The sequence below is a fragment of the Pseudolysinimonas sp. genome (assembly GCF_051954455.1).
Lineage (GTDB): Bacteria > Actinomycetota > Actinomycetes > Actinomycetales > Microbacteriaceae > Pseudolysinimonas.
The window spans coordinates 1-110211 of record NZ_JBQCHS010000033.1; the positions used below are offsets into that span (position 1 = coordinate 1).

General features: G+C 72.8%; 113 protein-coding genes and 3 tRNA genes (1 of these 116 only partly in view). 47 read left to right on the forward strand and 69 right to left on the reverse strand.

The window, feature by feature from the left end:
* Positions 1 to 39 precede the first annotated feature (39 nt).
* Both ACTHM3_RS13565 and ACTHM3_RS13570 read right to left on the reverse strand, forming a co-directional pair.
* Complete coding sequence (locus tag ACTHM3_RS13565) at positions 40 to 1071, reverse strand: sugar ABC transporter substrate-binding protein (RefSeq protein ID WP_440406693.1); 1032 nt, start codon at positions 1069 to 1071, stop codon at positions 40 to 42.
* A gap of 152 nt (positions 1072 to 1223) precedes the next feature.
* Positions 1224 to 1997 carry a nucleotidyltransferase domain-containing protein gene (locus tag ACTHM3_RS13570; protein WP_440406695.1) on the reverse strand — a complete coding sequence of 258 codons (774 nt, stop codon included), beginning with the start codon at positions 1995 to 1997 and terminating at the stop codon, positions 1224 to 1226.
* A 159-nt stretch (positions 1998 to 2156) separates the two neighbouring features.
* Here ACTHM3_RS13570 and ACTHM3_RS13575 point away from each other — a divergent pair, with 159 nt between their 5' ends.
* Positions 2157 to 3224, forward strand: a complete 1068-nt coding sequence (locus tag ACTHM3_RS13575; RefSeq protein WP_440406697.1) for a sodium:calcium antiporter — start codon at positions 2157 to 2159, stop codon at positions 3222 to 3224.
* On the opposite strand, the gene ACTHM3_RS13580 is transcribed toward ACTHM3_RS13575, so the two are convergent.
* Positions 3179 to 3550 (reverse strand): DUF7882 family protein, encoded by a 372-nt coding sequence (locus ACTHM3_RS13580; RefSeq protein ID WP_440406699.1) that lies wholly within the window; start codon positions 3548 to 3550, stop codon positions 3179 to 3181. The genes ACTHM3_RS13575 and ACTHM3_RS13580 overlap by 46 nt on opposite strands.
* Before the next feature lie 90 nt (positions 3551 to 3640).
* Between ACTHM3_RS13580 and ACTHM3_RS13585 the strand changes: the two genes are divergently transcribed.
* From ACTHM3_RS13585 to ACTHM3_RS13595, 3 genes are all read left to right on the forward strand, one after another.
* Positions 3641 to 4447 (forward strand): alpha/beta fold hydrolase, encoded by an 807-nt coding sequence (locus ACTHM3_RS13585; RefSeq protein ID WP_440406701.1) that lies wholly within the window; start codon positions 3641 to 3643, stop codon positions 4445 to 4447.
* Complete coding sequence (locus ACTHM3_RS13590) at positions 4444 to 5835, forward strand: diguanylate cyclase (RefSeq protein ID WP_440406702.1); 1392 nt, start codon at positions 4444 to 4446, stop codon at positions 5833 to 5835. Before ACTHM3_RS13585 ends, ACTHM3_RS13590 begins: the two co-directional genes overlap by 4 nt.
* Before the next feature lie 211 nt (positions 5836 to 6046).
* Entirely contained in the window at positions 6047 to 7777 is a 1731-nt protein-coding gene (locus tag ACTHM3_RS13595) for a class I adenylate-forming enzyme family protein (RefSeq protein WP_440406704.1), read from the forward strand.
* Positions 7778 to 7789: 12 nt separating this feature from the next.
* Here the strand turns inward: ACTHM3_RS13595 and ACTHM3_RS13600 are convergent, their stop codons facing one another.
* Positions 7790 to 8914, reverse strand: a complete 1125-nt coding sequence (locus ACTHM3_RS13600) for an InlB B-repeat-containing protein (RefSeq protein WP_440406706.1) — start codon at positions 8912 to 8914, stop codon at positions 7790 to 7792.
* Positions 8915 to 9034: 120 nt separating this feature from the next.
* Between ACTHM3_RS13600 and ACTHM3_RS13605 the strand changes: the two genes are divergently transcribed.
* Complete coding sequence (locus tag ACTHM3_RS13605; RefSeq protein ID WP_440406708.1) at positions 9035 to 9499, forward strand: GNAT family N-acetyltransferase; 465 nt, start codon at positions 9035 to 9037, stop codon at positions 9497 to 9499.
* 172 nt (positions 9500 to 9671) lie between these two features.
* On the opposite strand, the gene ACTHM3_RS13610 is transcribed toward ACTHM3_RS13605, so the two are convergent.
* The 5 genes from ACTHM3_RS13610 to serS all read right to left on the reverse strand — a co-directional run bounded on the left by ACTHM3_RS13610 (position 9672) and on the right by serS (position 13358).
* Positions 9672 to 9761 (reverse strand) — tRNA-Ser (locus ACTHM3_RS13610).
* 47 nt (positions 9762 to 9808) lie between these two features.
* Positions 9809 to 9893, reverse strand: a tRNA-Ser gene (locus ACTHM3_RS13615).
* Between the two features lie 37 nt (positions 9894 to 9930).
* Positions 9931 to 11181: an LCP family protein gene (locus tag ACTHM3_RS13620; protein WP_440406710.1), complete on the reverse strand. Its 1251-nt coding sequence runs from the start codon at positions 11179 to 11181 to the stop codon at positions 9931 to 9933.
* Between the two features lie 81 nt (positions 11182 to 11262).
* A complete protein-coding gene (locus ACTHM3_RS13625; protein WP_440406712.1) occupies positions 11263 to 12078 on the reverse strand; it encodes an HAD family hydrolase in 816 nt (271 codons plus the stop codon).
* A complete protein-coding gene (gene serS / locus ACTHM3_RS13630) occupies positions 12075 to 13358 on the reverse strand; it encodes a serine--tRNA ligase (RefSeq protein ID WP_440406714.1) in 1284 nt (427 codons plus the stop codon). Before serS ends, ACTHM3_RS13625 begins: the two co-directional genes overlap by 4 nt.
* A gap of 63 nt (positions 13359 to 13421) precedes the next feature.
* Here serS and ACTHM3_RS13635 point away from each other — a divergent pair, with 63 nt between their 5' ends.
* Entirely contained in the window at positions 13422 to 14417 is a 996-nt protein-coding gene (locus ACTHM3_RS13635; RefSeq protein WP_440406716.1) for a diacylglycerol/lipid kinase family protein, read from the forward strand.
* Here the strand turns inward: ACTHM3_RS13635 and ACTHM3_RS13640 are convergent.
* Genes ACTHM3_RS13640 through pheA form a run of 3 tightly spaced genes read right to left on the reverse strand, consistent with a single transcriptional unit; the run spans position 14414 to position 16124 of the window.
* Positions 14414 to 14665, reverse strand: coding sequence for a hypothetical protein (locus ACTHM3_RS13640; RefSeq protein WP_440406718.1), 252 nt, complete (start codon positions 14663 to 14665; stop codon positions 14414 to 14416). The two genes, ACTHM3_RS13635 and ACTHM3_RS13640, sit on opposite strands and share 4 nt — an antisense overlap.
* Before the next feature lie 32 nt (positions 14666 to 14697).
* Positions 14698 to 15162, reverse strand: coding sequence for a hypothetical protein (locus ACTHM3_RS13645; protein WP_440406719.1), 465 nt, complete (start codon positions 15160 to 15162; stop codon positions 14698 to 14700).
* A 23-nt stretch (positions 15163 to 15185) separates the two neighbouring features.
* Positions 15186 to 16124, reverse strand: a complete 939-nt coding sequence (gene pheA / locus ACTHM3_RS13650; protein ID WP_440406720.1) for a prephenate dehydratase — start codon at positions 16122 to 16124, stop codon at positions 15186 to 15188.
* A gap of 313 nt (positions 16125 to 16437) precedes the next feature.
* Between pheA and pgm the strand changes: the two genes are divergently transcribed.
* The gene (pgm, locus tag ACTHM3_RS13655; RefSeq protein ID WP_440406722.1) at positions 16438 to 18069 is read left to right on the forward strand and encodes a phosphoglucomutase (alpha-D-glucose-1,6-bisphosphate-dependent); all 1632 of its coding nucleotides are present in this window, start codon (positions 16438 to 16440) and stop codon (positions 18067 to 18069) included.
* 97 nt (positions 18070 to 18166) lie between these two features.
* Here the strand turns inward: pgm and ACTHM3_RS13660 are convergent, their stop codons facing one another.
* On the reverse strand, positions 18167 to 18967 hold the full coding sequence (locus ACTHM3_RS13660; protein WP_440406724.1) for a M15 family metallopeptidase: 801 nt from the start codon (positions 18965 to 18967) through the stop codon (positions 18167 to 18169).
* A gap of 22 nt (positions 18968 to 18989) precedes the next feature.
* Between ACTHM3_RS13660 and ACTHM3_RS13665 the strand changes: the two genes are divergently transcribed.
* Positions 18990 to 19280, forward strand: coding sequence for a GNAT family N-acetyltransferase (locus tag ACTHM3_RS13665; protein WP_440406725.1), 291 nt, complete (start codon positions 18990 to 18992; stop codon positions 19278 to 19280).
* A gap of 59 nt (positions 19281 to 19339) precedes the next feature.
* Positions 19340 to 19615, forward strand: coding sequence for a hypothetical protein (locus ACTHM3_RS13670; RefSeq protein WP_440406727.1), 276 nt, complete (start codon positions 19340 to 19342; stop codon positions 19613 to 19615).
* Here the strand turns inward: ACTHM3_RS13670 and ACTHM3_RS13675 are convergent, their stop codons facing one another.
* Both ACTHM3_RS13675 and ACTHM3_RS13680 read right to left on the reverse strand, forming a co-directional pair.
* Entirely contained in the window at positions 19616 to 20665 is a 1050-nt protein-coding gene (locus ACTHM3_RS13675; RefSeq protein WP_440406729.1) for a lipoate--protein ligase family protein, read from the reverse strand. It lies immediately after the preceding gene.
* Between the two features lie 4 nt (positions 20666 to 20669).
* A complete protein-coding gene (locus ACTHM3_RS13680) occupies positions 20670 to 21578 on the reverse strand; it encodes an alpha/beta fold hydrolase (RefSeq protein ID WP_440406731.1) in 909 nt (302 codons plus the stop codon).
* Between the two features lie 170 nt (positions 21579 to 21748).
* Here ACTHM3_RS13680 and ACTHM3_RS13685 point away from each other — a divergent pair, with 170 nt between their 5' ends.
* The 4 genes from ACTHM3_RS13685 to ACTHM3_RS13700 are packed head-to-tail and all read left to right on the forward strand — an operon-like array spanning position 21749 to position 25458.
* Positions 21749 to 22165 (forward strand): MarR family winged helix-turn-helix transcriptional regulator, encoded by a 417-nt coding sequence (locus ACTHM3_RS13685; protein ID WP_440406733.1) that lies wholly within the window; start codon positions 21749 to 21751, stop codon positions 22163 to 22165.
* A gap of 10 nt (positions 22166 to 22175) precedes the next feature.
* Positions 22176 to 23492: an MFS transporter gene (locus ACTHM3_RS13690; protein ID WP_440406735.1), complete on the forward strand. Its 1317-nt coding sequence runs from the start codon at positions 22176 to 22178 to the stop codon at positions 23490 to 23492.
* 23 nt (positions 23493 to 23515) lie between these two features.
* Entirely contained in the window at positions 23516 to 24610 is a 1095-nt protein-coding gene (locus tag ACTHM3_RS13695) for a mandelate racemase/muconate lactonizing enzyme family protein (RefSeq protein WP_440406737.1), read from the forward strand.
* Positions 24607 to 25458: a C40 family peptidase gene (locus ACTHM3_RS13700; protein WP_440406739.1), complete on the forward strand. Its 852-nt coding sequence runs from the start codon at positions 24607 to 24609 to the stop codon at positions 25456 to 25458. Before ACTHM3_RS13695 ends, ACTHM3_RS13700 begins: the two co-directional genes overlap by 4 nt.
* Before the next feature lie 35 nt (positions 25459 to 25493).
* Here the strand turns inward: ACTHM3_RS13700 and ACTHM3_RS13705 are convergent, their stop codons facing one another.
* Genes ACTHM3_RS13705 through ACTHM3_RS13715 form a run of 3 tightly spaced genes read right to left on the reverse strand, consistent with a single transcriptional unit; the run spans position 25494 to position 28899 of the window.
* Complete coding sequence (locus ACTHM3_RS13705) at positions 25494 to 26339, reverse strand: transglutaminase family protein (RefSeq protein ID WP_440406740.1); 846 nt, start codon at positions 26337 to 26339, stop codon at positions 25494 to 25496.
* Complete coding sequence (locus tag ACTHM3_RS13710) at positions 26336 to 27265, reverse strand: alpha-E domain-containing protein (RefSeq protein WP_440406741.1); 930 nt, start codon at positions 27263 to 27265, stop codon at positions 26336 to 26338. Before ACTHM3_RS13710 ends, ACTHM3_RS13705 begins: the two co-directional genes overlap by 4 nt.
* Positions 27259 to 28899: a circularly permuted type 2 ATP-grasp protein gene (locus ACTHM3_RS13715; protein ID WP_440406742.1), complete on the reverse strand. Its 1641-nt coding sequence runs from the start codon at positions 28897 to 28899 to the stop codon at positions 27259 to 27261. Before ACTHM3_RS13715 ends, ACTHM3_RS13710 begins: the two co-directional genes overlap by 7 nt.
* Before the next feature lie 67 nt (positions 28900 to 28966).
* Here ACTHM3_RS13715 and ACTHM3_RS13720 point away from each other — a divergent pair, with 67 nt between their 5' ends.
* Entirely contained in the window at positions 28967 to 30217 is a 1251-nt protein-coding gene (locus ACTHM3_RS13720) for an FAD-binding protein (protein WP_440406744.1), read from the forward strand.
* Here ACTHM3_RS13720 and ACTHM3_RS13725 read toward each other — a convergent pair.
* On the reverse strand, positions 30214 to 31101 hold the full coding sequence (locus ACTHM3_RS13725; RefSeq protein ID WP_440406745.1) for an aminoglycoside phosphotransferase family protein: 888 nt from the start codon (positions 31099 to 31101) through the stop codon (positions 30214 to 30216). The genes ACTHM3_RS13720 and ACTHM3_RS13725 overlap by 4 nt on opposite strands.
* A 105-nt stretch (positions 31102 to 31206) precedes the next feature.
* Here ACTHM3_RS13725 and ACTHM3_RS13730 point away from each other — a divergent pair, with 105 nt between their 5' ends.
* On the forward strand, positions 31207 to 32211 hold the full coding sequence (locus tag ACTHM3_RS13730) for a LacI family DNA-binding transcriptional regulator (RefSeq protein WP_440406746.1): 1005 nt from the start codon (positions 31207 to 31209) through the stop codon (positions 32209 to 32211).
* Positions 32212 to 32245: 34 nt separating this feature from the next.
* On the opposite strand, the gene ACTHM3_RS13735 is transcribed toward ACTHM3_RS13730, so the two are convergent.
* The 5 genes from ACTHM3_RS13735 to ACTHM3_RS13755 form a co-directional block, all read right to left on the reverse strand.
* On the reverse strand, positions 32246 to 34513 hold the full coding sequence (locus tag ACTHM3_RS13735; protein ID WP_440406748.1) for a family 78 glycoside hydrolase catalytic domain: 2268 nt from the start codon (positions 34511 to 34513) through the stop codon (positions 32246 to 32248).
* A gap of 55 nt (positions 34514 to 34568) precedes the next feature.
* On the reverse strand, positions 34569 to 35405 hold the full coding sequence (locus ACTHM3_RS13740; RefSeq protein WP_440406749.1) for a carbohydrate ABC transporter permease: 837 nt from the start codon (positions 35403 to 35405) through the stop codon (positions 34569 to 34571).
* A complete protein-coding gene (locus ACTHM3_RS13745; protein WP_440406751.1) occupies positions 35402 to 36331 on the reverse strand; it encodes a carbohydrate ABC transporter permease in 930 nt (309 codons plus the stop codon). The genes ACTHM3_RS13740 and ACTHM3_RS13745 overlap by 4 nt, the downstream gene beginning before the upstream one ends.
* A 75-nt stretch (positions 36332 to 36406) precedes the next feature.
* A complete protein-coding gene (locus tag ACTHM3_RS13750) occupies positions 36407 to 37711 on the reverse strand; it encodes an ABC transporter substrate-binding protein (protein WP_440406752.1) in 1305 nt (434 codons plus the stop codon).
* 175 nt (positions 37712 to 37886) lie between these two features.
* Positions 37887 to 38885: a LacI family DNA-binding transcriptional regulator gene (locus tag ACTHM3_RS13755; protein ID WP_440406754.1), complete on the reverse strand. Its 999-nt coding sequence runs from the start codon at positions 38883 to 38885 to the stop codon at positions 37887 to 37889.
* A gap of 43 nt (positions 38886 to 38928) precedes the next feature.
* On the opposite strand from ACTHM3_RS13755, the gene ACTHM3_RS13760 reads away from it, so the two are divergent.
* From ACTHM3_RS13760 to ACTHM3_RS13795, 8 genes are all read left to right on the forward strand, one after another.
* Positions 38929 to 39864, forward strand: a complete 936-nt coding sequence (locus ACTHM3_RS13760) for an aldo/keto reductase (protein WP_440406755.1) — start codon at positions 38929 to 38931, stop codon at positions 39862 to 39864.
* 72 nt (positions 39865 to 39936) lie between these two features.
* The gene (rhaI, locus tag ACTHM3_RS13765; RefSeq protein WP_440406756.1) at positions 39937 to 41103 is read left to right on the forward strand and encodes an L-rhamnose isomerase; all 1167 of its coding nucleotides are present in this window, start codon (positions 39937 to 39939) and stop codon (positions 41101 to 41103) included.
* Between the two features lie 4 nt (positions 41104 to 41107).
* Positions 41108 to 41461 carry an L-rhamnose mutarotase gene (locus tag ACTHM3_RS13770; RefSeq protein ID WP_440406758.1) on the forward strand — a complete coding sequence of 118 codons (354 nt, stop codon included), beginning with the start codon at positions 41108 to 41110 and terminating at the stop codon, positions 41459 to 41461.
* Entirely contained in the window at positions 41458 to 43488 is a 2031-nt protein-coding gene (locus ACTHM3_RS13775; protein WP_440406760.1) for a bifunctional aldolase/short-chain dehydrogenase, read from the forward strand. Before ACTHM3_RS13770 ends, ACTHM3_RS13775 begins: the two co-directional genes overlap by 4 nt.
* Positions 43485 to 44912, forward strand: a complete 1428-nt coding sequence (locus ACTHM3_RS13780; protein ID WP_440406761.1) for a rhamnulokinase — start codon at positions 43485 to 43487, stop codon at positions 44910 to 44912. Before ACTHM3_RS13775 ends, ACTHM3_RS13780 begins: the two co-directional genes overlap by 4 nt.
* Positions 44909 to 46096, forward strand: coding sequence for an MFS transporter (locus ACTHM3_RS13785; RefSeq protein WP_440406763.1), 1188 nt, complete (start codon positions 44909 to 44911; stop codon positions 46094 to 46096). Before ACTHM3_RS13780 ends, ACTHM3_RS13785 begins: the two co-directional genes overlap by 4 nt.
* A gap of 64 nt (positions 46097 to 46160) precedes the next feature.
* Positions 46161 to 46823, forward strand: coding sequence for a GntR family transcriptional regulator (locus ACTHM3_RS13790; RefSeq protein WP_440406764.1), 663 nt, complete (start codon positions 46161 to 46163; stop codon positions 46821 to 46823).
* Positions 46824 to 46825: 2 nt separating this feature from the next.
* The gene (locus tag ACTHM3_RS13795; RefSeq protein ID WP_440406765.1) at positions 46826 to 48166 is read left to right on the forward strand and encodes an alpha-hydroxy acid oxidase; all 1341 of its coding nucleotides are present in this window, start codon (positions 46826 to 46828) and stop codon (positions 48164 to 48166) included.
* Here ACTHM3_RS13795 and ACTHM3_RS13800 read toward each other — a convergent pair.
* Positions 48153 to 48767, reverse strand: a complete 615-nt coding sequence (locus ACTHM3_RS13800) for an SGNH/GDSL hydrolase family protein (protein WP_440406766.1) — start codon at positions 48765 to 48767, stop codon at positions 48153 to 48155. The genes ACTHM3_RS13795 and ACTHM3_RS13800 overlap by 14 nt on opposite strands.
* A gap of 17 nt (positions 48768 to 48784) precedes the next feature.
* Here ACTHM3_RS13800 and ACTHM3_RS13805 point away from each other — a divergent pair, with 17 nt between their 5' ends.
* The 3 genes from ACTHM3_RS13805 to ACTHM3_RS13815 are packed head-to-tail and all read left to right on the forward strand — an operon-like array spanning position 48785 to position 50768.
* Positions 48785 to 49711, forward strand: a complete 927-nt coding sequence (locus tag ACTHM3_RS13805; protein WP_440406767.1) for a TIGR03560 family F420-dependent LLM class oxidoreductase — start codon at positions 48785 to 48787, stop codon at positions 49709 to 49711.
* Complete coding sequence (locus ACTHM3_RS13810; protein WP_440406768.1) at positions 49708 to 50358, forward strand: alpha/beta hydrolase; 651 nt, start codon at positions 49708 to 49710, stop codon at positions 50356 to 50358. Before ACTHM3_RS13805 ends, ACTHM3_RS13810 begins: the two co-directional genes overlap by 4 nt.
* Positions 50355 to 50768: a nitroreductase/quinone reductase family protein gene (locus ACTHM3_RS13815; RefSeq protein ID WP_440406769.1), complete on the forward strand. Its 414-nt coding sequence runs from the start codon at positions 50355 to 50357 to the stop codon at positions 50766 to 50768. Before ACTHM3_RS13810 ends, ACTHM3_RS13815 begins: the two co-directional genes overlap by 4 nt.
* On the opposite strand, the gene ACTHM3_RS13820 is transcribed toward ACTHM3_RS13815, so the two are convergent.
* The 7 genes from ACTHM3_RS13820 to ddaH all read right to left on the reverse strand — a co-directional run bounded on the left by ACTHM3_RS13820 (position 50765) and on the right by ddaH (position 56642).
* A complete protein-coding gene (locus ACTHM3_RS13820) occupies positions 50765 to 51922 on the reverse strand; it encodes an acyl-CoA dehydrogenase family protein (RefSeq protein ID WP_440406770.1) in 1158 nt (385 codons plus the stop codon). The genes ACTHM3_RS13815 and ACTHM3_RS13820 overlap by 4 nt on opposite strands.
* Before the next feature lie 9 nt (positions 51923 to 51931).
* On the reverse strand, positions 51932 to 53128 hold the full coding sequence (locus tag ACTHM3_RS13825; RefSeq protein WP_440406771.1) for a low temperature requirement protein A: 1197 nt from the start codon (positions 53126 to 53128) through the stop codon (positions 51932 to 51934).
* Positions 53129 to 53152: 24 nt separating this feature from the next.
* On the reverse strand, positions 53153 to 53512 hold the full coding sequence (locus ACTHM3_RS13830; RefSeq protein WP_440406773.1) for a hypothetical protein: 360 nt from the start codon (positions 53510 to 53512) through the stop codon (positions 53153 to 53155).
* Positions 53509 to 53883, reverse strand: coding sequence for a hypothetical protein (locus ACTHM3_RS13835; protein ID WP_440406775.1), 375 nt, complete (start codon positions 53881 to 53883; stop codon positions 53509 to 53511). The genes ACTHM3_RS13830 and ACTHM3_RS13835 overlap by 4 nt, the downstream gene beginning before the upstream one ends.
* Positions 53884 to 53893: 10 nt before the next feature.
* Positions 53894 to 54478 (reverse strand): GNAT family N-acetyltransferase, encoded by a 585-nt coding sequence (locus ACTHM3_RS13840; protein WP_440406777.1) that lies wholly within the window; start codon positions 54476 to 54478, stop codon positions 53894 to 53896.
* Positions 54475 to 55698 carry an ornithine--oxo-acid transaminase gene (gene rocD / locus ACTHM3_RS13845; protein WP_440406779.1) on the reverse strand — a complete coding sequence of 408 codons (1224 nt, stop codon included), beginning with the start codon at positions 55696 to 55698 and terminating at the stop codon, positions 54475 to 54477. The genes ACTHM3_RS13840 and rocD overlap by 4 nt, the downstream gene beginning before the upstream one ends.
* A gap of 95 nt (positions 55699 to 55793) precedes the next feature.
* Positions 55794 to 56642 carry a dimethylargininase gene (gene ddaH / locus ACTHM3_RS13850; protein ID WP_440406781.1) on the reverse strand — a complete coding sequence of 283 codons (849 nt, stop codon included), beginning with the start codon at positions 56640 to 56642 and terminating at the stop codon, positions 55794 to 55796.
* 103 nt (positions 56643 to 56745) lie between these two features.
* On the opposite strand from ddaH, the gene ACTHM3_RS13855 reads away from it, so the two are divergent.
* A complete protein-coding gene (locus tag ACTHM3_RS13855) occupies positions 56746 to 57183 on the forward strand; it encodes an Lrp/AsnC family transcriptional regulator (protein ID WP_440406783.1) in 438 nt (145 codons plus the stop codon).
* The gene (locus ACTHM3_RS13860; protein ID WP_440406784.1) at positions 57176 to 57535 is read left to right on the forward strand and encodes a GntR family transcriptional regulator; all 360 of its coding nucleotides are present in this window, start codon (positions 57176 to 57178) and stop codon (positions 57533 to 57535) included. Before ACTHM3_RS13855 ends, ACTHM3_RS13860 begins: the two co-directional genes overlap by 8 nt.
* A 76-nt stretch (positions 57536 to 57611) precedes the next feature.
* Here ACTHM3_RS13860 and ACTHM3_RS13865 read toward each other — a convergent pair whose 3' ends face one another.
* Both ACTHM3_RS13865 and ACTHM3_RS13870 read right to left on the reverse strand, forming a co-directional pair.
* On the reverse strand, positions 57612 to 61070 hold the full coding sequence (locus tag ACTHM3_RS13865; RefSeq protein WP_440406785.1) for a bifunctional proline dehydrogenase/L-glutamate gamma-semialdehyde dehydrogenase: 3459 nt from the start codon (positions 61068 to 61070) through the stop codon (positions 57612 to 57614).
* An 84-nt stretch (positions 61071 to 61154) separates the two neighbouring features.
* Positions 61155 to 61742, reverse strand: a complete 588-nt coding sequence (locus tag ACTHM3_RS13870) for an NADPH-dependent FMN reductase (protein WP_440406787.1) — start codon at positions 61740 to 61742, stop codon at positions 61155 to 61157.
* An 87-nt stretch (positions 61743 to 61829) separates the two neighbouring features.
* Here ACTHM3_RS13870 and ACTHM3_RS13875 point away from each other — a divergent pair, with 87 nt between their 5' ends.
* Both ACTHM3_RS13875 and ACTHM3_RS13880 read left to right on the forward strand, forming a co-directional pair.
* Positions 61830 to 62351: a MarR family winged helix-turn-helix transcriptional regulator gene (locus ACTHM3_RS13875; protein WP_440406789.1), complete on the forward strand. Its 522-nt coding sequence runs from the start codon at positions 61830 to 61832 to the stop codon at positions 62349 to 62351.
* Between the two features lie 40 nt (positions 62352 to 62391).
* Positions 62392 to 63765 carry an FAD-binding oxidoreductase gene (locus tag ACTHM3_RS13880; protein ID WP_440406790.1) on the forward strand — a complete coding sequence of 458 codons (1374 nt, stop codon included), beginning with the start codon at positions 62392 to 62394 and terminating at the stop codon, positions 63763 to 63765.
* Here ACTHM3_RS13880 and ACTHM3_RS13885 read toward each other — a convergent pair.
* Together ACTHM3_RS13885 and ACTHM3_RS13890 are read right to left on the reverse strand one after the other, a co-directional pair.
* Positions 63762 to 64763: an NAD-dependent epimerase/dehydratase family protein gene (locus tag ACTHM3_RS13885; protein WP_440406792.1), complete on the reverse strand. Its 1002-nt coding sequence runs from the start codon at positions 64761 to 64763 to the stop codon at positions 63762 to 63764. The two genes, ACTHM3_RS13880 and ACTHM3_RS13885, sit on opposite strands and share 4 nt — an antisense overlap.
* Before the next feature lie 48 nt (positions 64764 to 64811).
* On the reverse strand, positions 64812 to 65387 hold the full coding sequence (locus ACTHM3_RS13890) for a thioesterase family protein (RefSeq protein ID WP_440406794.1): 576 nt from the start codon (positions 65385 to 65387) through the stop codon (positions 64812 to 64814).
* Positions 65388 to 65485: 98 nt separating this feature from the next.
* Between ACTHM3_RS13890 and ACTHM3_RS13895 the strand changes: the two genes are divergently transcribed.
* Positions 65486 to 65656 (forward strand): hypothetical protein, encoded by a 171-nt coding sequence (locus ACTHM3_RS13895; protein ID WP_440406795.1) that lies wholly within the window; start codon positions 65486 to 65488, stop codon positions 65654 to 65656.
* Here ACTHM3_RS13895 and ACTHM3_RS13900 read toward each other — a convergent pair.
* Positions 65653 to 66591, reverse strand: a complete 939-nt coding sequence (locus tag ACTHM3_RS13900; protein WP_440406796.1) for a DNA-3-methyladenine glycosylase family protein — start codon at positions 66589 to 66591, stop codon at positions 65653 to 65655. The genes ACTHM3_RS13895 and ACTHM3_RS13900 overlap by 4 nt on opposite strands.
* Before the next feature lie 62 nt (positions 66592 to 66653).
* Here ACTHM3_RS13900 and ACTHM3_RS13905 point away from each other — a divergent pair, with 62 nt between their 5' ends.
* Positions 66654 to 67676 carry a 6-phosphofructokinase gene (locus ACTHM3_RS13905; RefSeq protein WP_440406798.1) on the forward strand — a complete coding sequence of 341 codons (1023 nt, stop codon included), beginning with the start codon at positions 66654 to 66656 and terminating at the stop codon, positions 67674 to 67676.
* Between the two features lie 34 nt (positions 67677 to 67710).
* Positions 67711 to 68115, forward strand: a complete 405-nt coding sequence (locus ACTHM3_RS13910; protein WP_440406799.1) for a DUF1304 domain-containing protein — start codon at positions 67711 to 67713, stop codon at positions 68113 to 68115.
* Positions 68116 to 68131: 16 nt separating this feature from the next.
* Here ACTHM3_RS13910 and hemL read toward each other — a convergent pair whose 3' ends face one another.
* The 11 genes from hemL to hemE all read right to left on the reverse strand — a co-directional run bounded on the left by hemL (position 68132) and on the right by hemE (position 77446).
* Positions 68132 to 69493 carry a glutamate-1-semialdehyde 2,1-aminomutase gene (gene hemL, locus ACTHM3_RS13915; protein WP_440406801.1) on the reverse strand — a complete coding sequence of 454 codons (1362 nt, stop codon included), beginning with the start codon at positions 69491 to 69493 and terminating at the stop codon, positions 68132 to 68134.
* Positions 69490 to 70473 (reverse strand): porphobilinogen synthase, encoded by a 984-nt coding sequence (hemB, locus tag ACTHM3_RS13920; RefSeq protein ID WP_440406803.1) that lies wholly within the window; start codon positions 70471 to 70473, stop codon positions 69490 to 69492. The genes hemL and hemB overlap by 4 nt, the downstream gene beginning before the upstream one ends.
* A 17-nt stretch (positions 70474 to 70490) precedes the next feature.
* Positions 70491 to 71267 (reverse strand): uroporphyrinogen-III synthase, encoded by a 777-nt coding sequence (locus ACTHM3_RS13925; RefSeq protein WP_440406805.1) that lies wholly within the window; start codon positions 71265 to 71267, stop codon positions 70491 to 70493.
* Positions 71264 to 72223 (reverse strand): hydroxymethylbilane synthase, encoded by a 960-nt coding sequence (gene hemC, locus ACTHM3_RS13930; protein WP_440406807.1) that lies wholly within the window; start codon positions 72221 to 72223, stop codon positions 71264 to 71266. The genes ACTHM3_RS13925 and hemC overlap by 4 nt, the downstream gene beginning before the upstream one ends.
* The gene (locus ACTHM3_RS13935) at positions 72220 to 73392 is read right to left on the reverse strand and encodes a ferrochelatase (RefSeq protein WP_440406809.1); all 1173 of its coding nucleotides are present in this window, start codon (positions 73390 to 73392) and stop codon (positions 72220 to 72222) included. The genes hemC and ACTHM3_RS13935 overlap by 4 nt, the downstream gene beginning before the upstream one ends.
* The gene (gene hemQ / locus ACTHM3_RS13940; RefSeq protein ID WP_440406811.1) at positions 73389 to 74057 is read right to left on the reverse strand and encodes a hydrogen peroxide-dependent heme synthase; all 669 of its coding nucleotides are present in this window, start codon (positions 74055 to 74057) and stop codon (positions 73389 to 73391) included. The genes ACTHM3_RS13935 and hemQ overlap by 4 nt, the downstream gene beginning before the upstream one ends.
* Before the next feature lie 75 nt (positions 74058 to 74132).
* Positions 74133 to 74345, reverse strand: a complete 213-nt coding sequence (locus tag ACTHM3_RS13945) for a DUF3618 domain-containing protein (protein WP_440406813.1) — start codon at positions 74343 to 74345, stop codon at positions 74133 to 74135.
* Positions 74342 to 74749 (reverse strand): phage holin family protein, encoded by a 408-nt coding sequence (locus ACTHM3_RS13950; RefSeq protein WP_440406815.1) that lies wholly within the window; start codon positions 74747 to 74749, stop codon positions 74342 to 74344. The genes ACTHM3_RS13945 and ACTHM3_RS13950 overlap by 4 nt, the downstream gene beginning before the upstream one ends.
* 12 nt (positions 74750 to 74761) lie before the next feature.
* The gene (locus ACTHM3_RS13955; RefSeq protein WP_440406817.1) at positions 74762 to 75085 is read right to left on the reverse strand and encodes a YtxH domain-containing protein; all 324 of its coding nucleotides are present in this window, start codon (positions 75083 to 75085) and stop codon (positions 74762 to 74764) included.
* A 34-nt stretch (positions 75086 to 75119) separates the two neighbouring features.
* Complete coding sequence (locus ACTHM3_RS13960; protein WP_440406819.1) at positions 75120 to 76388, reverse strand: protoporphyrinogen/coproporphyrinogen oxidase; 1269 nt, start codon at positions 76386 to 76388, stop codon at positions 75120 to 75122.
* Positions 76388 to 77446, reverse strand: a complete 1059-nt coding sequence (hemE, locus tag ACTHM3_RS13965) for a uroporphyrinogen decarboxylase (protein WP_440406821.1) — start codon at positions 77444 to 77446, stop codon at positions 76388 to 76390. Before hemE ends, ACTHM3_RS13960 begins: the two co-directional genes overlap by 1 nt.
* Positions 77447 to 77505: 59 nt before the next feature.
* On the opposite strand from hemE, the gene ACTHM3_RS13970 reads away from it, so the two are divergent.
* Positions 77506 to 78747, forward strand: a complete 1242-nt coding sequence (locus tag ACTHM3_RS13970; protein WP_440406823.1) for a glutamyl-tRNA reductase — start codon at positions 77506 to 77508, stop codon at positions 78745 to 78747.
* A 310-nt stretch (positions 78748 to 79057) separates the two neighbouring features.
* On the opposite strand, the gene ACTHM3_RS13975 is transcribed toward ACTHM3_RS13970, so the two are convergent.
* The 3 genes from ACTHM3_RS13975 to ACTHM3_RS13985 all read right to left on the reverse strand — a co-directional run bounded on the left by ACTHM3_RS13975 (position 79058) and on the right by ACTHM3_RS13985 (position 83837).
* On the reverse strand, positions 79058 to 80752 hold the full coding sequence (locus tag ACTHM3_RS13975; protein WP_440406825.1) for a hypothetical protein: 1695 nt from the start codon (positions 80750 to 80752) through the stop codon (positions 79058 to 79060).
* A gap of 224 nt (positions 80753 to 80976) precedes the next feature.
* Positions 80977 to 81885 (reverse strand): serine hydrolase, encoded by a 909-nt coding sequence (locus tag ACTHM3_RS13980; protein WP_440406826.1) that lies wholly within the window; start codon positions 81883 to 81885, stop codon positions 80977 to 80979.
* Positions 81879 to 83837, reverse strand: a complete 1959-nt coding sequence (locus ACTHM3_RS13985; protein ID WP_440406828.1) for a M13 family metallopeptidase — start codon at positions 83835 to 83837, stop codon at positions 81879 to 81881. Before ACTHM3_RS13985 ends, ACTHM3_RS13980 begins: the two co-directional genes overlap by 7 nt.
* Before the next feature lie 296 nt (positions 83838 to 84133).
* On the opposite strand from ACTHM3_RS13985, the gene ACTHM3_RS13990 reads away from it, so the two are divergent.
* On the forward strand, positions 84134 to 85123 hold the full coding sequence (locus ACTHM3_RS13990) for an SDR family oxidoreductase (RefSeq protein WP_440406830.1): 990 nt from the start codon (positions 84134 to 84136) through the stop codon (positions 85121 to 85123).
* Between the two features lie 84 nt (positions 85124 to 85207).
* Here the strand turns inward: ACTHM3_RS13990 and ACTHM3_RS13995 are convergent, their stop codons facing one another.
* The 4 genes from ACTHM3_RS13995 to ACTHM3_RS14010 are packed head-to-tail and all read right to left on the reverse strand — an operon-like array spanning position 85208 to position 89311.
* Positions 85208 to 85681, reverse strand: a complete 474-nt coding sequence (locus ACTHM3_RS13995; RefSeq protein WP_440406832.1) for a GbsR/MarR family transcriptional regulator — start codon at positions 85679 to 85681, stop codon at positions 85208 to 85210.
* Positions 85678 to 87279 (reverse strand): ABC transporter permease, encoded by a 1602-nt coding sequence (locus ACTHM3_RS14000; RefSeq protein ID WP_440406833.1) that lies wholly within the window; start codon positions 87277 to 87279, stop codon positions 85678 to 85680. Before ACTHM3_RS14000 ends, ACTHM3_RS13995 begins: the two co-directional genes overlap by 4 nt.
* A complete protein-coding gene (locus ACTHM3_RS14005; RefSeq protein ID WP_440406835.1) occupies positions 87279 to 88187 on the reverse strand; it encodes an ATP-binding cassette domain-containing protein in 909 nt (302 codons plus the stop codon). The genes ACTHM3_RS14000 and ACTHM3_RS14005 overlap by 1 nt, the downstream gene beginning before the upstream one ends.
* A gap of 47 nt (positions 88188 to 88234) precedes the next feature.
* Positions 88235 to 89311, reverse strand: a complete 1077-nt coding sequence (locus ACTHM3_RS14010; protein WP_440406837.1) for a LacI family DNA-binding transcriptional regulator — start codon at positions 89309 to 89311, stop codon at positions 88235 to 88237.
* A gap of 83 nt (positions 89312 to 89394) precedes the next feature.
* On the opposite strand from ACTHM3_RS14010, the gene ACTHM3_RS14015 reads away from it, so the two are divergent.
* Genes ACTHM3_RS14015 through ACTHM3_RS14025 form a run of 3 tightly spaced genes read left to right on the forward strand, consistent with a single transcriptional unit; the run spans position 89395 to position 91979 of the window.
* Entirely contained in the window at positions 89395 to 90612 is a 1218-nt protein-coding gene (locus tag ACTHM3_RS14015; RefSeq protein WP_440406839.1) for an MFS transporter, read from the forward strand.
* 9 nt (positions 90613 to 90621) lie between these two features.
* Positions 90622 to 91317 (forward strand): endonuclease NucS, encoded by a 696-nt coding sequence (gene nucS / locus ACTHM3_RS14020; protein ID WP_440406841.1) that lies wholly within the window; start codon positions 90622 to 90624, stop codon positions 91315 to 91317.
* Positions 91317 to 91979 (forward strand): HAD hydrolase-like protein, encoded by a 663-nt coding sequence (locus tag ACTHM3_RS14025; RefSeq protein ID WP_440406843.1) that lies wholly within the window; start codon positions 91317 to 91319, stop codon positions 91977 to 91979. The genes nucS and ACTHM3_RS14025 overlap by 1 nt, the downstream gene beginning before the upstream one ends.
* Positions 91980 to 92044: 65 nt before the next feature.
* Here the strand turns inward: ACTHM3_RS14025 and ACTHM3_RS14030 are convergent, their stop codons facing one another.
* From ACTHM3_RS14030 to ACTHM3_RS14050, 5 genes are all read right to left on the reverse strand, one after another.
* Positions 92045 to 92914 (reverse strand): LLM class flavin-dependent oxidoreductase, encoded by an 870-nt coding sequence (locus tag ACTHM3_RS14030; protein ID WP_440406844.1) that lies wholly within the window; start codon positions 92912 to 92914, stop codon positions 92045 to 92047.
* A gap of 32 nt (positions 92915 to 92946) precedes the next feature.
* Entirely contained in the window at positions 92947 to 93966 is a 1020-nt protein-coding gene (locus ACTHM3_RS14035; protein ID WP_440406846.1) for an NAD(P)/FAD-dependent oxidoreductase, read from the reverse strand.
* Entirely contained in the window at positions 93963 to 94502 is a 540-nt protein-coding gene (locus tag ACTHM3_RS14040) for an isoprenylcysteine carboxyl methyltransferase family protein (RefSeq protein WP_440406848.1), read from the reverse strand. Before ACTHM3_RS14040 ends, ACTHM3_RS14035 begins: the two co-directional genes overlap by 4 nt.
* Entirely contained in the window at positions 94499 to 95560 is a 1062-nt protein-coding gene (locus ACTHM3_RS14045; protein ID WP_440406849.1) for a type III polyketide synthase, read from the reverse strand. The genes ACTHM3_RS14040 and ACTHM3_RS14045 overlap by 4 nt, the downstream gene beginning before the upstream one ends.
* 72 nt (positions 95561 to 95632) lie before the next feature.
* Complete coding sequence (locus ACTHM3_RS14050) at positions 95633 to 96538, reverse strand: aldo/keto reductase (RefSeq protein WP_440406851.1); 906 nt, start codon at positions 96536 to 96538, stop codon at positions 95633 to 95635.
* Between the two features lie 59 nt (positions 96539 to 96597).
* Here ACTHM3_RS14050 and ACTHM3_RS14055 point away from each other — a divergent pair, with 59 nt between their 5' ends.
* Positions 96598 to 97956 (forward strand): MFS transporter, encoded by a 1359-nt coding sequence (locus tag ACTHM3_RS14055; RefSeq protein ID WP_440406853.1) that lies wholly within the window; start codon positions 96598 to 96600, stop codon positions 97954 to 97956.
* A gap of 3 nt (positions 97957 to 97959) precedes the next feature.
* On the opposite strand, the gene ACTHM3_RS14060 is transcribed toward ACTHM3_RS14055, so the two are convergent.
* The 4 genes from ACTHM3_RS14060 to ACTHM3_RS14075 all read right to left on the reverse strand — a co-directional run bounded on the left by ACTHM3_RS14060 (position 97960) and on the right by ACTHM3_RS14075 (position 101956).
* Positions 97960 to 98298 carry a hypothetical protein gene (locus ACTHM3_RS14060; RefSeq protein WP_440406854.1) on the reverse strand — a complete coding sequence of 113 codons (339 nt, stop codon included), beginning with the start codon at positions 98296 to 98298 and terminating at the stop codon, positions 97960 to 97962.
* A gap of 12 nt (positions 98299 to 98310) precedes the next feature.
* A complete protein-coding gene (locus ACTHM3_RS14065) occupies positions 98311 to 100002 on the reverse strand; it encodes a sodium:solute symporter family protein (RefSeq protein ID WP_440406855.1) in 1692 nt (563 codons plus the stop codon).
* Positions 100003 to 100067: 65 nt separating this feature from the next.
* Positions 100068 to 100391 carry a hypothetical protein gene (locus tag ACTHM3_RS14070; RefSeq protein WP_440406857.1) on the reverse strand — a complete coding sequence of 108 codons (324 nt, stop codon included), beginning with the start codon at positions 100389 to 100391 and terminating at the stop codon, positions 100068 to 100070.
* Positions 100388 to 101956 carry a PspC domain-containing protein gene (locus ACTHM3_RS14075; protein ID WP_440406858.1) on the reverse strand — a complete coding sequence of 523 codons (1569 nt, stop codon included), beginning with the start codon at positions 101954 to 101956 and terminating at the stop codon, positions 100388 to 100390. Before ACTHM3_RS14075 ends, ACTHM3_RS14070 begins: the two co-directional genes overlap by 4 nt.
* A 104-nt stretch (positions 101957 to 102060) precedes the next feature.
* Between ACTHM3_RS14075 and ACTHM3_RS14080 the strand changes: the two genes are divergently transcribed.
* Entirely contained in the window at positions 102061 to 103236 is a 1176-nt protein-coding gene (locus tag ACTHM3_RS14080; protein WP_440406859.1) for a PspC domain-containing protein, read from the forward strand.
* Positions 103233 to 103874, forward strand: a complete 642-nt coding sequence (locus ACTHM3_RS14085; RefSeq protein WP_440406860.1) for a response regulator — start codon at positions 103233 to 103235, stop codon at positions 103872 to 103874. The genes ACTHM3_RS14080 and ACTHM3_RS14085 overlap by 4 nt, the downstream gene beginning before the upstream one ends.
* Here the strand turns inward: ACTHM3_RS14085 and ACTHM3_RS14090 are convergent.
* Together ACTHM3_RS14090 and ACTHM3_RS14095 are read right to left on the reverse strand one after the other, a co-directional pair.
* The gene (locus ACTHM3_RS14090; protein WP_440406862.1) at positions 103871 to 105253 is read right to left on the reverse strand and encodes an LLM class flavin-dependent oxidoreductase; all 1383 of its coding nucleotides are present in this window, start codon (positions 105251 to 105253) and stop codon (positions 103871 to 103873) included. The genes ACTHM3_RS14085 and ACTHM3_RS14090 overlap by 4 nt on opposite strands.
* 74 nt (positions 105254 to 105327) lie before the next feature.
* Positions 105328 to 105543, reverse strand: coding sequence for a hypothetical protein (locus ACTHM3_RS14095; protein ID WP_440406863.1), 216 nt, complete (start codon positions 105541 to 105543; stop codon positions 105328 to 105330).
* A 43-nt stretch (positions 105544 to 105586) separates the two neighbouring features.
* Between ACTHM3_RS14095 and ACTHM3_RS14100 the strand changes: the two genes are divergently transcribed.
* Positions 105587 to 106057: a MarR family winged helix-turn-helix transcriptional regulator gene (locus ACTHM3_RS14100; RefSeq protein WP_440406864.1), complete on the forward strand. Its 471-nt coding sequence runs from the start codon at positions 105587 to 105589 to the stop codon at positions 106055 to 106057.
* Between the two features lie 4 nt (positions 106058 to 106061).
* Here the strand turns inward: ACTHM3_RS14100 and ACTHM3_RS14105 are convergent, their stop codons facing one another.
* A complete protein-coding gene (locus ACTHM3_RS14105; RefSeq protein WP_440406866.1) occupies positions 106062 to 106655 on the reverse strand; it encodes a hypothetical protein in 594 nt (197 codons plus the stop codon).
* Between the two features lie 87 nt (positions 106656 to 106742).
* On the opposite strand from ACTHM3_RS14105, the gene ACTHM3_RS14110 reads away from it, so the two are divergent.
* Complete coding sequence (locus ACTHM3_RS14110; RefSeq protein WP_440406868.1) at positions 106743 to 106979, forward strand: hypothetical protein; 237 nt, start codon at positions 106743 to 106745, stop codon at positions 106977 to 106979.
* Positions 106980 to 106985: 6 nt separating this feature from the next.
* On the opposite strand, the gene ACTHM3_RS14115 is transcribed toward ACTHM3_RS14110, so the two are convergent.
* Together ACTHM3_RS14115 and ACTHM3_RS14120 are read right to left on the reverse strand one after the other, a co-directional pair.
* Entirely contained in the window at positions 106986 to 107243 is a 258-nt protein-coding gene (locus ACTHM3_RS14115) for a glutaredoxin domain-containing protein (RefSeq protein WP_440406869.1), read from the reverse strand.
* Between the two features lie 64 nt (positions 107244 to 107307).
* Positions 107308 to 107394, reverse strand: a tRNA-Leu gene (locus tag ACTHM3_RS14120).
* 137 nt (positions 107395 to 107531) lie between these two features.
* Between ACTHM3_RS14120 and ACTHM3_RS14125 the strand changes: the two genes are divergently transcribed.
* The 4 genes in view from ACTHM3_RS14125 to ACTHM3_RS14140 are tightly spaced (at most 4 nt apart) and all read left to right on the forward strand, a layout consistent with a single transcriptional unit that may run on beyond the window.
* A complete protein-coding gene (locus ACTHM3_RS14125; protein WP_440406870.1) occupies positions 107532 to 108242 on the forward strand; it encodes an FhaA domain-containing protein in 711 nt (236 codons plus the stop codon).
* The gene (locus ACTHM3_RS14130; RefSeq protein WP_440406871.1) at positions 108239 to 108772 is read left to right on the forward strand and encodes an FHA domain-containing protein FhaB/FipA; all 534 of its coding nucleotides are present in this window, start codon (positions 108239 to 108241) and stop codon (positions 108770 to 108772) included. The genes ACTHM3_RS14125 and ACTHM3_RS14130 overlap by 4 nt, the downstream gene beginning before the upstream one ends.
* A gap of 4 nt (positions 108773 to 108776) precedes the next feature.
* Positions 108777 to 110024, forward strand: coding sequence for a PP2C family protein-serine/threonine phosphatase (locus ACTHM3_RS14135; protein WP_440406873.1), 1248 nt, complete (start codon positions 108777 to 108779; stop codon positions 110022 to 110024).
* Positions 110021 to 110211, forward strand: the beginning of a protein-coding gene (locus tag ACTHM3_RS14140) for an FtsW/RodA/SpoVE family cell cycle protein (RefSeq protein ID WP_440406875.1). Its footprint extends 1255 nt past the window's final position; the window shows 191 of its 1446 coding nt (coding positions 1-191); its start codon is at positions 110021 to 110023; the stop codon falls past the right edge of the window. The genes ACTHM3_RS14135 and ACTHM3_RS14140 overlap by 4 nt, the downstream gene beginning before the upstream one ends.

The following is a 110211-nucleotide window of genomic DNA, read 5'->3' on the forward strand; positions in this document are numbered from 1 at the left end:
CCGCCGCCGCCCGCATCTCACGGGCGGCGGCGGCGGGGCTCAGATCCCGTACTTCTTCTTCCAGTCCGCGAGGAACGGCTTCGCGGTCTCATCGAGCGGGTAGACCTCCTGGCCGTCGGCGGGCGCGTTGTCCTTCGTCACGATCTCGAACTGGAACTTGTACTTGTCGGGCGTGGTCGACGGGATCGGGGTCTTGTCGATCCAGTACGCCAGCAGTGAGTCGATCGCGATGAAGCCGGACTGGTTGCTGTTGGCGGTGACCACCTTGGCCTGCCCGCTGCGGACGTACTTGAGCGATCCCGGGATCGCGCCGAATCCGTAGATCGGGACCTGACGCCCGGTCTGCTGCAGCGCGGGCACGAGGTTCTGCACGTCGACGTCGAGCATCGACCAGATCGCGGAGAGCTTGGGGTTGGCGTTCAACACCGTGACCCCGGCGCTCGTGGTGCCGGCGAACAGGTTGTCGATCGGCACGTTGACCGCCTCGAGCGGCTCGAAGCCGGCACCGGGGCCGTCCTTCTTGAGCACGGCGAGCTGCTGGTCGAGGCCGTAGTAGCCCGTGACGGTGATCGGTGCGACGGTGCCGCCGTCGGGCAGGTCCTTCTTCATCTGGTCGAGGAGGGCGGTCGCGAGGTCGGCCTGCGGCGCCGCGTACTCGGCGGTCAGGTTCTTCGCCGGCGTGCCCTGGAATCCGACGCTGATGACCGGGATGCCGGCCGCCTTCGCCTGCGCGAGCTGTGGCGCGATGAGCCCCGTGTTGATGAAGACCGCGAGGATGGCGTCGACGCGCTGGTTGATGAGCGACGTCATCGTCGTCCCCATCGCCTGCGGCGAGCCGGCCGAGTCGGTGATCACGAGCTTCCAGCCGACGGCCTCAGCGGCCTTCTTGATGCCCGCGAGGGTCTGCTTCTCGCCGTCGCCGTCGGCCTGCGACTGCCAGACGCCGATCGTCTTGGTGGGCACCTTGCCGGCAGAGGCAGTGGTGGAGGCGGTCGTGCTGCAACCGGTCAGGGCGAGAGCCGCGACCAGGACGCCGGCGGCGAGAGCCGCGAGGCGTGCTCTGAGTTTCATGGAATCTCCTTGGGGGTCAGGGCGGTGCGCAGAACCGAGGAGTGCCTCTCATATAGAGAGAACGCATCCTCGCGATCTGAGAACTGTATGACGCCCGCGCGCACAGGGCCATATCGGATTTGTTAAATCCAGTGACATCGGCGCTGAGAACCTCAGAGCGGATCGAGGCCGGCGAACGCGGCCCGTAACCGGCCCTCCACCCGCGAGACTGCACCCGTGTCACCGCCCGCACATTCGGAGACCGCCTCATCGACCCAGCGCAGGCCGGCCCGCGTCAGCAGCTGCTTCTCGTTGGTGATCCATGCGCCGCGATGCGCGAGGATCGCGTGCGCGGTGAAGCACGCCGCCTGCGTCACCAGGCCGAGGCACTGGGCGACGCGCCCGTGTCGCGCGTGGCCGTCCTCCGCGTACCGCAGAGTGAGCTCGGCCCAGTGCCACCAGACGCCGGGGGCCGTGCGGCGGAGCTCGGCGGGGTACCCCCACCGCGGGAGGGATCCGCGGAGCGTCCGGTTCAGGCCGAGTTCGGCCAGCAGGAGATAGCTCGGAAGGCCGGCCTGGTGGAACAGCAGGTTCTCGACCGTGAAGACGCCACGGACCGCGTCGCCATGGACCCGGTCGATGAGGTCCAGATCCCGGTAGTGGATGTCGACCTGCTCTCCGCCAACCGTGACCTTGCCGCCGCCGTTGAAGGTCGGACTCCACTCGCCGACGGCGCTCAGCCGACCGGGCCAACCGAGGTCGCGGATGGCCTGCGGATCGAACGAGCCGCGGTAGTAGACGGCGACGTCCCAGTCGCTGTCCGGGCGGCTCGTGCCCTGGGCGCGGGAGCCGCCGAGCGCGACCGCGAGGACGCCCGGCAGGGCGTGGAGGGCATCGGCCGCCTCGTCGAGGAAGGGCGGGATGGACGGACGGTCGGATGTCGACACGAGGGGGTGCTCCTTGCGCGCGGGATCGGAGCCTCGCCCGGATGCGGCGAAGCGGGGGATCTCGGTCAGCGGAGCACGGGTTCAGCCTGGCACGCCGGTCGGCGAGATACCACTCGCGATATCGGGCCGGACCCCGCCGCCGTGGAGTTCCATAGGTCCATGGACGCGCTGCCGCTCTGGCTGCTCTTCGTGCTGTTCGCCGCCGGGGCCGGCGTCATCTGGGTCGCCGGGATCTTCCTCACGAAGAGCACCGACGTCCTCGACGACCGCCTGCACCTCGGCAGCGCCCTCGGCGGCCTGATCGTCCTGGCGATCGCGACCAACCTCCCGGAGGTCGCGATCACGGTCACGGCCGCCGCGTCGGGTTCCATCGGCGTCGCAGCCGGCAACATCCTGGGCGGCATCGCCCTGCAGACCGTCGTCATCGTCGCGCTCGACGCGTTCGGCCGGCGCGGGCGTGACGTGAAGCCGATCACCTACCGCGCCGCGTCGCTCGGCCTGGTCCTCGAGGCGCTGGTCGTGATCGCCGTGCTGGCGGTCGTCGTCACCGGCAGCCAGCTGCCCTCGGGGCTCGTGGTCCTCCGGCTCACTCCGGACGTCGTGCTGATCGCCGTCATCTGGCTGGCCGGCCTGTTCCTGGTCCGACGCGCCGGCACGGGATTGCCGTGGACACGGGGCGGGGCGGCGCCCGACACGACGATGCCGCAGCCGTCCGGCCACCGCACGCGCCGGATCGACGCCCGTCGGCGCATGGGCACCGGGAAGGCGGTCGCGATCTTCGCGGTCGCCGCGCTCGCGACCCTCGTGGCCGGGGTCGTCGTGGAGCAGGCGGGGAGTGCCGCCTTCGGGCGCCTCGGGATGTCGGGGGTGCTGTTCGGCGCCACGGTGCTGGCGCTCGCCACCGCCCTGCCCGAGATCTCGACCGGCCTGCAGGCGGTGCGCGAGGGCGACGACAACCTCGCGATCTCGGACATCTTCGGCGGCAACGCCTTCCTGCCGGTGCTCTTCCTCGTGGCGACGCTCATCTCGGGCAAGGCGGCCCTGCCGCGCGCCGACCCCGCCAACATCTACCTCACCGCGCTCGCCGTCCTGCTCACCGCGGTCTACGCGGTCGGGCTGATCTTCCGCCCGGCGCGCAGGATCGCCGGCATGGGCGTCGACTCGCTCGTGGTGCTCGTGCTCTACGCGCTCGGGGTGGCCGGGCTGGTGGCCATCTCCGTCTCCTGATCGGACGGCCGCCGGGACGTCGTCGTGGCGATGAACTCCCCCGTCGGCGCGATGTGCACCCCGAGCGTGCTCGAGGCCGCCTTCGCCGCCGCCTCCAGGCGATCAGGATCGATCGCGGGCAGCGTCGTCCCCGCGAACTCGACCCAGATCGGCACGCCGTTGTCGATCCACAGGCCCACGCGCCCCCGATCGTCATCGCCGGCCACCTCCCAGGAGAGAAAGAAGCTCTCGTGCCGGCGGAGCTTCACGGTGATCAACGCGCGCACGTGCGCGAGGGTGACGTCGTCGAGCTCGAACGCACCATCGCCGTAGTGAAGAGTCCCCATGACCCCCATTGTGGCCGCGTCCGACCGCGCCGTTTCGCGGGAAACGGCCTGGTCAGCGAGAATTGGGGTCCCGAACGACCGGAGCACGCCGTGCCTGCATCCGCTGATCCCGTGATCCGCAACAACGTCCACGTCTCCGGCGACCCCGGGGGGCGGCCGATCCTGTTCTCGCACGGGTTCGGGGGCAACCAGGAGTCCTGGCGCTACGTCGCCCCCGCGTTCGAGAGCGACTTCCGCGTCGTGCTGTTCGACCACGTCGGCGCGCCGGGATCGGACATCGTGGCGTACGACCGCGTCAAGTACGACTCCCTGCACGGATACGCGGACGACGTCGTCGAGTTGATCGAGACGATGGGGCTGACGGACGTCGTGTTCGTCGGACATTCCGTGAGCGGCATGATCGGGCTGCTGGCGGCCAACCAGCGCCCCGACCTCTTCGGGCACCTCGTGCTCGTCGGTCCGTCGCCGCGGTATCTCGACGCCGATGGCTACGCGGGCGGGTTCAGCCGCGAGGCGATCGACGAGCTGCTGGCATCGATGGACAGCAACTTCGCCAGCTGGTCGGAGGATCTCGCGCCGGTGCTGATGGGCGCCGGCGCCGGCGACGAATTGACGCACGGGCTCGCGGCCGGCATCCGGCGGATCGACCCGCGGATCGCCGCCCAGTTCGCGCGCGTCACCTTCCTCTCCGACAACCGGCGCGACCTCGCCGACGTCACGGTGCCGACCCTCATCCTGCAGTCCGCGGAGGACAACATCGCGGGGCCGGAGGTCGGGCGCTTCGTGCACGAGCACATCACGGGCAGCCGCCTGGTCGTCACCCCCTCGCGCGGCCACATCCCGCACCTGTCGGACCCCGACCAGGTGATCTCGCAGATCCGCGCGTACCTCGCGTGAGCGACCTCGAGGCGTTCTTCGACGCGGCCCCGTGCGGGCTGCTCGTCACCGACGCCGACGACGTCGTCCTCCGCGTCAACGCGACGTTCTCGAACTGGACGGGATGGCCGCGGGAGCTGATCCTCGGTCGGCCCTTCTCGTCGATGCTCGCGCACGGCAGCCAGGCGTTCTACGCGACCCAGTACCAGGACCAGCTCTTCTCGAGGTCCGAGATCCGCGAGATCACGCTGATCCTGAACCGGCTCGACGGCACGCGCATGCCGATCCTCGTCAACTCCTCGGCGATGCGGGAGGACGGCCAGGTCACGGGCGTGCGACTCGCCGTGTTCGACGCGAGCCGGCGACAGGACTTCGAGCGCGAGATGCTCATCGCGCGGCGGCAGGCGGAGACCTCGGAGGCCAACCTCCGCGGCCTGCAGGATGCCGCGAGCCGCTTCCTGACCGCCCGCACCACCGCCGGATTCGCGGACCAGCTCGCGGCGGTGCTGCAGAACTCGTTCGACGCGTTCGAGGTCATGGTCGTCGCCTACGACGAGGCCGGTCACGACTTCGACTACATCCGCGGCGCGGAGCACCGCGAGCTCGTCGCCGAGGTGCGGCGGACGCGCGGCCCCGGCGCCGTCGCGCTGGCGCCGGGGGAGAGCATCCTCATCCACGACCTCGAGGAGGCCTACGCCCGCTCCGAACGGCTCGGCGACCTCATGCGGCGAGCGCGGGCGTCGGCCTTCGCCGGGATGCCGATCAGCGACGGCACGAGGACCACCGGCGCGTTCGCCTGCCTCTTCGGGCGCCCGCGGGAGTTCGGTCCGGCGATGCAGCAGCAACTGGTCGCACTCGCTCGCCAGGCGGAGCTCGGCTTCTCCGCCGTGCGGCTGCAGGAGCGGCTGCAGGTGCTCGCGACGCACGACACTCTCACGGGCGTGGCCAACCGCGCGGCGATCGACGAGCACATGTCGCTCTCGCTCGAGGCGGCTGCGCTCGACGGGTCGCCGACCTCCGTCATCTTCCTCGACCTCGACGGCTTCAAGCGCGTCAACGACACGCTCGGCCACCGGGCCGGCGACCTCGTTCTGCAGACCGTGGCCGACCGCGTGAAGCGGTGCATCCGCGACGGTGACCGGGTCGGGCGCTACGGCGGGGATGAGTTCGTCGTCGTCTGCCGCGGGGCGGGGGCGGCGGAGGCCGCCGAGGTCGCGAGCGCGATCGGCGCGGCGCTCCTCCACCCCATCGACGGACTCCCGCCGGAGCTCCGGGTCACGGCCTCGATCGGCCTGACGACCCACGAGGCCGGCGCCGCCACGCCCGGCACGGAGGCGGTCATCCGACGGGCGGACGCCGCGATGTACGACGCGAAGCGCAGCGGCACCGGACGCGTGCGGGCGCGCTGAGGCGTCCGGGCCACATCTCACCCGCTCGGCGGACGACGATCCGCTGCCGGGCGGGCCCGGAGCGAGAGAGCCTCCGCCGATCCGGAGGACAGGATCCGATCCGTCACGTCATCGCCCGCCACCTTCTGCCGTCACCGACGCGCTCCAGCAAGTCCGTCGCGAGTCGTTCGACGATCGCGCCGTCGCGGCGTCGGGGTGGGTCGGGGTGCCGATGCCCGAATGCATCCCGGACGACGCCCGGCGGATCCGCACGATGGCCACCGACCGCGAGACCGAGGCGATCATCCGGGTCGACAGCCGCGCATCGGAGCCGGTCGGCTGCGCCGAGGCGCCGCCACGCGCGCTCCCGAGCCTGACCCCCGACCGGGCGGCGGCTCTGCCCACGCCGCTGCCCGACGAGCTGTGCCGCTGGGGCGGCCACCAGGTGGTCGCCGTCCACGACGGAATGTCACGCCCGATCGGCGTCGAGGCGGACGGCTCGACCGTTCATTACCCTGAGGGAATGGACACGACGGCCGCCCAGAATCCGTTCGTGCACCTGCAGCGGAACGCGGAGCTCTCCCCCTCCGGTCTTTTCGCCCGCGTCGGGGATCAGCGCATCAGCAATCGTGAGGCCGCGGTCTCTGCGCAGAAGATCGCGTACGAGCTGCGGCGCCTCGGCGTCCGCCCGGGTCAGATCGTGGCGCTCGAGATGCCCGAGGTGCTGCGCGTCGTCTTCACCGAGGCGGTGTACCACGAGGCGGCGATCAGCACCGTGCTGCCGACGGGCTGGGAACCGCGGGGTGACGTGCGCGTCGACTGGCTGCTCAGCACCCTTCCGGACGCCGCCGATCGGGGCGCGACGGTGGTGGCCGTCGATGACCGGTTCCTCCGGCGCATCGAGGAGAACCCGTACGGCATCCGACCGCGACCCGACCCCCTCGAGGTGCTGCGCATCGTCTTCTCGAGCGGCACCACCGGTCGCCCGCGCGCGGTCGCACTCGGGCGCGCGATGGAGGCCGCGATGGACGCGGCGCTCCCCACCTGGTTCGACGGCGGTCCGACCCTCATGCTCCTGGACACCGGGACGGCATGGGGCATCGGCGAGTTCTACCTGAGCGTCAAGGGGGGCCGACCCTTCCTGAGCGCGGCGGGCGTCGCCCCCGACGCCGCCCTCCGCCTCATCGTCGAGGAGCGGGTCCGACGGCTGCGGGGCTCGCCCGCACAGATCGAGGCGATCGTCGCCGAGGCCGAGCGCACCGGCGGCGGGCTCGAGGCGATCGAGACGGTGGAAGTGGCGGGAACGATCATGCCGACCCCGCTGCGCGCCCGGGTGCGCGCGGCGGCGCCCGGGGCTCGGATCCGGGTCAGCTACGGCTCGACCGAGGCCGGGACGGGAGCGGCGCGCACGACCGGATCCGACGATCCCTTCGACGTGGGGCACGCCCCGCCGGGGACGACGCTGGAGGTGGTGGATGACGCGGGCCGCCCGGCGCCGCCCGGAGTCGAGGGCACCATCCGCTACCGCAGCTACGGCATGGTCGACCGGTACCTGGGCGATCCCGACGCCACCGCCGCGGCGTTCCGCGACGGCTGGTTCTACCCGGGCGACCGCGGTGTCGTCCGCTCCGACGGAGGCCTGACGCTCACCGGCCGGCAGTCGGAGATCCTGAACGCCGGCGGTGTCAAGGTCGATCCGAACCGGGTCGACGAGCTCGCGCGATCATTCGACGGGATCGACGACGCCTGCGCGTTCGCCTTCACGACCCCGGCGGGGTTCGACGGCATCGGCCTCGCCGTCGTCACCGCGGTCGAGCTCGATGCGGCAGGGCTCGGCGCGCACCTCGCGGATCACCTGGGAAGCGCGGCCCCGCAGCTGATCGCTCGCGTCGGGTCGATCCCGCGCACGCCCTCGGGGAAGCCGAGTCGTCGGGAGTTGAGCGCGCGCTTCGCCGGAGCCTGAGCGCGGGGGCGCTCAGCTCGAGCGCCTCCGCCGGGTGCCGAGGACGACGAGCCCGGCCCCCGCGAGGAGCGCGAAGAGCGAGGCGAGGGGGACAGCGGGCCCGACATCGACACCCGTCGCGGCCAGAGTCGGCGACCACCGGGCGAAGAACGTCGTCGAACGGGTCAGCGGCGTCGAGAAGTCCGCCGGGGTGGCGTACGACGAGTCCGTGTACCAGCCCTCGAACTGGAACCCCTCCGCGCTCGGGTCGGCCGGCCTGGTCGGCGCGGTGCCGGGCACGACGCTCTCCGGGGACGGCGCGGCGCCCTTGCCGGCGGTGTTGAACGACAGGGTCACGTCGGCCGCGGTCCAGCGCAGCACCACGACCCCCGCCGCGCCCGGCGTGACGGTCTGCGGGTCACCCGCGAGCCCTTGCACTGCTCCCCCACCGCCGCCGCGGTTGGCCGCCGGGGCGACGACGGCCGTCGCATCCGCATTCGGGCCTCCCGCGCCGCATCCGGGCACGCCCACCGACTGCAGGGAGGTACGGGATCCGGCCGCACCACCACCGCCGTAGCAGGTGGCGTCACCGTGGAAGAGCGAGGTCGAGCCCGCGACGCTGTCGGCGGTCGCGCCGGCACCACCGTTGGTCCCCGCGGCGGCCCCGGCGGTGCCGCCGCCACCGCCACCGCTCCCGCCGCTGTTACCGCCGGGCTTGCCGCTGCCGCTCGCGCCCCCTGTGCCGGTCGTGTCGTTTCCGTCGAGACCGTTCGCGGCCGACGCCGGCACGATCCCGCCGGTCACGGTGGTCGGCGCGTTCGAGGTCGGAACGGTCACGGTCAGCGGACCGGAACCGGTCAGGTCGACGACCTTGACCTCTCCGCCACCACCGGCTGCGTAGCCGGCGTTGCCGACCGACGCTCCCGCACCGCCGGCACCGACGAGAAGCGCCTCGAGCTTGGTCATGCTCGCTGTCGGCGTGAACTGGGCCGTGCCGGAGGTGAAGGTCTGCTCGCAGACGCCGGGCGAGATGAGGGTGCCGTCACCGCAGGCCTCGGTCGCGGCGTTGGCGGGAGCGGCACCGACGAGCACGCCGGAGATGCTGGCCGTGGCGATCGCGGCGATGGCGGTCGAGGTACGACGGACGGCGAGCTTCATGCGGGGGCTCCGAGCTGGGGGATCCTGGGCACCGTCACACGTCGCGTCCGGCTCCGAGGAGTATGGCAGACCGCGGCGGCGGTCGTTTCCGCACGAGGTCGTGATTGACGCGCGAACGCGATGGAAGACGTCTCGATACGCGCGGGGCTGGCCTCAGACGAAGGCAGGTGCGTCGAGCTGTGGGTTCGAGCCGTCGCGCACCGCGACGGCGTTACAGAGGAGGCGGTCCGTCACCGGGCTGAGACGAAGCTCGCTCGGCGCAATCGCGTTCTCCTCGTTCTCTACGATGTCGCCGGCGACATCCGCGGCTACTCACTCACCTTTCTTCCGGGCGATGGCGCAGCGCATCTCAGCCAGCTGGCGATCGATCCAGACTTCCAGGGCGCCGGTCACGGCCATCGGCTGCTGGTGGCGACGATGGAGCACCCCGCCCTGAAGCCTCGGAAGATGACGCTCCGTGTGCTGGCCGACAACCTGCCGGCGCGGACCCTCTACGAACGGCTCGGATGGATCGCCGCGGACAAGGGCAGCTTCTCCGACTCGGGCCACCCCTGGGTCGGCTACTCGCTCCCCGAGCGCATGTGACAACCCATCCGGCCTGTCCCTTCGGACGCCGGCGATACGGGGTGTCGAGAGGTCCCATGAACTCGGGCGGGATCACCGCCTCTCGCGCCTCTGCGTTCGCGTCGCATCAGTCCATGACGAACCGAGAGAACAAAACCGGCGGAATCGCGGTGATCTCGGGGATTGAGTAGAGCGGAGACGGAGGGATTTGAACCCTCGGACCCCCAGGAGGGGTCTCCACCTTAGCAGGGTGGTGCACTCGACCGGACTATGCGACGTCTCCCGGTTGCAGGGGCCAGCCTACCTGGCGGACGGCGGCCCTGCGACCAGCGGAGGGCGTGGGATTCGAACCCACGAATGCTTGCGCATCACCAGTTTTCAAGACTGGCTCCATCGGCCGCTCGGACAGCCCTCCAGCCCGCCACGATACCGGGCGCACCCGCGCCAGCGGCTCAGAAGTGGTACGCGACCGAGCAGGTGTACTGCGCCGCGGTCTGGCCCTTGAGACCCGCGATCGTCTGGCTGCCGTCCCCTGCCGAGTCGCTCGCACCCGGTGCCGGGGTGGAACTCGAGGTGGGCTTGGGCGCGTTGGGGTCGAGGGTCGAGCCCGCCGTGTCGCCGCCGACCGAGTTCGCGTCCAGTCCGATCGGCTTGTCGGCCTTGATCGCCGTGAAGAGCTCGGTGGCCAATGCTCGGCTCGGCTGCACCTTGCCCGCGTAGATGCCCGTCCCGCCCGTCGTTCCGGGGTACTGGACGAAGACGATGTTCTGCAGCGGGATGTTCTTCAGCACCAGCGCGATCGACACGAGGGTGTCGAGGCGGGAGAAGTTGTCGCTCAGGGTGATGTTCTCGGTCGCGGCCCGCGCGATCCCGTAGACCTTCGAGACGTCGGTCAGGGTGCCGCTGCTCTTGATCTTGCGGACGAGCGACGACAGGTACACCTGCTGCGAGTTGATGCGCCCGAGGTCGCTGCCGTCGCCGACCCCGTGCCGCGTGCGGAGGAAGGCGAGCGCCTGCGCGCCCTGGAGGGTGTGCGTTCCGGCCGACTCGATGTCGAGTCCGCTGTCCTTGTCGCGGATGGGGCCGTTGGTGCAGACGTCGACGCCGCCGACGGCGTCGGACATCGCGATCACACCCTCGAAGGTGATGAGGCCGGCGAAATCGACGTTCAGACCGGTCAGGCTCTGCACGGTCGCGGCGACGCACGCGAGACCGCCCAGCGAGAGCGCGTTGTTGATCGGCAGACCGCTCGCCGGTCCGCCCTTCTCGCACTTCGGGATCGGCACGACCATGTCACGGGGGATGCTGACCGCGACGGCGCTCTTCTGGTCGGCCGCGACGTGGATCAGGATGTTGACGTCGTTGAGCGCCCCCGTGCCGGCGGTGCGCACGCCGCCGCCGAGACTCCCCTGGCCGACGCGGGTGTCCGTTCCCACCAGCAGGATGTTGAATCCGCCCTTCATGGCCGCGATGTTCGGCGGCGGCCCCTGGGTGTCGGCGGCGATCGTCGCGTGCTTGACGTCCTTGGTGAGGTTCCAGGTCGCGATCGCCGCGAGCGATCCCCCCGCGACCAGCGCGACGACGACCACGGCGCCGAGCAGGCCGAGCACGGTCTTCCACACGGCGGAGCCGGCGCCCCGGCCGTGCCGGGCGATCGTGGCGGCCCGCGGGGCGCGCTTCGAGCGGTCGCGCAGCTGGGACACGGGTCTCCTCCCCGGGGAACGAACGGTCGATTGTACGCGGAACCCGGCCGGCCGCCCTGGGAGGGCCGTGTGCGGATCGGATCAGGCCGGGAACGCCTCGTCGAGCGCCGTCGCAACGCCGTCCTCGAGATCCGTTCCCGTCACGCGGTCGGATGCGGCGATCACCTCGTCGGGCGCCTGCCCCATCGCGATGCCGACGCCCGCCCATCGGAGCATGTCGATGTCGTTGCGCCCGTCGCCGATGACGAGCGTGTTCTCGCGGGGGATGCCGAGCCGCTCGCGCACGATCTCGAGCCCGGTGGCCTTGTTGACGCCGTCCGGGGCGATGTCGAGCCACGCGGTCCAGCCCACGTTGTAGGTGACCTGGTGCAGGCCCATCCGGTCGACGACGGCGAGGAACTCCTCCGTGCCGTGGTCGGGCGAGATGACGACGACGCGCGTGGCGGGCAGCCCGAGCAGCTCGTCGAACGCCACCTGCTCGCTGTTCGCGGCGAGCGCGCCGTCGGGGAACGACCCCGCGTAGCGGAACAGGCCCTCCTCATCCTCGACCGCGTAGCTCGCGCCCGCGAGGTGCTCGCGGATCGTCGTCAGCACCTCCGACGGGTCGAACGTGTCGACGTGCACGCGGGAGTAGCCGACCGGCGCCTCTGGATCGCGGCCGAGCACGATGGCGCCGTTCGCGCTCACGACGTGCTCGGAGAGCAGGCCGAGCCGCTCGAGGATCGGCAGCGTGAGCGACACGGAGCGCCCCGTCGCGAGCATCACCTCGTGCCCGGCCGCCGCGACGCGCTGCACCGCCTCGACCACGCGGTCGGCGAGCGTGCCGTCCTCGTGCAGCACGGTGCCGTCGATGTCGAGGGCGACGAGCCAGCGGTCCTCGACGGGGAGATCGGTCATCTGGCGACGGGCTCCAGGACCTCGAGGCCGCCGAGATAGGGGCGCAGCGCCTCCGGCACGGCGACCGAGCCATCGGGGCGCTGGTGGGTCTCGAGGATGGCGACGATCCAGCGGGTCGTGGCGAGCGTGCCGTTGAGGGTCGCGACCGGCGCGGTCCGCCCGCTCTCGGTGCGGTGCCGGATGTCGAGCCGACGGGCCTGGAAGGTCGTGCAGTTCGAGGTCGAGGTGAGCTCGCGGTAGGTGCCCTGCGTCGGCACCCACGCCTCGACGTCGTACTTGCGCGCGGCGCTCGAGCCGAGGTCGCCGGCCGCCGTGTCGATGACGCGGTAGGTGAGGCCGAGCGACTGCAGCATCCCCTCCTGCAGAGCGAGGAGCTTCGCGTGCTCGGCCTCGGCGTCGGCGGGGTCGACGTAGCTGAACATCTCCAGCTTCTGGAACTGGTGCACGCGGATGATGCCGCGGGTGTCCTTGCCGCCCGAGCCGGCCTCCCGCCGGTAGCAGGTCGACCAGCCGGCGTAGCGGAGCGGCCCGGCGGCGAGGTCGAGGATCTCGCCCTGGTGATAGCCGGCGAGCGCCACCTCGCTCGTGCCCGTGAGGTAGAGGTCGTCGGCCTCGAGCCGGTAGATCTCGTCGGCGTGCGATCCGAGGAATCCGGTGCCGGCCATGATCTCCGGCCGGACCAGGGTCGGCGTGATGAGCGGCGTGAAGCCGGCATCGAGCGCACGCTGCAGGCCGAGCTGCATGATCGCGAGCTCGAGCCGCGCGCCGATGCCCTTGAGGAAGTAGAACCGGGCGCCGGACACCTTGGCCCCGCGCTCCATGTCGATCGCGTCGAGCAGCTCGCCGATCGCGAGGTGGTCGCGCGGGCCGTCTGGGTAGTCCGCCGGGTCGAACTCCGGGACCTCGCCCACGGTCTTCAGGGTGATGAAGTCGTCCTCGCCGCCGGCCGGCACCCCGTCGAGCACGATGTTGCCGATCGCGCCGGCGATGCGCGCGAAGTCCGCTTCGGCATCCGACACGCGCTGCTGCCCGGCCTTGACGCGGGCGGCGAGCTCCTGCGCCTGCGCGACGAGCGCGGCCTTCTCCTCCTTGGGCGCCTTCGCGACGACCTTGCCGAAGGCGTTCTGCTCGGCGCGGTCGCTCTCGAACGCGGTGATCGCGGCGCGGCGCGCGGCGTCGGCGGCGACCGCCTCGTCGACCAGCGCGACGGAGTCGCCGCGCAGGCGCTGGGAGGCCTTGACGACGTCCGGCGACTCGCGGAGCAGCTGCGGGTCGATCACCGGACCATCTTATGGAGGCGACTCCCCGGCTCCCGACGCCGTGGCGCCGATAGCCTTACCGCCATGGCCGCCCTGACAGACGAGACCCGAGCGTCTCGCTCGACGCGGCAGGCCGCCGTCGTCTACAACCCGATCAAGGTCGACATCGACCAACTCCGCCATGCGGTCGCCGCCGCCGAGAGCCGCGAGGGCTGGCGCAAGAGCCTCTGGCTCGAGACCACGGAGGAGGATCCGGGTGTCGGGCAGGCGCGGCAGGCGGTCGCGGACGGCGCCGACGTCGTGCTGGCGGCCGGCGGCGACGGGACGGTGCGCGCCGTCGCCGAGGGGCTTCGCGGCTCGGGCGTCGCGCTCGCGCTGCTGCCCGCGGGCACGGGCAACCTGCTCGCCCGTAACCTCGACATGATCCTCACCCACATGGCCGACTCGGTGGACCTCGCCTTCGGCGGGCGCGACCGCACGATCGACGTGGGCGTCGTCGAGTTCGACCGGGCCGACGGGTCGACGGAGGAGCACTCCTTCCTCGTCATGGCGGGCTTCGGCCTCGACGCCAAGATGATCGCCAATGCCCGGCCCGAGCTGAAGGCGAGGCTCGGCTGGATCGCGTACGTCGACGCGATCGCCCGGGCACTCCGCGACACCGGCCGGGTGCGGATGCGGGTGCGCGTCGACGGCGGCGAGGAGCGGTCCGCGAGCGTGCACACCCTCATCGCCGGCAACTGCGGCGCGCTCCCCGGCAACGTGCTCCTGCTGCCCGACGCGGAGATCGACGACGGTCTCTTCGACATCGTCACGTTCCGGCCCGAGGGCTTCCTCGGCTGGGTGCAGATCTGGGCGAAGATCACGTGGGAGAACGGCGTCCTGCGCCGCAGCTCCGTGGGCCGCAAGCTCCGCAGCAACGACCGGCAGGTGCGGGCGCTCCGCTATTACCGGGCGAAGGAGCTCGACGTGCAGCTCGAGCGGGCGGAGCAGTTCGAGCTCGACGGAGACCCGTTCGGCGAGGTGACGGCGTTCCGCCTGCGGGTGGACCACGACTCGCTGACGGTGCGCGTTCCGGCCTAAGCCATTCGCGCGGCGCGCCGCAGCTCCCAGCGGAGGGCGAGCAGCGCGAGGATCGCGGCGACGGCGATGAGCGCGGCGGCCGCGAGCGGTCCGCAGATACTCTCGAGAGCTCTCACGAGACTCCCGATCCGATTCATCTCCGCGATCTGCCGATCGGACATCTGCTCGGTGATCACGAACGCCGAGTTCTCCGCGGAGAGTCGCTCGACGGCGGCGGCGAAGGCGACCACCGCCGTGCCGCAGGCCACGGCGACGACGGTCAGACCGAGAACGACCCTCCTCATCGGCGACGAAACACGCCGAGCGCGACGGCCGCGATGATCGTGAGGAGCCCGGCGAGGGCGGTCCAGGGGGCGACCATCGCTTCGAACTGCGGGATCACGTACGCAGTCGGGGCGAAATCGGTCATCGGCTGGGCCAGCTGCCACATCAGGCCTCCGCTACCGAGGGTGAGGACCGCGCCCAACGCGACGAGCGCGATGCGGTACGGGTTGCGACGGCCGGGTGCCTCCTCCTCAGAGTCCGGGGCGTCAGTGCCGTCGAGGTCGGCGTGCGCCTCTGCAGCTGCCTCCGTCGCAGGGACGACGGGCGATGGCGCGACGCTCCGTGCGGCGGTCGCGCGAGCCGGGGCCGCCCGGGTGGATGCCAGCTCTGCGGGGGGCGACGATGCCGGCCGCGGGGCCGTCGGCGGCACGGTGCCGTCCCAGCCGCGCTGGAATCGGGGGTCGTAGCGAGGATCCGTCACGAGTCCATCATGACCCCGACCGCTCACGAACCGGCGGCAGGCTCCTCCGAGAGCAGCCCGCGCAGCCAGTCGCGCGCCTCGATGAAGATCTCGTCGTCGTAGCGCGGCGCGGTCTCGTTGGCCACGCGATCCGCGCGCGGGTAACTGCCCAGATAAGTGACGCTCGGGCTGAACCGCTTGAGTCCGAGCAGCGCATCCGCCACCCGCTCATCGCGGATGTGTCCGTCGATGTCGATGACGAACCGGTACCGGCCGAGCGCGTCGCCGATCGGGCGCGAGGTCAGGAGCGAGAGGTTCACGCCGCGGGTGGCGAACTGCTCGAGCATCTCGACGAGGCCGCCGGGATGGTCGTGCGGCAGCTCGACCACGACGGTCGTCTTATCGGCACCGGTGCGCTCCGGGATCGCGCGGGAGGCCGTGACGAGCACGAACCGCGTGACCGCAGCCCGGTTGTCGGCGATGCCGGCGGCGAGCACGGAGACCGGCATGAGTCCCTCGATGCCGAGCGGGGCGATCGCCGCATCCACCTTCCCGTCGATCAGCAGCTGCGGGGCGGCGACGTTCGAGGTGGCGATGAGGTGCTCGTGCCCCGGCAGCTCGCGGTCCAGCCACCGGTGGGTCTGCGCGTAGGCGACGGGATGCGCCGCCACGATGTGCACGTCGGCGAGCGCCGCGCCGTCGCGGGCCACGAGCGCGAAGTCGACCGGCACGAGGTGCTCGCTCACGATCCGGAGGCCCGGGATGCCGACGAGCGCGTCCTGCGCCGCGGTCACCCCGCCCTCGATGCTGTTCTCGATCGCGATCATCGCGGCCGTCGCCCGGCCGGTCACCACGTCGTCGAGCGCCTCGCCGACGTTCGTCACGGCCCTGCGGCGCTCGGGAGCGGCATCCGCCACCTGGTCGAGGGCGGCCCAGGTGAAGGTGCCCGCGGGGCCGAGGTAGCTGTAGACGGCCTCCGACATGCGACGAGTCTAGGGAGCGGGCACGACGGGGCGCCCCGTTCGCCGCGCCCCGGCCCACCCCTGGCCGCCCCGGCCTCGCCCTCCGCGCCCTCCCCCCTCCCCCCGCCGCCCGCCGCCCGCCGCCCCTCCCCGCCCGCCGCCGCCCCTCCCCGCTGTCGAAAGTCCAGGTGGTTCCGGCGCGTCCTGCGCAGACGCGTGGTGCTGCGCAGCGGGCCGCCTGAACTTTCGACGCGGGGAGATGTCGCGGCCGTCCACAGCGGCTTCAGCGCATCGACCGTCGCGAAGCACCGCCGGACACGGAAGACTGGACCGCGTGGATCCCCGTGCAGGCCAGCCCGCAGAGCCGTCCGATCTGACCGACATCCCGGCGCTCGTCGCCGCGTACTACTCCGAGGTCCCGAACCCCGACGACCCCGCCCAGCAGGTCGTCTTCGGCACCTCCGGTCACCGCGGCTCGAGCCTCGACGCGGCGTTCAACGAGACCCACATCGCCGCGATCACCCAGGCGATCGTGGAGTACCGGGCCGAGCAGGGCATCGAGGGGCCGCTCTTCATCGGCGCCGACACCCACGCGCTGTCGCGGCCGGCGCAGACGACCGCGCTCGAGGTGCTGGAGGCGAACGGCGTGCACGCGATCGTCGACGCGTTCGACGACTACGTGCCGACCCCCGCGCTGTCGCGCGCGATCATCCACCACAACCGCGGCATCCGCCCCGGCAACGAGCGCGAGCACAGCGACGGCATCGTCATCACGCCGAGCCACAACCCGCCGCGCGACGGCGGCTTCAAGTACAACCCGCCGCACGGCGGCCCGGCCGACACCGACGCGACGAGCTGGATCGCCGGGCGCGCCAACGAGCTCATCCGCGGCGGACTGCGCGACGTGAAGCGGTCGGAACCGAGCGCGGTCGACGCGTACGACTACCGCGACGCGTACGTGACGCAGCTGGCGGAGGCGATCGACATCCCGGCGCTGCAGAAGGCCGGCCTGCACGTCGGCGCCGATCCGCTCGGCGGGGCGAGCGTCCACTACTGGTCGCTCATCGCCTCGAAGTACGGGCTCGATCTCACGGTCGTCAACGAGACGGTCGACCCGCAGTGGGCGTTCATGACGCTCGACTGGGACGGCAAGATCCGCATGGATCCGTCGTCGCCCTCGGTGATGGCCGGCACCGTCGCGCGCCTCGGCGACTACCAGCTCCTCACCGGCAACGACGCCGACGCCGACCGGCACGGGATCGTGACTCCGGACGGCGGCCTCATGAACCCGAACCACTACCTCGCGGCGGCGATCCAGTACCTCTACGCCAACCGCCCGGGCTGGAAGCCCGACACGGCGGTCGGCAAGACCCTGGTCTCCAGCTCGATGATCGACCGCGTCACCGCGAAGCTCGGGCGGCGCCTCTGGGAGGTGCCGGTCGGCTTCAAGTGGTTCGTGCCCGGGCTCATCGACGGGTCGGTGGGATTCGGCGGCGAGGAGTCGGCGGGCGCGTCGTTCCTGCAGCTCGACGGGCAGGCGTGGACGACCGACAAGGACGGCATCGTGCTCGCGCTGCTGGCGAGCGAGATCCTCGCCGTGACCGGCAGGACCCCGTCGCAGCTCTACACCGAGCTCGCGGCCGAGTTCGGCGCGCCGGCCTACGCGCGCGTCGACGCCCCCGCCTCCAAGACGCAGAAGGCGCGCCTGTCGAAGCTGACCGGCGACGACATCACGGCGACCGACCTCGCGGGCGAGCCGATCACGGCGAAGCTGTCGACGGCTCCCGGCAACGGCGCCGCCATCGGCGGCGTGAAGGTCGTCTCGGAGAACGCCTGGTTCGCCGCGCGCCCGTCCGGCACCGAGGACGTCTACAAGATCTACGCCGAGTCGTTCCGCGGCCCGGAGCACCTCGCCGAAGTGCAGGCGGAGGCGAAGAAGATCGTCGACGCCGCCCTGGGCGCCTGAGCGGGACAGGGAGCGGAGCGGGACGGGCTACCGCCCTCCCGCGGTCCCGCACAAGCAGGTCTCGATACGCCGCTGCGCGGCCACTCGACCCGCGAGGTCAGTAGGTCGGCGCCGGCGGATACCCGAAGAAGGTCTCCAGCGACGGGAACCCCTCCTTCTGCAGCTCCGTCGCGAGCGGGACCCCGACGTAGCGCAGGTGCCACGGCTCGTACTCGTAGCCGGTGATCTGCTCCTGGCCCTCTTGGTAGCGCACGATGAAGCCGAAGCGCCAGGAGTTCTCCGCGATCCACCGGCCGGCCGGCGTGGCCCCGAAGGCCTGCGACACCGCCGTGTCGACGTCGACCGCCAGCCCGCTCTGGTGCTCGCTGTAGCCGGGCCGCGCGCTCTGCCGGTCGGCCTGCGCCGACCCCAGGCGCGACACCCATCCGGCGTAGACCGCCTTCTGCTCGACGTAGCTGCGGTAGGGGCTCACGACGGTGAAGGTGTGCCCGATCTCCTGCTGTCCGGCGGCGAACATCTGCTGGAGCGCCGCGGCCGCCTCGGGGCGCATCTGCCCCTTGTAGCCGGGGAGGTTCAGCGCGGCCAGCGGCGGGATGTAGTCGATCGGCTGGAGCGGATTCTGCTTGTTCACCAGCACCCAGTCGCTCGCGGGGTCCGTGGTCGAGAACTGCTTCTTGTCGAAGCCGGTCGGCGTGGGGGTCGGAGTCGGGGTCGGAGAGGCGTCCGGCGTGCCGGGCGAGCCGGACGGCGTGGGGCGAGCCGTCGGCTTCGCCGGAACGAACAGGAGCGTGATCAGCGCGACCACGCCGAGCGCGAGGACCACGACGGCAGTGACCAGGCCGGCCAGGAACGTCTTGCGCGACATGAGGCCGCCGGGCCGCGGGGGAGTCGTCGACACCGGCTCAGTGTACGGTCGCGGCATGAGCGACTCCGATGCCGTCGTGCACGACGACGCCCACCACCGCTACGTCCTCGAGCGCGACGGTCAGCAGATCGGCCAGGTCGTCTACGAGCTCGGCGACGGCGTGATCCGGGTGCTGCACACGGAGGTCGACGAGAGCCTGCAGGAGCGCGGGCTCGGCTCGAAGCTCGCGCGCGCCGTCCTTGACGACATCCGAGCGAACAGCGATCGCCAGCTCGTGCCGATCTGCCCGTTCTTCCGGGCGTACCTGGCGCGGCATCCCGAGGACCGCGACCTCATGAGCCGGTAGGGCGCGGACGGTCGAGCCCCGACCGGTCACGCGTCAGGCGGCTTCCGTACACTGTCCGCGTGGACTGGCTGATCGCGGGGGTCGTCGTCGTCGTGCTCATCGCACTCGGCGTCGTCGCGCAGCGCCGGGGGTGGATCGACCTCTCGGGCAAGAACACCCGGTCGGCGGCGGGCGGCGGCATGATGGCGGTCGACGAGGTCTTCCACCCGTCCGCTTATCAGGCGCACCTGGAGCAGGATCGCCAGACCTCGATGCCGGCCCCGGCGCCCGTCGCGGGCGACGGCGACCGCGACGTCTACAGGGGCAGCGTCCGGATCGACCTCGGCCGACGCTGACTACGGCACCCGGCCGACCCACTCCGGGGTCGCGAACTTGGTGCGCACCAGCTCCTCCGCGGCGGCGATCTCCTCTGGCCGCAGCTCGTCGTCCTGCAGGCCGTGCAGCGCTCGGAACGTCTCCACCATCCGGTCGATGACCGCCTCGCGCGGCATGCCCGTCTGGCTGCGCAGCGGGTCGACGCGCTTGTTGGCGGAGGTGGTGCCCTTGTCGCTCATCTTCTCGCGCCCGATGCGCAGCACCTGCACCATCTTGTCGCCGTCCATGTCGTAGCTCATGGTCACGTGGTGCAGCACGCCGCCGTTGCCGAGGCGCTTCTGCGCGGCGCCGCCGATCTTGCCGGCGGGGCTCGCGATGTCGTTGAGCGGCTGGTAGGTCGCCTCGATGCCGAGGCTCTTGAGCGCCTGGATGACCCACTCGTCGAAGAAGGCGTAGCTATCGGCGAAGCTCATGCCCTGCACGAGGTCGACCGGCGCGTAGAGCGAGTAGGTGACGGCCGAACCGGGTTCGATGAACATCGCGCCGCCTCCCGAGATCCGTCGCACGACCTCGAAGCCGTACTTCTCGGCGTTGTCGGGGTCGACCTCGTTGCGCACCGACTGGAAGCTGCCGATGACGACGGCGGGCGAGGCCCACTCCCAGATACGCAGCGTCGGCTTGCGGCGCCCCTCGCCGACCTCCTCGGCGAGGACCTGGTCGAGCGCCAGGTGCATCTGCGGGCTGAGCGGGCCGGGGTGGAGGAACTGCCACTCGTAGTCGTCCCAGCCGGTGGCGCGCTGCAGCGCCCGGCGGATCGCGGTGGCGACGGCCTCGGGCGAGAACCCGAGGAGGACTGCGCCCTCGGGGAGCGCCTTCTGGATCGCCGCCGCGAGGGTGCGGCCGTCGCTCTCGGCCGGCATCCCCTCGACCGCCGCATCGATCGTGCCGAGCGCCTCGTCGGGTTCCAGGAAGAAATCGCCGGCGAGCCGGAAGTTCCGGATGACGCCGCCCTGGACGTCGAGATCCACGACGACGAGCTTGCCGCCCGGGACCTTGAACTCACCGTGCATGGGCTCAGCCTAGATCGGCGCGCGAGCCGAGCCAGGCGACGAGGTCGGCGATGACCTCGGTGCGGTTCGTCTCGTTGTAGACCTCGTGGCGGGCTCCCTCGTAGAGCTTCAGCGTCACGTCCGTGAGACCGCCGCGGCGGCGGTAGGCGTCGGCGAGCAGGGTGGCGCTGCGCGGGCCGCCGAGGGTGTCGTCGGTACCGACCTGGATGAGGAGCGGCACGTCCTTGGCGAGGTGCCGGGGGGTGCCGAGCAGGCGCATGGCGTCGATGAGGCCCCAGAGCTGGAGCGTGCGGGCATCGAAGGTGAGCGGGTCGCGGGCGAAGGCGGCGGCGACCTCCGGATCGCGGCTCAGCCACTCGGCGCCCGTGCCGCCCGGCACGCGGAACGGCTTGTTGAGGTCGCCCGAGTTCATGTGCCGGAACGTCCGGTACGCGGTGCCGCTCAGCACCGCGGCGTCCCACGGGGTCGCGTCGACGTTCAGCAGCATCTGCGCGAAGAGCGACCCCATGCTGTGGCCGAGGAGGACGAGCGGGAGCGCACCGTGCTCCGCGCGGACGTCGTCCGTGAACTGCCGGATGCCCGCGATCGTCGCGCGCACGCCGCCGGGCCCCAGCCTCCCGAGCTTCGTCGCGTCGCCCGCCCACTGCGCCATCCCGGTCGCCCCGTGGCCGCGGTAGTCGAGCGCGCGCACCGTCCAGCCGGCGGCCACGAGGTCGCGGGCGAGCGGCTCGTAGCGCGTGGCGTACTCCCCGAGGCCGTGCAGGAGTTCGACCACGCCGCGCGGTGAGGGCGCGTCCCAGCGCCAGGTGTGGATCTCGACACCCTCGGCGTCGGTGAAGGTCGCCTCGACGGCGGTGGTCCCCGGTGGCGGATCCTGGGGCGTCGGATCCTGGGGCGTCGGATTCTGGGGCATCGGGCCTCCTCGCGCGTGCGGCTCATCGTCTCACCCGCCGCGGCCCGCGGACCCGTCGATTCGCGCGAAACCGCGCGTTCGGCGCCGCTCGATGCGCGGTTTTGCACGATTCGAGGGAGGAGCGGAGCACGAGGCAGCGTTAGCGGTGCTAATGAGTTAGGCTAATGATCATGGCGCGACTGGATGACGACGAGCTCCGGCTCCTGGTCCAGCGCGTCGCGCGCCGCATCCGCAGCAATCGCGGCGACGAGAGCATGAGCGACTCGCAGCTCGGCGTCCTCTTCCTGCTCGACAAGATCGGCGACGCCTCGCCGAGCCGGCTCGCCGAGCACGAGCGCGTCTCGCCGCCGTCGATGAACCGCACGCTCAACGGACTCGAGGAGCGCGGCCTCGTCCGGCGCACTCCCTCGCCCGACGACGCGCGCAAGGTCGTCGTCTCGATCACCGAGGCCGGCCTGGAGCTCATCCGCGAGACCCGACGGCTGCGGACCGCGTGGTTCAGCCGCCAGCTCGCGGCGCTCGACGCGGAGGAGCGCGCCGCGCTCGAGGCCGTGGTGCCGGTACTGCGAAAGCTGGCCGACGCGTGAGGGCGGCCCGATGACCTCCGCGTTCCGGTCTCTCGGCGTCTTCAACTACCGCGTCTGGTTCGCGGGGGCCACGGTCTCCAACATCGGCACCTGGATGCAGCGCACCGCCCAGGACTGGATCGTCCTGACGATGCTCACCAGGAACGACGCGACCGCGGTCGGCGTGACGATGGCGCTGCAGTTCGGGCCGCAGCTGCTGCTGACGCCGATCACCGGCCTCGTCGCCGACCGGTTCGACCGGCGCCGCCTCATGATGGCGACGCAGGGCACCATGGGGCTGCTCGGCCTCGGCCTCGGGCTCCTCACGGTGACCGGCACGGTGCAGCTCTGGATGGTCTACGTCTTCGCGCTCCTGCTCGGGTGCGCGGCCGCCTTCGACGCGCCCGTGCGGCAGACGTTCGTCGGCTCGCTCGTGCCGCCGCACCTGCTGTCGAACGCGGTCGGCCTGAACGCCACCTCGTTCAACACCGCGCGACTGATCGGCCCCGCGGTCGCCGGGCTCCTCACCGCGGTCGTCGGCGCGGGCTGGGTCTTCCTGCTCAACGCGCTGACCTTCGCGGCGACGCTCGCGGCGCTCTTCCTGTTCCGGCGCGACGAGCTGATCCCGAGCACGCGCGCGCCGCGCGCCCGCGGGCAGATCCGCGAGGGATTCCGCTACGTCACGGGGCGCAGCGACCTCGCGCTGGTGTTCGTGATGGTGTTCCTCATGGGCACGATCGGCGTGAACTTCCCGATCTACGCGTCGACGATGGCGAGCGTCGCGTTCCATCAGGGGGCCGGGGAGTTCGGGCTCCTCTCCACGGCGTTCGCGGTCGGATCGCTGGCGGGCGCCCTGCTCGCCGCGCGCCGCGAGCGCCCCCGCCTGCGCTCGGTCGCGCTCGGCGGTGCCGGCTTCGGCTTCGCCCTCTGCGCCGCGGCCTGCATGCCCACGTTCTGGTCGTTCGCGGCGGTCCTGCCGCTCGTCGGCATCACGTCGATCACGATGCTCAACAACGCCAACGCGTACGTGCAGACGACGACCGACCCCGTGCTCCGCGGTCGCGTCATGTCGCTGTACATGGCGATCATGATGGGCGGCACCCCGATCGGCGCGCCGCTCGTCGGAGCGATCGCGAACGGCTTCGGCCCGCGCTGGGCGCTCGTCGCGGGGGCGCTCGGCGGTCTCATCCCCGCGGCCATCGCCGTGGTCTGGTGGCTCCGGCGCCGGGGCCTGCGCGTCGCGTGGGACACCTCGCACCGCTGGCCGCTCGTGCTCGACTGGTCGGCGGATCGGGAGCTCGCGACCGAGTCGATCGCCGTGCAGGAGGTCGAGGCCCAGAAGGGCTGAGCGCCCGGTCTAGCGTGGATGCCGTGAGCGTCGTCACCGAGGTCGTGACGCACCGCGTCGAGTCCCCCCTGCTCCGCCCGTTCGTGACGGCCGTGCGGCGGTCGGACACCCTGAGCTCGGTGCTCGTCGAGGTCCGCGACGACGCCGGTCGCTCGGGCTGGGGCGAGGCGCCGACGAGCTGGCGGGTGACGGGCGAGTCGCCGGCGGGCGTCGTCGCCGCGGTCGAGGGCGCGCTGGCGCCCGCGGTGACCGGGCTGCCGACCCACGATCCGGATGAGGCCTCCCGCGCGCTCGCCGCGGCGATCGTCGGCAACCACGCGGCGCGCATGGCGGTCGACTGCGCGATGTTCGATCTCGCGGCCCGGACCGCCGGCCGTACGCTCCACGGCTTCCTCGGCGCCGGGACCGGCTCCGTCCGCACCGACGTCACGCTGTCGCTGCCGAGCGGACGCGACGCGTGGGACGGGCTGCTGGCCGATGCCACCGCGCGCGTCGCCCAGGGGTTCGACGTGCTGAAGGTGAAGGCCGGACCGGCCGCCGACCTCCTCCCCCTGCTGCTCCTGCTGCGCGACGCGGTCGGGCCGCACGTCGCGCTCCGCGTCGACGCGAACCAGGCCTGGGATCCGGACGAGGCGATCGCGGTGATCCGCGCCGTCGAGGAGGCGGGGGTCGACCTCGAGCTGGTGGAGCAGCCGGTCGCCCGCGACGACCTCGCGGGTCTCGTCCGGGTCGCCGACGCCGTCGACGTGCCGGTGCTCGCCGACGAGTCGGTCTGGACCCGTCGGCAGCTGCGCGAGCTGCTCGCGCTCGGCCGGGTGGACCTCGTCAACGTCAAGCTCGCGAAGTCCGGCGGCCTCGGCGAAGCCCGTGCCCTCGTGGAGGCGGCGCACGCCGAGGGCGTCGGCGTGATCGTCGGCTGCATGCTCGAGAGTCACGTCGGGATCGCCGCGGCGGCGGCGCTCGCGGCGACCGTGGGCGGCGGCACGCACGATCTCGACGGCGGCACCTGGCTGGCGCGGTCCCCGGTCGAGGGCGGCGCGCAGTACGACGGCGCGACCATCGTGCTGCCGGATGCGCCCGGCACAGGCATCACGGGGATCGTGGGGGCGGGCGCATGATGCGCGTCGTCGTGCCGGCGACGGCGGTGTGGGCAGCGCCCGACGCGCCGCACGATCTCGACGCGGCGGCCGTCGCGGACCGGCCCGACCCGGACGGCTGGGCGGCCGCCCTGGACGACGCGGCGCGGCTCGACCTGCACGGACGGGTCGTGACGCAGACGCTCCTCGGCGAGCCCGCGATCGTCGTCGAGGAGTCGGACGGCTGGAGCCGGGTCCGCCTCCCCTGGCAGCCCACCCACCGCGCGCTCGACGGCTACCCCGGCTGGGTGCCGACCCCCCACCTCGCCCCGGGATCGGGACCGGCGGACCCGCGAGCCGGCGCCGTCGTCACCGCCCGCACGGCGCACGCGGTCGCCGACGACGGGGAGCGGCTCGTCCTCTCGCTGGGCACGGTTCTCGACGAGGCCGGTCCGGGCGCGCTCCGCCATCCGGACGGGCGGCTCCTGCGTCTCGATGCCGCCGCCGTCGCCGCCGGATCCGCGCGGGCCGCGCTCCGCCCCACGGAGCTGGCCCGCGCGCTCCTCGGCCTCGGATACCTGTGGGGCGGCCTCTCGGGATGGGGCATCGACTGCTCCGGGCTCGTGCACCTCACCCGCCGCGCGGTCGGCGTCGTCGTGCCGCGCGATGCATCCGATCAGGCGCTCACCGGACTCCCGGTCGCCGCGCGTGACGTGCGCGAGGGCGACGCCGTCCTGTTCGACGACGGACGCACCGTGCACCACACCGGCCTCGCCCTCACCGCCGACCGCATGATCCACGCGCCGCGCACCGGCTTCCCGGTCGCCGAGGCCGACGTCGCCGAGTATCCGGACGACGTCGTGCGCTACCGACGCGTCGCGTCCGGCTGATCGAATTCCCGGCTCCGCGCCGTCGCCTCCGCCGGTCAGGCCTCGCGCGTGATCTGCACGCGCACGAAGAGCTCGGAGCCCGCCGGCCCCGCATACACGCCGCGGAGCGGGGCCACGTCGCCGTAGTCGCGTCCGTGCCCGACGCGGACGTGGCGGTCGCCGACCTCGATCAGGTTCGTCGGATCGAAGCCCCGCCACGATCCGCAGAACCACTCCACCCAGGCGTGCGACTCGCCCTCGACGGCGACGCCGATCTCGGCCTCCGGCACCGGGTGGAGGTAGCCGCTGACGTAGCGGGCCGGGATGCCGACCGACCGCAGCGCGCCCACCGCCAGGTGGGTGATGTCCTGACACACGCCCGAGCCCGCCGCCCAGGCGTCCGCCGCGGTGGACGTGACGCTCGTCGACCCGGGCAGGTAGGCGATGCGCTCGCCCACGAGCCGCGCGATCGCGAGAGCGGCGTCGCAGGGCGAGTCGGACGCGGCGAGCGCCTCGCGGGCGAGCTCGACGAGCTCCGCGGGAGGCTCGGTGCGGCGCGTCTGGGCGAGCTGCTCCACGAACTCGGTGCGCCGCTCCGCCTCGTCGGCGAGCGCCTCCCAGCCGAGCCGGTGCACCGGATGCTCGCGCGGGCGCACCTCGACGACGCTCGTGGCGGTCAGGGTCAGTCGCGTGTGCGGCTGCAGCACATCGAACGAGGAGACCCGGGTCCCCCAGTAGTCGACGTATCCGCGCTGCCCGGCCGTCGGCTGCACGTCGAGCTGGGAGTGCAGCACGAGCTGGCCGTCGAAGCTCGCCGGCAGCATCCGCGCCTCGTTGTAGGAGGCCGTGACCTCGCCCTCGTACCGGAAGCCGGTCTCGTGCCGGATGCGGAGTCGCGTCACGAGATCTTCCCGTTCCAGCTCGGCGCCGTCTCGGAGGGGAAGTACCGGCGGCGGATCGTCTCGCTCGCGGCGCTGATCGCGAGCTGCACCTCGTCCATCTGGTGCGGCAGGTCGTCGATGATGTCGAGGATCGGACGATACTCCAGCTGGCTGCGGATGCGGCCGAGGAGCACGAGCGTCGGGTCGCCGACCCCGAGCCGCGCCACGCCCGGCTCGATCTCGCGCATGCACTGCTCGGCGCGGGCCACGGAGAACAGGATGCTGCGCGGGAACAGCCGGTCGAGCAGCAGGAACTCGGCGGCGTTGCGCGCGCTCGGCACGCCGCGGTACATCCGCAGGTAGGCCTCGTACGCACCGACCGAGCGCAGGATCGTCGTCCACGACGGCCCCGACACCTCGCTGAGCGAGCGCGTCGCGAGCAGTCGCGCGGTCATGTCGGCCCGCTCGAGCGAGCGTCCGAGGGTGAAGAAGTGCCAGGCCTCGTCGCGGCTCGTCGCCGAGTCCGCGATGCCGATCGAGAGCGCCGCGCGCTCGCGGACCCAGGCGAAGAACTCGTGCACCTTCTCCGCGGCGACCCGCCGCGGCATCCGCGAGCGGGTGGTGTTGAGCGCCTCCCAGAGCTCGGTGCTGACCACCTCGCGCGCGCGGCGGGCGTTCTCGCGCGCGGCGATGAGCGAGTACGCGATCGACGCCGGCTGCGCGCGGTCGACCGCGAGCAGCTGCAGGACGTCGCCCCGGCCGACCGGCTCCTCCGACGGCACCGAGACCCCCATGACGCCGAGCAGCGATCGGCAGGCCGCGTCCTCGGCGACCCACGGATCCTCGAGCAGCAGCTGCAGGTGCACGTCGAGGATGCGCGCGGTGCCGTCGCTGCGCTCGATGTAGCGGCCGATCCAGAAGAGGCTCTCGGCGATCCGGCTCAGCACGGCGCACCCGCCGCACGGGTCTGCTGCTGTTGCTGCTGCTGGTCCTGCCGGGGCGCGTCCTCCGGGTTGTGGTCCTGGAGGTGCGCGCCGGGCGAGACGATCGGGATCGCGGAGGTCGCCACGGTCTGGTCGAAGACGAGCGCGCGCACGTCGTGCTCCGGGGTGGCGAGCGGGTCGGATCCGACGACCCAGGTGTCCTTCGAGCCGCCGCCCTGCGAGGAGTTGACGACGAGCTGCCCCTCGGGCAGGGCGACCCGGGTGAGCCCGCCCGGCAGCACCCAGACGTCGTGGCCGTCGTTGACGGCGAACGGGCGCAGGTCGGCGTGCCGGGGCCGCATCCCGTCCTCGACGAGGGTCGGGATCGTGGAGAGCTGGACGACCGGCTGCGCGATCCAGCCGCGCGGGTCGCGCGCGAGCCGGGTGGCGAGCGCGGCGAGCTCGGCGGCGGTCGCGTCCGGCCCGACGACGAGCCCCTTGCCGCCCGAGCCGTCGACGGGCTTGACGACGAGCTCGTCGAGGCGGTCGAGCACCTCCTCGAGCGCGCCCGGCTCCTCGAGGCGCCAGGTCTGCACGTTCGGCAGCACCGGATCCTCGCCCAGGTAGTAGCGGATGAGGTCGGGTAGGTAGGTGTAGACGAGCTTGTCGTCGGCCACGCCGTTGCCGACCGCGTTGGCGATCGTGACGTTGCCGAGGCGGGCGGCGAGGAGCATCCCGGGGGAGCCCAGCATCGAGTCGGCCCGGAAGTGCAGCGGGTCGAGGTATTCGTCGTCGACGCGGCGGTAGATCACGTCGACTTTCGTCGGCCCCGCGGTGGTGCGCATCCAGACGCGCCCGTCGGAGCAGAACAGGTCGCGCCCCTCGACGAGCTCGACGCCCATGAGGCGGGCGAGGAGGGTGTGCTCGAAATAGGCCGAGTTGTAGACGCCCGGGGTGAGCACCACGATGTTCGGGTCCTCGATGCCGTGCGGGGCGGCGGCTCGGAGGGCGCCGAGCAGCCGCTGCGGGTAGTCGCCGACCGGGCGCACGCGCATGGTCGTGAAGAGCTCCGGCAGCGTCTGCGCCATGACCCGGCGGTTCGAGATGACGTAGCTGACGCCGGACGGCACGCGCACGTTGTCCTCGAGCACGCGCCAGGCGCCCTGCTCGTCGCGGATGAGGTCGATGCCGGCGACCTGGATGCGGACCCCGTTGGCCGGGTCGATGCCGGCCGCGGCACGGTGGAAGTGCGTCGACGACGACACCAGCCGCGCGGGGATGACGCCGTCGCGGACCGCCTCCTGCGGGCCGTAGACGTCGGCGAGGAAGCGCTCGAGCGCGAGGACCCGCTGCCGCACGCCGCTCTCGACGTGGCGCCACTCGTCCTCCGCGATGACGCGCGGCACGGCGTCGAGCGGGAACGGCCGCTCCTCGCCGGCGAAGTCGAAGGTGACACCCTGCGCGAGGTAGGAGTCGGCGAGCGCCTCGGTCCGGCCCCGCAGCTCCGCCTGGGTCATGCGCGCGAGGGCCGCGTGCACCTCCCGATAGGGCGCGCGCGCGTCGCGCGCCCGGCGCGGATCGGGGAACATCTCGTCCCATGGCGCGGCGCCCCGCCCTCGGGTGGCGACGGGGCCGTACCCGTCGAACAGGTCCGCCATGTCGGGAGCGTAGTGAGGCGATGTTGCCGCCGTGTTTCGCCCCGGACACCGCCCTAGGGTGATCGACATGAGCTCCCCCGACGTCGGCACCACGTGGTCCGGCACCCACCGGTTCGCCGCGCCCCGCCTGGTCGAGGCGCGCACCGTCGAGGAGGTGCAGGAGCTCGTCCGCGCGGGCGGGCCGGTGCGCGCGCTCGGCACCCGCCACTCGTTCACCGATCTGGCCGACACCGAGGGGACCCTCGTGACCGTGACCGGGATCGATCCGGACATCCGCGTCGATGCGGAGGCCGGCACGGTGTCGGTCGGCGCCGGCGCGCGGTACGGCGCGGTCGCGCCGGTCGTGCACGCGGCCGGGTTCGCGCTGCACAACATGGGGTCGCTGCCGCACATCTCGATCGGCGGCGCGACCGCGACCGGCACCCACGGCTCCGGCGACCGCAACGGCGGCCTCGCGACCGCGGTCCGCGAGATCGAGTACGTCGATGCGCGGGGGGAGCTGGTCACGGCCCGGCGCGGCGAGCCCGATTTCGACGCCCTGCCGGTCGGCCTCGGCGCCTTCGGCGTCGTCGTGCGGTTGACGCTCGACGTGCAGCCGACCTACGCGATCCGGCAGGACGTGTACGGCGGGCTGCCGTGGGGGACGGTGCTCGGCGGCCTCGACGCCGTCACCGGCGGCGGCTACAGCGTGAGCCTGTTCACCCCCGACTGGGCGGGCGACGGGCCGGCACTCGCGTTCGTGAAGCGACGCCTGGATGTCGACGCGGCGCCCGAGGAGTGGCTGGGCGCCCGCCGCCTCCCGCAGGCCACGATCTTCGACGCCCCCGACTCCAACGTCACCGAGCAGGGCCGGCTCGCCCCGTGGTTCGAGGCGCTGCCGCACTTCCGGGTCGACTCGACTCCCAGCGCCGGCGCGGAGATCCAGAGCGAGTGGTTCGTGGCCCGCGTCGACGCCCCCGCGGCGATCGAGGCGGTCCAGCGCGTCGCTGGGCGCTTCGCGGGCGTCCTGCTGATGAGCGAGATCCGCACGGTCGCCGCGGACGGCCTCTGGCTGAGCGAGGCGTACGAGCGCGACAGCGTGGCGCTGCACTTCACCTGGGCCGACGACGCCGAGGCGGTGTCACGTGCCGTCGACGTGGTCGAGGAGGCGCTCGCGCCGTTCGCCGCGCGTCCGCACTGGGGCAAGGTCCACCATCTCGATGCCACCGGGATCGCGGCGGTGGTGCCGCGCGCGGCCGACGCGCGAGCCGTCTTCGAGCGGCTCGATCCCGCGGCGGTGTTCGCCGGGCCGCACCTGCAGCGGCTCGGGCTGCGTTAGGAGGTCGCCGAGTCGCCCAGGAGCTCGCGCAGGCCGAAGCGGCCGAGCCCCACCATGCGGTCCGAGCCGTCGGACTCGTGCAGCAGTCCCAGTGCGAAGGCGAGCGCCCACCCCCGCGCCCGTCGCCAGAGGGCAGCGTCGCGCCCGGTCCGATCGATGCGCGCGCGGAAGGCGTCCCGCCCGACCGGATCGAAGAACAGCCAGGCGGCCGCGAGATCCACCGCCGGGTCGCCGCCGGACATGTCGCCGAAGTCGATGATCGCCGCGATCTCCCGGTCCGGGCCGACGAGGACGTTGCCCGGATGGAGATCGCCGTGCACCCAGACCGGAACCGCGTTCGGCGCGGCGGCGGACGCCGTCTCCCACTCCTGGAGCGCTGCGCCCCGACTGTCGTCGTCGAGCGCCGCGATCCGCTCCCGCACGGACGCATCGCGCTGCCCGAGCGGGACGCCGCGGTAGGGATTGACCGGCGCGTCCGGCGGGGCGGGGCGGTGGAGCGAGAGGAGGGCCTCGGCGAGCGGCTCGGCGAGCGCGCGTCGCTCCACCGGAGTCAGGCGGTCGGCGGGATCTCCGTCGAACCAGGGCAGGACGCTCCAGGGCCACGGGTATCCCGCCCCCGGAGCGCCGGCGGCGACGGCGACCGGCACCGGAACCGTGAGGTGCGGCGCCAGCTCCGCGAGCCAGCGCTGCTCGTTCGCGACGAGCGGCACCGCGAGCTCCCGCCGCGGCATCCGCACGGCGAGGCGGTCGCCCACCCGGTAGATGTCGTTGTCCCAGCCGTGCGCGACGAACCGGACCTCACCCGCGAAGTCCGGGTGCTGGGTGCGGAGCAGGGCGGCCACCAGCTCGGGCGTGATATCGACCTCGGACGGCGGGGCGGGCACGCGATCATCCTGGCACCGCGGGGCGCCAGGGAGCCGTGGATCGCTCTACGGCCGCTAGGGTCGGAGCAACCCGACAGCAGGCGTCGGGGGCGCGAGGAGCATGTCATGCCGCGGGCGCGGAGCGGAGCCGCCACGATCGAGGACGTCGCGAGGCTCGCCGGGGTGTCGCGAGCCGCGGTGTCGAAGGTGCTCCGCAACGCCTACGGGGTGAGCCCAGCGATGCGCGAGCGGGTCGGTGCCGCGATCCAGCAGCTGTCGTACCGCCCGCGGGTCGCCGCCCGCGCCATGCGCGGCTCGACATACACGATCGGGTTCGAGGTCCCGGACCTCAAGAACCAGTTCTTCTCGCGGGTGCTGAGCGGCGCGTCGGCCGCTCTGGCCGACACCGACTACCAGATGATCCTGGCGCCGGCCAACTTCAACCCCTTCGAGCCGCGCGCCGTCGAGGCTCTGCTCGACCATCAGGTCGACGGGCTCATCGCCATCGCCCCGCTCGTCGAGCCGGAGTGGCTCGACGATGTCGCCAGGCGCGTTCCCGTCGTGATGTTCGGCCGACACGATCGATCCGCTCTGTACGACAGCGTGGAGAGCGATGACGAGCTCGGGGCCCGCCGCGCGATGCAGCATCTCTTCGAGCTCGGGCACGAGTCGATCGTGCATCTCACGATCGCCGAGAGCGCGACCCGCCCGTACACGCCGCACGGCGTGCGCGTCCGCGTCTACGAGGAGGCGATGAACGAGAGCGGGCGAGGCGCACTGGCCGAGGTGCTGCGCGTCGACATCGCGCAGGAGCTCGCGCACGAGACAATGCTCGAACGACTGGCGCGCCGCCCGCTGCCCACAGCGATCTTCGCGGGTCACGACGAACTCGCACTCGGCGCGATGAGCGCCGCCGTCCAGTCGGGCGTGGAGCTCTCCGTCATCGGGTACGACGGCGTGGCGATTGCCGCACATCCCCTGGTGTCGTTGTCGACGATGGACCAGCACGGGGAAACCATGGGCGCCCGGGCGATCGAGCTCCTGCTGGAACGCATCAAGGGGAGGACGACCGCGGTGCACGAGGTCGTCGAGCCGACCCTGGAGCACCGGTCGTCGACGCGCGCGCGCTGAGGGGAGGCGCTCGGCGTAGCGCCTCCCCTCAGCGTCAGGCGCTCGCGCCGGCGAGCTCGACCGACGCGGAGTGCCGCCCGGCTCCGAGCTCGACGTCGTCCGCGCCCGGGAGCCGCAGGACCGCCGGGGCGCCCTCGGGCACCACGACGTCGACGGTGAAGGTGCCGCCATCCACGCGCCAGTCCACCGATACCGTGCCGTGCGGCGTGGCGAGCGACGCCGATGACGAGGTCAGGCCGCCGCCCGGCTGCGGCGCGACGAGGATCTTGGCGTAGCCGGGCTCCAGAGGTGCGATCCCGCCGACCGTGCGGTGCATCCAGTCGGCCACCGCGCCGAGGGCGTAGTGGTTGAACGACGTCATCTCGCCGGGGTTGATGGTGCCGTCGGGCAGCATCGAGTCCCAGCGCTCCCAGACCGTGGTGGCCCCCATCGTGACCGAGTACAGCCACGACGGGTTCTGCTGCTCCAGGAGGAGGCGGTAGGCGACGTCCACATGCCCGGTGAGCGTGAGCGCGTCGGTGATGAAGGGCGTTCCCGCGAAGCCGGTGGAGATCCGGAAGCCGGCGAGTTCGGCGAGCTCGGCGAGCCGGTCGCCGGCCCGTGCCCGATCAGCGTCGGAGAGCATGTCGAACGCGATCGCGAGCGCGTACACGGTGGTGCAGTCGCTCTTCACGACGCCGTCTGTGACGTAGTGCTCGGTGAACGCATCGCGCATGCGCTCGGCCAGGGCCGAGAACTCCGCGTGCTCCGCGGTCCGGTCGAGCACGGCGGCCGCCTCCGCTGCGATGCGGGCCGAGCGGTAGCCGCACGCCTGCGCGACGACGCTGGGGTCGGCCTTGGCCTTGTCCGGCGCCTCCGGCGGGGCGTCGGGGTCGAGCCAGTCGGCGAACTGGTACCCGGTGTCCCAGAGACCGGTCGGCGACAGCACCGAGGCGATCTTGCGGACGTGCGCCGACATCAGGCCGAAGTTCTGCTCCAGCAGCTTCGTACTCCCGTAGGCCTGGTAGAGGGCCCACGGAACCCACACCCCCGCGTCGCCCCACAGAGCCGTCGGGGTGGTGCCGTCCCCGTGCGAACCGTTCGGCATGCCGAACAGCGTGATGGCGTCGGGCACCACGAAGGGCACGACGCCGTCCCGGTGCTGCTGCTCGAGATCCGCGTCCCGCAGCCAGTCGGCGAGGAAGTCCTCCACGTCGAACAGGTAGGCGGCCGTCGGGGCGAATGCCGCGATGTCGCCCGTCCAGCCGAGGCGCTCGTCGCGCTGCGGGCAGTCGGTCGGCACGTCGACGAAGTTGCCGCGCATCCCCCAGACGACGTTGCGGTGGAACTGGTTCAGCAGCGGATCGGAGCTCTCGAAGGTGCCGATCCGCTCGAGCTCGGAGCCGATGACCACGGCGGTCAGGTGCTCGGGCCGGAGCTCGCCCGGCCAGCCCTCGACCTCTGCGAATCGGAACCCGTGGAAGGTGAAGGTGGGCTCGAAGACGTCCTCGCCGCCGCTCAGCACGTAGCGATCGGTGGCCTTCGCGGAGCGCAGCGGCCGGGTCCCGAGCTCCTCGTGCTCGAGGACCTCGGCGTGCCGCACGACGATCTCCGTGCCCGCCGGGCCTTGCACGCGCACCCGGATCCAGCCGACGAGGTTCTGCCCGAAGTCGATGAGCGTCCTGCCGCTCGGCGAGGTCCAGATCCGCTGGACGGGGAGCTCCTCGCGCGGCGAGACGCGCGGCCCGATGTACTCGGTGAGGGTCTCGAGGTCGTGCTCGACGACGCGCGCCGCCGACCAGCCCTCGCCCGCGAACCCGGGCCGCAGCCAGGCGTCGTCCCGGCGTCGCGCATCGATCGTCTCGCCGTCGTAGAGGTCGTTCGCCAGGACCCCGCTCGGGCCCGCGCTCCAGGAGTCGTCGGTTGCCACCACCTGCGTGGCGCCGTCCTCGAACGTGATCGTGAGTTCCGCGAATCCCGCGACGGTGTCGCCGTAGAGGTGCGACTTGCCCGACCAGCCGAGGCGGCCGTGGTACCAGCCGTTGCCGAGCGCGAGGCCGAGGACGTTGATCTCGGCGAGGCGGTCCGTCACGTCGTGGCGCGCGACGCGCAGGCGCCACTGGTACGAGCTCCACCCCGGGGTGAGGAGGGCGTCCGAGACCGGCGCGCCGTTCAGCTGCGGCTCCACCACCCCAAGCGCCGTGACGGCGAGCTCCGCCGAGCGGACGGCGCCGTGTCCGGTCTCGAGGGCGAACTCGCGACGCAGCAGCGGTGCCGAGTCGAGGTCCTGTGCGGGGGCGATGAAGCGGGCGTGCCAGGTCATGGCGTCCTTCCGGATGGTGGAGCGGTGGTGATGGTCGTGGAAGCGGAGCCGGAGCTCAGCCCTTGATTGCGCCGGACGTCATGCCGGCGACGATCTGGCGGTTGAAGAAGATGTAGAGGATCAGCGGCGGGATCGTGATCAGCAGGACGTCCATGAACAGCAGGTTGAACTGGCTGAGGGTCTGGCTCTGGAAGTTGTAGAGGGTCAGCTGCACCGTCGCGAGGTCGCTTCCGGGCAGGAAGTACAGCGGGTTCTGGAAGTCGTTGAACACCGCCACCGACTGCACGACGATGACCGTCACGATGACCGGCCGCAGCAGCGGCAGGACGACCTGGAAGAACAACCGGATCGGGCCGGCGCCGTCGATGACGGCCGCCTCGTCCAGCTCCCGCGGGATCGTCGCGACGAACGCGCGGAACAGCAGGATCGAGAACGAGAGCCCGAAGGTGGCCTCGATGACCACGCCGGAGAACAGGGTCTTGAAGATCCCGAGCCCCTGGAGCAGCCAGATGGTCGGCACGACGGCCGGCGGCACGATGAGCCCCGCGAGCACGAAGAAGTTGATGACCGGGTTCCATCGCGTCTTCTTGCGCTGCAGGACGTAGCCGACCATCGCCGAGAAGACCACCATCACGGCGACGCTGAACACGGTCAGGACGATGCTGTTGACGAACGCCGTGATGACGATCCCGTCGTTCGCCTGCAGCACCTGCACGAGGTTGTCGAAGAAGACCCACTTGGTCGGCAGCGCGAAGTTCAGGTTCGACGCCTCCGCGGGCGTCTTTGCCGCCTGGAGAACCACGAACGCGAACGGCACCAGGAAGACGACGATCGACACCAGGATCGCGACGATCCCGACCACCCAGCGACGGACCTGCAGGCGGCGGCTCACAGCTCCACCTCCCGCCGGTTGATGAACCACGAGACCGGCACCATGATCGCCGTCACGACGAGGAAGAGGATGACGTTGCCCGCGGTCGACAGGCCGTAGAGGCCGAACTGGTACTCCTTGTAGATCACCGAGGCGATCACGTCGCTCGCGAAGCCGGGGCCACCCCCCGTCGTCGCCCAGATGACGTCGAACGAGCGCAGGCCGCCGATGAGCGACAGGATGACGACCGTACCCATCGCGGGCCGCGAGAGAGGCAGCGTGATCGAGCGGAAGATCCGCCAGCTCGAGGCGCCGTCCATCCGAGCCGCCTCGTAGTACTCCTGCGGGATCGCGACGATGCCCGCCATGAAGATGAGCGTCGCGATGCCGACGCCCTTCCAGACGTCGACGCCGGCGATCGTGCCGAGCGCCATGTTCGGGTCGGTGAACCATCCCGGCTTGGGCAGCCCGACCGCACCGAGCACGGCGTTGACCATGCCGTGGAACGGGTCGAGCAGGTTCTTGAAGATGAAGCCGACGCCGATCGTCGACACCAGCACGGGGAAGAACACGACCGCGCGCAGGTAGCCGCGCCCGAGCACCGGGGAGGTCAGGAGCACCGCCAGCGCGAGGCCGAGGACGACCTTGATCGCCGAGGTGGCGAACCCGTACTCGAAGGTGTGGATGAAACCGTTGACGAGCTGCGGGTCCTGGAAGAACTGCACGAAGTTGTCGAACCCGATGAAGGTCGAGTCGAACAGCGACCAGCGCGTGAAGGCGAAGTAGAAGGACGCGAACGTCGGGACCGCGAAGAACACGATGTAGAGCGCGATCGCGGGGATGTAGAACCACGAGGGATAGACGCTGCGCCGGGCGCGGCGCGTGCCTCCTCGTCGGGCGGGTCCGGCCGGAAGGCTCTGGACCGGCACAGCGGTCGTTGTGGTCACCAGATGCTCCTCACCGAGCGGGGGACGCGGGGGCCGGTCGGTGAGAACCGGCCCCCGCGCGTTCCGACGAGCCGATTACCAGCCCTTGATGCCCAGCTGCTGGGCCTGCTTGGTCACGTCCTGGTCGTAGAGCTCGGCGCCCTGGGCGGCCGTGTTCTGACCGGTCGCCACCGCGATGAGGATCTTCTCCAGGTTCGGTCCCTTGATGGGCGAGAGAAACTCGAGCGCGAGGCCCGTGTCGCCGTCGTCCTGGTACTTCTGCTCGTCCTTGACGAGGGTCGGGACGTCGGACGGCAGCGTGCACGCGCTCGTCGCGAACGGGCCCGTCGGCAGCTGAGCCTCGACCTGGATCTGGCAGCCCTGCTTGGTCGACGCGAACGCGACGAACTTCTTGGCGGCCGCGAGCTTGTCGCCGGTGGTCGACTTCGGGATATAGAGGGCGTTCGGCTCCCACACGGTCATGTGCGGCGCGGTGCCGTCGCTGGTCGGCAGCGCGAAGTAGCCGATGTCGTTGATCTTGTCCGGGTCGGACTGCTGCACGTTCGGCAGCACGCTGGTGATCATCGGGTACTGCGCCGCGGTGCCCTCGGCGAGCTCCTTCAGGCCGTTCACGTTGGTGAGCGACGCGTAGTCCTTGTTGACCAGGTCCTTCTGGAACACCTCGGCCGTGTGCTGGAACCCGAGGAGCCCCGGCTGCTTGGAGTACTTCGCGTCCGACTTGTTCGCCGTGTAGTCCTTCGCCCAGTTCTTGTCCGTCGCCGTGATATTCGCGAAGTCCGCCAGCACAAACAGCTGACTCGTCCACGTGTCGCCGAAGGTCTGCAGCACCGGCGTGATCCCGGCGGCCTTGATCTTCTCGCTGTTGGAGATGAACTCGTCCCACGTCTTCGGAACGCTGAGGCCCAGCTGCTCATAGACCTTGGTGTTGTACATGACTCCGCCGGAGAACGACGTCCCGAACGGTGCGCCGTAGAACGCCCCCTTCACGGTGCCGGCGACGCTCGCCTTGAAGTCGCTCGTCACGTCCTTCGCCCACGACTCCTGCGAAAGGTCGACGAGTCGCTGGTCCGGGTGGTCGCCCTGGATCTGCGAACCCGAGTTGTAGAGGAAGACGTCCTCCATGTCGCCGGTCGCCAGCTTCGTCTTGATGATGTTGTCGCCGTCGGCGCCGGCCGGGCGCTGCTGGATCTTGACGGTGATGTCGGGGTTGGCCTTCTCGAAGGCGGCCACGTACTTCTTCGCCGTCGCCTGGGTGGCGGGCGCGTTGTCGGCCAGGAACTGGATCGTCACCTTGCCCCCGCTGCTGCCGCCACCGGAGCAGCCGGTCAGCGCCAGGGCGACGGTCGCGATCGCCGCTCCGGCGACGGCCCACTGCCTCATGAAACGTCGTTGCTTCAAGGGTCTTACCTCTCTGTAAGGGACGGCGTCTTCCGCCACGGTGAAGGGTCGAGGACCGAATCGTGCGATTCATGTAGATCAGTCCACACGCCCACCGTACATGGCGGATTAGAACGTTTCAATAGGAGGATCCCGACGCGTCGGCCGAGGGGTTCGCCTATCCGGCGGTCGACGCGCGCATCACGAGTTCCGGCTGGAAGACCACCTGCCGGGCCGGAGAGTCCGGCGCCTCCTCCTGGTCGAGCAGGATCCGCACGGCCGTCTGCCCGATGAGCGCGGCGGGCTGGCGCACCGACGACAGCGGCACCATCGCCGCGGCGGCGAAGTCGATGTCGTCGTAGCCGATGAGCGCGATGTCGTCGGGCACGCGGGCGGAGCCCTCCATGACGAGAGCCTGCAGGAGGCCCGTCGCCACCAGGTCGTTCGCGGCGAAGATCGCGTCGGGGCGCGCCCCCGCGAGCAGCTCGAGCCCGACGCGGCGACCCTCGAGCACCGTGAGCGCGCCGGTCGGCACGACGTCGAGCGTCGCACCCGGCGCGGCGTCGACGGCCGCGCGCGCCCCCGCAAGGCGATCGGCGACCTGGCGGATCCCCACCGGCCCGCCGACGAACGCGATCCGCCGCCGACCGATCGCCAGCAGGTGCTCGACCGCGAGACGGCCGCCCGCGACGTCGTCGACCGACACCGAGCCGAAGCGCGGATCGTCGCTCGCCCGGTCGACGAGCACCGCGCCGATGCCCCGCTCGTGCAGTCGTCGCAGCCGTGCGTCGACGTCGCCGTAGGGCGAGATGAGCACGCCACGCACGCGCTGCTCCTCGAACAGGTCGAGGTAGGAGGCCTCGCGCCCCGGGTGCTCGTCGCTGTTGCCGAGGATGACCGCCATCCCATGGTGCGCGGCCTCCTCCTCCGCGCCGCGCGCGACGTCCGTGAAGAACGGGTTGCGCACGTCGAGGACGACCAGCCCGATCGTGGTGGAGCGGCCCGCTCGCAGGACCCGCGCGGCGTCGTTGCGGACGTACCCGAGCTCGGCGATCGCGGCGCGGATGCGGTCCTGCGCCTCCGGCGACACCCGCTCCGGGTGGTTGAGCGCGTTCGACACCGTCCCGACCGACACGCGGGCGCGCTGGGCGACCTCGCGGATGCCGACGGCCGTCATGCGCTTCACCGTAGCGGGCGGCACGGCGGTCTACCGTGAGCGCGTGCGCAGCTCCCTCGACCTCTCCCTGCCCGCCGTCCTCGGCACCGCCTGGTTCACCGCGGGCGCGCCGGGCGCGGTCGACGCCTCGATCGCGACCTACCTGGAGGCGGGCGGCCGCGTGCTCGACTCGGCCCGCATCTACGGCGACAGCGAGGCCGTCATCGGCGGATGGCTGCGCGCGCACGGTGAGGTTCCGGGGCTGCAGCTGCTCACGAAGGGCGGGCACCCCGATCCCGCGGACTGGCTGCCGAGGCTCGACCGCGGCGCGCTGCTCCATGATGCGCGCACGAGCGTCGCGAAGCTGGGCCGGCCGGCCGACGCCTACCTGCTGCACCGCGACGACGTCGGGCGCCCGGTCGCGGACGTCGCCGACACCCTCCGCACCCTGGTCGACGAGGGGCTGACCTCCGCGGTCGGCGTCTCCAACTGGTCGCTCGATCGCACGCGGGAGCTGCGCGCCGCCCTGCAGGATCGGGGGCTCGACCTCGTCGCGGTCAGCGACTACGCGGGCCTCGCACGCCCCCTGTCCGAGCCGGACTTCGCGGGCGAGGAGAGCCTCGACGCGCCGACCCTGGGCTGGCTGGAGGAGACCGGGATCCCGAATCTGTCGTGGAGCTCGCAGTCCGGAGGGTGGTTCGCCGGCGTCCACCCGAGGGGCCAGTTCGCCGGCGCCGAGAACGTGCGCCGCCGCGCGGTGCTCGAGCAGGTCGCCGAGGTCGCCGGCCGCCGGCCCGAGTCGGTGCTCGCCCGGTGGACGGCGACCATCAGCCCGGTCGTCGTGCCGATCGTGGCGAGCCGCTCGCCCGAGCGCCTCGCCCGGACCCTCGCGGATCTGCGGGACCCGGCGCTGGACCCCGCCGTCGCGAATCTCGTCGCGGTGCTCGACCCGCAGGGCGTCGCGGGCCGTGCACTCCTGGAGCCCGGCGCGGTCTGGTGACCTTCGGATGTCGCGTCGGCGCCGAGAATGCTCTAGGGTTAAAACGTTTCAATCCCCGATGAAAGAGCCGTCATGGTCGACCTCGCCGCCATCTCCTCCCGCCTCGCCGAGCAGGCGATCGAACTCCCCTCCTGGGCGTTCGGCAACTCGGGCACCCGCTTCAAGGTCTTCGCACAGCCGGGCGTGCCCCGCGATCCCTACGAGAAGATCGCCGACGCGGCGCAGGTCCACCGGCACACCGGCCTCGCGCCGACCGTCGCGCTGCACATCCCGTGGGACAAGGTCGACTCCTACGCCGACCTCGCGAAGCGCGCCGAGGACCACGGCGTCGCGCTCGGCACGATCAACTCGAACACGTTCCAGGACGACGACTACAAGCTCGGCTCGGTCACCCACCGCGACGACCGGATCCGCCGGAAGGCGATCGACCACCACTTCGAGTGCATCGACATCATGAACGAGACCGGGTCGCGCGACCTCAAGATCTGGCTCGCCGACGGCACCAACTACCCGGGTCAGGACGACATGCGCGGCCGCCAGGACCGCCTGGCCGACTCGCTCGCCAAGATCTACGAGCGCATCGGCGACAACCAGCGCCTCGTGCTCGAGTACAAGATCTTCGAGCCGTCGTTCTACCACACGGACGTCCCGGACTGGGGCACCAGCTATGCGCAGGTGAGCGCCCTCGGCGACCGCGCCGTCGTCTGCCTCGACACCGGCCACCACGCGCCGAGCACGAACATCGAGTTCATCGTGATGCAGCTGCTCCGGCTCGGGAAGCTCGGCTCGTTCGACTTCAACTCCCGGTTCTACGCCGACGACGACCTCATCGTGGGCGCGGCCGACCCGTTCCAGCTGTTCCGGATCCTCGTCGAGGTCATCCGCGGGGGCGGGTACGGCGGCGATGGCGACACCGCCTTCATGCTCGACCAGTGCCACAACATCGAGGACAAGATCCCCGGTCAGATCCGCAGCGTGCTCAACGTGCAGGAGATGACGGCGCGGGCGCTCCTCGTCGACACGGCCGCGCTCGACGCGGCGCAGCGGGCGGGCGACGTGCTGACCGCCAACGGCCTCTTCATGGACGCGTTCTATACGGACGTGCGCCCGGCTCTCGCCGAGTGGCGCGCGTCGCGGGGCCTGCCGGAGGACCCGATGCGGGCCTATGCGGAGTCGGGCTACGCCGCGACGATCGTGGCCGACCGCGTGGGCGGGGCCCAGGCGGGCTGGGGGGCCTGACCCCGTGGTTCAGCGGGTCTGCTTCCAGCTCCGGGTGAAGCCGGACCGGATCGCGGAGTACGTCGAGCGCCACCGCGCCGTGGAGCCGGGGATGCTCGCCGCGATCCGCGACGCCGGACGCCGCGACTACTCGCTCTTCCTCCGCGACGACGGCCTGCTCGTCGGCTACTACGAGACCGACGACGACGCGGCCTCGGCCGCCGCGCTCGCCGCCGACCCGCGGACCGCCGCGTGGGAGGCCGCCTCGGCGGAGCTGTTCGACTCCCTCCCCGGCGCCCGCCCCGACCAGGGCGCCCCCACCCTCCGCGAGGTGTTCCACCTCGAGGACCAGCTCGACCGATTGGACCTCTCCCGATGACCACCGTCTCCGAACTGATCGCCCGCAGCAACCGGCTGGGCTCCGATCCGGTGAACACCAACTACGCGGGCGGCAACACCTCCGCGAAGGGCACCGACGCGGATCCCGTGACGGGCGAGGACGTCGAGCTGCTGTGGGTCAAGGGCTCGGGCGGCGACCTCGGCACGCTCACCGAGACGGGGCTCGCGGTGCTGCGGCTCGACCGGGTGCGTGCCCTGCGGAACGTCTACCGCGGCGTCGAGCACGAGGACGAGATGGTCGCGGCGCTGGAGCACTGCGCGTTCGGGCCGGGCGGGGCGGCGCCGTCGATCGACACGTTCATGCACGGGCTGGTGGATGCGCAGAGCGTGGATCACCTGCACCCGGATTCCGGCATCGCGTTCGCGACGGCGGCCGACGGCGAGGAGCTCACCCGCGCGGCGTTCGGCGACGCGGTCGTGTGGGTGCCGTGGCGGCGCCCCGGGATCCAGCTCGGCATCGACATCGCCGAGCTGAAGGAGCGGCACCCGGAGGCGATCGGCGCGATCCTCGGTGGGCACGGGATCACCGCCTGGGGCGACACCTCCGACGAGGCGGAGGCGAACTCCCTTCGGATCATCCGCACGGCGCAGGAGTACCTCGACGCGCACGGGAGGCCCGAGCCGTTCGGCGCGCGGGTCGCGGCGAACGCGGCGCTGCCGCCGGCGGAGCGCCGGGCGAAGGCGGCGCGTCTGGCCGCCACCATCCGGGGGATCGCGTCGCACGACCGGCCGATGGTGGGGCACTTCACCGACAGCGACGTGGTCCTCGACTTCCTCGCCTCGGAGAAGGCGCCCGCCCTCGCGGAGCTCGGCACGAGCTGCCCCGACCACTTCCTCCGCACGAAGGTCAAGCCGATGCTGCTCGACCTGCCCGCGGACGCCTCCGTCGAGGACTCGATCGCGCGGCTGACGGAGCTGCACGAGGAGTATCGCGCCGACTACACGGCGTACTACGAGCGCAACAAGGTCGCCGACTCCCCCGCCATGCGCGGCGCCGACCCGCTCATCGTGCTCGTGCCGGGCGTCGGCATGTTCAGCTACGGCGCGAACAAGCAGACCGCCCGCGTGGCCGGCGAGTTCTACATCAACGCGATCAACGTGATGAGCGGCGCCGAGTCCGTCTCGACCTACCGGCCGATCGACGAGGCCGAGAAGTTCCGGATCGAGTACTGGGCGCTCGAGGAGGCGAAACTCCAGCGGATGCCGAAGCCGAAGTCCCACGCCACCCGCATCGCGCTCGTCACGGGTGCCGCGTCCGGCATCGGCAAGGCGATCGCGACCCGGCTCGCCTCCGACGGCGCGTGCGTGATCATCGCCGACCTCGACCTCGAGAAGGCACGGGCCGCGGCCGCCGAGATCGGGAGCACCGACGTGGCGGTCGGCCTGGCGGTGAACGTCACCGACGCCGCCGCGATCGACGCGATGGTGCAGGAGGCGGTGCTCGCGTTCGGCGGACTCGACATCGTCGTCAACAACGCGGGGGTCTCGCTCTCGAAGCCGCTGCTGGAGACCACCGAGCAGGACTGGGACTTCCAGCACGAGATCATGGCCAAGGGCTCGTTCCTGGTCAGCAAGGCGACCGCGCCGATCCTCATCGAGCAGGGCATGGGCGGCGACGTCGTCTACATCGCCTCGAAGAACTCGGTGTTCGCCGGGCCGAACAACATCGCCTACTCCGCGACGAAGGCCGACCAGGCGCACCAGGTGCGCCTTCTCGCCGTCGAGCTCGGCGAGCACGGCGTCAAGGTCAACGGCATCAACCCCGACGGGGTCGTCAAGGGCTCCGGCATCTTCGCGTCCGGGTGGGGCGCGAACCGCGCGAAGACCTACGGCATCCACGAGGAGGACCTGGGGAAGTTCTACGCCCAGCGCACGATCCTGAAGCGCGAGGTGCTGCCCGAGAACGTCGCGAACGCGGTGTCGGTGCTCACAGGGCCCGACCTCTCGCACACGACCGGGCTGCACATCCCGGTGGACGCGGGCGTCGCCGCCGCCTTCCTCCGATGAGCGGGGGCGTGGTCGCGGCGGTCGACCTCGGGGCGACGAGCGGTCGCGTCGTGCTCGGCCGCGTCGGCGGCGGGGAGCTGCGGCTCACCGAGGTCGCGCGCTTCGCGAACCAGCCGGTCCGCACCCTCGACGGTCTGCACTGGAGCGTCCTCGAGCTCTATCGCGACGTCGTCGAGGGGCTCGCGGAGGCGGTGCGGCGGGAGTCGGCGCTCGCGAGCATCGGCATCGACTCCTGGGCGGTCGACTACGGCCTGCTGCGGGAGGGCCGGCTGCTCGGCGACCCCTACGCCTACCGCGACGAGCGGAACGCCGCCGCGGTCGAGGTGGTGCACGAGCTCGTCGGCCCCGAGGAGCTCTACCGCCGCAACGGCCTGCAGCACCTGCCGTTCACCACGCTGTTCCAGCTCACCGCCGACCGGACCGCGGGCGTGCTCGACCTCGCCGACTCCTTTCTGCTCCTCCCCGACCTCCTCGCGTACTGGCTCACCGGCCGGAGCGTCGCCGAGCGCACGAACGCCTCGACGACCGGGCTCGTCGGCGTCGAGAGCGGCGAGTGGGACTTCTCGCTCGTCGAGCGGCTCGGCCTGCCGCCGCAGATCCTCCGCCCCCTCGTCGACGCCGGCACCGACCTCGGCGGGCTCGCGCCGACCGCCGTGCGCGGCGTCGGGGCGACCCGCGCACGGGTGACCACGGTCGGATCGCACGACACCGCGTCGGCGGTCGTCGCGATCCCGGCCACCCGCTCCGACGTCGCCTACATCTCCAGCGGCACCTGGTCGCTCGTCGGCGTGGAGCTCGAGCGGCCCGTGCTGTCGGAGGCCTCGCGCGCGGCCGGCTTCACCAACGAGCGCGGGGTCGACGGACGGGTGCGCTACCTGCACAACGTCATGGGCCTGTGGCTGCTGAGCGAGTGCATCCGCGACTGGGAGCGCGCAGGCGAGACCGTCTCGCTGGCCGCCCTGCTGGAGCAGGCGGACGCGGTCGCGGGCGAGGTGCCGGTCTTCGACGCCGACGACGAGGCGTTCCTCGCCCCCGGCGACATGCCGGCCCGGATCGCGGCCTGGCTCAGCGCGCACGACCGGCCGGTGCCGGCATCCCGCCCGGAGCTCGTGCGCTCGATCCTGCAGAGCCTCGCGAACGCGTACGCCGCCGCGGTGCGCTCGGCGGCGGAGCTGAGCGGCGTCGATGTGCGAGCCGTGCACATCGTCGGCGGCGGATCGCAGAACGCACTCCTCTGCCGGCTGACGGCCGATGCGACCGGGCTGCCCGTGCTCGCCGGGCCGGTGGAGGCGACCGCGATCGGCAACGTGCTCGTGCAGGCGCGCGCGCTCGGCTGGGTGTCGGGCGACCTGGAGGCGCTGCGGGCGCTCGTGGTGCGCGCGTTCCCCGTGCACGAGTACCCGCCCACCGCACGGACCCCGTGACCGCGCCCCGCCTCGGTCGTCGACGCGCCGGCACCCTCACCGCGTACGTGATCGGCGGGATGCTCGCCTCCACCTGGGGGCCGCGGCTGCCCGACCTCACGCGCGAGCTGCACGTGACGACGGGCGAGATCGGCGCCGTGCTCGCGGTCGCCAACCTGGGTCTGCTCGCGGGGCTCGTGGTCGCGTCGCCGGCGGCGCGGATCCTCGGGGCCCGCCGCGCGGTCGCGGTCGCGCTGGCCGTCATCGCGCTGTGCCTCGGCGCCGCGGCGCTGGTCGTGGCGGCGGGCGCCGTGCTCCCGTTCGCGGTCGTGCTCACGGTGCTCGGTTTCGCGGTCGGCGCGCTCGACGTGCTCATCAACGCGGAGGGCGCGGCGATCGAGCACGACACCGGGCGCAGCTTCCTCCCGCTGCTGCACGCGCTGTGGCTCGGCGGCGCCGCAGCGGGCGCGGCGGTCGGCGCGGCGTGCGCGGGCCTCGGCATCTCGGCGGCGATGCAGGCGGCGGGACTCGCGGTGTTCGTCGTGATCCTCGGCGTCGGCATCGTCGTCTCGCTGCCGCGGGCGATCCCCGTACCCGACGAGGCGATCGGCGGCGGCATCGGGGGGCGCGGCCGCGCGCGGGTCTGGACCGACCCGCGGCTCATCGCGCTCGGAGCCCTCATCTTCGGGGTCGAGCTCGCGGAGGGCTCGGCGCGCACCTGGATCCCGCTGGCCGTCGAGAGCGGGCTGCACCGGTCCGACGCGGTCGCCGCCCTCTTCGTCACCGTCTTCTCGATCACGACGGCGGGGTTCCGCGCCGTCAGCGGCCCCGTCGTCGACCGGATCGGGCGGATCGTCGTCGTGCGCGTCACGATCGCCGTGGGCGCCGTCGGGGTCGCGCTCTTCATCCTCGGCGGGTCGTTCCTGCCCGTCCTCATCGGCACCCTGCTCTGGGCGGTGGGCAACTCCGTCGCCGGTCCGCTCGCGATGTCGGCCGCGGCGGAGGGCGGCGCCGGCGCCGCGGCGCGCATCGGCGTCGTGTCGACGATCGGTTTCGCCGCCGGCCTCGCCGGGCCGCCGGTGATCGGGCTGCTCGCCCAGGACGCGGGGATCATCCCGGCGCTGTGGCTGCTCGTCGTGGCCTTCGCGGGGGCGTTCGCGGTCTCGGGGGCGCTCCGGCCCCGCGATGTGCCGCGACCGACCTAGCCCGGCGAGCTGCGACTCGCTCGCCCTACAGGGATTGTTCGACAATCTGGTAGGTTGACGGGCAATGTTGCAGCTGCCCTCCTCCGTGCTCCCCGGCACGATCGCCGACGCCCTCCGCGCCGACGTGATCGACGCCGTGCTCGCTCCCGGCGAGACGGTGACGGAGGCGGCGGTCGCCGTGCGCTTCGGCGTCGCGCGCTCGACGGCGCGGCTCGCGATCGAGAAGCTCGTGGCCGACGGGTTGCTCCGCCGCGAGGCGCACCGCGCCGCGCGCGTGCCCGAGCTCACCCGCGACGACGTCGAGGACCTCTACGCGACCCGGGCCGTCATCGAGGGGGCGGCGATGCGCCGGCTTGCCGAGGACGGCGCCGTCCCCGCCGACGCGCTCGCGGCGCACCGCGGCATCCGCGCGGCCGCGAAGGACGGCGGCCCGTTCGCCGCGCTCGACATCGCGTTCCACCGCGCGCTCGTCGCCGGCCAGCGCTCGCCGCGGCTGGCGCGCACCCACGAGCAGCTCATGGGCGAGGTCGAGCTCGGCATCGGCCAGGTGCAGGCCCACGCCCTCATGTCGGCGACCACGATCGCCGAGCAGCACGAGTACATCCTGGCCGCCGTCATCGGCGGCGACGGCGAGCGCGCCGAGCGCCTCGCCCGCGAGCACGTCGCCGCCGCGCGCGACGCCCTGCTCGCGCACTTCGACTCCCGCACCCCGACCGAGGAAGGCTGATCATGGTCGAACGCCACGTCCCGCGCCCCGCCGAGATCTTCGAGCTCATGCAGTTCAAGAAGCCCGAGTTCGACGGGCGGAAGCGCCGTCTTTCCGCCGCGCTGACGATCGAGGACCTCCGCACGATCGCGAAGCGCCGCACGCCGAAGGCCGCCTTCGACTACACGGACGGCTCCGCCGAGGACGAGATCTCGCTCGCGCGGGCCCGGCAGGCGTTCCGCGACATCGAGTTCACCCCCGGCATCCTCCGCGGGCTGAGCGACGACGTCGACACGAGCCGCGAGATCCTCGGCGGGCCCTCGGCGCTGCCGTTCGCGATCGCGCCAACCGGCTTCACGCGGCTCATGCAGACCGAGGGCGAGACGGCGGGAGCCGGGGCGGCCGGCGCCGCCGGGATCCCGTTCACGCTCTCCACCCTCGGGACCACCTCGATCGAGAAGGTCGCGGAGGCGAACCCGAGCGGGCGCAACTGGTTCCAGCTCTACGTGATGCGCCGGCGCGAGATCTCGTACGGGCTCGTCGAGCGCGCGGCGAAGGCCGGCTTCGACACCCTCCAGTTCACGGTCGACACCCCGGTCGCCGGGGCGCGCCTGCGCGACAAGCGCAACGGCTTCTCGATCCCGCCGCAGCTCACCGCCGGCACGATCATCAACGCGATCCCCCGTCCGTGGTGGTGGTGGGACTTCCTGACCACCCCGAAGCTCGAGTTCGCCTCGCTCTCGACCACCGGCGGCACCGTGGGCGAGCTCCTCGACGCGGCCATGGACCCGTCGATCTCGTTCGCCGACCTGGATGTCATCCGCGGGATGTGGCCGGGCAAGCTCGTCATCAAGGGCGTGCAGTCGCTCGAGGATGCGAAGAGGCTCGCCGACCTCGGCGTCGACGGCATCATCCTGTCGAACCACGGCGGGCGGCAGCTCGACCGGGCGCCGATCCCCTTCCGGCTGCTGCCGCATGTCGTGCGCGAGGTCGGCTCCGACGTCGAGATCGGGGTCGACACCGGGATCATGTCGGGAGCGGACATCGTGGCCGCGATCGCGCTCGGCGCGCGCTTCACGATGATCGGCCGCGCCTACCTGTACGGCCTCATGGCCGGCGGGCGGGCGGGCGTCGACCGGACCATCGAGATCCTCGCCGACCAGCTGCGCCGCACCATGAAGCTGCTCGGTGCCGGATCCCTCGACGAGCTGGACCCGGGCATGGTGACGCAGCTGCAGAGCCTGACGCCGATCGCGCTGCCGGAGGTCGCGACCCGCACGGTCGTGGCCGCGCCGGCCCGCCGTGCCGCGGCCGCGCCGTCGAAGAAGACCCCGGCGAAGGCGCCCGCGACTACTCGTCGCTGACGCGCGCCTCCGCGGCGAGCCACGCGCCCGCGATGAGTGTCGCCCCGAGCTCGGTCGGGTGCACGCCGTCCTCGGCGAGCGCCTTCTCGCCGTACTGGGCGGCGGCGTCGCGCATGACGTCGGCCAGGGGCACGAGCACCGCGCCGAACTCGTCCGCGAGCCGCCGCACCACGGCACGCTTCGCGTCCAGATCCTCCTCGCCCCAGCGGCGCTGCGCCGAGGTGACGGGCGCGACGAACGGCTCGACCAGGATCAGCCGCGGCGCGACCGTGTCGTGCGCCCGCCGCAGGATGAACCGGTAGTCCTCCTCGAACGCCTCGGCGGTCGTCGGGTCGTCGCGGTCGTAGCGGCGCCAGGTGTCGTTGATGCCGACGTAGACGGTGAGGATCTCGGGGTCGCGATCGAGGGCGTCCGCCGTCCACCGCGCACGCAGGTCGCGCACCCGGTCGCCCCCGATGCCGGTGTTGACGACCTCGCGGTCGTCGCCCTGCTGCGCGAGCTGCGCGGCCGCCATGCGCACCCAGCCGTGGCCGAGGCCCTCGGGATCCTCCCGTCGGCCCGCGTCGGTGATGCTGTCGCCGATGAACACCAGGGCTCCCATGCGACCAGGATAGGAGCGTGGAGTTCTGCATCTTCGTCGAGCCTCAGCTCGGCCTCAGCTGGGAGCAGCTGCTGACCGCCGCGCGGGCGACCGAGCGTCTCGGCTTCGACGGCTTCTTCCGTTCCGACCACCTGACCTGGACCGACCGCACCCTCCGCGGCGCCGGCGTCACCACCGACGCCTGGACGACCCTCGCGGGCCTCGCCGTCGCGACGGAGCGGATCCGGCTCGGCACCCTGGTGTCGCCGGTCACGTTCCGCGAGCCGGGGGTGCTCGCGGTGCAGGTCGCGAACGTCGACGCCATGTCGAGCGGCCGGGCGGAGCTCGGCCTCGGCGCCGGCTGGAACGCGGTGGAGCACGAGGCGTACGGGATCCCGTACCCCGAGAAGCGCTTCGGCCGGCTCGCGGAGGCGCTCGAGATCGCCACCGGGCTCTGGGCGACCGAGCCGGGCGACGCGTTCTCGTTCGCCGGCGAGCACTACCGGCTCGACCGCGCGCCCGGGGCGCAGCGCCCCACCGGCCCGACCGGCATCCCGCTCATCGTCGGCGGCGTTGGGGCGCCGCGTGGCGCGGCTCTCGCGGCCCGCTTCGCGACGGAGTTCAACACCTGGGTCGCGGACGACGCGGAGCTGACGGCGCGGTTCGCGCGCGTCGACGCAGCGGCGACCGCGATCGGGCGCGATCCCGGCTCGCTCCGCCGCTCGTTCGCGGCGAACGTCACCATCGGCGCGACGGAGGCGGCGGCCGACGCGCGGGCGCGCGCCCAGGGCGTCGACCCCGCCGAGCAGCGGCGCACCGCGCTCCACGGCACCCCGGCGCAGATCGCCGACCGGATCGCGGAGCTGGCGTCGTTCCGCCCCGCCCGCATCTACCTCCAGCTGCTCGACCCCACCGAGCTCAGCCAGCTCGACCTCCTCGCCGAGGCGACGCTCGCGGCTGCATGAGCGCCGACGACCACGTCATCGTTCTGCCGGGCGGCGGCTACGCGCGGCACGCCCCGCACGAGGCGGAGCCGGTCGCCGCATGGCTCGAGGGGCTCGGCGTCGCGGCGAGCGTGTTCCGCTACCCGGTGTCGACGCGGCATCCCGGCCCGCTCGAGGCCGTCCGCGGCGCGGTGCGGGAGGCGCGGGCGAACGGGGCGCAGCGCGTCGCGCTCCTCGGTTTCTCAGCGGGCGGCCACGCGGCCGGGATGGCGGCCCTCGCACCCGGCGCCGCACCCGACGAACGCGTCGACGCCGCGATCCTCGCCTACCCCGTCGTCTCGATGACGCTGCCGACGCACGCCGGGTCGCGCCGCGAGCTGCTCGGCGAGGGCCCCACCGAGACCGAGCGGCGTGCGACGTCGCTCGAGCACCTGGTGACCGCCGACGCGCCGCCGTTCTTCGTCTGGCACACGGCGGAGGACGCCGCCGTCCGGGTCGAGCACGCCTACCTGCTGGCGCAGGCTCTGGCGGCCGTCGATGCGCCGCACGAGCTGCACGTGTTCTCGACGGGACCGCACGGTCTGGGCCTCGCAGCGGAGGCGTCGGGAGCGCGGATGTGGCCCGCGCTCTGCGCCGAGTGGCTGCGCCGGGCAGGATGGATCGCGTGAGCGAATGGGATGAGGCCGTCCTCAAGGAATTCCACGACAACGGCGGCACGACGCAGATATTCGGCAGGGACATGGTGGTCGTGCACACGATCGGGGCGCGCTCCGGCGAGGTGCGACCGGTGTCGGCCCGCGCGGTGCGCGACGGCGACGACTGGATCGTGACCGCGACCGCCGGGGGCGCGCCGCGGGATCCCGCCTGGGCGCACAACCTGCGCGCGAATCCCGGCGTCGACCTCGAGGTCGCGGCGCCGGTGGCGGGCATCGAGATCGTGCCGGTGCGCGCCGCCGAGGTCGCGGAACCGGAACGCACCGAGCTGTACGCGCGGTTCGTCGCCGTGCAGGAGTCGTTCGCGCACTACCAGGAGAAGACCGACCGGGTGTTCCCGGTCTTCCGCCTCGCGCGCCGCTAGACGCCGGGCTCGAGCGGGCCGAGGAGGCTCGTCGCCACGGTCGCGTGCACCGACTCCGTGTCGGACGGGTGGTAGATCCCGGCGAGCACGTCGCGCTGCAGGCGCGCCAGCTCGCCACCCGCGGCGTACCCGCTGCCCCCCGCGAGGCGCATCACCTGGTCGACGACGTACCGCGCGGTCTCGGTGGAGCGGTGCTTCGCCCCGGTGAGCCGTCGGAACCACCGCGCGCCGTGGTCCACGAGCCCGTCGACGTCGGCCGCGAGCCCCTCGAGGTCGGGGGCGAGGGCGTCGAGCGCGAGGGCGGCGTCGGCGACCCGCCAGCGCAGGTCCGGATCCTGGGCGTAGCTGCGCCCGGTGCGCATCGACGTGCGCCGCCGCACCGCCTCGACCCCGAGCTCGAGGGCGCGGTCGGCGATCCCGGCGTAGACGGAGCCGATCAGGAGCAGGAAGTCCGCGAAGATCCCGAAGACGAAGGGATCGGCGTTCGGGCCCACCGGCAGGAACCGGGTGACGCGGGAGGCCGGCACGACCGCGTGGTCGAGGACGGTCGTGCGGGACTGCGTCGCGCGCATGCCGAGCGTGTCCCAGTCGTCGAGGGTGGTCACGCCCGCGATCGGGGTCGACGGCGTCTCGCGGGTCAGGAACCCGTGCACGAGCCGCGGCCCGTCCGGCCCGTCCTCCTGCCGCCCGAACACGCCGAGCCGCGTCCACGCCGGGGCGAGGGAGGTGAAGATCTTGGTGCCGGTGAACGCGAAGCCGTCGTCGACGGCGTCGACGACGGTGCGCGAATCCCACAGCACGAGGTCGTTGCCCGGCTCGCTGTTGCCGAACGCGAACAGCTCGCCGGCCTCGGCATCCCGCAGCACCCAGTCCAGCGAGGCGTCGCCGCGCTCGTGCAGGACGCGGGCGACGCCGACCCACACGAGGTGCATGTTGATGCCGAGGGCCGTCGCCGGCGCGTGGGCGGCGAGGAGGCGCTGGTCGCGCGCCGTGTCGAGGAGGGGACGCGGGGCGAGGTATCCGGCCGCGCGGAGCTCCGCGAGGTCGTCGTCGAAGAACGCGTTGTCGCGGTCGTAGCCGGCGGCACGCGAGCGGATGCGGTCGAGCAGCGCGGCGTCGAGGACAGAGCCGGGCCGGGAGTCGGTGGTGGCCACGCGCCCAGGCTAGCCAGCCGGGATCGGCGCGCGCTGCGCCCGCGCGACGGCGACGGCGACCGAGGCGGCCGCGACGACCGCGATCGCGACGGCCGCGGCGACGATGCCGATCCGCGGCGCCGCGATCCCGGCCGCGAGGACGAGGACCGCCGCCGGCACCGCCGCGACCCCCGGGTAGCCGGGGCGGTCGAGCAGCGGCACGTGCAGGGCCCAGATGAGGACGACGCACACGGCGGCAGGGACCGCGAGCGAGAGCCCGACCACCAGCTCCTGCACCTCGCCGGGGTGGGCGCTCGCCTGCACGGCCGCGTCGAGGCCGCCTCCGACCGCGGCGAGCGCCGCGAACAGCAGGTAGTGGCCGTAACCCCAGACGAACGACCGCTCCCGCCGGCGGGCGAGCCCCTCGCCGGCGGGCTGCAGGAAGTACGCCCACCACAGCGCGACGAGCAGCACCAGGCTCGCGACCGACACCACGACGAGCTGCGCCGTCACCCCGTGCGCGCGGAGCGCGGTGCTGAGCCCGTTGATCGCGGCGAGCACGGTCTCGCCGAGGAGGATGAGCACGAAGAGCGCGTAGCGCTCCGCGATGTGGTGCGGATGCCAGGCCAGGCCGCCGCGCCGCTCGGCCCAGACAGGGGTCGCGACCTCGAGCACGGCGAGCGCCACGAAGCCGACGACGAATGCCGCGCCGGTCAGCGGCACGGCGAGCCGGAGGCACCAGAGGATCTGCACGACCAGCACGCCCACGGCGTAGCGCAGCGAGGTGGCCCGGCTCTGCGGATGCTCGGCCGCCGCCCGCAACCACAGCGCGATCTGCCCCACCCGGATGACGACGTAGCCGATCGTGACGACCAGGAAGTCGCCGCGCTCGAACGCCTGCGGCACGCCGGCCGCGATGACGAGCACGCCGGCCATCTGGAGCACCACCAGCAGGCGGTAGAGGACGTCGTCGGTGTCGTAGGCCGATGCGAACCAGGTGAAATTGATCCACGCCCACCAGATCGCGAAGAACACGAACAGGTACGGGACGACGAATCCGAGCACCTCCCCGTGCTCGATCGCGGTCACCAGCTGCGCGACGAGCGACCCGACGGCGACCACGAACACGAGGTCGTAGAGCGCCTCGAGCGGGCTCGACGCGCGGCCCGGTTCCGAGGTGTCGCGGGCCCGCATCCGGAGGTGGATGCCGGTGCCGCGCGTCGCCATGCCCGCGAGCCTAGCGACGGGCGGCTACCGCACGACGCTGAGCAGCAGGAGCGCGATGAGCCCGACGATCTGGCCGATGGCGAGGAACCCGCCGAGACCCGCGCCGGCGCCCGCGAGACCGCGACGAGCACCCGGCCGGGCGATCGCGATGAGGCCGAGCACCAGCGCCACGGCGCCCAGGACGAGCACCGGGAGGCCGGTGATCAGGCCCACCGCGGCCGCCGACGCCCCCGCGCGGAGCTGGAGCGCCAGCGCGATCGGCCCGCTCAGCGCCGCCAGGACCGCCGCCACGATCGCCACCGCGAGGGCGACGACCGCGAGCGCACCGCTCGCGCGCGCGGGCGACGGGGCGACCTCGGGGACGGGCGGCGGGACGACGCTCACCGGGTCACCATCAGACCGGCGACGATCGGGGTTCCAGCAAACGACACGATCCAGGAACCGACCTCGAAGAGGCCGACGGCGGCTCCGGCTCCCGCGAGACCGTGCGGACGACCGGGTCGGGTGAGGCCGACGATGCCGACGGCGGCGGCCGCGATCCCGAGAAGCAGGCCGACGACGCCGCTGACGGTGAAGACGGTCGAGAGCGCGGTGATCGTGAGATGCGCGTCGCGCGCGACCACAGGGGCCGCGTAGCTGACGACACGGGTGGCGATCCCGACGACCAGGATCGCCGCGGCGAGGAGGAACGCGGCCAGCCCGAACGCGTTGCCGACGCGGGCGGGCGGGGCGAGAGCGGGTGCGGTCGCGGTCATGCCCGGGAGCCTAGGGGGCCGCCCGGATCCCGGTGTGCGGCGTCCACTCGTCCTCCAGGATCGCGTAGACGCCGGTGTCGCCCCATCCGCCGGGGATGCGCTCGTCGTGGAAGTCGCGCACGTGGTGCGCCTCCTCGCGCATCCCGAGCCGTCGGCACACCCCGATCGAGGCGGCGTTGCGCGGGTCGAGCTCCGCGCGGACGCGGTGGAGGCCGATGACGCCGAACGCCAGGTCGAGCAGCGCCGTCGCCCCCTCGGTCGCGTAGCCGCGCCCCTGGACGTCGGGGTGCACGGTCCAGCCGATCTCGGCGCCGCGGTGCTCGACGCTCGCGAGCTTGAGGTAGAACCACCCGACCAGGCGGTTGTCGACCTCGATCGCCGGCTGGATCCAGTCGTCGTCCTTCTCCAGCCGCACGGCGGCGGCGTTGCGCTCGAGGCGCTCGGCCGAGTCCTCGCGGGTGCGCGGACCGTGGGTCAGGTAGATCGTCACGTCCTCGCGCTGGAACCGCATGATGTCGTCGAGGTCGCTCGAGTGCATCGGGCGGATGTGCAGGCGCTCCGTGTCGAACGGCACGAACTCCCAGGGCAGGTTCACGCCTCCGAACGTAGCTCCTGCAGCACCTCCGCCAGCTGCCCGACCGCCCACTCGAGCTCGTCGGCCTCGACGACCAGCGGAGGCGCGAACCGGATCGTGGAGCCGTGGGTGTCCTTGACGAGGACGCCGCGCTCCGCGAGCAGCTCGGCCACGCGTCGGCCGGTCGCGAGACCGGGATCGATGTCGACCCCGGCCCACAGCCCCGCCGCGCGCACCGCGACGACGCCGCGGCCGATGAGCCCCTCGAGGAGCGCCCGCAACCCGGCGCCGAGCTCCCGCGCCCGGCGCTGGTACTCGCCGGTCTCGAGCAGCCCGACCACCGCGAGGCCGACCGCCGCCGCGAGCGGGTTCCCGCCGAACGTCGACCCGTGCTCGCCCGGGCGGAGCACGCCGAGCACCTCGCGCCGCCCGACGACCGCGCTGACCGGCACGATCCCGCCGCCGAGCGCCTTGCCGAGCAGGTACAGATCCGGGACCACGCCCTCGGCCTCGCACTGGAACGTGCGGCCGGTGCGGCCGAGCCCGGACTGGATCTCGTCGGCGATGAACAGCACATCGCGTTCGCGCGTCATCCGCCGCACCGCCGTGAGGTACCCGTCCGGCGGCACGACGACGCCCGCCTCGCCCTGGATCGGCTCGATCAGCACCGCGACGACGTTCGGGTCCGCCGCGAGCACGGCCTCGAGCGCGTCGGCGTCGCCGTACGGCACCGACACGAACCCGGGCGTGAACGGGCCGAATCCATCGCGCGCCTCCGGGTCGGACGAGAAGCCGACGATCGTCGTGGTGCGTCCGTGGAAGTTGCCCTCGGCGACGACGATCACGGCCTCCTCGGCCGGCACGCCCTTGACCCGGTAGCCCCACGCCCGCGCGACCTTGATGCCCGACTCCACCGCCTCGGCGCCGGTGTTCATCGGAAGCGCCATCTCCATGCCGGCCAGCCGGCAGAGCGCCTCGAGGAACGGCCCGAGCCGGTCGTTGTGGAAGGCGCGGCTCGTGAGGGTGACGCGGTCGAGCTGCTCGCGCGCCGCCCGCACGAGCATCGCGTTGCCGTGCCCGAAGTTCACCGCGGAGTACGCCGCGAGGCAGTCGAGGTACCGCTTGCCGTCGACATCGGTGACCCACGCCCCGGTCGCGGACGACACGACCACTGGCAACGGGTGGTAGTTGTGCGCCCCGAACTCCTCCACCTGTTCGATGAGGGACGAGCTGGAGGGCACGGTACGTTCGGCAACGCCTCCCGCGCGCGGCTCCGCCGCGCGCCCGCCACACCCGGCCAGCGTTCCCGAACGCACCGCACCCTCCACCTCTGAGTTCAACGGCGGAGCTCCAGGGTGCAGCACTTCACGCCTCCGCCGCCGAGGAGGAGCTCGGAGAGGTCGACGCCGTGGGGGACGAAGCCCCGGTCGCGCAGGCTCTGCTCGAAGCCCGTGGCCCGGGTCGCGATCACGACGTTGCGGCCGTCGCTGAAGGAGTTGAGACCGAGCACCGCCGCGTCCGCGTCGTCGACCTGCACTGAGCCGGGGTAGCGCTCCTCGAGGAGGTCGAGGGACGCCGGGTCGAACGCCGACGGCAAATACGCGATGGCGGGGTGCTCGGGGTCGGGATCGAGCACGGCGAGCGCCGTGTCGAGGTGGTAGAACGACGGGTTCACGAGCCGGAGGGTCAGCACCTCGCGGTCGAAGATCCGCCGCAGCTCGTCGTGGCTCCCGGCGTCGGAGCGGAAGCCGGTGCCGGCCAGGATCGTGTCGCCGACGAGCAGGAAGTCGCCCTCGCCCTCGTTGACGGAGACCGGCTCCCGCACCTCGAAGCCGTGCTCGGCGAACCATCGCATGTAGGCCGGCCCCTCGGGTCCGCGCTCCGGGTACTGGAACCGCGCGCCGTAGGCGATGCCGTCGAGGGTGAAGCCGCCGTTGGCCGCGTAGACCATGTCGGGCAGGCCGGGCTCGGGGTCGATGAGCTCGATCGCGTAGCCGAGCGACGCGTAGAGGTCGTGCAGGGTCTGCCACTGCGCGAGGGCGACGGAGGTGTCGGTGGGGTCCTCGGGGTGCATCCAGGGGTTGATGCGGTAGCTCACCGTGTAGAAGTCGGGGCGGCACATGAGCACCGTGCGGCGGGTGGCGACGCGATCGGCGCGGGCGGATTCCGGGGACGTCAGCGTCATGTCTCGATGCTCGCACGCACGCCTCCGGCACTTCTCGGCGACAGGCGCAACGCTCGCGCGTGGATCGCGCCTCCCACGCAAGGAACCGGCGTAGCCTGGCGTGGTGGACAACCTCGACTACGGGATCATCGACCTGCTCCGGCAGAACGCGCGCGCCGGGTACGCCGACATCGGCGACCGCGTGGGGCTGTCGGCGTCGGCGGTGAAGCGCCGCGTCGACCGGCTGGTCGCCGACGGGGTGATCCGTGCGTTCACGGTGCAGGTCGACCCGGCGGTCGACGGCAACACGACCGAGGCGTACGTCGAGCTGTTCTGCCGCGGGACGGTCGCGCCCGACGAGCTGAAGCGGATCCTCGCCGGCGTGCCGGAGGTCGTCGACGCGTACACCGTCACGGGATCGGCCGACGCGGTCGTGCACATCCGGTCGCGCGACATCCCCTCCCTCGAGGATGCGCTGGAGCGCGTGCGCATCGCGCCGAGCGTCGACCACACCCGCAGCGCGATCATCCTGTCGCACCTGATCCACCGCAACCGTGACTGAGCGCCCCCTCATCGACCCCGGCTCATCGGTCCCGCCGTTCGAGCAGCTGAAGCGCTGGGTCGTCGACGCGGCGACCTCGGGACGGCTGCCGCACGGCGCGAAGCTCCCGACAGTGCGCGCGCTCGCCGACGAGCTGGCGCTCGCGGCGAACACGGTCGCGAAGGCCTACCGCGAGCTCGAGGCGGAGGGCGTCATCGAGACGCGCGGACGCGCCGGCTCCTTCGTCGCCTGGTCGGCCGACGGCGCGGAGTCGGAGCTCGAGCGGCTCGCCGCGGCGTACGTCGCGCGCGCGGAGGCGCTCGGCGTGCCGCGCGACCGTGCCCGCGCGATCCTCCTGTCGCGGGTCGAGTAGCGGCGCAGCCGCGTATCGAGACCCTGACAGCGCGTCCCGGGTCTCGATACGCCGCTGCGCGGCTACTCGACCCGCGTCAGAGCGGGAGCTCGGCGAGCGCCCGGTCGGGGTTGCCGAACCGGTGGGCCGTGACCGAGACCGCCTGCTCCAGCAGGAACGGCAGCAGCTCGATGCGGCCCGCCGCGGTGACGGGGTCGGCCCAGATCGCGACGTCGGGCGAGCCGCCGGCCGCGTGGGCGAGCGCGTCGCCGGCGCCCGGCACGGTGCTGACCAGCCGGATGCGCGACGGCCGGTTCGCGGCCACCCGCGCCGCGAACGCGGCATCCGACTCCACGTCGACGCCCGTGATCGACAGGAGGGGTGCCCCCCCGAGGTCGGTCGCCGTGACGAGCGGCAGCAGTCCCGACGGGAGCGGCACCGCGGAGCTGATCCGCACGTGCGCCCGCGCGAGCACGCCGGCCGCCACGACGCGCACGAGCTCGGCGAGCGAGCCGCCCTCGGCGAGTCGCACCACGACGTCCGCCGGCCGGTACCGGAACACGTTGCGCTCGACGCCGAGACCGGTCGCGTCGCGCGCGACCCCGAACTCCGCCGCCCAGGCCGCCGCGTCGCTCAGCGCGCCCCGGCGCACTACGTCGAACTCCTCGTACCCGAGCGCCGGCTGGCACGCCTCGATGACGCTCGCGACCCGGGCCTCGAGCCCGTCGAGCCGGAGGTCGCCCGCGACGGACGCCGGCACCGGGCGCCAGGTGCCGTGGGCGAGCAGCGCGTTGGGGCCCCCGGCCTTGTAGCCGCTGCCCACCGACGAGCGCTTCCAGCCGCCGAACGGCTGCCGCCGCACGATGGCGCCCGTGATCGGGCGGTTGACGTAGAGGTTGCCCGCCTGCACGTGGTCGGCCCAGTGGGCGACCTCGTCGGCGTCGAGCGAGTGGATGCCGGCCGTCAGCCCGTACTCGACCGCGTTCTGCAGCTCCAGCGCCTCGTCGAGCGTCGCCGCCGACATGAGCCCGAGCACCGGCCCGAAGTACTCGATGCGGTGGAACTCGCTCCCGGGCCGCACCCCGGTGCGCACGCCGGGCGTCCAGATCCGCCCCTCGTCGTCGAGCTGCCGCGGTTCGACGAGCCACCTCTCGCCCTCGCCGAGCCGGGTCAGCCCGGCCCGGAGCTTGTCGCCCGGCGGCTCGACGAGCGGTCCCATCTGGACCGCGGGATCCGTCGGCCATCCCACGGCGAGGCTCGTGACGGCGTCGGCGAGCTGCCGCGTGAAGCGTTCGGAGGTCGCGACCGATCCGACGAGGATCGCGAGCGAGGCGGCCGAGCACTTCTGGCCGGCGCTGCCGAAGGCGCTCTTCACCATGTCGGCGACGGCGAGGTCGAGGTCGGCGCTCGGGGTCACCACGATCGCGTTCTTGCCGCTCGTCTCGGCGATGAGCTGCAGCTCCGGCTTCCACGACCGGAAGAGGGCCGCGGTCTCGGTGCTGCCGGTCAGCACGACCCGCCCGACCTCGGGCGCGGTGATGAGAGCCCGGCCCAGGCCGCCCTCGTCGACGTCGACGAGCGTGACGAGACCGGCGGGCGCCCCCGCCTCGACGAAGGCCTCCGCGAGCACCGCCCCGCAGCGGCCCGCCTGCGGCGCGGGCTTGAGGATCGCGGCCGACCCCGCGGCGAGGGCCTGCAGCACCCCGCCGGCCGGGATCGAGACCGGGAAGTTCCACGGCGGCGCGACGAGCACGACCGCCTCCGGGATGAACGCGGCGTCGTCGATGGCATCGAGCTCGCGCGCCAGCTCGGCGTAGTAGTGGGCGAAGTCGATCGCCTCACTGACCTCGACGTCGGCCTCGGGCAGCGTCTTGCCGGTCTCCGCGACCATGACCTCGATGAGCCGCCCGCGGAGCGCCGCGAACACCTCTCCCACGCGGTCGAGCAGCTCGGCGCGCTCGGCGCCGCTGCGGGATCCCCAGGATCGCCCGGCGGCGGAGGCGGCGTCGAGCCGCTCCTGCAGGGACACGGCGTCGGCGACGCGGGCGGTGAACAGAGTGGGCTCCCCGACGGCGGAGGTGGCCGCGCGCTCCAGGATCGCGCGGGCCCACTCCCGGTTGACCGCGATCGACGGGTCGGAGTCGGCGGCGTTGTGGAAAGGTCGCGGCGCCTCCGGCACGGGCGGGTGCAGCCTGTCCTGGTCACGGGTCGGAGCGGGGGCGCTGTCGTCGAGGAGGGCGAGCGACGCCTCGTAGCGCTCGCGTTCGCGCGCGAAGACGGCCTCGTCGGCCAGGTCGAACGCGTCGGAGAGGAAGTTCTCGCTCGACGCGTTCTCCTCCAGCCGGCGCGCGAGGTAGCTGATCGCGGCCTCGAAGTCGTCGGGCTGCACGACCGGGGTGTAGAGCAGGAGGCCGCCGGTCTCGCGCTGGACCGCCGCGGCCTGGCCGGACGCCATCCCGAGCAGCATCTCGATGTCGATGCGTGCGGAGACGCCGCGCTGCTCGGCGAGCAGCCAGGCGAAGGCGAGGTCGAAGAGGTTGTGCCCGGCGACCCCGATGCGCACGGCGTCGGTGCGCTCGGGCGTGAGGGCCCGCACGAGGAGCCGCTTGTAGTTGGCGTCGGTGGCGGCCTTGCTGGGCCAGGTGGCGAGCGGCCAGTCGTGCACCGCGGCGTCGACCCGCTCCATCGCGAGGTTCGCCCCCTTGACGATGCGCACCTTGATCCCGGCGCCGCCCGCGGCCTTCCGCCGCCGGGCCCACTCGGTGAGCCGGTCGAGCGCGACGACCGAGTCGGGGAGGTAGGCCTGGAGCACGATGCCGGCCTCGAGGTCCTGCAGCTCCGGCTGCTCCAGCAGCTTCACGAACACCGCGATGGTGAGGTGGAGGTCGCGGTACTCCTCCATGTCGAGGTTGATGAACTTCGTGCCGGGCGCCGCGGCGGCCTGGCGATAGAGGGGGGTCAGCCGCTCGACGACGCGCGCGACGGTCTCGTCGAAGCCCCAGAGGTTCAGCTGGCTCGCGACCGACGAGACCTTGACCGACACGTAGTCGACGTCGGGCCGGGCGAGGAGCTCGCGGGTCCCGGCGAGGCGCCGCGCCGCCTCGCGCTCGCCGAGCACGGCCTCCCCGAGGAGGTTGATGTTGAGCCGGACGCCCTCCTGCCGGAGCCCTGCGAGGGCGCGGTCGAGGCGCTTCGGCGTCGCGTCGATGACGAGATGCGCGACCATCCGACGCAGCACGGCGCGCGCGATCGGCACGATCGGCCACGGGAGCAGCCGGGCGAACGCGCCGCCGAGCCGAACCGCGGTGCGCAGGTGCCACGGCAGGAAGGCGGGCGTCAGCCGCGCCACCTGCTCGAGCTCGCGTCCCGCGACGCGGAGATCCTCCGGACGGACGACGCGGTCGATGAACCCGAGCGTGAACTCGAGCCCGCGCGGATCCTTCAGCACCCCCGCGAGCCGGGCGGCGCCGGGATCGGGCTTCGCTTCGGCGCTCTGCGCCAGCCAACGCCGCACCAGGGCGACGACGTCATCGACCGAGGGGAGCCCGGGAAGCATCCCTCGATGCTATTGCGCGGCGCCCGCGGGTCGGCTGGCTGGCAGCGCCGGTTTCACGCGGATCCCAGCGACTCGACGCAAGAATCAGGCGGCGACGGCCGCCTTCGCCTCACGCACCGCGCGCAGCGCGCCCGACCAGGCCACGACCTGGTCGACCATGACCCCGACCTGGGTCGCCTGCATCGGCGCCGGGCGCAGGTCCGTGTAGGCCTCGAAGTCGTGCATGAGCGAGAGCGCCACCTGCTGGCGCACGTCGGCGATCTGCACCTCGCCGAGGATGAGGCGCAGGTGCTCCGCCGCCCGGGCGCCGCCCGCGCCGCCGTAGCTGACGATCCCGGCGGCCTTGTCGTTCCACTCGGCGTAGAGGTAGTCGATCGCGTTCTTGAGCACCCCCGAGATCGAGTGGTTGTACTCGGGGGTCACGAAGATGAAGCCGTCGAGCCCGTCGATCACCGCCGACCAGGCGAGCGCCTCCGCGTGCTGCGAGGAGCGGCGCGCCGGCGAGATCGGCTCGTCGAAGTGCGGGAGCGGGTGGTCGGCGAGATCGACGAGCTCGAACTCGACGCCCGGCGCGTGCGCCGCCGCGGTCTCGCGGACCCATTCGGCGACCTTCGCGCCGTTCCGTCCGGGACGGGTGCTGCCGATGATGATGCCGATGCGGATCGCGGTCATGCCGATTGCTCCCTCTGGTCGATGGATGACGTGTCAACCATACAGGTAGATGACACATCAACCGGCCCTCGCCGATAGACTCGCTCTGTGACCGCGGCGGGCATGACCGAGGAGGACTGGCGCCTCTGGCGCGCCTTCTCGTCGATGAACCGCGCCCTCGCACGCGAGATCGATCGCCAGCTGCAGCGCGACGCCGGCATCTCCAACGCCGACTACTCCGTCCTCATCTCGCTGTTCGAGACCAAGCAGCGCCGCCTCCGGACCGGCGAGCTCGCCGAGGTCCTGAGCTGGGAGAAGAGCCGCGTCTCGCACCAGATCGCCCGGATGGAGGCCCGCGGGCTCGTCGAGCGCAGCGAATGCGTGGAGGACGGCCGCGGCACCTGGGTCACGCTCACCCACGAGGGGCGGCGCGCGACGCTCGGCGCCACCCGCGCCCACGCGGCGAGGCTCCGCGAGATGTTCTTCGACCTCCTCGCGGACGACGAGCGGGCCGCGTTCGGCGCCGCCGCGCAGCGCGTGCTCGACAAGCTGAGCGGCCCCGCGTGCGAGATCGCGGCGGCGACCTACGACGAGGGCGCGATCGCCCGCGCCACGGCCACCACCGTCTGACCCCTGGCCCGCGTCGTCCGCAGGCCCTACTCTCGGCGCCATGGCCGACTTCGGCGACCTCGCGCGCACGGTGACCGCTCCCGTCCTGCTCCCCCACGACGACGGCTACGCCGCCGCCTGCACCGGCTTCAACACGGCCTACGTGCCCACCCCCGACGCCGTCCTCCGGCCCGCCGATGTCGACGACGTCGTCGCGGCCGTCCGCTTCGCCCGCGAGGCCGGGATCCCGATCCGCATCCTTGCGACGGGGCACGGCGCCCACGCACGACCGGCGGGCGGTCTGCTGCTGAACCTCGGCGCATTCGACGACGTGCGGATCGATGCCGACGCTCGGACCGCGACATTCGGGGGCGGGGTCATGTGGGGCCCCGTGATCGCCGCGGCCGCGGAGCACGGGCTCGCCCCGGTCACCGGGTCGTCGGCCACGGTCGGCGCCGTCGGGTTCCTGCTCGGGGGTGGATTCGGTCCGCTCGCCCGCACCCTGGGCGCCGGCTCGGACCGGCTCGTCGCGGTCCGTGTCGTCACCGGCACCGGCGAGGTCGTGACGGCCTCGGCCGACGAGAACCCCGACCTGTTCTGGGCGCTCCGCGGCGGCAAGGGCGGCCTCGGCGTCGTCGTGGAGGCGACCGTCCGACTGGTGGAGATGCCCGCGCTCTACGGCGGGGCGCTCTTCTTCGACGTCGCCGACGCGCCCGCGGTGCTCGACGGCTGGCTCGCCTGGGCGCGCGACGCCGACCCGGCCATCACGACGAGCTTCGGCGTCGTCCGCTTCCCCGACCTCGAGCTCGTGCCGCCGCCGCTCCGCGGCCGCCACCTCGCGAACCTCAAGGTCGGCGTCGCGGCCGACCCCGCGACCGGCGAGCGCCTCACGGCACCGCTCCGCGCGTTCGCGCCCGTCGCGCTCGACGGCGTCGGCCCGCTCCCGCCGGCCGAGATCGCTCGGATCTCGAACGACCCGACCGAACCCGGCCCGGGATGGAGTCGGGGGTTCCTCCTCGGCTCCGCCGGCGACGGGTTCGGCCCCGCCCTCCTCGGCCTCGTCGGCTCCGGAACCTCGTCGCCCTTCATCGCGATGGAGATCCGGCACTTCGGCGGGGCGATCGCCGAGCACGCCGACAGCCCCGTCGGCGGTCGCGACGAGCCCTTCGCCGTCATGGTCATCGGCACGCCCGACCCGGGCCTGTTCGACGAGGTCCTGCCCGAGGCATACGCGGGTCTCCGCGCGGCGCTGACGCCGTGGATCGCGCCGACGACGACGATCAACTGGCTCACCGAACCCGAGGATCCGGCGCAGTTCGCCGGCGCCTGGTCGCCCACCGACCTCGACCGCCTCGCGGCGGTCCGCCGGGCCTACGATCCCGACGGCGTCTTCCCCTACGGTCCGGCGCCGGCGGAACAGTCGTCGGGCGGCTAAAGCCCCTCGAGCTCCTCGAGCAGCGCGCGCTCGTCGTCGTCGGACAGCCCGGCGCGGCGCTCGACCGGCCCCGTCCGCGCGGTCTCCCACGCAGCGCCGTCCCGCAGGGTCTCCTCGAGCGGGCGGCGGCGGAGGCCGAGCCGCTCGGCGCGGGTGGTGTCGTGGGAGCCGAGGGCGATGTGCTCGCCGCGCAGCCACAGGGGCAGCGATCGCGGGCCCGCCCAGTAGTCGACCCCGTGCTCCGCGAGCCAGTCCTCGTCGGCGGCGATCAGCTGCCCGCTCCAGCCGGCGACCCGCTGTGCGGTCGCGAGGTGCTCGGCCAGCGTGAGGGTCTCGCCGCCGACGTTCGCCGTCCCGGGGTGGCGGCGCTCGGCGGCATCGACGAGGAACGCGGCCAGGTCGCGCACGTCGATCACCTGCGTGAGGACCTCGGGGGCGTCCGGCACGAGCACCCGGCCCTCGGGGTTCGAGGGATGCGCGAACCGGGTCGGCCAGTACGTCGAGCGCTGCGACGCGTCGCCCGGTCCGCCGATGAGGCTCGCCCGGGCGACGAAGGCGCGGTCGTCGCCGAAGGCGGCGCGCACCGCCTCCTCGCACGCGACCTTCGCGGCGCCGTACTGCTCGGGGTCGGTCATGAGATCGCCGGGGTAGGCCCGCAGGATGGGCGCCGACTCGTCGGCGTGCAGATCCGGGCGCGGCTCGTAGACGGAGCAGGTGGAGACGAAGACCCAGTGCCGAACGCGCTCCGCGAGCGACGCGATCGCGCCGCGCACGTGGCCCGGCTGACGCGAGACGTCCACGACGGCGTCCCACTCGGCTCCCGCCACCTCGTCGTAGGCGCCGAGCTCGTCGCGGTCGGCGCGCACGAACGCCGCGCCCTCCGGCACCGAGCCGGCGTCACCGCGGGCGAGGGCCGTGACCTCGTGCCCTCGCCGCAGCGCCTCGCGCACGATCTCGCCGCCGAGCCAGGCCGTGCCGCCGAGCACCAGGATCCTCATGCCCCCAGGCAACTCCGCGGCGCGACCGACGCGCAACCCGCTCTGCTCTCAGCCGACGACGGGCTCGCCCTCCCACGCGCTCGGCGCCGCCTCGCGGGTCGACGGGAGCGCGTTGCGCGCGGTCCACTCGACGAGCCAGGCCGGCGCCGGATGCGCCGCGACGTCCTCGCCGACGATCACCCCGACCTCCTCGATCGGCACGACCCCGCCCGAACGGCGGAGGAACCGGCCCTCGACGAACGCCCGCTCCCAGATCTGCCCGTCGACCACGAAGCGCTGTTCGATGTAGACGTGCTTCTCGCCGTAGCCGGCGATGCGGCTCTCGATGATGTAGCGCTGTCCGCGGGTCAGGGAGCGGCGGTACGCGATCGTCTGGCCGGTGACGACGGGATAGACGCCCGCCGCCTGCAGGCGCCGCCACGCGCCCGCACGCTCCATGAGGTCGAGGCGCGCGTGGTCGAGCAGCGACAGGTAGACGCCGTTGTTCATGTGGCCGAGCTCGTCGATGTCGGTGAGCCCGACGCGGCCCGGCACGCGGCTCACGTCGTGCAGGCCGAGGGGCGCGCCGCGACGTGCGGCGAGGCGGATGCGGAGGAGGCGGAGGTAACGACGCAGCAGATCCACCCGGCGACCCTAGCCAGGAGCCGCGCGGAGGTGACGATCGCCTGTGGAACCGCACGACACCGGGCGCCGCGGGACGGCTCCGGTCGTAGCGTCGCGCCATGGCGAATCTCGACGACGTCTCCCCCGAGCAGCTGCCGGGCGAGGAGAGCACGGACGCGGAGCAGCGCGCTGCGGAGCGCTCGACCGAGGGCACGGAGGCCGCCGAGGCGGCCGAGACGGCGAAGGGGCTCGACCGTCCCGACGGGCCGGACGGGTACTCGGGCGACTAGCGGGTGCGGTGGTCGGGGATCGTCAGCCGCGGCCCCCGGCGCTCGTATCCGACCCCGGACGCCTCCAGCAGCCGCACGACGCGGTGCCGGTGCCCGCGGAACGGCTCGAGCAGCTCCATCATCCCGTCGTCGTCGACGCGGTGCCCGGCGAGCGCCATGCCCACCTGCTTGCACAGGTGCAGGTCGCCGATGCTGACGGAGTCCGGGTCGCCGTGCGAGCGCTGCACCGTCTCGTGGGCGGTCCAGACGCCGATGCCGACGACCGTCCGCATCCGCCGGACGGCCTCCGCGGCCGGCATCGTCGCGCCCCTCTCGAGCGATTCCCCCACCCCCGTCGCGCGCATGAGTGTGTCGGCGCGCTGCGGCGTCACACCGGCGCGGTACCACTCCCACGACGGGATGCGCCGCCAGACGACGGGCGCGGGCGGGATCCGCATGCCCTCCGGCGCCGGGCCGGGAGCCGGGGTGCCGTGCCGCCGCACGAGCACGCGCCAGGCGCGCATCGCCTCGAGCGCGGTGACCTTCTGCCCCATGATCGTCGGCACGAGGTGGGCCAGCAGCCGGCCCGTGCGCGGCAGCCGCAGCCCCGGCAGCCGATGGTGCAGGTCGCGGACCACGGGATGCCGGCCCGCGTCGAATCCCGAGCGGTCGTCGTCCGCGCCGAGCAGCCGCGGCATCGCGTCGAGCGCGGCGCCCGCGCCCGGCCCCCACGCGGTGCCGGTGATGCCCTCGGACGACTCCGCGAGGCGCAGCGTCGCCGGGCCGTCGGGGGTCGCGAACGCCAGCCACCACGCGCGCCCGTCGCGTCGCGCCGTCGGGTCGCCGGGTCCGAAGGCGACCGGCGACAGGGTGACGCCGAGGGCGAGGCGCTCGGCCGGACGGTAGACCGACCGCAGCGGCGCCGCCGGCGACGGGGCGTCGGCGGCGAGGGTCATGGCCCCCACGGTAATCCGTGCGGGCGACCGCACCGGCGCGGACCGGGCATGATGGTCCCGATATGAGCATCGGCATCCTGACCTCCGGCGGCGACTGCCCCGGCCTCAACGCGGTGATCCGCGCCGCCGTCCTCACCGGCACGAAGCTGCACGACCTCGAGTTCGTCGGATTCCGCAACGGCTGGCGCGGCGTGGTCGAGGGCGACCTCATGGAGCTCGGCCGCCCCCAGGTCATGGGCATCTCGAAGCAGGGCGGCACGATCCTCGGCAGCTCCCGTACCAATCCCTTCGAGGGCGGCGGCGTGCCGCGCGTCGCGGAGGTGATGGAGGAGAACGGCATCGACGCGATCATCGCGATCGGCGGGGAGGGCACGCTCGCCGCGGCGAAGCGCCTGACCGACGAGGGCATCAAGATCGTCGGCGTCCCGAAGACGATCGACAACGACCTCTCGGCCACCGACTACACGTTCGGCTTCGACACGGCGGTGCAGATCGCGACCGACGCGATGGACCGGCTGCGCACGACCGGCGACTCGCACGGTCGCTGCATGGTGGCGGAGGTCATGGGGCGGCACGTGGGGTGGATCGCGCTGCACTCCGGCATGGCCGCCGGCGCCCACGCGATCCTCATCCCCGAGCGCAAGACGAGCATGGACCAGATCGTCGAATGGGTGGAGTCGGCGCGCGCACGCGGCCGCGCCCCGCTGATCTGCGTGGCCGAGGGGTTCCAGCTCGACACCATGGACGACGCTCACTCGGAGCGCGGGCTCGACGCGTTCGGGCGGCCCCGCCTCGGCGGCATCGGCGACCAGCTCGCCCCCGAGATCGAGGCGCGGACCGGGATCGAGACCCGCGCGACGACGCTCGGCCACATCCAGCGCGGCGGCACGCCCTCGGCCTACGACCGCGTGCTCGCGACGCGGTACGGGATGGCGGCGGTCAACTCGATCCTCGAGGGGCACTGGGGCCGCATGGTCGCGCTCCGCGGCACGCAGATCGTGCACGTGCCGTTCGAGGACGCGCTGGGGCGGCTGAAGACGGTGCCCGAGGCGCGCTACGACGAGGCGGCGGTGCTGTTCGGCTGAGGCCGCCTCAGGCGGGGAGTGGCACACTGACGTGATGGACACCCTGTTCCTCGTCCTGGCCGCGATCTTCGCGGCACTCGCCGCGATCCTGCACGTCGTGATCTTCTTCATGGAGAGCGTTCTGTGGTCGAGGCCGACGATCTGGCGCCGCTTCGGCATCGGGTCGCAGCAGGAGGCTACGACGGTGCAGCCGATGGCCTACAACCAGGGCTTCTACAACCTGTTCCTCGCGCTCGGCACCGCGGTCGGGCTGCTGCTCCTCGTCGCGCCGCCGGTCCGGGAGGTGGGGGTCGGCATCGCGGCGGTGTCGCTCGCGAGCATGCTGCTGGCCGCGATCGTGCTCATCACGTCGAACCCGAAGCTCGCGCGCGCCGCGGTGACGCAGGGCATCACCCCGCTGCTGGCGCTCGTCTTCGGGGTGCTCTGGACCGTCGGCTGACCCGCGCCGGAGCGGGCTACGCGGCGGGCGTCGCGCGGGCGGCGGCCTCGGCGGCGGCCGGGAGCGCCTCCTCGATGCGCGAGAGCGCGGCGTCGTCGTGCGCCGCGGAGAGGAACCACGCCTCGAAGACGCTCGGCGGAGGGGCGACTCCCGCGTCGAGCAGCGCGTGGAAGAACGGCGGATAGCGGAAGGCGTCCTGTGCCCGGGCGTCGTCGTAGTCGCGCACGGGCTCGGCGCGGAACGCGGTCGAGAAGAGCGACCCCGCGTACGAGATGACGTGCGGGACGCCCGCCGCGGCCAGCGCGGCATCGACGGCGTCCGAGACGCGCTCCGCCGCGACGTCCACCCGGTGGTACGCCGCGGCGTCGGCGAGCCGGAGCGTCGCGATGCCGGCGGCGACGGCGAGCGGGTTCCCGCTCAGCGTGCCCGCCTGGTACACCGGCCCGAGCGGCGCGAGCAGATCCATGAGTTCGGCCCGGCCGCCGAGACCGGCGAGCGGCATGCCCCCGCCGATGACCTTGCCGAAGGTGAACAGGTCGGGCGCCCACGGCTCGGCGTTGTTGTGGATGTTCTCCACCCCCCACCATCCGGCGGGGCCGACCCGGAATCCGGTCAGCACCTCGTCGAGGATGAGGAGCGCCCCCTCCTCGTGCGCAAGCGCCGTGAGCGCCGCGTTGAACCCGGGGCGCGGTGTGAGGATGCCGGCATTGGCGCCCGCCGCCTCGGTGATGATCGCGGCGATCCGCCCGGGGTGCGCGGCGAACGCCAACCGCACCGCATCGAGTTCGTTGTAGGGCAGCACGAGCGTCTGCGCGGCGATCGGCTCCGGCACGCCGGCGGACCCCGGCAGGCCGAGCGTCGCGACCCCGGACCCCGACTCGGCGAGCAGCCCGTCCGAGTGCCCGTGGTAGTGCCCGGCGAACTTGATCAGCAGGTCGCGCCCGGTCGCTCCGCGGGCGAGGCGGATCGCGGTCATGGTGGCCTCGGTGCCGGTCGACACGAAGCGCATCTTCTCGATCGGGCGGAGCGTCGCCCCGCGTCGCGCGGTGATCGTCAGCCGGTCGATGACGAGTTCCGCGAGCTCCGCCTCCCCCTCGGTCGGAGCCCCGAACGACAGCCCCCGGCCCGCGGCCTCGCGCACCGCCTCGACGACCTCGGGATGCGCGTGCCCGAGCAGCGCCGGCCCCCACGACCCGACGAGGTCGACGTACTCGATCCCGTCGACGTCGGTGACATAGGCGCCGCGCGCCGACGCGATCGTGCGCGGCAGCCCGCCGACCGAGCCGAACGCGCGGACCGGAGAGTCGACTCCCCCGGGCAGCACGGCGCGGGCCCGCGCGACAGCGCGGTCGTTAGCGGTCCCGCCGTCCCCGTTCATGCGCGGTTCCACCGCTCCGCCGCCTCGACGGCCCAGTAGGTCATGATCGCGTCGGCACCCGCCCGACGGATCGAGACGAGCGCCTCGTCGATGGCGCGCTCCCGGTCGATCCAGCCGTTCGCCGCCGCGGCCTCGATCATCGCGTACTCGCCGCTCACCTGATACGCCCACACCGGCACCGGCGAGACCGCCGCCGCATCGGCGAGCACGTCGAGGTACGACATCGCGGGCTTCACCATCACGACGTCGGCACCCTCCTCCACGTCGAGCAGCACCTCGCGGAGGCCCTCGCGGCGATTGGCCGGATCGAGCTGATAGGTGCGCCGGTCGCCGACGAGCGACGACTGAACCGCCTCCCGGAACGGTCCGAAGAACGCGCTGGCGTACTTGGCCGCGTAACCGAGAAGGACGGTGTCGGGATGCCCGGCCGCGTCGAGCGCGGACCGCACCTCGCCGACCTGGCCGTCCATCATCCCGCTGAGCCCGAGCACCTGCGATCCCGCCTCGGCCTGGGCGAGACCCATGTCGCGGTAGCGCGCGAGCGAGGCGTCGTTGTCGACCCGCCCGGCGGCGTCGAGCACGCCGCAGTGGCCGTGATCGGTGAACTCGTCGAGGCAGAGGTCGGTCTGCACGACGATCGCGTCGCCCGCCTCCGCGACCGCCGCGCGAGTGGCGACGTTGAGGATGCCGTCCGGGTCGGTCGCGCCCGATCCGATCGCGTCCTTGTGCTCCGGCACCCCGAAGAGCATGACGCCGCCGATGCCGGCGGCCGCCGCGCGCGCGATCTCGGCCCTCATCGAGTCGAGCGAGTGCTGGACGACGCCGGGCATCGACGAGATCGGCAGCGGCTCCGTCGCGCCCTCGCGGACGAACATCGGGAGGATGAGCTGCGCCGGGTCGAGGCGGTGCTGCTGCGCGAGACGGCGGAGGGCCGGGGTCGCGCGCAGGCGACGCGGACGGACGGCGGGGAACTGCGGCATGACGATCTCCTCGGGCTCTAGGACCGGGCGTAGTCGGCGAGCGCGTCGACGAGCGCGTCGGCGCTCCGCTCGTCGGCGATGACGTGCACGGTGAGTCCCGCGGCGCGCGCGTCGAACGCGGTGCGCGGCCCGATGCACGCGATGACGGTGCCGTCGGGCAGCGGCGCCAGCTGCGTCGCGATCTGCCGCGCGACACTGCCGGACGTCACGAGGACGCCGCGGATGCGGCCGGAGGCGACGTCGGCACGGATCTCGGGCGCGACCGGCACGCCGACGGTCCGGTACGCGGTGACGAACTCGACTGCGAAGCCCAGCTGCTCGAGCCCGGCGACGAGGGTCGGCTCGGCGATGTCGGACTGCGGGATCAGCACGCGCCCCCGGATGTCGCTCGCGGGCCACTCCTTCACGAGCCCGCGCGCGGAGTTGTCGCCCGTCGGCACGAAGTCGACGCGGTAGCCGGCGAGTGCGAGGGCCGCGGCCGTCGTCTCGCCGACGGCGGCGATGCGGGTCGACCCCGGCACGCGCGTGCTCTGGCTGACGAGCACGTCGACCGTCGTCGCGCTCGTGACGACGAGCCAGTCGTAGGCGCCCGCCCCGAGCTCCTGCAGCGCGTGGGCGAGCCGGGTCGGGTCCTCGGCGGAGGCGAAGTTGATGAGCGGCGCGACCACCGGCACGGCGCCGTACCGTCGCAGCGAGGCCGAGACGCCGTCGCCCCACGTGCCGCCGCGCGGAACGAGCACTCGCCACCCGGCGAGCGGCTTGTCGGCGGCCGGCTTGTCGGCGGCCGGGCTCACGCCGACTCCCCCGCGGCGCCGAGCGGGGCGAGCTCGGCCGCGCCGAGCTCCAGCAGCTCGTCCGCGACCCGGGCGGCGAGCTCCTCGCTGGGATCGCGCACGTCGGCGGCGTACATCGCGTGCGAGCTGGTGAGGGAGGAGCCCCCGTCGAGCGCGTAGACGCGGGCGCTCACGAAGAGCAGCCCGTCCTCCAGCAGGGCGTGCACGCCGAGCGGGGCGGCGCATCCGGCCTCCAGGCGGCGGAGCACGGCGCGCTCGGCCTCGGCCGCGAGCCGGGACGGCTGATGCTCGACCCGGCGGAGGGCGCTGGGGGTCTCCGCGGTGCGCGCCTCGATCGCGAGCGCGCCCTGGGCGGGGGCGGTCGGCCAACCGGCGAGCGAGAGGGTCTCGGTGACGACGTCGCCGCGCCCGAGGCGCTCCACGCCGGCGGCCGCGAGGACGACGGCGTCGAGCCGGCGGTCCGACTCGATCCCGGCGTCCTCACCGCCCACCCGGCCGAGCCGCGTGTCGACGTTGCCGCGGATGTCGACGACGTCGAGGTCGCCCCGACGCGCGAGCAGCTGAGCCCGGCGGCGCGGGGATCCCGTGCCGACCCGGGCGCCCTCGGGCAGTTCCGCGAGGGTCAGCCCGTCGCGGGCGGCGACCACGTCGCGCGCATCGCCGCGGGCGGGCACGGCGGCGATCGTCAGACCGTCGGCGGGTGCGGTCGGCAGATCCTTGTACGAGTGGATCAAGGCGTCCACCTCGCCCGCCGCGAGCGCCTCGCGCAGGGCGGTCACGAACACGCCGCTGCCGCCGAGGGCCGCCAGCGGGGTGCTGCGGTCGCGGTCGCCCCCCGACTCGATCACGACGAGCTCCGCGCCGAGACGCTCGGCGACCGGGCCCGCCTGCGCGAGCGCGAGCGCCGAGCCGCGGGTGCCGATCCGCAGCGGCCGGTCCGAGGAGGACGGGCTCACGGCGCGATCCCGGAGATCGCCGGCTTGAACCCGAGGCGTGCGTTCTCGCAGCAACCGGGGCGGCAGACGTCGAACCACGGGCCGAGCTCGGTGAGCGCGGGCCGATCGGCGGTCGGGACGCCCTGCACGCGCTCCATCACGAGGTCCACCAGGCCGCGCACGTAGGCCGGGTGCGTGCCCGGCGTCGGCGTGCGGATGGCGATGAGGCCATGCCCCTCGGCGGTCTCCGTGGCCTCGGTGTCGAGGTCCCAGAGCACCTCCATGTGGTCGCTCACGAAGCCGAGCGGCACGATGACCACCGCCTCGACGCCCTCGCCGGGCAGTTCCGCGATGACGTCGTTGACGTCGGGCTCGAGCCACGGCTGTGTGGGCGGGCCGGAGCGGCTCTGGTAGACGAGCTGCCAGGGGACGGTGGTTCCGGCCTCGCCCATGACCACCTCCGCGACCGCGAGGTGCTGCGTCGGGTACGCCCCGCCCGCGGGCCAGTCACGGTCGCGCGGGCCGGACCGCTCCGCGTCGCCGGTGGGGATGCTGTGGGTCGCGAACAGAACGCGGATCGCGGAGTCGGCGACGCCGCGATCCGCGAGGTCGGCGAGCGCCGTGCGCAATCCGTCGACGAACGGCGTGACGAAGCCCGGGTGGTCGAAGTACTGGCGCACCTTGTCGATCCGCAGCTCGCCCTCGAGACCCGTCGCCTCCAGCGCCATCGCGAAGTCCTCGCGGTACTGCCGGCAGGACGAGTAGGAGCTGTAGGCGCTCGTGGCCAGGCCGAGGAGCGTCGTGAAGCCGCGTTCCTTCGCCTCGCGCAGCGCGTCGGCCAGGTACGGATCCCAGTTGCGGTTGCCCCAGATGACCGGCAGGTCGATGCCACGGGAGGCGAGCTCCGCCTCGAGGGCGGCCTTCAGCTCCCGGTTCTGCTGGTTGATCGGGCTCACCCCGCCGAAGTGGCGGTAGTGGTGCGCGACCTCCTCGAGACGCTCGTCGGGGATGCCGCGGCCGCGGGTGACGTTGCGGAGGAACGGGATGACGTCATCCTGCCCCTCCGGGCCGCCGAAGCCGGCGAGCACGATCGCGTCGTACGCGACCGGGACCTCGACGTGCTCGGGTCCCGCCGCCGCCGGCGGCGTCGCGGCGAGGACCGGGCCGCCGTTGTTGGTGATGTGCGTCATCGGGCGACCTCGCCGAGTTCGGAGGCCTCGATCCGGCGCCCGGTGTAGAACGGGATCTCCTCGCGCACGTGCAGACGTGCCCGGGTGTGACGGATGTCGCGCATGAGGTCGACGAGATCGATCGGGTCGTCGGACTCGAGGGCGAGGATCCACTCGTAGTCGCCGAGCGCGAACGCGGCCACCGTGTTGGGCTGCACGGTGGAGTGCTGCGAGCCGCGGCGCCCGTGCTCGGCGAGCAGCTCGCGCCGTTCGGCGTCCGGCAGCAGGTACCACTCGAACGAGCGCACGAAGGGGTAGACCGTCACCCATCCCTTCGGGGCGAGCCCGCGCGCGAAGGCGGGGGAGTGATCCGGGCTGAACTCGGCGTCGCGGTGCACGCCCATGACGTTCCACACCGGCGCCATCTCGTGGAAGGGGGCGGTGCGCCGGAGCCGGCGCAGCGCCTCCTGGAGCTCCTGCGCCTGTCGGCCGACGAGCCAGACCATGAGGTCGGCGTCGGCGCGCAGGCCGGAGACGTCGTAGAACCCGCGCACCTCGACGGCGTCGCCCACGGCGGCCTCCGGCGAGTCGACGACGGGTTCCTCGGACTGGGCGCGCCACTCGGGATCGCGCCGGAAGACCGCCCACAGCGCATACGCGTTGGGCTCGGGAGTCGGGCCGCTCACGCGACCATCCTCACCCCGACTCCGGGTCAGGGGTTAATCAGCGAGCGCTCAGCTTGAACGCGCGGCCGGGAGGGATCAGTCGCGATTCGCGACGACGGCCCAGACGATGAGGCCGGCGGCGACCGCCGCGATCCCGACGCCCACGCCGACCACGAGGAGCGGGTTGGCCCGATACGCCTCGCCGACGCGCTTCGGGACGTTGAGCTTGTCCTCGAGGGCGTCGAGCGTCCGCTCGAGATCGCGTCGCGCCTGGGCGGCCTGATCCCGGGCCTCGTCCACGGTGGTCATGCGGCTCCTCGCTTCCCGAGTCCGCGGATGGTGCGGACGTCGCTCTGCAGGCTGTGAAGGGACTCGCTCGGGATCGGCGGGATCCCGCGCTTCAGGACGCGCCAGCCGATGAGCGCCAGGATCACCGCCACGATCAGCAGGACCGCGGCGACGAGCAGCGCCGCCAGCCAGCCCGGCAGGACGAGCGACAGAGCGAGGATCGCTGCGGTCAGCAGCACGCCGAACATGAAGCCGAGCACGATGACGGCGCCGAGCAGCAGGCCCGCACCGATGCCGAGCGACTTGATCTTGCCGATGACCTCGGTCTTCAGCAGCTGGATCTCCGCGTGGACCAGGTCGGTGACGCGACCCGGCAGCTCACTGACGAGCTCGACGAGGGAGGGGGAGCGGGTGGCGGAGGCCATGGCGGCCGCCGATCAGCTCTCGGCGGACCGCGGCTTCGACGCGGTCGACCGATTCGCCCCGGACGACGAGGACCGGGTCCGCGTCGTCGTCGAGGCGGGCTTGCGGTTGGAGATCTGGCGCACGACCTTCTTGGCGTTGTCGGCGACGATCTCGGCGACCTCGGGCGCCTTGTCCTTCACGTAGTCCTCGACCGCATCCACCTGCTTCTGCACGCGCGGGTCGTTCCAGAGGCGGGCGGCCTGCGTCTTGAGCTTCTCGTACTGCTCGCGGCCGGCGCGCGTGCCGAGCACGTAGCCGACGCCGAGGCCGGCGATGAAGAGGAGCTTGCCTTTCATGGGCGTTCCCTTCGGTCGAGGAGGAGAGTCCTCATCAGTCTGTCGCGGAGTCGGTCCCGCCCGACAGCGCGCCCAGGAGCCTCCCTGCTTCGCGCTCGGCGGCGCCGATCACCGCGGCCAGGCCCGTTCCGCTCTCAGCCTCCCCGATCCGATGCATTCCGTCAACGGCATGAGTGCGCGCGACCGCGCGGCGCCACGGGACGACCGCCACGTCCAGCGGGCTCGGGAGGTCGATGCCGAGCAGCGCGGAGGCGTCGGCCCGCGCGGTCTCCGCCGGGTCGGTGAGGTCGTGGCGGTCATAGGAGAGGCGGAGCAGGTGCACCCCGGCGGCCTGCTCCCGCATCCACTCCCACTTGGCGGTGAGGTGCGTGAGGGCGCGCGCCCGCACGCCGGGCGCCTCCGCCGCGACGAGGAGGCCCGTGCCGCGCGGGGCGTCGTCGAGGGCCGGGTCGTCGACGGCGAGCACGACGACCGAGACGAGACGGTCGTCGCCGGTCGGCGCGGCCGTGGCCAGGGTCACGCGGCCCTCGACGCCGCCGGCGCGCTCGGGGGTGACCGCGCCGAGATCGATCGCGGCGCCCCGCCGCACGTCGACCCCGAAGAGCTCGAGGTCGGCGGTCACCTCGTCGACGAGCCGCGCCATCCCGCCGCGGATGCCGCCGACCTGGGATCCGGCCGTCGCGCTCTCGCGCAGGCTCAACACGGCGTGCGCGAGCGATCCTTCGCGGAGGAGCGCGGCACGCAGGCCGGGGTTCGCCCGGTCGAGGGGGAGGTCGTCCGCGCGGGTCGAGTGGACGCCGCGCACGATCGGATCGACGAGCTCTTCGAGGACCGCGTCGCCCATCCGGCGGCGGACCAGCTCGCCGAGGGTCGTCGCGTCCGCGCCGACGGTCGCGGGCATCACCACGTCGAGCTGCGCCCGCATGGCCGCCCGGGTGCCGACGGCCGCGATTACGTCGGCGGCGAGCGGCACGCCGGGGATGCCCAGCAGACTGGTCGCCGGCAGCGCCTGCGCCGTCCCGTCGGCGCGGTAGAGCCAGGCGGGGGAGGCGACGGGCGCGACGATCTCGCCGCCGAGACCGATCTCGGTCGCGAGCTGCGCCACGACGCCGCCGCGGGTGGCGAACGACTCCGCCCCGCCGTCCACGTCGATGCCCGCGACCCGCACGCGACGGACCTGACCGCCCAGCCGGTCGGAGGCCTCCAGGAGGACGACGCGACGGCCGGCCATCGCGAGCCGTCGGGCGAGCACGAGCCCGGCGACGCCGCCGCCGACCACGACCTCGTCGACGCGCTCCGGCACTACCGCTCCTCGTGCACCAGGGCGACGAGCCGGGTCAGCACGTCGGGGTCGGTCTCGGGCGGCACGCCGTGGCCGAGGTTGACGACGTGCGCGGGCGCGGCCTCCCCGCGCTGCATGACGTCGCGCGCGTGGGCCGCGAGCAAGTCCCAGGGCGCGAAGAGGTAGGCCGGGTCGATGTTGCCCTGGATCGGCAGCGGGGTGCCGAGGCGCTCCACCGCCGCGTCGAGCGGCAGCCGCCAGTCGACGCCGATGACGTCCGCCCCGGTCAGCGGGAGGAGGTCGAGCACCTCCCCGGTGCCGAGACCGAAGTGCACCCGCGGGACGTCGGTGCCACGGAGGGCGTCGAACGCGCGACGGGAGTGCGGAAGGACGCGACGCTGGTAGTCGCGGCGGGAGAGCGTGCCCATCCAGGAGTCGAAGAGCTGCGCGACGCTCGCCCCCGCCTCGACCTGCGCTCGGAGGAACGCGCCCGTGACGTCGGCGCACCAGTTGAGGAGCGTGGCCCAGGTGTGCGGGTCGGAGACCATGAGCGCCCGCGTGCGCAGCTGATCCTTCGAGGGGCCGCCCTCGACCAGGTAGGAGGCCAGTGTGTAGGGTGCCCCGCCGAACGCGATGAGCGGCGTGGAGCCCAGCTCCGCCACCACGATCCCGACCGCCTCGCGGATCGGGGCGAAGGCGCTCGGGTCGACCGGCCGGAGCTTCAGCACGTCGGCCGCCGTGCGCACCGGCTCGTCGATGACCGGGCCGCGGCCCGGCGCGATGCGCACGCCGACGCCGGAGAGCAGCACCGGCACGACGATGTCGCTGAAGTACACCGCCGCGTCGACGCCGTGCCGCCGCACCGGCTGGAGGGTGATCTCGGCCGCCAGGTCGGGGGTGAGGCAGGCGTCGAGCATCTCGGTGCCCTCGCGCGCCGCCCGGTACTCCGGCAGCGAACGGCCGGCCTGGCGCATGAACCAGACGGGGCGCGTGTCGGGGCGGTCGCCGCGCATGGCACGCACGAGCGGAGAGGTGGCGGTCAGCCCGTCGGAGAGCGGGTGGCCGGCTGGCAGAGTCACGGTTCCAGGCTAGGTGCTCGAGCCTGAGCGTTCGGATTCGGCGGGGTACCCTGGAGGACGTGCTGTTCTGCGTGACCGCGAGTCACCGCGACACCGAGTTCGACGTCCTCGACCGGGTCTCGCGGCGCGTCGAGGGCACCGCGGAGCGGCTCGCCGGCACCGACGGTGTGAACGGCGCGATCGTGCTGGCCACCTGCAACCGGTTCGAGGCGTACCTCGACGTCGAGCCGGATGAGTTGCCGCGCGCAGCCGATCTGGTGTTCGCCGCGCTCGGCGACGCGGCGGGCGACGACGCGACCGCGGTGCGCGCGTCGGCCCGCACGATGGAGGGCGACGAGGTCGCCCGGCACCTCTTCGCGGTCGCCGCGGGGCTGGAGTCCATGGTCCTCGGCGAGGACGAGATCAGCGGTCAGGTGCAGCGCGCGCTCACCTCGGCGCGCGCCGAGGGCACCGTGAGCGGAGAGCTCGACGCCGTCTTCCAGCGCGCTGCGCGCACCTCGCGCTCCGTCCGCTCGGCCGTCGACCTCGGCGGCGCGGGCCGGTCGGTCGCGCGCCTCGCGCTCGACCTCGCCTCCAGCCGGGTCACCGACTGGGCGCGCGAGGCCGTGCTCGTCGTCGGAACGGGCCAGTACGCCGCGACGACCATCGCCGGGCTCCGCGCGCGCGGCGCCACCGACATCCGCGTGTTCTCCGCCACCGGGCGGGCCGACGGGTTCGCGCTGCGCTTCGGCGCGCGCGCCGAGCACGACCTCCGCGACGCGATCGCCGACGCCGACCTCGTGATCACCTGCACGGCCCGCTACACCGTGGTGCCCGAGCACATCCCGGCCGAGCCGCCGGCCGACGGGCGCAGCCGCCTCGTGATCGACCTCGGGCTGCCGCGCAACGTCGACCCCGCCGTCGGCGCGCTGCCGGGTGTCGAGCTGCTCGACCTCGAGATCCTCGCCCTCCACGCTCCGCTGCCGGAACTCGGCGTCGACGCGCACCGCATGGTCGGCGCGGCGGTCGCGGAGTACGCGGCCGAGCGGGCCGCGGCTCCCGGCATCGTCGCCTTCCGCCGCCACGTGCTCGGCGTGCTCGAGAGCGAGCTGGCCCGTGCCGCCGCCAGGGGCGCCGACGAGACGACCCTGACCGCGATGCGGCACCTCGCCGGGGTGCTCGTGCACGGGCCCTCGGTGCGGGCGCGGGCGCTCGCGAGCGAGGGACGCGCGGCGGAGTTCGAGCGGGGGCTGGAGGCGGTCTTCGGCCTCCGGGTGGAGACCGAGGACCGCCTCGACGGCCGGCGCGACGCGAGCGCGTAGGCCGCGTCCGCCGGCGAGCGGTGCCGGTCGCTTCTCAGCGCCGACCGGATCCGCTTTCCGCGGCACCGCGGCGAGGGATGCGCCCGGGGCCGCGAGCTCTCGCTCACGACCCCGGGTTCCGGCCACCGGCCGGTCTCTCAGCGCGCGTGGGTCGGGGGTTCCCCCGGCTGAGAGGGAGCCGCGTGGGGGATCAGCGAGACGGTGTCTCGCTCCGCGGCTTCTGGACGCTCATCGACGAGCGTCCAGAGCGGTGCCCCGCCCTGGCTCTCAGCTTCCAGGACAGGGCACCGGCTCGGGTTCCGACTGCTGCCTACTGCTCGCGGCGTCGGCGGATGAGGGCCGCACCGAGCAGCATCGCTGCGCCGGCGGGGAGGAGGATTCCGGCCGCCATGAGGGGGCCGTTCGGTGAGGTCCCCGTCAGCGCCAGCGTCTTCAGCTGACCGCATGCGGTCGCATCCGCACCGACGGTCACGTTCCACGGGCCCGGGTTGTCCAGGGTGTCACCGGGAGCGGTCGTCTGGTTCACCGCGGCCGTGACCGTGTGGGCCCCGGTCGAGACCGACGTCGTCGGCTGGGTGACCTTGACGCCGTCGATGAAGTAGTCGATGACGGTGAGGTAGTCCGCGGTCGGACCCACCTGGATGCTGCCCCGCCCGGTCGAGCAGGTCGCGTCGAACGGCTTCACGAAGGTGGGCAGCACGGCGTCGGTGGGCAACTGACCGCCGCAGTCGAGGGGCGGGAGCACCGAGACCGCCAGCTGCCAACTGTTCGGCCCGATGACGGTCCAGCGGCCCGGATTCTGCAGAGTGTGCCCCGGAGCGGCCGACACATGCACGGTGTAGTTCCCGACCGGAGCCGAGATCGTCGGCGTGGTCACCGCAGAGGTCGTGCCGCCCGGGTAGGTCACCGCGTACTCGAGCACGCCGGGCTGCAGGTCGACGTTGATCGTGCCGTTGCCGACCACGCCGTCGGTGCACACGGCGGGCGTCGACGAGGGATCACCGGGCACCACACCGCAGGAGTCGTCGAGGTCGAACGTGTAGACGTGGGTCGTGGTGTTGTCGGGGAAGACCCACCCGGCGCCGGCGGTCGCGGTCACCTCGTTCTCGCCGGTCACGCCGTCACCCTTGGTGAGCGCGTAGGTCACCTTGCCGGGCTGGTCGGTCCAGCTGATCCGCGGTGCGCTGCACTGCGTGGTGACCTCGGGGGCGATCTTCTTGTCGTCGAGGACGTCGCAGTACTGGCCGACGCTGTCGCTGGGGCCCGTCCACATCGACGTGGGCCACGGGCCCGTGAACATCCCCTGGAGGAAGTGCTCCTGGTACGGCTTCGACGGGCTCTCGAGGATGCCGGAGGGCTTCTCGATCGGCGAGTAGGACGCGTAGATGTCGCCCTGCCCGCAGGTCACGGGGAATCCGAAGTCGTAGGTGCCGACATGCACGATCGGATTGCCGCCGTTGGCCTCGTTGTACCCGAGGATGCCCTGCGGCCACATGTAGCTCTGGCCCTCGAGATTGAGGAAGCGCCAGCCCGCTGCCGTCACGTAGAAGCCCTGGCAGAGGTAGTCGGTGTAGACCGTCGGATCGGGATTGACCACGGTGACCACACCGGCGTTGATCTTCTGCAGCCCCTGGTAGGTGTAGCTCACGGCGGAACTCGGCAGGCACTGCTTGGTCGGCGCGACCGCGGGAGCGGCGGCGGAGCGCACGATCGCGGTGGGCGCGGGCGTGGTCGAGGTCGGAGCGGAGGACCCGTCCGGCGCAGGGGCTGCGGCATCGGGCGCGCTCGGCTGCGCCGGAGGCGCCGAGGGGGTGCTGTCGGTGGACCCCGCAGCGGGGGTCGTGGGGTCACTCGCTCCTGCCGCGCCGGCGTCGGTGGTCACCGTCGACGCCGGCGCAGCAGGATCGGACACGCCGTCCGCGGAGGCGGGCGCTGCGACCGCGCCGAACGTGAAGATCGCCGCGACCAGAGCGGTCGTCGCAGCGGCGAGTGTCTTACGGAACATCGGGGGCTGTCCTCTATAAGCGCGGCACGGGGGGATGCCGAAAATCAGACTCACGACACGCCGGTCACCCGGTCATGCCGCTCTCAGCGAGCCATCCGCCCTGGGGGGGAGACACCGGGCGGGGGGAGACCCGGCGTCGAGCGGACCGCACCACAATATCAGTCCCCCATCTTGCGGACACAAGCCCCCCGGGCGGGGGATGTGGAGAATCACCCGCCGGATGCTCAGTGCAGGTATTCGAGGAGGTCCAGCCCGATCACGTGCAGCGCGTCGCGCACGCGCAGCCTCGTCGCGACCCCGTCGTCGCGGAACTGCACCGACACCGCGTACGACACCGCGGCCCGGGGACCGCGCACGACGCCCGCCTCGCTGCGCACGCCCGCATCCGTCCCCGTCTTGTTGACGAGCAGGATGCCGTGGTCGGTGCCGCGGTGCGCGAAGGGGTCGAGGCCGAAAGCACTCGCGACCATCGACAGGTCGGAGCCGAGGGAGAGCCAGCCGAGCACCCGGCTCGAGGTGGCGGTGTCGACGGCCTCGCCGCGGGCGAGGGCACCGAAGAGCCACGCGAGCTCCGCCGTGGAGCCGACGGAGAGCTGGGGCGCGTCGTCCGGCCCGCGGGTCTCGCGCACCAGATCGAGCAGCGCCGTGCGGAGAAGCCCGAGCGACTCGGTGCGCTCACGGACCGCCTGCAGCCCCACCTGGCGCAGCAGCACGTTCGTCGCGAGATTGTCGCTCGTGGCGCCGACCAGGGCGGCGAGGTCGGCGACCGGCAGCGACGGCGCCTGCAGGTGCTGCCAGAGCCCCGGGCCGCCGACCGCGTCCTGCGGGGTCTTGTCGAGGATCCCGTAGGCCGACGACTCCCGCTCGGTCAACCGTGCCGACACCTCGATGAGCAGCAGGATCTTGCCGACCGAGGCGGTGGGCAGCACGATCCGCTCGTCGATCGCGAGGAGGCTGCGCCCGGTGTCGAGGTCGGTCACCGCCGCCGACACCTGGGCGCCCTCGTAAGCGAGGCCGCCGAGCGCCGTGAAGCTCGCGCTGAAGTTCTCGGCCGTCTCCGGCGCACGGTGGCGAGGCGTGCGGGGGGTGCGCACGCGCTCACGGCGCTCGTGAGCGGCCGAGACGTCTACCAAATGGTCACTCTGTCCTGGGGGTCGAGCCAGAGGGCGTCGCTCGCCGTCGTGGCGAACGTCTGGTGGAACACGTCGATGTTACGGACGATCTGGTTGCACCGGAACTCATTCGGGGAATGAGGATCGATCGAGAGCAGCCGGAGCGCCTCCGCGTCGCGGAGCTTCGCACGCCACGCCTGGCCCCAGCTGAGGAAGAAGCGCTCGGCCGCGGTCATGCCGTCGATGACCGGCGGCTCCTGGCCCTCCAAGGAGAGCAGGTAGGCCTTCCAGGCGATCCCGAGTCCGCCGAGGTCGCCGATGTTCTCGCCGATGGTGAGGGCGCCGTTGACGTGGTGGCCGGGGAGCTGCTTCGGCTCGAGCGCGTCGTACTGGGCGATGAGCGCCTTCGTGCGCTCCTCGAACGCGGCGCGGTCGGCATCCGTCCACCAGTTGGTGAGCCGCCCGTCGCCGTCGTACTGCGAGCCCTGGTCGTCGAAGCCGTGGCCGATCTCGTGGCCGATGACCGCGCCGATCGCGCCGAAGTTGGCGGCCGCATCCCGCTCCTCCGAGAAGAAGGGGGGCTGGAGGATCGCCGCGGGGAACACGATCTCGTTGAAGCCCGGATTGTAGTACGCGTTGATGGTCTGCGGCGTCATGAACCACTCGTGGCGGTCGATCGGCTTGCCGATCTTGCCGAGTTCGCGCTGGAACTCGAACTCGGTCGACGCGCGCACGTTCGCGATGAGGTCGTCGGGCGTGATCTCGAGCGTCGAGTAGTCGCGCCACACGTCGGGATAGCCGATCTTGGGCGTGAACTTCGCGAGCTTGTCGAGCGCGCGGGCGCGGGTCTCCTCGGTCATCCACTCCAGCCCGGTGATCGACTCGCGGTAGGCCTCGACGAGCTTCGCGACGAGCGCGTCCATCGCGGACTTGGCGCTCGGCGCGAAGTGCCGCTCGACGTAGACCTTGCCGACGGCCTCGCCCATCGCGCCCTCGGCGACGGAGACGCCGCGCTTCCAGCGGTCGCGCAGCTGGGGCGCGCCGGTCAGGGTCGTGCCGTAGAAGTCGAAGTTCGCCTGCACGGCCTCGGCGTGCAGGTAGGCGGCCGAGGAGCGGATGACCTGCCAGTGCAGCCAGTCGCGCCAGGCCTCCAGGTGCTCGTCGTCGAGGAGCGCGGCGACCCCGGTGACGAAGGACGGCTCGCGCACGACGACCTCGTCGAACGAGCCGTCGGGGGCGCCCATCGCCTCGAGCCAGACCCCGAAGCCGGCGCCCGCCTCGCCGCCGAGCTCCTCGACCTTCGACCACGGCATCGGGTTGTAGGTGGCCTGGCTGTCGCGGGTGCGCACGTTGTCCCAGTGCGCCTTCGCGATCTCGGTCTCGAGGTCGAAGACCCGCTGCGCGTCGGCGTCGATGCCGGCGAGCGCGAACATCCGTCCCAGGAAGGCGACGTACGCGGTGCGGATCTCGGCGAACGCCTCCTCGCGGTAGTACGACTCGTCGGGCAGGCCGAGACCGCCCTGCTCGAGGAACACGAGGTAGCGCTCCGGATCGCCCGGGTCGTTGTCGACGAAGGCGGCGAAGAAGCCGCCGACACCCTTGCGCTCGAGGCTCCCGAGCGAGGAGAGGAACGCCGGGATGGAGTCGACGGCGGCGGCGACCGCGAGGTCCCCGGCGATCGCGCGCCAGCCGCGCTCCTCGATGCGGGCCTCGTCCATGAAGCTCGTGTAGAGGTCGCCCACCTTGCGGGCCTCCGTGCCTGGCTCGGCCGACCGCGCGTCCTCGATGATGTCGCGGACCGCCTTCTCGGCCTGCTCGGCGAGGACGTAGAACGAGCCGTACCGGGCCTTGTCGGCGGGGATCTCGGTGCGCTCGATCCACCTGCCGTTGACGTGGCGGAAGAGGTCGTCCTGCGGGCGGACCGCCGGATCCAGTTCGTTCGTCTCGATGCCGGATGCGGTGGGTTCGCTCATGGGTCGAGCCTAGGACGGCGCGGCTCCGCTCCTCCGGGAGCCGCGCCTGTTCCCGGGCTCCTGGGTTCCTGGGGGAGCGCCCTGTGTCGAAAGTTCAGGCGCCATGCCGCACGCCGGAGCCTCTCCGGCCCGACACGAGGGGCTTCACCTGAACTTTCCGCTTGGCGGAGGGGGCGAACGGAGGAGGGGCGGACGGAGGAGGGGCGAACGGAGGGGGCGAACGGAGGAGGCCACCTGTCCGGTGGAGCGCCCGAGAACCGCCGCGGAGCCCGACGGAGGGTCGTAGCGTTGCGCCCATGGCTCTTCGCATCCTCTTCATCGGCGGCACCGGCACCATCTCCACCTCCGTGAGCGAGCTCGTCCTGCGGCGCGGGCACGACCTCGCGATCGTCACCCGGGGCACGACGCCCGTGCCGGACTCGATGCGGGGCGTCGAGACCCTGCGCGGCGACGCGGGCGACCCGGCGTCGCTCGCCGCGGCGATCGGCGACCGCGAGTTCGACGTCGTCGTCAACTTCCGCGCCTTCCTGCCGGAGCAGGTGGCGGCCGACATCCAGCTCTTCCGCGGCCGGACCGGGCAATACGTCTTCATCTCGTCGGCCTCCGCGTACCAGAAGCCGGTCGAGCGGCTCCCGATCACCGAGTCGACGCCGCTGCGCAACCCGTTCTGGCAGTACTCGCGCGACAAGATCGCGAGCGAGGATCTGCTCGTCGCCGCGTACCGGAACGACGGGTTCCCGATGACGATCATCCGGCCGTCGCACACCTACACGAGCCACTCGGTGCCGATCTTCGGACGCTGGACCGCGGTCGAGCGCATGCGGGCCGGCAAGCCCGTCGTCGTACACGGCGACGGAACGAGCCTCTGGCACCTCACCCACGCGCGCGACCTCGCCGTCGCGCTCGTCGGGCTGCTCGGCAACCGCCGCGCCATCGGCGAGGCGTTCCACATCACGGGCGACGAGGCCCTCACGTGGAACCAGATCTTCCAGATCATCGCCCGCGCGGCCGGAGCGCCGGACCCGCAGCTGGTCCGGGTGGCGAGCGACGCGATCGCGCGCAACTACCCCGAGGAGGGACCGGGCCTCGTCGGGGACAAGGCGCACTCGGTGATGTTCGACAACTCCAAGGTGAAGGCCCTGGTTCCGGAGTTCGTGGCGACGACCCCGTACTGGCAGGGCGCCGCCGAGATGGTCGCCTGGTACGACGCCGACCCGGCGCGCGGCGGGATCGATCCTGCCCAGGACGCGATGCTCGACGCGCTCATCGCGAAGTACGGCAGCTGACCTGCGGCAGTGCGATTCGTCGCACCCGCGGCGGCATTCCGTAGCGCGGATGCGACGAATCGGCGCGGGATCGGGCCCCGAGGCTCACCCCGCGTCGGCGGCGCGCTGCTCGTTCCACTCGCGCAGCAGCTCCGGCAGCCGCTGGCCCATGAACGCGTAGAAGTCGGCCAGCTCCTCGATGCGCTGCTGCGCCGCCGGGCGCGATGCGAGGGCGAACGCGGCCTCGCGCATCCGTACCTCGTTCTCCTGGAACCGCGGCGCCGCCCGCAGCGACGCCGTGTACCAGGGCGTGTCGGCGATCGAGTAGACGTGCTTGCGCCCGCCCGGCTCGGTCAGCACCCGGATGAATCCGACGAGCTGCAGGTACTTCACGGCGCCCGAGATGGCGGCGGCGCTGACCCCGAGCTCCGCGCCGATCTCCGCGGAGGTCAGGCGCCCGGTCTCCGACGACATGAGGGCGAGGAGGACGAGCGCCGGCATCCGGGGGAAGCCCTGGTTGGCCAGGTCCGCCCCCACCTCCTGGATGAAGCGCTGAACCACCTCGCCGTCGTCGCTCATGCCGTCAAGTCTCGCCGACGGATGAGTACGACCGCGGCGACCGCGAGGGCGATGTCGACCGTGATGAGGATCGCGCTGGGCCCCCAGTCGTCGAACGGCACGTTCGGCACGTGGTCGAAGGGGCTCGCCTGGATCACCCGCTTGGGCAGCTTGAGGAGCTGACCGAACAGCCCGATCACGATCGCGATCGCGAAGAGCGCCCACGTCGCGGCGACGGCCGCCCGGGGCAGCACCGCGACGGCGACGGCCGCGATCCCCGCGAACACCAGTGCCGCCGGCAGCTCGATGAGCGCCTGCTCGAGCGCGTGGGCCGCCTGATCCGCGTCGGAGCCGACCAGGCTGAGCCAGCCGAGCACCCCGGCCGCGCCCATCACGACGATCGCGGCGAGCGCGCCGATCACCCACGCGTCGAGCAGGAGGCGCCACCGCGACACGGGCTCCGCGAGCAGCAGCTCGGCCCGGCCCTCGGCCTCCTCCTGCCGGAACCGCAGCGCGCCCTGGATCCCGGCCGCCGCGGCGAGCAGGCCGACCAGCAGCATGATGACGCCGAGGAACAGGGAGACGAGCTGGTCGCGCCCGCCCGGGACGATGAGCTGGAGGGTCTGGACGATCTCCGGGCTGCCCGACGTGGTGAGGTCGCCGACGGCATGGGCGAGGGATCCGGTCGCGACGCCGAGGACCGCGCCGCCCGCCGCCCAGCCGATGAGCGCCGGCCGGTGCAGCCGCCAGGCGAGACCGAAGGTTCCGCGGAGCGCGGGCGAGGCGGTCGCGCGGCCGGGGCGCTCCGGCAGGACGCTCGCCCCGAGGTCGCGCCGTGCGTGAACCGCGAACGCGGCGACGACGGTCACGATCGCGAGCGCCAGACCCGGCAGGAGGAGCGCGACCCTGTTCTCGCTCAGCGCGAGCGTCTGCTCCCCCCAGCCGATCGGCGAGATCCAGGACGGCCAGGCCGGGTCGAGGGTGAGGGAGTCGAGGTGCCCCCGGCCGATCGCGTCGCCCGCCGCCCGGAGCACGTACGAGGCGATCACGACGGCGGCGCCGATCCCGTTGGCCGACCGACCCGTCGGGGCGAGCTCCCCGACCAGGAGGCCGACACCGAGGAAGGCGAGCCCGGTGACCGCGAAGGTCGTGCCCGCCAGGAGGGCCCCGCCCGCGTCGACCCCGCCGCTGGCGAACGCGCCGGCGAGCAGCGCCCCGAGCAGCAGGTTCGCGACCACCCCGAGCACGAGGGTCGCGGCGAGCGGCGCCGAGCGGGCGATGGGCGTCGCGGCGACGAGCTCGCGCCGCCCGCTCTCCTCATCGGCCCGGCCGTGCCGGGTCGCGAAGAACGTGTTCATGAGCCCGACCACGACGGCGAGCCAGCTGAACAGCTCGAACCACAGGATCGAGCCGGTGCTCGCGCCGGCCGGCGCACCGCGGAAGGCGAGCACCGACGGGTTCGCGAGCGCCAGCCGCAGGACCGTGACCTGCTCGTGGTGCGCGCCGTACTCCTTGACGACGGCGGCGACGCTGCCGAGCGCGACGAGCGCGGTGGCGAGGATCCAGACCGCCATCGTGACGCGGTCGCGTCGCAGCTGCAGCCCCAGGACGCGGATCATCAGACCGCCTCCTCCTGCTGCGGGAGCCGGTCGCCGTAGTGGCGTAGGAACAGCTCCTCGAGCGAGGGCGGCGTCGCGGTGAGCGTCGAGACCCCGGCAGCGGTCAGCGTCCCGAGTACGCCCTGCAGCCGATCGGTGTCGACGTCGAAGACGAGGGCCCCGGCCTCCTGCTGCAGGTCGTGGACGCCGTCGAGGTGCGCGATCGCGGCGGCGTCCGCGGCGGTCGTGACGCGGATGCTCGTGCGCGTGAGGTGGCGCAGCTCGGCGAGGGTCCCGGACTCGACGGCCTTCCCGGCGCGGACGATCGTGACGCGCTCGCACAGTTGCTCGACCTCGCTGAGGATGTGGCTCGAGAGCAGCACGGTCGCGCCGTCGGCGGCGACGCGGCGCACCTCGGCCTGGAACACCGACTCCATCACCGGGTCGAGCCCGCTCGTCGGCTCGTCGAGGATGTAGAGCCTCGCGGGCCGGGCGAAGGCGGCGACGAGCGCGACCTTCTGCCGGTTGCCCTTCGAGTAGCCGCGGCCCTTCTTCCTCGGATCCAGCTCGAAGTCGTCGAGGAGCCGCGCGCGGAGGGCGGGGTCGGCTCCCCCGCGCATCCCGGTCAGCAGATCGATGGTCTCGCCGCCGGAGAGGTTCGGCCAGAGGGCGACGTCGCCGGGCACGTAGGCGACGTCGCGGTGGATCGCGACCGCGTCGCGCCACGGGTCGCGGCCGAGCACCGACGCACGACCGTCCCGTGCCCGCAGCAGCCCGAGCAGCACCCGGATCGTCGTCGACTTCCCGGCGCCGTTCGGCCCGAGGAATCCGTGCACCTCGCCCTCGGCCACCGTGATGTCGAGCCCGTCGAGGGCGCGGGTGCGGCCGAAGGTCTTGACGAGGCCGTCGGCCTCGATCGCGTTGGTCATGCCGGTGACCATACGCTTCTTTCACGAAATCGTGAATATAGAAAACGTTAGGACCGGCCGCCGCTCGTCGCAGACGGCGCAGGCCCCGTCGTCGCCCCGTCGCGCAGCTCGCAGCGCAGCTCCACCGACTCGACGTGCTCCCCGCGGATCGCGGCGAGCACCGCGCGCCCGGCGGCGCGCCCCTTCGCCGCGATCGGCTGCGCCATGGTGGTCAGCGGACGCGTCAGCACGCCGTCGAGGCGGATGCCGTCGAAGCCGACGACGCTGAGCTCCTCCGGGATCCCGACGCCGAGCTCGTCCGCGGCGAGCACCACCCCCGCGGCCAGCAGGTCGCTCTGCGCGAGGATCGCGGTGGGGCGGTCGCCGGCGGCGACGTCGAGCAGAGCGCGGCCGGCCCGCAGCCCCTCGTCGACCGAGCTCGCCCCCGCCGAGACGCCGCCCGCGGCCGGAAACACCTCGCGCACGCCCGCGAGCCGCTCCCGCACGACGTGCGCCGAGCCGGCCGCCTCCCGCTCGGGGCTCAACGGTCCGCGCACGTGCGCCGACTCGAGCGGCAGCGTCACGACCGCGACGCGCTCGTGACCGAGGTCGGCCAGGAGCCGCGCCGCCGTCGCGCTGGAGGCCCGGTTGTCGAGGTCGATCGCCGCCACCCCATCGAGCGGCTCGGTCTCGACGCCGATCATCGGCACGCCGCGTCGCCGCAACGACGCCACGGGGTCGGAGACGGTCGTGCTGCAGCCGAGCAGCACCGCGACGTCGAGCGCCGCCTCGCCCGGATCCAGCCCGCCGACGCCGGCCATCGGCAGGACGAGCAGTCCGAGCCGCTCGTCGCCGAGCTCCTCGCCGAGCGCGTCGATGAGCGCGAGATTGACGGGATCGCGGAACGCGTCGACCAGCTTGTCCTCGGTCACGAGGCCGATCACCCCCGAGCGCCCGCGGCGGAGGGAACGCGCCGTCGGATCCGGCCCCCCGTAGTCGAGGTCGGCCGCCGCCTCGAGCACCCGCGCCCGCGTCGCCTCGGCGACCGGGCCCGCCCCGCTGAAGACGAGCGACGCCGTCGACACCGACACGCCCGCCCGCCGCGCGACCGCGGAGAGCGTGGGTCGGGTTGCCCGCGCATCCATGGCTGGATACGCTACTCGAAACGATTCGAGTCGAATCGATTCGATCGCCGAAATCCTTCCCCTACGACTGCAAGGATCACGCCGTGTCCGCTGCCGCGATGACGACGACCCGCGACCCCCGCGTGCGCGCCTGGCGCACCGCCGTCTTCGCGATCTTCGCCGTGAACGGCCTGGGGCTCGCCTCGGTCATCTCCCGGGCCCCGACGCTCCGCGCCGACCTCGGCATCTCGGTGTCGCAGATGGGCGTGCTCATCGTCGCCGGCTCACTCGGCGCGATCCTCGGCCTCCTCCTCTCGAGCCACCTCGTGCACTGGCTCGGCGGGCGTCGGACGATCCTCATCACGCTGGCGGGATGCGGTATCGCCGTCGTCGGGATCGGCCTCGGCGCCGAACTGGGCTCCTACGGCGTCGCGTGGGGCTTCCTCGCCCTGTACGGCGCCTGCAGCTCGATCTGCGACGTCGCGATGAACGTGGAGGGCACGGGCGTCGAGCGGGCGAGCGGGAAGGCGATCATGCCGTGGTTCCACGCGTCCTGGAGCCTCGGCTCGGTCGTGAGCGCCGGCGTCGGCTCGATCGCCGCGTTCGCCCGCATCCCGCCGCTCGTGCACTTCGGTCTCATCGGCGTGGTCATCGTCGTCGGCGCGGTCGTCACCACGCGCTTCGTCCCCGACCTCGAGGCCCAGACCGAGGCGGAGCCGCGCCTCACCTTCCGCGAGCGCATGTCGGTGTGGGCGGAGCCGCGCACGCTCCTCATCGGCCTCATCATGCTCGGGATGGCGTTCGCCGAGGGGTCCGCGAACGACTGGCTCGCGATCGGCTTCCACGACGACCGGCACGTGACCGACGGCCAGGCCGCGCTCGCGTTCGGCGCCTTCGCGACGGCGATGACGATCGGGCGGATCGTCGGCGTCCCGCTCCTCAACCGCTTCGGCCGCGTGGCGGTGCTGCGCGGCGCGGCGATTTCGGCGCTCGTCGGGCTCGCGGTGGTGATCCTCGTGCCGGATCCGCTGATCGGCGGGATCGGCGTCGTGCTCTGGGGCCTCGGGGCGTCGCTCGGCTTCCCGGTCGGCATGTCGGCGGCCGGCGACGAGCCCGCCAAGGCGACCGCCCGGGTGAGCGCGGTCGCGACCCTGGCCTACGCCGCGTTCCTCATCGGACCCCCGGTCATCGGCTTCGTGGGTCAGCACACCGGCGTGCTGACCGCGCTGTGGATCGTGTTCGGGCTGATCGTCGCGGCGGCCGTCGCGATCCCCGCGGCCCGGCCTCCGCGGCGGGCGGATGCGGTCGCGGACCGCTCCTAGACTCGCGGGGTGCGTCTCGTCATCGCGAAGTGCTCCGTCGACTACGCGGGGCGGCTGTCGGCGCACCTCCCGCTCGCGACGCGGCTGCTCGTGCTGAAGGGCGACGGATCGGTGCTCGTGCACTCCGACTCCCTCAGCTACAAGCCGCTCAACTGGATGAGCCCGCCGGCGACGCTCGCCGTCGAGGAGGTCGACGAGGACCTCGCCGCGGTCGGGGTCGCCGAGGTCTGGCGCGTGACCCACGCGAAGACGGCCGACATGCTCGTCATCTCGATCCACGAGATCCTGCACGACTCCTCGCACGAGCTCGGCGTCGACCCGGGCCTGCAGAAGTCGGGCGTCGAGGACGACTTGCAGCGGCTGCTCGCCGAGCAGATCGAGCTGCTCGGCGAGGGCCACACGCTCGTGCGGCGTGAGTACATGACGGCGATCGGACCGGTCGACATCCTCGCGCGCGACGCGGCGGGCCGATCGGTCGCGGTCGAGATCAAGCGGCGCGGCGACATCGACGGCGTGGAACAGCTGACCCGCTATCTCGAGCTCATGAACCGCGATCCGCTTCTCGCCCCCGTCACCGGGGTGTTCGCCGCCCGGGAGATCAAGCCGCAGGCGCGCACCCTCGCCGAGGACCGCGGCATCCGCTGCCTGCTGCTCGACTACGACGCGATGCGCGGGGTCGACACCGGGCACGCCCGGCTGTTCTGATGCGCTACTCCGCGATCCTCTGGGATCTCGACGGCACCATCGTCGACTCGGCGCCCGGCATCACGGCGACCCTCGCGTGGACCTTCGAGCGGCTCGGGATGCCGATCCCGTCGCCGACGGAGATGCTCGCCTGGGTGGGGCCGCCGCTGCTCGACGCGTTCCGCGAGCTCGCGGGGCTCGACGAGACCGACGCGCGGGCCGCGCTCGCGCTCTACCGGGAGCGCTACCGCGCGGTCGGCGTCTTCGAGGCGACCCCGTACCCGGGCGTGCCGGAGCTGCTGCGCGAGCTGCACGCGGACGGCGTGCCCACCTCCCTCGCGACGTCGAAGCCCGAGTCGCTCGCACGCGCGATCCTGGGGCGTGAGGGCCTGCTCGACGAGATCGACGTCATCACGGGCGCGAGCGAGGACGAGCGTCGGAGCGCCAAGGCGGACGTCGTGGCGCTCGCGCTCGAGCGGCTGCGGGAGCACGGGGCCGACACGAGCCGACCGGTGCTGATCGGCGACCGGCACCACGATGTCGAGGGCGCCGCGGCGAACGGGGTGCCGACGATCGTCGTGGCGTGGGGGTACGGGGCGCCGGAGGAGTCGGCGGGGGCGATCGCGATCGCGCAGGACGTGGACGACCTCGGCCGCGAACTCGCCTTCACGCGGGTCGAGTAGCCGCGCAGCGGCGTATCGAGACCCTCGAGCCCGCGCATCCGGGGTCTCGATACGCGCCGTCGGCGCTACTCGACCCGATGCGCGATACGGGCGACCGCGTCGAGATAGCCGATGAAGTCGTCCTCGGACGCGCGGGACTGCAGCAGCACCGTCGTCGCGCCCGCGTCGAGCATCGACCGCACGGTCGCCTCGATCTCGTCGTCGGAGCCCGTCGCGGCGAACCGGCGCTCGCCCTCGAGGTGCCAGTGGTCGAACTCGGCCTCCATGCGCTCCGCCGCGTCCTCGCCGAACTCCGCCATGAGGAAGAGCACGACCTCGTGCTCCCCGTCGCGACCAGCGTCCCGGCGCGCAACCGCGATCGATGCGACCGTGTCGCGCACCATGCCGGCGCTCGTGCCGGCCGTGAGCACGGTCCCGTCCGCGACCTCGCCGGTCAGCGCGATCGTCTTCGGCCCCTCCCCCGCGGCGAGCACCGGCACCCGCCCGCGCGGCGGCCAGTCGAGCCGTACCCCGTCGAGGTGCACGTAGCGGCCGTCGACGCTCAGCTCCTCGCCCGCGAGCAGACCGCGCAGCGCGGGCACGTACTCGCGCATGAGGGTGAGCGGCGACGCCACCCGGCGGCCGACCTGCCCCATCCAGTCGAGCACGCCGTGCCCGACGCCGAAGCGGGCGCGCCCCGGGAACATCCGCTCGATCGTCGCCATCTCCATCGCGAGGATCGCGACATTGCGCAGCGGCATCGGCAGGATCCCGACCCCAATCGTGATCCGCTCGGTCGCGGCGAGCGCGGCGACGACGGAGGCGATGCCGGACTCCTTGAAGCAGTCCTCGAAGACCCAGAGCTCCCGGATGCCGACGCGTTCGGCGTGCTGCGCGGCGGCGCGCAGCTGCTCGGGCGGGAAGGAGGGCTGGAAGATGACGCCGAGGGTGGGCATGGGTCCAGTCTGCCGCCCGTCACCGACGCGGTTCAGCGGGCGATGCGCTCCACCGCGCCGTGGAAGAGGAACGGGGCGGTGCGCGCGAGCGGCACGACGAGCGGCTGCGCGGGGGATGCGGCGAGCGCCGCCAGCGGCGCGGTCAGCATCCGGAACTCCCGCGTCACGCGTCGCCACGCGCGCTCGTACGACCCGGGATCGCCGGCCGCGAGCGCCGCGATCGCGACCCGCGCCTGCGCGAGCCCGATGCGGATCCCCTCGCCCGTCAGCGCGTCGACGTACCCGGAGGCGTCGCCCACGAGCAGCACCCGGCCCGCCACCCGCGACCGGCGGCGCTGGCGGAACGGCCCGGCTCCCCGGAGCTCGCTCCGCGGTGCGGCGCCGTCGACCCGCGCGGCGAGCCCCGGCACGGCCGCGAGCGCGTCGTCGAAGCGCACGCCGCGACGCGCGAGGAGCGCGATGCCGATCCCGTCGTCCGCGGTCGGGGTCACGTACAGCTCCCCGAGCGGTGTCCAGTGCACCTCGATGAGGTCCGTCCACGGGGCGAGATCGTAGTGGCGGCGCTGGCCGTAGCGCCGGCGTGCGGTCGGAGCGCCGCGGTCGAGGCCGACGAGCCCCGCGACCGTCGAATGCAGCCCGTCCGCGGCGATCAGCCAATCCGCCCGGATGCCCGCGGCCTCGACGCCGTCGGCGTCCTGCACCACCGACTCCACCCGTCCGAGCGTCGTCCGCACGCCGAGCTCCGCGGCCCGCGCGCGCAGCGCTCCGTGCAGCTCCAGCCGTCGCACCCCGAGCGCGGAGCCCCGCCGGAAGCGGTGCGTGACCGCGCGCCGGGCGTCGCGGTACTGGACCCCGAGCAGCGGGAACCCGCGCGGGTCGACGCCGAGCCGGGCGAGCGCCGGGAGCGCGCCCGGCATGAGCCCCTCGCCGCAGGCCTTGTCGATCACGCCCGAGCGCGGTTCGACGACCGTGGCCTCGAACCCGGCCAGCCGTGCCTCGATCGCCGTCGCGAGCCCGACCGGCCCGCCGCCGGCGACGAGGACGTGGGTCACGCCGGCACCCCCTCCGCGGCCGACCGCAGCGCGCGGTCCTCGGCCGGGATGCGGAACCCGAGCAGCAGGATCGCGTTGAGCACCGTGAAGACGAGCGCCGTGATCCACGCCGTGTGCACGAGCGGCAGCGCGATGCCCTCGATCGCCACGATGACGTAGTTGGGATGCCGCAACCACCCGACCCGGTACGGCCCCCGCGCGACCGGCGCGAGCCCGGGGACGACGATGACCCGGGTGTTCCAGCGGGGTCCGAGCGTCGCGATGATCCACCACCGCCCCGCCTGGCAGAGCAGCGCGACGACGAGCATGGGCCAGCCGAGCGCCGGGAGGAACGGCCGCTCGAGCAACCACACCTCCGCGATCGCGCCGACGAGGAGCCCGACGTGCAGGGGCACCATCCAGGCCATCTGCCGCCGGGCGTGCTCGACGCCGCCGCGCGCGAACGACCAGGCGGCGTTCCGTCGGGACACCACCATCTCGACGATGCGCTCCCCGCCGGTCAGCAGGATCAGCGCGGTGAAGAGGATCGCGCTCACGCCGCCCACCGCAGCAGCACGTACTCGCTCGTGACGCCCGGTCCGAGCGCGAACAGCATCCCGTGGGTCCCCTCCGGCTGATCCATCACGTCGGCGAGCACATGCAGCACGGACGACGACGAGAGGTTGCCGACGGCGTCGAGCGAGCGCCAGCTCGGCTCGAGGTCCGCTCGCCGCAGCCGCAGCCCCTTCTCGAACGCCTCGAGCACTCGCGGGCCGCCGGGATGCGCGATCCAGGTCCCGATGTCCGCGCCGACCATGCCGTGCTCGGCGAGGAGCCGGTCGACATCGCCGCCGATGTTCGCGTCGATGGTCTGCGCGACCTCCGCGGTCAGCACGATCCGGAACCCGGTGCCGCCGATGTCCCAGCCGATGACGCTCTCGCTGTCGGGGTAGAGCGCGCTGCGGGTGTCGACAATCTCGGGTCCGGGCAGGCCGAGCGCCTCGGCCCGCCGCTCCCCCGCGACGACGACCGCCGCCGCGCCGTCGCCGAACAGCCCGCTCGCGACGAAGTTCGCCGTGGAGTCGTCGTCGCGCTGCAGGGTCAGCGAGCACAGTTCCACCGAGAGCAGCACCGCGATGTCGTCGGGATGCCCGAGCAGGTAGTCGTGCACGCGTGCGATCCCGGCGGCGCCGGCCACGCACCCGAGGCCGAACGAGGGCATCCGCTTGACGTCGGGTCGGAGTCCGATCACCGGCACGAGCCGCGCGTCGATCGAGGGCGCCCCGATGCCCGTCACCGACGTGAAGAGCAGATGGTCGACGTCCGTCGGCCGGAGCCCGGCGGCATCGAGCGCGGACGTCACGGCGCGTGCGGCGAGCGCCGTCCCCTCCCGCAGCCAGAGGTCGTTGGCCTCCTCGAACCCGTGCAGATCGCGGTAGCGCTCGAGCGGCAGCACCAGATGCCGATGACCGATGCCGCTGGCGGCATGAAAGCGGGAGAGCAACGCCAGCCGGGTCGCGTCGTGCGTGATCAGCGAGCCGATCTCGGCGGCGATCTCGGCCTGGGTGTAGGCGTGTTCCGGGAGCGCGGGGGCGACCGCCACGATGCGCGACATTTCCGGAACGTACCACCGCCCGGGAGCCGCCGGTCGGATCGATCGCGGCTCCCGGGAGAGGCTCAGGGCGGGTCAGCCGAGGCGGGCGATCTCCTCGTCGGTCAGCTCGAGCCCGAACGACTGCACGAGGTCCGGCAGCTGCTCCTCCGTGCGCGCGCTCGCGATCGGCGCGACCACCGACGGCCGCGACCGGAGCCACGCGAGCGCGACGGCGGCGACGCTCACGCCGTGCGCCGCGGCGACGTCGTCGAGGGTCGACAGCAGCTCGACGTTGCGCGGATCCTCGAGGAGCTTCGCGGCTCCGCCGGCGCGCGCGGAGTCGACCGTCACGCCCGGGCGGTACTTGCCGCTCAGGAAGCCGCTCGCGAGCGCCGAGTACGGCGCCTCCACGATCCCGAGATCCAGCAGCGTCGGCACCAGGGTCTCCTCGATGCCGCGGTCGACGAGGTTGTAGGGATCCTGCGCCACGGTGAAGGCGGTCTGCCCGGCCGCCTGTGCGATCCCCACGGCGCTGCGGAGCCGGTCGGCCGAGAAGTTGGAGGCGCCCGCCTCGCGGATCTTGCCCGCGCGCACGAGCTCGTCGAACACGGCGACGTAGTCGGCCTGATCCACGGCGTCGTCGTCGCGGTGCGCGTAGTACAGGTCGATGTGGTCGGTCTGCAGGCGGCGGAGCGAGTCGTCGACGGCGGCGCGCACGTTGTCGGGCGAGAGCCCGGGGCGGGCGGCCGAGGAGAACACCTTGGTGCCGATCACCACGTCGTCGCGACGACCGCGGGAGGCGAGCCACTCCCCGATGATCGTCTCGGACTCCCCGCCCGAGTTGCCGGGCACCCACGCGGAGTACACGTCCGCCGTGTCGATCGCGCGACCGCCCGCCGCCACGAAGGCGTCGAGGACGGCGAACGACTCGTCGCGGTCGGAGGTCCAGCCGAAGGTGTTGCCGCCGAGGACGAGCGGCCCGAAGTCGAGAGAGGTCATGCTCGGGGCAACTGCTTGCGCGCCCGAACGATTCCCGCGCCGGGATAATCTCGGAGGCGGTGTCCGATCCCGCGTCCTCCTCGCCGCCCGCGGCTCCCGCCCCCGAACGCCGTCGGCGGTTCGCCGACCTGCGACCGCTGCGGGAGCGGGCCTTCGCCCGCCTCTGGATCGGCTCCACGATCTCCGGGACCGGCGCCTGGCTGACGATCGTGGCCGTCGGCCTGCAGATCTACGACCTGAGCGGCTCGACCCTCGCGGTCTCGCTCGTCGGCGGCATCGCGCTCGTGCCGATGATCGTCGCGGGCCTCTGGGGCGGGATGCTCGCCGACGCGTTCGACCGGCGCATCGTGCTGATCGTCAGCTCGCTGGTCGGCTGGGGCACCACGCTCGGGCTCATCGCGCTCTCCGTCCTGCTGGCGGTGCAGCACGAGAGCTCACCCCCGCTCTGGGAGTTCTACGTCCTGACGACCCTCAACTCGGTCGCCGCGACGATCTCCAACACGACCCGCGCGGCGGTCTACCCGCGCATCCTGCCGCCGGAGCTCATCGCCCCCGCCAACGCCCTCGGCGGCATCGGCTTCGGCCTGTCGCTCACCGTCGGCCCGGCGATCGCGGGTGTGCTCGTCGCGGCGTTCGGATTCGCGTGGACCTACGGGGTCGACGCCGTCCTCTTCACGGCGGGCTTCCTCGGGATCCTGAGCCTCCCCTCGCTCGCCCCGCTCCACGACGCCGTGCGGCCCGGGTGGCGATCGCTCAAGGAGGGCGCCGCCTTCCTGCGCCGGGCGCCCAACATCCGCTCCGGCTTCCTCATCGACATCATCGCGATGGGACTCGGCCGCCCGTACACGCTGTTCCCGGCGGTCGGAGCGCTCGTCATCGGGGGCGGTCCGGTGACCGTGGGAGTCCTCACCGCCTCCGCCGCGGTGGGCACCTTCCTGGCGGGGCTGTTCAGCGGTCCCGTCGGGCACGTGCACCGCCAGGGCGTCGCGATCGCGCGCGCGGTCATGATCTACGGGGCGTGCATCCTGCTGTTCGGCGTGGTGATCGGGGTCATGCAGACCGGCTGGTTCGGGTCGGTCGGGTCGTCGTTCGCCCGGGTGAACATCGTGGCGCTGCTGCTCGCGGCGGTCGCGCTGGCCGGGAGCGGCGCCGCCGACGAGGTGAGCGCGATCTTCCGCGGCACGATGCTCTCGGTCGCGGTCCCGGACGGGATGCGCGGGCGGCTGCAGGGGATCTTCACGGTCGTCGTCACGGGTGGTCCGCGGGTCGGGGACCTGTACGCCGGGATCGTGGCGTCGCTCGTCGCGCTGTGGTTCCCGCCGGTCCTCGGCGGCATCGCGATCGTGGTGCTGGTGGCGACGATCCTGCGCGTCGTGCGGACGCTCCGCGCCTACGACGCGCGGCACCCCGCGCCGTAGGCCTCAGAACTTCTCGATGTCGCCTTCGCCCGCGGCCTTGGCATCGTCCTCGTGCTCGAGGTTCTTCACGATGTCCTCCGCCGGCACCGGTGCGAGCCGGTCCCAGAGGAAGAAGAGCCCGCCGAGGACCAGCATCCCGATGCCGGTCCAGATGTTGATCTCGATCCCGCCGGTCATCTTCGTCTCGCGGGTCGAACCGAGGTCCACGAGCCCCACGATGAGCACGATCACGCCGTAGAGCACGAACAGGGCGCCGATGATGCGCCGGAGGTCGAAGCGCCGGGTGGACGTGACCGCGGCGTCCTTCTCCGCGTCGGTGAGGGTCTTCTTCTCGTCAGCCATCTCGGTCTCCGATCACAGGAAGGGCAGGTAGAGCGCGACGCACAGGACGAGGGCGATGACGCCGAGCAGCACGGGAGATCGGTACCACGCCTGGTCGCCCACGACCGCGTCGCCCTTGAGGTCGATCTTGCCGACGCCGAACACGAGGCCGCCGAGCTGGTCGATCGGCTTCGGCTTCGTGAAGAGGCTGATCGCCGTGCCGACGATGAGCACCGTCGCGAACGAGATGATCGCGCCGTACATCGTCTCGGCCGCGGCCGAGTTGAAGATGCTGTTGTCGATCAGGTACCAGACGTAGACGATCGCGGGCGTGATGATCCCGGTCACGTACCCCCAGAGCGCGCCCGCCGGCGACATGCGCTTCCACAGCACGCCCAGCACGAAGACGCCGAACAGCGGGGCGTTGAAGAAGGAGAACAGCGTCTGCAGGTAGTTCATGATGTTCGACGCGCCGGCGGCGATGAACGCGGTGCCGATGCCGACGACCACCCCGGCGACGGTGACCCAGCGCCCGGTCATCAGGTAGTACGCGTCCGTCATCTTCGGCTTGATGTACCGCTGCCAGATGTCGTACGTGAAGACGGTGTTGAAGCTCGACACGTTGGCCGCCATGCCCGCCATGAAGGAGGCGAGGAGGCCGGTGACCGCGACGCCGAGCACGCCCGACGGCAGGTACATCTGCATGAGCTTCGGGATCGCGTCGTTGTAGGTGAGGCCGCTGCCCCCCTTGCCCGCGAGCTCCGGCCCGAGCACGGCGGCGGCGATGACGCCGGGGATGATGACGATGAACGGGATGAAGAGCTTCGGGAACGCCGCGATCAGCGGGGTCCGGCGGGCTGCCGACATGTTCTTCGCCGACAGCGCGCGCTGGATCTCGGTGAAGTTTGAGGTCCAGTAGCCGAAGCTCAGCACGAAGCCGAGGCCGAGCACGATCGCGATCCAGTCGGCGCCGAGCGGGTTCGTGACGTGCCCGACCGCGGTGCCGGCCCAGGCCTGCAGGTGCTGGACGGAATCCGTCTTCTCGAACGCCTTCACGAGCCCGCCCCAGCCGCCGACGCGGTTGAGGCCGACGATCGTGAGCGGCACGAGGCCCGCGATGATCACGAAGAACTGCATGACCTCGTTGTAGATCGCCGAGGAGAGCCCGCCGAGCGTGATGTACGCCAGCACGAACGCCGCCGAGACGATGATCGCGAGCCACTCCGGCCAGCCGAGCATCGCCTCGATGACGATCGCCATCGCGTAGAGGTTGATGCCCGCGATCAGGACGTTCGAGACCGCGAACGCGATCGCCGAGACGAGGTGCGGGCCCTTGCCGTAGCGCCGGAGCATGAACTCCGGCACGGACCGGACCTTGCTGCCGTAGTAGAAGGGCATCAGGAAGAGGCCGAGGACCACCATCGCCGGCACCGCGCCGATGAGGTAGTAGTGCAGCGTCGCCATGCCGTACTGCGCGCCGTTCGCCGCCATCCCGAGGATCTCGGTGGCGCCGAGGTTCGCGCTCACGAAGGCGAGACCGGTGATCCAGGCGGGCAGCGACCTCCCGCTCAGGAAGAAGTCCATGCTGGTCCGGACGCGGCGACGCGCCACGAATCCGATCCCCAGCACCACCACGAAGTAGATCGCCAGCATCAGGTAGTCGACCCAGCTCAGACTGAGCTGGATGCCGCTCCCCGATCCGGCCGCCAGAACGACACCGGTCATGCCTTCGATCCTCGCCCCGGGCGCGACGGCGAGGCCGACCGGGAGCCGCCGTTGTCAGGCTGCGTTCAGGTTCGCTCGGTGCCGTCCGCCCGACGATCGCGCGCGCGGTCCTGTGCACGGTGCACGACGCTGAGCAGCGAGCCGATCACGATGACGGACCCGACGACGATGACCAGCCCGACCGCGACGATGCCGAGCGCCGCCGGCTGAGCGCCGAGGAGGCTCAGGCCGGTCGACGTCACGCGCGACGGGTCGATCACGAACCAGGCGACCCCGACGCCGAGCGCGGCGACGACGAGCCCCCAGACGACCGCGGCGACCCGGATCCGGGGGCGGCTCTCGGGTGTCGTCTCGCGCGTCGTCTCGGGCGTGGCAGCAGTGCCGGTCACGGGGTCGCTCCTTCGGTCGGTGCGGTGCTCGGTGCGGTGGAGGTGGTGAAGGACGGGGTGGGGGTCGGCTCCGGGGTCGCGTCCGACCGGGCCGGCGAGATCTGGATGGAGCCGGAGTAGAGCTGGAGACGGAGCGTCACCGCCGGGGTCCCCGTCCCGTCCACGAGGTCGTAGTGCGCGACGCCGCCGCGGACCGAGTCCGGCGTCAGGAGCTCGAGATCCCCGTTCGATCCGATCCGGCCCATGGAGCCGTCGTGCACCGTCGCGATGATCCGCACGGCGGCGCCGTCCTCCACGAGAACATCCATGAGGCCGCCGCGCTGCCAGACGTCGACCACGGTCCCCGGCGCACTCCGCCCGGGTGCGACGAAGAACGACGTCTCGCCGCCGGCCCGCGCGTAGCTTCCGCTGCGGGTCGTGTCGAGCCCGTACCCGCCCACCCACGGGACGAGCTGCCGGTCGGCGGCGACGGGCACGGTGACGAGCGCGCCGACGAGGGCGAGCACGGCGAAGGCGGCGAGCGCCCCGGCCCGCCGCCGCGCGAGGCCCGCGACCGCGAGACCGAGCCCGAAGACGGCTGCGGCCGCCGCGAAGCCGGCCGGCCAGCCGCCCGCGCCGCGCGGCACGGCGAGAGCGGTCGCGATCCCGACGCCGGCACCGGCGATGAGGGCGAGCCCGAACACGATGCCGATGACCGCGCCGCCGGCCCACGGCTCCCGGCGTCGGCGCTCGGCGAGCAGCGCGTGACGCTGCTCCGCCCAGGCCGCCTGGGCGGCGAGGCGGCGGGCGCGGTCCTCGGCTCGTTGCCGGGCGACCCACGCGGCGCGCTGCTGCTTCCAGGCCTCCTGCTGCGCCTTCCAGGCGGCGAGTTCGGCGTCGCTCGCGCCGGCGGCCGGGACGGCGGGCGCGGTCGGGGGCGCGGCGGCCGAGGCCGCCGCGGTCGGCTCGGTGACGAACGCCGCGGCCTCGGCGGGGCGCGGGATGGTCTCGGGCCGGTCGTCGGTCGTGGCCGGCACCGTCGGTACCTCCGGGTGCGCGGACCGGCGGGCCAGCCCGACGACCACGAGCACCGCCACGACGATGACGACGATCGTCCAGAGGATCCGCCCGGCCGAGGACGCGAAGTCGGGCTCGCCCCAGTAGACGGCGCCGACCCACCAGAAGCCCTGCGTCAGCGGGAGGAACGAGGCGACCGTGAGGGCCGCGATCGCGACCACGGCGCCCTCGACCCGGCCGCGGGCGAGCGTGAGCGCGTGGATCGCGCCCTTCTCGTCGGGCAGCAGGAACCACGCCGCCGCGTACGCGAGGACCACGGGGGCGCCGAGCACCGCGAGCACGACGACGACCCCCCGGACCAGGATCGGGTCGAGCCGGGTGCGCTCGGCGACCGCGGCGCAGACCCCTCCCAGCCATCCCGTGCGGCGCACCAGGCCGAGGCCGCGGATCCAGCGGAAGAACCGCGGCTCGGGCGCGGGCTCCGGCGCCGCCGAGGCGGTCGGGGCCTCGGGCCCGGAGTCGGGCGGCGTCTCGGCCTCGGGCTCGGATGACGGGGGTGCGGATGCCATGTCTCGATGCTGGACCGCGAGCGTCGCTCGGCTCCATGGGGTGAACCCCTGATCCGACCCTGATCCCGGGCCGCGGCCGCCGGGCCTCGTGCTTGGATCGTCGCATGACCGCCGCCCCGACCCGCCTCGAGCGGCCGGCCCGCCCGGCCCTCCGCCGCCCGCGGCGCATGGTGCTCGGCGGCGTGTGCGCGGGCGTGGCGCAGCATCTCGAGCGGCCCGTGGGCGCGATCCGCCTCGCCGCCATCGTGCTCGCGCTCCTCGGGGGGGGCGGTGTCCTGCTCTACCTCTGGCTGTGGGCGCTCGTGCCGCTCGCCGAGGAGGAGGCGCCGCGGGTCCGCCGCTCGATCCCCGGGGCGACGATCCTGGTGAGCCTCTCCGGCGTCGCCGCCGTGATCGCGCTCGGCATCGCGCACCTCGATACCGCCCGCACCTCCGCGCTCGTGCCGGCGGCCGTCGACAGCGCCGCGCTCGCGATCCTCGCCCTGGTCTGGACGCTCGTCCTCGACCGCGCGGACCCGCGGCACGACGCACGGTACCGCCGCGCCGTCGGCGCCGTCGCGGGCGGCATCCTCGTCGCCGAGGGCATCCTGCTGCTGCCCATGCCGCACTCGATCCTGGCGACGGTGCTCGGCCTCGTGGTCGCGTTCATCGGGGTCGTGATCCTCATCGCCCCGCGGATCGTCGGGCTCTGGACCGACCTCATGACCGAGCGCACCGCGCGCGACCGCGAGTCGCAGCGCGCCGAGATCGCGGCGCACCTGCACGACTCCGTGCTGCAGACCCTCGCGATCATCCAGCACCGCGCGGGCCCGCAGAGCGAGGTCGCCCGCCTCGCCCGCGCCCAGGAGCGGGAGCTCCGCGACTGGCTGTTCGCCGGCACCGACCCCTTCGCCGGCGATGCGGCGACCGAGCTGCGGACCACGGCCGGCGAGCTCGAGCTCGCGCATCCCGTGCGCTTCGAGATCGTCACGGTCGGCGACACCGCCGACATCCGCAGCGGCGCCCTCATCGGCGCGGCCCGCGAGGCGATGCTCAACGCCGCCCGGCACGCCGGCGGCGACGTGGCGGTCTACCTCGAGGTCGGCGAGGACGCCGTGGAGCTCTTCGTGCGCGACCGCGGCGCGGGCTTCGACGTCGACGCGGTCGCGGAGGGACGGATCGGCGTGCGCGAGTCGATCGTCGGGCGCATGGAGCGCTCCGGCGGCCAGGCGACCGTCCGCAGCGACGATCGCGGCACCGAGGTGCGGCTGCGCCTCCCGCTCCCGGCGGCGCGCGCGTGAGGGTGCTGCTGGTCGACGACCACTCGATCTTCCGGGCGGGTCTCCGGGCCGAGCTCGGCGACGCCGTCGAGGTCGTGGGCGAGGCGGCGACGGCCGACGAGGCGGTGCAGATGGCGCACGAGCTGCGTCCGGACGTCGTGCTGCTCGACGTGCACCTCCCCGGCTCCGAAGGCGGCGGCGGCGAGGTCCTGCGGCGCTGCGGCGACCTGCTCGGTGAGGTCCGGTTCCTCGCGCTCAGCGTGTCGGACGCCGCCGAGGACGTGGTGGGCGTCATCCGCGCCGGGGCCCGCGGCTACATCACCAAGACCAGCTCGGGGGCCGACGTCGTCCGCGCGCTGACCTCGGTCGCCGACGGCGACGCGGTGTTCTCGCCCAAGCTCGCGGGCTTCGTGCTCGACGCCTTCGGCGCTGCCCAGGGTGAGCAGGCGACCGCCGAGGACGAGCTCGACCGATTGAGCGCCCGCGAGCGCGAGGTCATGCGGCTGATCGCGCGCGGCTACGCGTACAAGGAGGTCGCCTCCGAGCTCTACATCTCGATCAAGACGGTCGAGACGCACGTCTCCGCGGTGCTGCGGAAGCTGCAGCTCTCCTCCCGCCACGAGCTCACGGCGTGGGCCCTGGAGCGGAAGCTGCTCTAGGCGCCGGCCGGGACGTAGCGGTACGACGCCCCGCGGTGCTCCGCCGGGAGCCGGTCCCCGCGCCCGTGCAGCTTCTGCCGCAGCGTTCCCGGCTCGTACTCGGTCGGGTACACCCCGCGCTCCCGCAGCACCGGGATGACGTACTCGATGACGTCCTCCCACGTGCCCGGCGTGATCGCGTAGGCGAGATTGAACCCGTCGACGTCGGTCTCCTCGACCCACGCCTGCAGCTGGTCGGCGATCTCCTCCCCCGACCCCACGATGTAGGGTCCGAGCCCGCCGATCGCGCCGTGCCGGCCGATGTCGCCGACCGTGAACTCCCGGCCCCGCTCCGCCGACTCCGCGAAGTTCTGCACGACCGACTGGATCGCGTTCGACTTCACGTTGCCGACCGGCTCGTCGAGGTCGTAGGTGGAGAGGTCGATGCCCATCCAGCCCGACATGAAGACGAGCGCGCCCTCCTCGCTCGCGTAGGAGAGGAAGTCGGCCTCCTTCTCGCGCGCCTTCTCGGGCGTGGAGTCGGTGATGATCGTCAGGAGCGTGTAGATCTTCGCCGCGTATCGGTCGCGTCCCGCCGCCTCGAGCGCGTCGCGGATCCGCGTCACGGTGCCGGTCAGCACCTCCTTGGTCGGCGCTGCGACGAAGATCGCCTCGGCGTTCTCGGCCGCGAACGTCATGCCGCGCTTCGAGGCGCCCGCCTGGTAGATGACGGGCGTGCGCTGCGGCGACGGCTCCGAGATGTGGATGCCGGGCACGGTGAAGTGCTTCCCCCGGTGGCCGATCTCGTGCACCTTCGACGGCTCGGTGAAGACGCCGCGCTCGCGGTCCTTGACGACCGCGTCGTCCTCCCACGACCCCTCCCACAGCTTGTAGAGCACCTCGAGGTACTCGTCGGCGTGGTCGTAGCGGTCGTCGTGCTCGAGCTGGTCGTCGGCGCCCATGTTGCGCGCGGCGCTGGGCAGGTAGCCGGTGACGACGTTCCAGCCGACGCGGCCCTTGGTGAGGTGGTCGAGCGTCGTCATGCGGCGCGCGAACGGATAGGGATGCTCGTAGGCGGTGCCCGCCGTCACCCCGAAGCCGAGATGCTCGGTCACGAGCGCCATGGCCGAGACGAGCATCATCGGGTCGTTGACCGGCACCTGCGCGCCGTGGCGGATGGCGGCCTCGTTGGTGCCGCCGTAGACGTCGTAGGTGCCCAGCACGTCGGCGATGAAGATCCCGTCGAAGGTGCCGGATTCGAGGAGCTCGGCCAGCTCCGTCCAGTACTCCAGCGTGTTGTAGGTGGCCGACCTGTCGCGCGGGTGCCGCCACAGCCCCGAGGACTGGTGCGCCACGCAGTTCATGTCGAACGCGTTGAACCGGATCTGTCGAGGGGCCATGCCGGGATCCTCCCGGCTCTGCCGGGGCGCGTCGACTCGGGGCGCAACGCGACGTCACATGCCGCAGCGGCGGGCTACGGGCAGATCAGCCGCGTCGGGGTGTGCTGGTCGCGCGTGCGTTCGACGACGTGCGCGCTCATCTCCGCCCCGCAGAGAGGGCAGGTGCTGAGCCGCGGTTCCGCCGGTCGCTCGCCTCCCCTCCCCGGCCCGAGCTGCGCCGGCCCCATGAACGGGAAGATCGCGCGGTTGAGGCGGTCCCACCACCGGAGCGGCGTCTGCTGTGCGTCCACGGATAGTGAGTGTACTAACTATTCGTGCACTACGCTTGACCTCGTGCCCGCCTCCTCGACCTCTCCGGCGCCCGACGACCTCCTCGCCCTCGACCGGCAGGTCTGCTTCGCGCTGGTGACCGCCGCGCGCGACGTGGTCGCCCTCTACCGCGAGGTGCTCGAGCCGCTCGGGCTCACGCACCCGCAGTACCTCGTCATGCTCGCCCTCTGGGAGGAGAGCCCGCAGAGCGTCAGCTCGCTCGGGCGACGCCTCTCGTTGGAGCCCGCCACCCTCAGCCCGCTGCTGCGCCGGCTCGAGGCCGCCGGCCTGCTGGAGCGCAAGCGCAACCCGGAGGACGAACGGGCCCTCGCCGTCGAGCTCACGACCGCGGGCAGGGAGCTGCGCCAACGCGCCCTCGACGTGCCGCCGACGATCATGGCGCGCCTCGGGATCGCGCAGGACGACCTGGTGGCCGTCCGGGACACCCTCCTCGGGCTGGGGCGGGCGGCCCGGATGGGCCTCGTCCCGGCGTGACGGGTCAGCGACCGCGGTGCTCCTTGGCGAGCGCCTTCAGGTCGTCGCCGATGAGCCCCATGCGGCGCTGCCGCTCGGGCGTCGTCAGGCGGTCGCGGAGCGTCCAGGCCTGCTCCGTGCGCTCCGCGAGGCTCGCTCCGACCTCCTCCCAGGCCTGACGGCGCGCCACCTCGACCATGCCGTCCAGGTGGTCGTCGTCGGCCGACAGCCGGATGAGCCGCTCGGCGAGCGCGGCGCTCGCCTCGATCCGCCGGTCGAGGTGCTCGATGTCGCCCGCGCGGTAGTCCGACTGGTGCGACGCCTTGCCGGGTCGATCCTCGGCGCGGTCCCGCTCCTCCTCCAGCCGACGGGCGTCGAGACGCGCCTCGACCGCCAGCCGCCGCAGCTCCTCCCGGGCGAGCTCGCGGGCGCCCTCCGGCCGGTAGTCGGCGCGATCGCGGAGCGCGCGGAGGATGACCTCGTTCTTCACGGTCATGCGGGCGGCCGACTCCGCGATGAGCAGACCGTCGTCGACGAGGTCCTCCAGGGTCGCCGGAGGCGCGGGCTCGGGAGCCCGGAAGGTGCCGACGTCCGCCCGCCGGCGTCGCCGCCATCGCATCAGCTCCGATGCTATGCGGCGCGTCCGATTGTGCGCGCGGCGCGAAAGAGGTGCAGGATCATCTGGGTCCGCAAGAGAGGAAGCCCGATGTTCGGACGGAACCGTCCCGCCGCGCCCACGGAGGCCGAGGTGCTGCAGCTGCGCGCCGCCGCCATCGCGGAGCCGTGCGACGAGACGCTGCGCGCCTTCGGCGCCGCCGCCTACCTCTACGAGCTCGGCACCGACGGATCCTGCGCCAAGCGAGCGGGAGAGGCCGCGGTCCGGATGTGGCGCGAGCGCGGCGACGTGCCGCCGCTCGCCTTCGTCGACCGTCTCTCCTACTGACCCGCGCTACGTGAGGAGCTCGAGCTCCCGCAGCTTCGCCTCGACGGCGGCGTTGCTCGGCTCGACCTGGTGCGCGCCGTCCGGGTAGACGACGACCGGGATGTTCATCCGGCCGGAGATCCGCTGCGCCTCGTCGGCCAGCTCCTTCGACTCCTCGACGTCGAGGTAGTCGTAGGCGATGCCCAGCCCGTCGAGCTGACTCTTCGTGCGTCGGCAGTCGCTGCACCAGTCGGCGCCGTACATCGTGATGCGTTCGGGGGTCACGTCGAAGCCAACCGGACGGAGCGCCGCATCATTCCGACCGATCCGATCGTCGATGCACCTGATGTGGTGCGCGAGGGGGGACTTGAACCCCCACGCCCTTGCGGGCACTGGCACCTGAAGCCAGCGCGTCTGCCAATTCCGCCACTCGCGCGTGGACCGCATCCCTGCGGTCAACCCTGCGACGATACCATCCGCGGGGCGGCCGCGAGTCCGTGAGGCGGCCGGACGCCGTTCGTTCTCCCGGGTCGGGCGGATAGCATGCGGGATACCGATGGAGAGGGGAGCCCCGTGGGGATTCTCGACAGCTTCGAGAGGGGCTTGGAACGCGTCGTCAACGGCGCGTTCGCGAAGACCTTCAAGAGCGGTCTGCAGCCCCTCGAGGTCACGGCGGCCCTGCGGCGCGAGCTCGACACGAAGGCCGCCGTCGTGGCGCGCGACCGCATCCTCGTCCCGAACGACTTCACCGTGCGGCTCTCGCCCGAGGATCACGCACGCATGACCGGCCTCGGCCCGGCGCTCATCGACGAGTTCACGCAGCTCGTGCAGCGGCACGCCGTCGCGCAGCGCTACGCATTCGCGGGCGGCATCTCGATCGTGCTCCAGCGCGACGAGAGCGTCGGCACGGGGACGCTCCGCATCGACTCGCAGACGGCCAAGGGCGAGATCTCGTGGAACCCCGTCCTCGACATCGCCGGCAAGAGGTTCCCGCTGCGCAAGGGGCGCACGGTGATCGGGCGCGGATCCGACGCCGACGTCACGATCGACGACACCGGAGCATCGCGGCATCACGCCCAGGTGCTCTGGGACGGCGCCCGCGGCGAGATCGACGATCTCGGCTCGACGAACGGCACGGTGCTCAACGGGCAGCGGATCACGAAGGCGCCGCTTCCGGCCGACTCCGTGATCGAGATCGGGCGCACCCGTATCGTGTTCCGGGTGCTCCCCCAGTCCGCGTCGTCCGACGGCCTCGCCCCCGCGCGGCACGAGGGCGGTCGATGAACGCCAGCAGCCTGACACTGCTGGTGCTGCAGCTGGGCTTCCTGCTGCTCATGTGGGTGTTCGTCTTCGTCGTCGTGTTCGCGCTGCGCTCCGACCTGTTCGGGCAACGGGTGCGCAAGATGCCCGCGGCGCCCGCGAGCGTCGCTCCCGCCCCGGTTCCGGTCGGCGCTCCGGCGGCCGCCGCCCCCGAGGCGCTCACCGAGCCGGTCCGTCGCCAGCCGCCGCTCGCCGACGCGGCCACGCCGCGCCGTCTCGTCATCACGAGCGGACCGCGCGAGGGCATGGCGATCGACCTGCCGGACGAGCAGCTGACCATCGGGCGCTCCAGCGAATCCGGCCTCGTCATCCGCGACGACTACACGTCCACGCATCACGCCCGGCTCATGCTGTGGAACGACCAGTGGGTGGTGCAGGACCTAGACTCCACGAATGGCACGTTCCTCGACGGAGCCCGTGTGACGCTGCCGACCCCCGTCCCCCCGAACGTGCCGGTGACCATCGGGACCACGACGTTCGAACTGCGGCGGTAGCCCCGTGGTCACGACCTCGTCCAGCGCGGCCGTCTCGCACGTCGGAAGGATCCGGAGCAACAACCAGGACTCCGCCTACTCCGGTGCGCACCTCTTCCTCGTCGCGGACGGGATGGGCGGCCACGCGGGCGGCGACGTCGCGTCCGCGATCGTCGCGCAGCGCGTCGCCGAGGCCGATCAGAGCTACGCGAACCCCCACGACGCGGAGTTCGCGCTCCAGTCGGCGCTGATCGCCGCGAACTCGCTCCTCGCCGAGACGGTGTTCGAGCACAGCGAGCTGACCGGGATGGGCACCACCGCGAGCGGCATGATCCGCGTCGGCGGGCAGATGGTCATCGCGCACATCGGCGACTCGCGCATCTACCGGCTCCGCGACGGCGAGCTCGAGCAGATCACGGCCGACCACACCTTCGTGCAGCGGCTCGTCGACTCCGGGCGGATCACGCCGGAGGAGGCCGCGGTCCACCCCCGCCGCTCCGTGCTCATGCGGGTGCTCGGCGACGTCGACGCGGCGCCCGAGATCGACACCAAGATCCTCGACACCCGCCCCGGCGACCGCTGGCTGCTCTGCTCCGACGGGCTCTCGAGCTACGTCGCCGAGGAGAAGATCGCGTCGATCCTGCAGACCGTGACGGGCACGCAGGCCGCCGCCGACCGGCTCGTCAAGGAGAGCCTGGATCATGGCGCCCCGGACAACGTGACGGTGGTCATCGAGGACATCGGCGACGTCGAGGACACCGCCGCCGGCCCGCTCTTCGTCGGCTCGGCCGCCGCGCCGCTCAGCTTCGAGAACGAGACCGCGCGCCGCCCGATCCGACTGCCCACCCTGCTGCTCCACCCCCTCAAGGCGACCCAGCCCGAGGACGCCCACTTCGAGCCCGAGCGCGAGGGCTATCTCGAGGAGCTGCTCGAGGAGGACCGCCGCCGCGCCATCCGTCGCCGGGTCACCTGGATCGTCGCCGTCGTCGTGGCGATCGCCGCGATCGTCGCCGCCGTGGTCATCGGCTATCAGTGGACCCAGTCGCGCTACTACGTCGGCGTCGACCACGGCCGGGTCGCCGTATACCGCGGGGTGCAGCAGAACGTCGGGCCGATCAAGCTGTCGAGCGTCTACCAGCCGACGACGATCGAGGTGTCGGATCTGTCGTCGTTCGAACGGCAGAACGTGGAGCGGACGATCGCGGCCAACGATCTGCGCGACGCGCTCGCGATCGTCGACCGGCTCCAGAACGCGGCGGGCGCGAAGCAATGACGGCCACCGGTACGGCGATCCCGGCGACCGACGGCGCCGCCCCCCGGACGGCGCTCACCGAGACCATCCGGATCCGGCTGCGCACCCCGGCCCGGCGCCGCAACCTGGAGCTCGTCCTGCTGATCGGCGCGTTCGTCCTCGCCGGCGGTGCGCTCGTGCTCGTCGACCTGGGGGCGCTCGGGCGCAT

What these genes read in the sequence shown, in the direction of transcription:
- ACTHM3_RS13565 (WP_440406693.1), bottom strand. Translation starts at nt 1,071, where the DNA reads ATGAAACTCAGAGCACGCCTCGCGGCTCTCGCCGCCGGCGTCCTGGTC.
- ACTHM3_RS13575 (WP_440406697.1), top strand. Translation starts at nt 2,157, where the DNA reads ATGGACGCGCTGCCGCTCTGGCTGCTCTTCGTGCTGTTCGCCGCCGGG.
- ACTHM3_RS13580 (WP_440406699.1), bottom strand. Translation starts at nt 3,550, where the DNA reads ATGGGGACTCTTCACTACGGCGATGGTGCGTTCGAGCTCGACGACGTC.
- ACTHM3_RS13595 (WP_440406704.1), top strand. Translation starts at nt 6,047, where the DNA reads ATGCCCGAATGCATCCCGGACGACGCCCGGCGGATCCGCACGATGGCC.
- ACTHM3_RS13600 (WP_440406706.1), bottom strand. Translation starts at nt 8,914, where the DNA reads ATGAAGCTCGCCGTCCGTCGTACCTCGACCGCCATCGCCGCGATCGCC.
- ACTHM3_RS13605 (WP_440406708.1), top strand. Translation starts at nt 9,035, where the DNA reads ATGGAAGACGTCTCGATACGCGCGGGGCTGGCCTCAGACGAAGGCAGG.
- ACTHM3_RS13625 (WP_440406712.1), bottom strand. Translation starts at nt 12,078, where the DNA reads ATGACCGATCTCCCCGTCGAGGACCGCTGGCTCGTCGCCCTCGACATC.
- ACTHM3_RS13635 (WP_440406716.1), top strand. Translation starts at nt 13,422, where the DNA reads ATGGCCGCCCTGACAGACGAGACCCGAGCGTCTCGCTCGACGCGGCAG.
- pheA (WP_440406720.1), bottom strand. Translation starts at nt 16,124, where the DNA reads ATGTCGGAGGCCGTCTACAGCTACCTCGGCCCCGCGGGCACCTTCACC.
- ACTHM3_RS13665 (WP_440406725.1), top strand. Translation starts at nt 18,990, where the DNA reads ATGAGCGACTCCGATGCCGTCGTGCACGACGACGCCCACCACCGCTAC.
- ACTHM3_RS13675 (WP_440406729.1), bottom strand. Translation starts at nt 20,665, where the DNA reads ATGCACGGTGAGTTCAAGGTCCCGGGCGGCAAGCTCGTCGTCGTGGAT.
- ACTHM3_RS13680 (WP_440406731.1), bottom strand. Translation starts at nt 21,578, where the DNA reads ATGCCCCAGAATCCGACGCCCCAGGATCCGACGCCCCAGGATCCGCCA.
- ACTHM3_RS13685 (WP_440406733.1), top strand. Translation starts at nt 21,749, where the DNA reads ATGGCGCGACTGGATGACGACGAGCTCCGGCTCCTGGTCCAGCGCGTC.
- ACTHM3_RS13690 (WP_440406735.1), top strand. Translation starts at nt 22,176, where the DNA reads ATGACCTCCGCGTTCCGGTCTCTCGGCGTCTTCAACTACCGCGTCTGG.
- ACTHM3_RS13700 (WP_440406739.1), top strand. Translation starts at nt 24,607, where the DNA reads ATGATGCGCGTCGTCGTGCCGGCGACGGCGGTGTGGGCAGCGCCCGAC.
- ACTHM3_RS13715 (WP_440406742.1), bottom strand. Translation starts at nt 28,899, where the DNA reads ATGGCGGACCTGTTCGACGGGTACGGCCCCGTCGCCACCCGAGGGCGG.
- ACTHM3_RS13720 (WP_440406744.1), top strand. Translation starts at nt 28,967, where the DNA reads ATGAGCTCCCCCGACGTCGGCACCACGTGGTCCGGCACCCACCGGTTC.
- ACTHM3_RS13730 (WP_440406746.1), top strand. Translation starts at nt 31,207, where the DNA reads ATGCCGCGGGCGCGGAGCGGAGCCGCCACGATCGAGGACGTCGCGAGG.
- ACTHM3_RS13735 (WP_440406748.1), bottom strand. Translation starts at nt 34,513, where the DNA reads ATGACCTGGCACGCCCGCTTCATCGCCCCCGCACAGGACCTCGACTCG.
- ACTHM3_RS13750 (WP_440406752.1), bottom strand. Translation starts at nt 37,711, where the DNA reads ATGAGGCAGTGGGCCGTCGCCGGAGCGGCGATCGCGACCGTCGCCCTG.
- ACTHM3_RS13755 (WP_440406754.1), bottom strand. Translation starts at nt 38,885, where the DNA reads ATGACGGCCGTCGGCATCCGCGAGGTCGCCCAGCGCGCCCGCGTGTCG.
- rhaI (WP_440406756.1), top strand. Translation starts at nt 39,937, where the DNA reads ATGGTCGACCTCGCCGCCATCTCCTCCCGCCTCGCCGAGCAGGCGATC.
- ACTHM3_RS13775 (WP_440406760.1), top strand. Translation starts at nt 41,458, where the DNA reads ATGACCACCGTCTCCGAACTGATCGCCCGCAGCAACCGGCTGGGCTCC.
- ACTHM3_RS13780 (WP_440406761.1), top strand. Translation starts at nt 43,485, where the DNA reads ATGAGCGGGGGCGTGGTCGCGGCGGTCGACCTCGGGGCGACGAGCGGT.
- ACTHM3_RS13790 (WP_440406764.1), top strand. Translation starts at nt 46,161, where the DNA reads ATGTTGCAGCTGCCCTCCTCCGTGCTCCCCGGCACGATCGCCGACGCC.
- ACTHM3_RS13795 (WP_440406765.1), top strand. Translation starts at nt 46,826, where the DNA reads ATGGTCGAACGCCACGTCCCGCGCCCCGCCGAGATCTTCGAGCTCATG.
- ACTHM3_RS13800 (WP_440406766.1), bottom strand. Translation starts at nt 48,767, where the DNA reads ATGGGAGCCCTGGTGTTCATCGGCGACAGCATCACCGACGCGGGCCGA.
- ACTHM3_RS13810 (WP_440406768.1), top strand. Translation starts at nt 49,708, where the DNA reads ATGAGCGCCGACGACCACGTCATCGTTCTGCCGGGCGGCGGCTACGCG.
- ACTHM3_RS13825 (WP_440406771.1), bottom strand. Translation starts at nt 53,128, where the DNA reads ATGGCGACGCGCGGCACCGGCATCCACCTCCGGATGCGGGCCCGCGAC.
- ACTHM3_RS13835 (WP_440406775.1), bottom strand. Translation starts at nt 53,883, where the DNA reads ATGACCGCGACCGCACCCGCTCTCGCCCCGCCCGCCCGCGTCGGCAAC.
- ddaH (WP_440406781.1), bottom strand. Translation starts at nt 56,642, where the DNA reads ATGACGCTGACGTCCCCGGAATCCGCCCGCGCCGATCGCGTCGCCACC.
- ACTHM3_RS13865 (WP_440406785.1), bottom strand. Translation starts at nt 61,070, where the DNA reads ATGCTTCCCGGGCTCCCCTCGGTCGATGACGTCGTCGCCCTGGTGCGG.
- ACTHM3_RS13870 (WP_440406787.1), bottom strand. Translation starts at nt 61,742, where the DNA reads ATGACCGCGATCCGCATCGGCATCATCATCGGCAGCACCCGTCCCGGA.
- ACTHM3_RS13880 (WP_440406790.1), top strand. Translation starts at nt 62,392, where the DNA reads ATGGCCGACTTCGGCGACCTCGCGCGCACGGTGACCGCTCCCGTCCTG.
- ACTHM3_RS13885 (WP_440406792.1), bottom strand. Translation starts at nt 64,763, where the DNA reads ATGAGGATCCTGGTGCTCGGCGGCACGGCCTGGCTCGGCGGCGAGATC.
- ACTHM3_RS13895 (WP_440406795.1), top strand. Translation starts at nt 65,486, where the DNA reads ATGGCGAATCTCGACGACGTCTCCCCCGAGCAGCTGCCGGGCGAGGAG.
- ACTHM3_RS13900 (WP_440406796.1), bottom strand. Translation starts at nt 66,591, where the DNA reads ATGACCCTCGCCGCCGACGCCCCGTCGCCGGCGGCGCCGCTGCGGTCG.
- ACTHM3_RS13905 (WP_440406798.1), top strand. Translation starts at nt 66,654, where the DNA reads ATGAGCATCGGCATCCTGACCTCCGGCGGCGACTGCCCCGGCCTCAAC.
- ACTHM3_RS13910 (WP_440406799.1), top strand. Translation starts at nt 67,711, where the DNA reads ATGGACACCCTGTTCCTCGTCCTGGCCGCGATCTTCGCGGCACTCGCC.
- hemL (WP_440406801.1), bottom strand. Translation starts at nt 69,493, where the DNA reads ATGAACGGGGACGGCGGGACCGCTAACGACCGCGCTGTCGCGCGGGCC.
- hemB (WP_440406803.1), bottom strand. Translation starts at nt 70,473, where the DNA reads ATGCCGCAGTTCCCCGCCGTCCGTCCGCGTCGCCTGCGCGCGACCCCG.
- ACTHM3_RS13935 (WP_440406809.1), bottom strand. Translation starts at nt 73,392, where the DNA reads ATGACGCACATCACCAACAACGGCGGCCCGGTCCTCGCCGCGACGCCG.
- ACTHM3_RS13945 (WP_440406813.1), bottom strand. Translation starts at nt 74,345, where the DNA reads ATGACCACCGTGGACGAGGCCCGGGATCAGGCCGCCCAGGCGCGACGC.
- ACTHM3_RS13950 (WP_440406815.1), bottom strand. Translation starts at nt 74,749, where the DNA reads ATGGCCTCCGCCACCCGCTCCCCCTCCCTCGTCGAGCTCGTCAGTGAG.
- ACTHM3_RS13955 (WP_440406817.1), bottom strand. Translation starts at nt 75,085, where the DNA reads ATGAAAGGCAAGCTCCTCTTCATCGCCGGCCTCGGCGTCGGCTACGTG.
- ACTHM3_RS13975 (WP_440406825.1), bottom strand. Translation starts at nt 80,752, where the DNA reads ATGTTCCGTAAGACACTCGCCGCTGCGACGACCGCTCTGGTCGCGGCG.
- ACTHM3_RS13985 (WP_440406828.1), bottom strand. Translation starts at nt 83,837, where the DNA reads ATGAGCGAACCCACCGCATCCGGCATCGAGACGAACGAACTGGATCCG.
- ACTHM3_RS13990 (WP_440406830.1), top strand. Translation starts at nt 84,134, where the DNA reads ATGGCTCTTCGCATCCTCTTCATCGGCGGCACCGGCACCATCTCCACC.
- ACTHM3_RS13995 (WP_440406832.1), bottom strand. Translation starts at nt 85,681, where the DNA reads ATGAGCGACGACGGCGAGGTGGTTCAGCGCTTCATCCAGGAGGTGGGG.
- ACTHM3_RS14000 (WP_440406833.1), bottom strand. Translation starts at nt 87,279, where the DNA reads ATGATCCGCGTCCTGGGGCTGCAGCTGCGACGCGACCGCGTCACGATG.
- ACTHM3_RS14005 (WP_440406835.1), bottom strand. Translation starts at nt 88,187, where the DNA reads ATGACCAACGCGATCGAGGCCGACGGCCTCGTCAAGACCTTCGGCCGC.
- ACTHM3_RS14010 (WP_440406837.1), bottom strand. Translation starts at nt 89,311, where the DNA reads ATGGATGCGCGGGCAACCCGACCCACGCTCTCCGCGGTCGCGCGGCGG.
- ACTHM3_RS14025 (WP_440406843.1), top strand. Translation starts at nt 91,317, where the DNA reads ATGCGCTACTCCGCGATCCTCTGGGATCTCGACGGCACCATCGTCGAC.
- ACTHM3_RS14030 (WP_440406844.1), bottom strand. Translation starts at nt 92,914, where the DNA reads ATGCCCACCCTCGGCGTCATCTTCCAGCCCTCCTTCCCGCCCGAGCAG.
- ACTHM3_RS14045 (WP_440406849.1), bottom strand. Translation starts at nt 95,560, where the DNA reads ATGTCGCGCATCGTGGCGGTCGCCCCCGCGCTCCCGGAACACGCCTAC.
- ACTHM3_RS14050 (WP_440406851.1), bottom strand. Translation starts at nt 96,538, where the DNA reads ATGACCTCTCTCGACTTCGGGCCGCTCGTCCTCGGCGGCAACACCTTC.
- ACTHM3_RS14060 (WP_440406854.1), bottom strand. Translation starts at nt 98,298, where the DNA reads ATGGCTGACGAGAAGAAGACCCTCACCGACGCGGAGAAGGACGCCGCG.
- ACTHM3_RS14065 (WP_440406855.1), bottom strand. Translation starts at nt 100,002, where the DNA reads ATGACCGGTGTCGTTCTGGCGGCCGGATCGGGGAGCGGCATCCAGCTC.
- ACTHM3_RS14075 (WP_440406858.1), bottom strand. Translation starts at nt 101,956, where the DNA reads ATGGCATCCGCACCCCCGTCATCCGAGCCCGAGGCCGAGACGCCGCCC.
- ACTHM3_RS14080 (WP_440406859.1), top strand. Translation starts at nt 102,061, where the DNA reads ATGACCGCCGCCCCGACCCGCCTCGAGCGGCCGGCCCGCCCGGCCCTC.
- ACTHM3_RS14090 (WP_440406862.1), bottom strand. Translation starts at nt 105,253, where the DNA reads ATGGCCCCTCGACAGATCCGGTTCAACGCGTTCGACATGAACTGCGTG.
- ACTHM3_RS14105 (WP_440406866.1), bottom strand. Translation starts at nt 106,655, where the DNA reads ATGCGATGGCGGCGACGCCGGCGGGCGGACGTCGGCACCTTCCGGGCT.
- ACTHM3_RS14110 (WP_440406868.1), top strand. Translation starts at nt 106,743, where the DNA reads ATGTTCGGACGGAACCGTCCCGCCGCGCCCACGGAGGCCGAGGTGCTG.
- ACTHM3_RS14130 (WP_440406871.1), top strand. Translation starts at nt 108,239, where the DNA reads ATGAACGCCAGCAGCCTGACACTGCTGGTGCTGCAGCTGGGCTTCCTG.